General features: G+C 53.8%; 111 protein-coding genes, 3 pseudogenes and 1 riboswitch (1 of these 115 running past the window's edge). Of the genes and pseudogenes, 52 read left to right on the forward strand and 62 right to left on the reverse strand.

The window, feature by feature from the left end:
- Positions 1-88: 88 nt before the first annotated feature.
- Both V6944_RS16955 and V6944_RS16960 read left to right on the forward strand, forming a co-directional pair.
- Complete coding sequence (locus V6944_RS16955) at positions 89-412, forward strand: helix-turn-helix domain-containing protein (protein WP_333499787.1); 324 nt, start codon at positions 89-91, stop codon at positions 410-412.
- Between the two features lie 4 nt (positions 413-416).
- Entirely contained in the window at positions 417-608 is a 192-nt protein-coding gene (locus tag V6944_RS16960; RefSeq protein WP_333499788.1) for an MbcA/ParS/Xre antitoxin family protein, read from the forward strand.
- Between the two features lie 119 nt (positions 609-727).
- Here V6944_RS16960 and V6944_RS16965 read toward each other — a convergent pair whose 3' ends face one another.
- From V6944_RS16965 to V6944_RS16975, 3 genes are all read right to left on the reverse strand, one after another.
- A complete protein-coding gene (locus V6944_RS16965; protein ID WP_333499789.1) occupies positions 728-2,230 on the reverse strand; it encodes an ISNCY family transposase in 1,503 nt (500 codons plus the stop codon).
- A 185-nt stretch (positions 2,231-2,415) separates the two neighbouring features.
- Positions 2,416-3,210: an alcohol dehydrogenase catalytic domain-containing protein gene (locus tag V6944_RS16970; RefSeq protein WP_333499790.1), complete on the reverse strand. Its 795-nt coding sequence runs from the start codon at positions 3,208-3,210 to the stop codon at positions 2,416-2,418.
- Between the two features lie 88 nt (positions 3,211-3,298).
- Positions 3,299-3,640, reverse strand: coding sequence for a carboxymuconolactone decarboxylase family protein (locus V6944_RS16975; RefSeq protein WP_333499791.1), 342 nt, complete (start codon positions 3,638-3,640; stop codon positions 3,299-3,301).
- Positions 3,641-3,963: 323 nt separating this feature from the next.
- Between V6944_RS16975 and V6944_RS16980 the strand changes: the two genes are divergently transcribed.
- The gene (locus V6944_RS16980) at positions 3,964-4,905 is read left to right on the forward strand and encodes a GNAT family N-acetyltransferase (RefSeq protein ID WP_333499792.1); all 942 of its coding nucleotides are present in this window, start codon (positions 3,964-3,966) and stop codon (positions 4,903-4,905) included.
- Between the two features lie 37 nt (positions 4,906-4,942).
- Complete coding sequence (locus V6944_RS16985) at positions 4,943-5,377, forward strand: nuclear transport factor 2 family protein (protein WP_333499793.1); 435 nt, start codon at positions 4,943-4,945, stop codon at positions 5,375-5,377.
- A gap of 50 nt (positions 5,378-5,427) precedes the next feature.
- Here the strand turns inward: V6944_RS16985 and uca are convergent, their stop codons facing one another.
- From uca to V6944_RS17035, 10 genes are all read right to left on the reverse strand, one after another.
- A complete protein-coding gene (uca, locus tag V6944_RS16990) occupies positions 5,428-9,030 on the reverse strand; it encodes an urea carboxylase (RefSeq protein WP_333499794.1) in 3,603 nt (1,200 codons plus the stop codon).
- A 152-nt stretch (positions 9,031-9,182) separates the two neighbouring features.
- Complete coding sequence (locus V6944_RS16995) at positions 9,183-9,815, reverse strand: urea amidolyase associated protein UAAP2 (protein WP_333499795.1); 633 nt, start codon at positions 9,813-9,815, stop codon at positions 9,183-9,185.
- A gap of 11 nt (positions 9,816-9,826) precedes the next feature.
- Entirely contained in the window at positions 9,827-10,543 is a 717-nt protein-coding gene (locus V6944_RS17000; RefSeq protein ID WP_333499796.1) for an urea amidolyase associated protein UAAP1, read from the reverse strand.
- 4 nt (positions 10,544-10,547) lie between these two features.
- Complete coding sequence (locus V6944_RS17005) at positions 10,548-11,324, reverse strand: ABC transporter ATP-binding protein (protein ID WP_333499797.1); 777 nt, start codon at positions 11,322-11,324, stop codon at positions 10,548-10,550.
- A complete protein-coding gene (locus tag V6944_RS17010) occupies positions 11,321-12,136 on the reverse strand; it encodes an ABC transporter permease (protein WP_333499798.1) in 816 nt (271 codons plus the stop codon). Before V6944_RS17010 ends, V6944_RS17005 begins: the two co-directional genes overlap by 4 nt.
- A gap of 17 nt (positions 12,137-12,153) precedes the next feature.
- Positions 12,154-13,212, reverse strand: a complete 1,059-nt coding sequence (locus tag V6944_RS17015; RefSeq protein ID WP_333499799.1) for a putative urea ABC transporter substrate-binding protein — start codon at positions 13,210-13,212, stop codon at positions 12,154-12,156.
- 57 nt (positions 13,213-13,269) lie between these two features.
- A riboswitch (guanidine-I (ykkC/yxkD leader) is annotated at positions 13,270-13,368 on the reverse strand.
- Between the two features lie 212 nt (positions 13,369-13,580).
- The gene (locus V6944_RS17020) at positions 13,581-14,621 is read right to left on the reverse strand and encodes an ABC transporter ATP-binding protein (protein WP_333499800.1); all 1,041 of its coding nucleotides are present in this window, start codon (positions 14,619-14,621) and stop codon (positions 13,581-13,583) included.
- Position 14,622: 1 nt separating this feature from the next.
- A complete protein-coding gene (locus V6944_RS17025) occupies positions 14,623-16,197 on the reverse strand; it encodes an ABC transporter permease (protein WP_333499801.1) in 1,575 nt (524 codons plus the stop codon).
- A gap of 22 nt (positions 16,198-16,219) precedes the next feature.
- Positions 16,220-17,230, reverse strand: a complete 1,011-nt coding sequence (locus V6944_RS17030; protein ID WP_333499802.1) for an iron ABC transporter substrate-binding protein — start codon at positions 17,228-17,230, stop codon at positions 16,220-16,222.
- Between the two features lie 247 nt (positions 17,231-17,477).
- Entirely contained in the window at positions 17,478-19,103 is a 1,626-nt protein-coding gene (locus tag V6944_RS17035) for a mechanosensitive ion channel family protein (RefSeq protein ID WP_333499803.1), read from the reverse strand.
- 616 nt (positions 19,104-19,719) lie between these two features.
- On the opposite strand from V6944_RS17035, the gene V6944_RS17040 reads away from it, so the two are divergent.
- The 9 genes from V6944_RS17040 to V6944_RS17080 all read left to right on the forward strand — a co-directional run bounded on the left by V6944_RS17040 (position 19,720) and on the right by V6944_RS17080 (position 29,522).
- Positions 19,720-21,312, forward strand: a complete 1,593-nt coding sequence (locus V6944_RS17040) for an arylsulfatase (protein ID WP_333499804.1) — start codon at positions 19,720-19,722, stop codon at positions 21,310-21,312.
- A gap of 81 nt (positions 21,313-21,393) precedes the next feature.
- The gene (locus V6944_RS17045) at positions 21,394-22,689 is read left to right on the forward strand and encodes an anaerobic sulfatase maturase (RefSeq protein WP_333499805.1); all 1,296 of its coding nucleotides are present in this window, start codon (positions 21,394-21,396) and stop codon (positions 22,687-22,689) included.
- Positions 22,686-23,690, forward strand: coding sequence for an AAA family ATPase (locus V6944_RS17050; protein ID WP_333499806.1), 1,005 nt, complete (start codon positions 22,686-22,688; stop codon positions 23,688-23,690). The genes V6944_RS17045 and V6944_RS17050 overlap by 4 nt, the downstream gene beginning before the upstream one ends.
- Positions 23,690-24,595, forward strand: a complete 906-nt coding sequence (locus V6944_RS17055) for a DUF58 domain-containing protein (protein ID WP_333499807.1) — start codon at positions 23,690-23,692, stop codon at positions 24,593-24,595. Before V6944_RS17050 ends, V6944_RS17055 begins: the two co-directional genes overlap by 1 nt.
- Complete coding sequence (locus tag V6944_RS17060; protein ID WP_333499808.1) at positions 24,596-25,036, forward strand: DUF4381 domain-containing protein; 441 nt, start codon at positions 24,596-24,598, stop codon at positions 25,034-25,036.
- Positions 25,029-26,006: a VWA domain-containing protein gene (locus tag V6944_RS17065; protein ID WP_333499809.1), complete on the forward strand. Its 978-nt coding sequence runs from the start codon at positions 25,029-25,031 to the stop codon at positions 26,004-26,006. The genes V6944_RS17060 and V6944_RS17065 overlap by 8 nt, the downstream gene beginning before the upstream one ends.
- Positions 26,003-27,517: a vWA domain-containing protein gene (locus V6944_RS17070; RefSeq protein ID WP_333499810.1), complete on the forward strand. Its 1,515-nt coding sequence runs from the start codon at positions 26,003-26,005 to the stop codon at positions 27,515-27,517. Before V6944_RS17065 ends, V6944_RS17070 begins: the two co-directional genes overlap by 4 nt.
- Complete coding sequence (locus V6944_RS17075; protein WP_333499811.1) at positions 27,514-28,527, forward strand: oxygen tolerance domain protein; 1,014 nt, start codon at positions 27,514-27,516, stop codon at positions 28,525-28,527. The genes V6944_RS17070 and V6944_RS17075 overlap by 4 nt, the downstream gene beginning before the upstream one ends.
- On the forward strand, positions 28,524-29,522 hold the full coding sequence (locus tag V6944_RS17080; protein ID WP_333499812.1) for an HAD family hydrolase: 999 nt from the start codon (positions 28,524-28,526) through the stop codon (positions 29,520-29,522). Before V6944_RS17075 ends, V6944_RS17080 begins: the two co-directional genes overlap by 4 nt.
- Positions 29,523-29,689: 167 nt before the next feature.
- Here the strand turns inward: V6944_RS17080 and V6944_RS17085 are convergent, their stop codons facing one another.
- The gene (locus V6944_RS17085) at positions 29,690-30,262 is read right to left on the reverse strand and encodes a hypothetical protein (RefSeq protein ID WP_333499813.1); all 573 of its coding nucleotides are present in this window, start codon (positions 30,260-30,262) and stop codon (positions 29,690-29,692) included.
- Positions 30,263-30,446: 184 nt separating this feature from the next.
- Here V6944_RS17085 and V6944_RS17090 point away from each other — a divergent pair, with 184 nt between their 5' ends.
- The 4 genes from V6944_RS17090 to V6944_RS17105 all read left to right on the forward strand — a co-directional run bounded on the left by V6944_RS17090 (position 30,447) and on the right by V6944_RS17105 (position 33,845).
- Positions 30,447-31,217 carry an alpha/beta fold hydrolase gene (locus tag V6944_RS17090; protein WP_333499814.1) on the forward strand — a complete coding sequence of 257 codons (771 nt, stop codon included), beginning with the start codon at positions 30,447-30,449 and terminating at the stop codon, positions 31,215-31,217.
- 65 nt (positions 31,218-31,282) lie between these two features.
- The gene (locus tag V6944_RS17095) at positions 31,283-31,960 is read left to right on the forward strand and encodes a heavy metal response regulator transcription factor (protein WP_333499815.1); all 678 of its coding nucleotides are present in this window, start codon (positions 31,283-31,285) and stop codon (positions 31,958-31,960) included.
- On the forward strand, positions 31,957-33,357 hold the full coding sequence (locus V6944_RS17100; protein WP_333499816.1) for a heavy metal sensor histidine kinase: 1,401 nt from the start codon (positions 31,957-31,959) through the stop codon (positions 33,355-33,357). Before V6944_RS17095 ends, V6944_RS17100 begins: the two co-directional genes overlap by 4 nt.
- Positions 33,358-33,560: 203 nt before the next feature.
- Positions 33,561-33,845 carry a VF530 family protein gene (locus V6944_RS17105; protein ID WP_333496906.1) on the forward strand — a complete coding sequence of 95 codons (285 nt, stop codon included), beginning with the start codon at positions 33,561-33,563 and terminating at the stop codon, positions 33,843-33,845.
- On the opposite strand, the gene V6944_RS17110 is transcribed toward V6944_RS17105, so the two are convergent.
- Positions 33,835-34,824, reverse strand: coding sequence for a zinc-binding dehydrogenase (locus V6944_RS17110; RefSeq protein WP_333499817.1), 990 nt, complete (start codon positions 34,822-34,824; stop codon positions 33,835-33,837). The genes V6944_RS17105 and V6944_RS17110 overlap by 11 nt on opposite strands.
- A gap of 213 nt (positions 34,825-35,037) precedes the next feature.
- Between V6944_RS17110 and V6944_RS17115 the strand changes: the two genes are divergently transcribed.
- On the forward strand, positions 35,038-36,321 hold the full coding sequence (locus tag V6944_RS17115) for a glycoside hydrolase family 10 protein (RefSeq protein WP_333499818.1): 1,284 nt from the start codon (positions 35,038-35,040) through the stop codon (positions 36,319-36,321).
- Between the two features lie 276 nt (positions 36,322-36,597).
- On the forward strand, positions 36,598-37,866 hold the full coding sequence (locus V6944_RS17120; RefSeq protein WP_442910750.1) for an amino acid permease: 1,269 nt from the start codon (positions 36,598-36,600) through the stop codon (positions 37,864-37,866).
- Positions 37,867-37,947: 81 nt separating this feature from the next.
- Here V6944_RS17120 and V6944_RS17125 read toward each other — a convergent pair whose 3' ends face one another.
- The 3 genes from V6944_RS17125 to cfa form a co-directional block, all read right to left on the reverse strand.
- Positions 37,948-39,222 (reverse strand): type II toxin-antitoxin system HipA family toxin, encoded by a 1,275-nt coding sequence (locus V6944_RS17125; RefSeq protein ID WP_333499819.1) that lies wholly within the window; start codon positions 39,220-39,222, stop codon positions 37,948-37,950.
- Positions 39,215-39,529 (reverse strand): helix-turn-helix domain-containing protein, encoded by a 315-nt coding sequence (locus tag V6944_RS17130; RefSeq protein ID WP_185669095.1) that lies wholly within the window; start codon positions 39,527-39,529, stop codon positions 39,215-39,217. The genes V6944_RS17125 and V6944_RS17130 overlap by 8 nt, the downstream gene beginning before the upstream one ends.
- 181 nt (positions 39,530-39,710) lie before the next feature.
- Complete coding sequence (gene cfa / locus V6944_RS17135) at positions 39,711-40,865, reverse strand: cyclopropane fatty acyl phospholipid synthase (RefSeq protein WP_333499820.1); 1,155 nt, start codon at positions 40,863-40,865, stop codon at positions 39,711-39,713.
- Between the two features lie 106 nt (positions 40,866-40,971).
- Between cfa and V6944_RS17140 the strand changes: the two genes are divergently transcribed.
- Positions 40,972-41,778, forward strand: a complete 807-nt coding sequence (locus tag V6944_RS17140) for a helix-turn-helix domain-containing protein (RefSeq protein ID WP_333499821.1) — start codon at positions 40,972-40,974, stop codon at positions 41,776-41,778.
- Here the strand turns inward: V6944_RS17140 and V6944_RS17145 are convergent.
- Positions 41,775-42,125: a PerC family transcriptional regulator gene (locus V6944_RS17145; protein WP_333499822.1), complete on the reverse strand. Its 351-nt coding sequence runs from the start codon at positions 42,123-42,125 to the stop codon at positions 41,775-41,777. The two genes, V6944_RS17140 and V6944_RS17145, sit on opposite strands and share 4 nt — an antisense overlap.
- A 260-nt stretch (positions 42,126-42,385) precedes the next feature.
- Here V6944_RS17145 and V6944_RS17150 point away from each other — a divergent pair.
- Together V6944_RS17150 and V6944_RS17155 are read left to right on the forward strand one after the other, a co-directional pair.
- A pseudogene (locus V6944_RS17150) lies at positions 42,386-43,000 on the forward strand (MBL fold metallo-hydrolase); the annotation flags it as partial.
- Positions 43,000-43,923 (forward strand): annotated as a pseudogene (locus tag V6944_RS17155) (GlxA family transcriptional regulator); the annotation flags it as partial. The pseudogenes V6944_RS17150 and V6944_RS17155, both read left to right, overlap by 1 nt.
- Positions 43,924-44,179: 256 nt before the next feature.
- Here the strand turns inward: V6944_RS17155 and V6944_RS17160 are convergent.
- The 8 genes and pseudogenes from V6944_RS17160 to sad all read right to left on the reverse strand — a co-directional run.
- Positions 44,180-44,293, reverse strand: a pseudogene (locus V6944_RS17160) (GNAT family N-acetyltransferase); the annotation flags it as partial.
- Between the two features lie 88 nt (positions 44,294-44,381).
- Entirely contained in the window at positions 44,382-45,296 is a 915-nt protein-coding gene (locus V6944_RS17165) for a bestrophin family protein (protein WP_333499899.1), read from the reverse strand.
- Positions 45,297-45,583: 287 nt separating this feature from the next.
- Positions 45,584-47,035, reverse strand: a complete 1,452-nt coding sequence (locus tag V6944_RS17170) for a tagaturonate reductase (RefSeq protein ID WP_333499823.1) — start codon at positions 47,033-47,035, stop codon at positions 45,584-45,586.
- A gap of 114 nt (positions 47,036-47,149) precedes the next feature.
- Positions 47,150-47,677 (reverse strand): GNAT family N-acetyltransferase, encoded by a 528-nt coding sequence (locus V6944_RS17175; RefSeq protein ID WP_333499824.1) that lies wholly within the window; start codon positions 47,675-47,677, stop codon positions 47,150-47,152.
- A gap of 87 nt (positions 47,678-47,764) precedes the next feature.
- Positions 47,765-48,757, reverse strand: a complete 993-nt coding sequence (locus V6944_RS17180; RefSeq protein ID WP_333499825.1) for a sensor domain-containing diguanylate cyclase — start codon at positions 48,755-48,757, stop codon at positions 47,765-47,767.
- 165 nt (positions 48,758-48,922) lie between these two features.
- Positions 48,923-49,288 (reverse strand): DUF4186 domain-containing protein, encoded by a 366-nt coding sequence (locus V6944_RS17185; RefSeq protein ID WP_333499826.1) that lies wholly within the window; start codon positions 49,286-49,288, stop codon positions 48,923-48,925.
- Positions 49,288-50,214 (reverse strand): glutaminase B, encoded by a 927-nt coding sequence (glsB, locus tag V6944_RS17190; protein WP_185669028.1) that lies wholly within the window; start codon positions 50,212-50,214, stop codon positions 49,288-49,290. Before glsB ends, V6944_RS17185 begins: the two co-directional genes overlap by 1 nt.
- 70 nt (positions 50,215-50,284) lie before the next feature.
- On the reverse strand, positions 50,285-51,670 hold the full coding sequence (gene sad / locus V6944_RS17195; protein ID WP_333499827.1) for a succinate-semialdehyde dehydrogenase: 1,386 nt from the start codon (positions 51,668-51,670) through the stop codon (positions 50,285-50,287).
- Positions 51,671-51,775: 105 nt separating this feature from the next.
- On the opposite strand from sad, the gene ptrR reads away from it, so the two are divergent.
- Entirely contained in the window at positions 51,776-52,645 is an 870-nt protein-coding gene (gene ptrR, locus V6944_RS17200; protein ID WP_333499828.1) for a putrescine utilization regulator PtrR, read from the forward strand.
- Here the strand turns inward: ptrR and V6944_RS17205 are convergent.
- On the reverse strand, positions 52,608-53,078 hold the full coding sequence (locus V6944_RS17205) for a GNAT family N-acetyltransferase (protein WP_333499829.1): 471 nt from the start codon (positions 53,076-53,078) through the stop codon (positions 52,608-52,610). The two genes, ptrR and V6944_RS17205, sit on opposite strands and share 38 nt — an antisense overlap.
- Before the next feature lie 156 nt (positions 53,079-53,234).
- Between V6944_RS17205 and V6944_RS17210 the strand changes: the two genes are divergently transcribed.
- On the forward strand, positions 53,235-54,179 hold the full coding sequence (locus tag V6944_RS17210) for an L-lactate dehydrogenase (RefSeq protein WP_333499830.1): 945 nt from the start codon (positions 53,235-53,237) through the stop codon (positions 54,177-54,179).
- 98 nt (positions 54,180-54,277) lie between these two features.
- On the opposite strand, the gene V6944_RS17215 is transcribed toward V6944_RS17210, so the two are convergent.
- Positions 54,278-55,066: a PhzF family phenazine biosynthesis protein gene (locus V6944_RS17215; protein ID WP_333499831.1), complete on the reverse strand. Its 789-nt coding sequence runs from the start codon at positions 55,064-55,066 to the stop codon at positions 54,278-54,280.
- Positions 55,067-55,266: 200 nt separating this feature from the next.
- On the opposite strand from V6944_RS17215, the gene V6944_RS17220 reads away from it, so the two are divergent.
- Positions 55,267-56,466 carry a sugar transporter gene (locus V6944_RS17220; protein WP_333499832.1) on the forward strand — a complete coding sequence of 400 codons (1,200 nt, stop codon included), beginning with the start codon at positions 55,267-55,269 and terminating at the stop codon, positions 56,464-56,466.
- An 80-nt stretch (positions 56,467-56,546) separates the two neighbouring features.
- On the opposite strand, the gene V6944_RS17225 is transcribed toward V6944_RS17220, so the two are convergent.
- Positions 56,547-57,215: a MarC family NAAT transporter gene (locus V6944_RS17225; RefSeq protein ID WP_220440156.1), complete on the reverse strand. Its 669-nt coding sequence runs from the start codon at positions 57,213-57,215 to the stop codon at positions 56,547-56,549.
- 229 nt (positions 57,216-57,444) lie between these two features.
- Between V6944_RS17225 and marR the strand changes: the two genes are divergently transcribed.
- The 3 genes from marR to marB are packed head-to-tail and all read left to right on the forward strand — an operon-like array spanning position 57,445 to position 58,526.
- On the forward strand, positions 57,445-57,879 hold the full coding sequence (marR, locus tag V6944_RS17230) for a multiple antibiotic resistance transcriptional regulator MarR (protein ID WP_333499833.1): 435 nt from the start codon (positions 57,445-57,447) through the stop codon (positions 57,877-57,879).
- A 20-nt stretch (positions 57,880-57,899) separates the two neighbouring features.
- Complete coding sequence (marA, locus tag V6944_RS17235) at positions 57,900-58,283, forward strand: MDR efflux pump AcrAB transcriptional activator MarA (RefSeq protein WP_035895737.1); 384 nt, start codon at positions 57,900-57,902, stop codon at positions 58,281-58,283.
- A 30-nt stretch (positions 58,284-58,313) separates the two neighbouring features.
- Positions 58,314-58,526: a multiple antibiotic resistance regulatory protein MarB gene (marB, locus tag V6944_RS17240; protein WP_333499834.1), complete on the forward strand. Its 213-nt coding sequence runs from the start codon at positions 58,314-58,316 to the stop codon at positions 58,524-58,526.
- Between the two features lie 39 nt (positions 58,527-58,565).
- Here marB and eamA read toward each other — a convergent pair whose 3' ends face one another.
- Entirely contained in the window at positions 58,566-59,468 is a 903-nt protein-coding gene (gene eamA / locus V6944_RS17245; RefSeq protein ID WP_333499835.1) for an O-acetylserine/cysteine exporter, read from the reverse strand.
- Between the two features lie 193 nt (positions 59,469-59,661).
- Here eamA and ydeE point away from each other — a divergent pair, with 193 nt between their 5' ends.
- Positions 59,662-60,852: an efflux MFS transporter YdeE gene (gene ydeE, locus V6944_RS17250; RefSeq protein WP_333499836.1), complete on the forward strand. Its 1,191-nt coding sequence runs from the start codon at positions 59,662-59,664 to the stop codon at positions 60,850-60,852.
- Between the two features lie 80 nt (positions 60,853-60,932).
- On the opposite strand, the gene V6944_RS17255 is transcribed toward ydeE, so the two are convergent.
- Both V6944_RS17255 and V6944_RS17260 read right to left on the reverse strand, forming a co-directional pair.
- Positions 60,933-62,036 (reverse strand): cobalamin-independent methionine synthase II family protein, encoded by a 1,104-nt coding sequence (locus tag V6944_RS17255; RefSeq protein ID WP_333010681.1) that lies wholly within the window; start codon positions 62,034-62,036, stop codon positions 60,933-60,935.
- Between the two features lie 151 nt (positions 62,037-62,187).
- Positions 62,188-62,586: a rhodanese-like domain-containing protein gene (locus tag V6944_RS17260; RefSeq protein ID WP_333499837.1), complete on the reverse strand. Its 399-nt coding sequence runs from the start codon at positions 62,584-62,586 to the stop codon at positions 62,188-62,190.
- 85 nt (positions 62,587-62,671) lie between these two features.
- Between V6944_RS17260 and ftrA the strand changes: the two genes are divergently transcribed.
- Together ftrA and mgtS are read left to right on the forward strand one after the other, a co-directional pair.
- Positions 62,672-63,661: a transcriptional regulator FtrA gene (gene ftrA, locus V6944_RS17265; RefSeq protein WP_333499900.1), complete on the forward strand. Its 990-nt coding sequence runs from the start codon at positions 62,672-62,674 to the stop codon at positions 63,659-63,661.
- Between the two features lie 84 nt (positions 63,662-63,745).
- A complete protein-coding gene (gene mgtS / locus V6944_RS17270) occupies positions 63,746-63,841 on the forward strand; it encodes a protein MgtS (RefSeq protein ID WP_185669042.1) in 96 nt (31 codons plus the stop codon).
- A gap of 138 nt (positions 63,842-63,979) precedes the next feature.
- On the opposite strand, the gene V6944_RS17275 is transcribed toward mgtS, so the two are convergent.
- Both V6944_RS17275 and dcp read right to left on the reverse strand, forming a co-directional pair.
- On the reverse strand, positions 63,980-64,150 hold the full coding sequence (locus tag V6944_RS17275) for a hypothetical protein (RefSeq protein ID WP_333499838.1): 171 nt from the start codon (positions 64,148-64,150) through the stop codon (positions 63,980-63,982).
- A 348-nt stretch (positions 64,151-64,498) separates the two neighbouring features.
- Positions 64,499-66,544 carry a peptidyl-dipeptidase Dcp gene (gene dcp, locus V6944_RS17280; protein WP_333499839.1) on the reverse strand — a complete coding sequence of 682 codons (2,046 nt, stop codon included), beginning with the start codon at positions 66,542-66,544 and terminating at the stop codon, positions 64,499-64,501.
- A gap of 426 nt (positions 66,545-66,970) precedes the next feature.
- On the opposite strand from dcp, the gene ydfG reads away from it, so the two are divergent.
- Both ydfG and V6944_RS17290 read left to right on the forward strand, forming a co-directional pair.
- Positions 66,971-67,720 (forward strand): bifunctional NADP-dependent 3-hydroxy acid dehydrogenase/3-hydroxypropionate dehydrogenase YdfG, encoded by a 750-nt coding sequence (gene ydfG / locus V6944_RS17285; protein ID WP_220440149.1) that lies wholly within the window; start codon positions 66,971-66,973, stop codon positions 67,718-67,720.
- Between the two features lie 91 nt (positions 67,721-67,811).
- Positions 67,812-68,498, forward strand: coding sequence for a GntR family transcriptional regulator (locus tag V6944_RS17290; RefSeq protein WP_333499840.1), 687 nt, complete (start codon positions 67,812-67,814; stop codon positions 68,496-68,498).
- 35 nt (positions 68,499-68,533) lie between these two features.
- Here the strand turns inward: V6944_RS17290 and V6944_RS17295 are convergent, their stop codons facing one another.
- The 9 genes from V6944_RS17295 to V6944_RS17335 form a co-directional block, all read right to left on the reverse strand.
- Positions 68,534-68,962: a universal stress protein gene (locus V6944_RS17295; RefSeq protein WP_333499841.1), complete on the reverse strand. Its 429-nt coding sequence runs from the start codon at positions 68,960-68,962 to the stop codon at positions 68,534-68,536.
- 221 nt (positions 68,963-69,183) lie between these two features.
- Positions 69,184-70,641 carry a mannitol dehydrogenase family protein gene (locus V6944_RS17300; protein ID WP_333499842.1) on the reverse strand — a complete coding sequence of 486 codons (1,458 nt, stop codon included), beginning with the start codon at positions 70,639-70,641 and terminating at the stop codon, positions 69,184-69,186.
- Between the two features lie 169 nt (positions 70,642-70,810).
- Positions 70,811-72,088 (reverse strand): TRAP transporter large permease, encoded by a 1,278-nt coding sequence (locus tag V6944_RS17305; protein ID WP_333499843.1) that lies wholly within the window; start codon positions 72,086-72,088, stop codon positions 70,811-70,813.
- Positions 72,079-72,564 (reverse strand): TRAP transporter small permease, encoded by a 486-nt coding sequence (locus tag V6944_RS17310; RefSeq protein ID WP_333499844.1) that lies wholly within the window; start codon positions 72,562-72,564, stop codon positions 72,079-72,081. Before V6944_RS17310 ends, V6944_RS17305 begins: the two co-directional genes overlap by 10 nt.
- Before the next feature lie 52 nt (positions 72,565-72,616).
- On the reverse strand, positions 72,617-73,600 hold the full coding sequence (locus tag V6944_RS17315) for a C4-dicarboxylate TRAP transporter substrate-binding protein (RefSeq protein WP_333499845.1): 984 nt from the start codon (positions 73,598-73,600) through the stop codon (positions 72,617-72,619).
- 289 nt (positions 73,601-73,889) lie between these two features.
- Positions 73,890-75,266, reverse strand: coding sequence for an MFS transporter (locus V6944_RS17320; protein ID WP_333499846.1), 1,377 nt, complete (start codon positions 75,264-75,266; stop codon positions 73,890-73,892).
- Between the two features lie 52 nt (positions 75,267-75,318).
- Positions 75,319-76,338 (reverse strand): Zn-dependent oxidoreductase, encoded by a 1,020-nt coding sequence (locus V6944_RS17325; protein ID WP_333499847.1) that lies wholly within the window; start codon positions 76,336-76,338, stop codon positions 75,319-75,321.
- Positions 76,339-76,351: 13 nt separating this feature from the next.
- A complete protein-coding gene (gene rspA, locus V6944_RS17330; protein WP_185669055.1) occupies positions 76,352-77,566 on the reverse strand; it encodes a starvation-sensing protein RspA in 1,215 nt (404 codons plus the stop codon).
- Between the two features lie 183 nt (positions 77,567-77,749).
- Positions 77,750-78,076, reverse strand: a complete 327-nt coding sequence (locus V6944_RS17335) for a YnfA family protein (protein WP_333499848.1) — start codon at positions 78,074-78,076, stop codon at positions 77,750-77,752.
- A gap of 150 nt (positions 78,077-78,226) precedes the next feature.
- On the opposite strand from V6944_RS17335, the gene V6944_RS17340 reads away from it, so the two are divergent.
- On the forward strand, positions 78,227-78,565 hold the full coding sequence (locus tag V6944_RS17340) for a DUF1283 family protein (RefSeq protein ID WP_333499849.1): 339 nt from the start codon (positions 78,227-78,229) through the stop codon (positions 78,563-78,565).
- A 57-nt stretch (positions 78,566-78,622) separates the two neighbouring features.
- On the opposite strand, the gene V6944_RS17345 is transcribed toward V6944_RS17340, so the two are convergent.
- Positions 78,623-79,333, reverse strand: a complete 711-nt coding sequence (locus V6944_RS17345) for a YnfC family lipoprotein (protein ID WP_333499850.1) — start codon at positions 79,331-79,333, stop codon at positions 78,623-78,625.
- A 183-nt stretch (positions 79,334-79,516) separates the two neighbouring features.
- Here V6944_RS17345 and V6944_RS17350 point away from each other — a divergent pair, with 183 nt between their 5' ends.
- Entirely contained in the window at positions 79,517-79,771 is a 255-nt protein-coding gene (locus tag V6944_RS17350) for a DUF1161 domain-containing protein (RefSeq protein WP_333499851.1), read from the forward strand.
- Between the two features lie 33 nt (positions 79,772-79,804).
- Here V6944_RS17350 and V6944_RS17355 read toward each other — a convergent pair whose 3' ends face one another.
- Positions 79,805-80,206 (reverse strand): dTDP-glucose pyrophosphorylase, encoded by a 402-nt coding sequence (locus tag V6944_RS17355; RefSeq protein ID WP_333499852.1) that lies wholly within the window; start codon positions 80,204-80,206, stop codon positions 79,805-79,807.
- A 271-nt stretch (positions 80,207-80,477) separates the two neighbouring features.
- On the opposite strand from V6944_RS17355, the gene ynfE reads away from it, so the two are divergent.
- Genes ynfE through clcB form a run of 5 tightly spaced genes read left to right on the forward strand, consistent with a single transcriptional unit; the run spans position 80,478 to position 86,373 of the window.
- A complete protein-coding gene (gene ynfE / locus V6944_RS17360; protein ID WP_333499853.1) occupies positions 80,478-82,913 on the forward strand; it encodes a selenate/tellurate reductase subunit YnfE in 2,436 nt (811 codons plus the stop codon).
- 10 nt (positions 82,914-82,923) lie between these two features.
- A complete protein-coding gene (locus V6944_RS17365) occupies positions 82,924-83,541 on the forward strand; it encodes a DMSO/selenate family reductase complex B subunit (protein ID WP_333499854.1) in 618 nt (205 codons plus the stop codon).
- 1 nt (position 83,542) lies between these two features.
- Entirely contained in the window at positions 83,543-84,400 is an 858-nt protein-coding gene (locus tag V6944_RS17370; RefSeq protein ID WP_333499855.1) for a dimethyl sulfoxide reductase anchor subunit family protein, read from the forward strand.
- A 47-nt stretch (positions 84,401-84,447) separates the two neighbouring features.
- Positions 84,448-85,062: a Tat proofreading chaperone DmsD gene (gene dmsD, locus V6944_RS17375; protein WP_333499856.1), complete on the forward strand. Its 615-nt coding sequence runs from the start codon at positions 84,448-84,450 to the stop codon at positions 85,060-85,062.
- 15 nt (positions 85,063-85,077) lie between these two features.
- Positions 85,078-86,373 carry a voltage-gated ClC-type chloride channel ClcB gene (gene clcB, locus V6944_RS17380; protein WP_333499857.1) on the forward strand — a complete coding sequence of 432 codons (1,296 nt, stop codon included), beginning with the start codon at positions 85,078-85,080 and terminating at the stop codon, positions 86,371-86,373.
- Here clcB and bioD read toward each other — a convergent pair.
- The 3 genes from bioD to V6944_RS17395 all read right to left on the reverse strand — a co-directional run bounded on the left by bioD (position 86,326) and on the right by V6944_RS17395 (position 89,401).
- Positions 86,326-87,021: a dethiobiotin synthase gene (gene bioD, locus V6944_RS17385; protein WP_185669100.1), complete on the reverse strand. Its 696-nt coding sequence runs from the start codon at positions 87,019-87,021 to the stop codon at positions 86,326-86,328. The two genes, clcB and bioD, sit on opposite strands and share 48 nt — an antisense overlap.
- 131 nt (positions 87,022-87,152) lie before the next feature.
- On the reverse strand, positions 87,153-88,370 hold the full coding sequence (gene mlc / locus V6944_RS17390) for a sugar metabolism global transcriptional regulator Mlc (RefSeq protein ID WP_333499858.1): 1,218 nt from the start codon (positions 88,368-88,370) through the stop codon (positions 87,153-87,155).
- 113 nt (positions 88,371-88,483) lie between these two features.
- A complete protein-coding gene (locus V6944_RS17395) occupies positions 88,484-89,401 on the reverse strand; it encodes a LysR family transcriptional regulator (RefSeq protein ID WP_333499859.1) in 918 nt (305 codons plus the stop codon).
- 114 nt (positions 89,402-89,515) lie between these two features.
- On the opposite strand from V6944_RS17395, the gene V6944_RS17400 reads away from it, so the two are divergent.
- The 4 genes from V6944_RS17400 to V6944_RS17415 all read left to right on the forward strand — a co-directional run bounded on the left by V6944_RS17400 (position 89,516) and on the right by V6944_RS17415 (position 93,969).
- On the forward strand, positions 89,516-90,766 hold the full coding sequence (locus V6944_RS17400; RefSeq protein ID WP_185669067.1) for an MFS transporter: 1,251 nt from the start codon (positions 89,516-89,518) through the stop codon (positions 90,764-90,766).
- Positions 90,767-90,953: 187 nt separating this feature from the next.
- Complete coding sequence (locus tag V6944_RS17405) at positions 90,954-92,150, forward strand: MFS transporter (protein WP_333499860.1); 1,197 nt, start codon at positions 90,954-90,956, stop codon at positions 92,148-92,150.
- 171 nt (positions 92,151-92,321) lie between these two features.
- Entirely contained in the window at positions 92,322-92,810 is a 489-nt protein-coding gene (gene asr, locus V6944_RS17410; RefSeq protein WP_220440138.1) for an acid resistance repetitive basic protein Asr, read from the forward strand.
- Between the two features lie 334 nt (positions 92,811-93,144).
- Positions 93,145-93,969 (forward strand): trypsin-like serine peptidase, encoded by an 825-nt coding sequence (locus V6944_RS17415; RefSeq protein ID WP_333499861.1) that lies wholly within the window; start codon positions 93,145-93,147, stop codon positions 93,967-93,969.
- Here the strand turns inward: V6944_RS17415 and V6944_RS17420 are convergent.
- From V6944_RS17420 to mdtJ, 3 genes are all read right to left on the reverse strand, one after another.
- Complete coding sequence (locus tag V6944_RS17420) at positions 93,966-96,131, reverse strand: bifunctional diguanylate cyclase/phosphodiesterase (RefSeq protein WP_333499862.1); 2,166 nt, start codon at positions 96,129-96,131, stop codon at positions 93,966-93,968. The genes V6944_RS17415 and V6944_RS17420 overlap by 4 nt on opposite strands.
- Before the next feature lie 92 nt (positions 96,132-96,223).
- Positions 96,224-96,553, reverse strand: coding sequence for a multidrug/spermidine efflux SMR transporter subunit MdtI (gene mdtI / locus V6944_RS17425; protein WP_333499863.1), 330 nt, complete (start codon positions 96,551-96,553; stop codon positions 96,224-96,226).
- Positions 96,546-96,914, reverse strand: a complete 369-nt coding sequence (gene mdtJ, locus V6944_RS17430) for a multidrug/spermidine efflux SMR transporter subunit MdtJ (RefSeq protein ID WP_185669073.1) — start codon at positions 96,912-96,914, stop codon at positions 96,546-96,548. The genes mdtI and mdtJ overlap by 8 nt, the downstream gene beginning before the upstream one ends.
- 402 nt (positions 96,915-97,316) lie before the next feature.
- Between mdtJ and V6944_RS17435 the strand changes: the two genes are divergently transcribed.
- On the forward strand, positions 97,317-98,348 hold the full coding sequence (locus V6944_RS17435; protein WP_333494959.1) for an AI-2E family transporter: 1,032 nt from the start codon (positions 97,317-97,319) through the stop codon (positions 98,346-98,348).
- Positions 98,349-98,350: 2 nt separating this feature from the next.
- Here the strand turns inward: V6944_RS17435 and V6944_RS17440 are convergent, their stop codons facing one another.
- The 10 genes from V6944_RS17440 to V6944_RS17485 form a co-directional block, all read right to left on the reverse strand.
- A complete protein-coding gene (locus V6944_RS17440) occupies positions 98,351-98,524 on the reverse strand; it encodes a GhoT/OrtT family toxin (RefSeq protein ID WP_333499864.1) in 174 nt (57 codons plus the stop codon).
- Between the two features lie 197 nt (positions 98,525-98,721).
- Complete coding sequence (locus tag V6944_RS17445; RefSeq protein WP_333499865.1) at positions 98,722-98,958, reverse strand: hypothetical protein; 237 nt, start codon at positions 98,956-98,958, stop codon at positions 98,722-98,724.
- A 131-nt stretch (positions 98,959-99,089) separates the two neighbouring features.
- The gene (locus tag V6944_RS17450; protein WP_333499866.1) at positions 99,090-99,335 is read right to left on the reverse strand and encodes a hypothetical protein; all 246 of its coding nucleotides are present in this window, start codon (positions 99,333-99,335) and stop codon (positions 99,090-99,092) included.
- A 35-nt stretch (positions 99,336-99,370) separates the two neighbouring features.
- A complete protein-coding gene (gene patD / locus V6944_RS17455; protein WP_333499867.1) occupies positions 99,371-100,795 on the reverse strand; it encodes an aminobutyraldehyde dehydrogenase in 1,425 nt (474 codons plus the stop codon).
- A 14-nt stretch (positions 100,796-100,809) separates the two neighbouring features.
- Positions 100,810-101,625 carry an ABC transporter permease gene (locus V6944_RS17460; RefSeq protein ID WP_333499868.1) on the reverse strand — a complete coding sequence of 272 codons (816 nt, stop codon included), beginning with the start codon at positions 101,623-101,625 and terminating at the stop codon, positions 100,810-100,812.
- Positions 101,615-102,544 (reverse strand): ABC transporter permease, encoded by a 930-nt coding sequence (locus tag V6944_RS17465; RefSeq protein WP_333499869.1) that lies wholly within the window; start codon positions 102,542-102,544, stop codon positions 101,615-101,617. Before V6944_RS17465 ends, V6944_RS17460 begins: the two co-directional genes overlap by 11 nt.
- A gap of 12 nt (positions 102,545-102,556) precedes the next feature.
- Positions 102,557-103,570, reverse strand: a complete 1,014-nt coding sequence (locus V6944_RS17470) for an ABC transporter ATP-binding protein (protein WP_333499870.1) — start codon at positions 103,568-103,570, stop codon at positions 102,557-102,559.
- 17 nt (positions 103,571-103,587) lie between these two features.
- The gene (gene ydcS, locus V6944_RS17475) at positions 103,588-104,733 is read right to left on the reverse strand and encodes a putative ABC transporter substrate-binding protein YdcS (protein WP_333499871.1); all 1,146 of its coding nucleotides are present in this window, start codon (positions 104,731-104,733) and stop codon (positions 103,588-103,590) included.
- Positions 104,734-105,006: 273 nt separating this feature from the next.
- On the reverse strand, positions 105,007-106,419 hold the full coding sequence (locus V6944_RS17480; RefSeq protein WP_333499872.1) for an aminotransferase-like domain-containing protein: 1,413 nt from the start codon (positions 106,417-106,419) through the stop codon (positions 105,007-105,009).
- An 89-nt stretch (positions 106,420-106,508) separates the two neighbouring features.
- A complete protein-coding gene (locus V6944_RS17485; RefSeq protein WP_333499873.1) occupies positions 106,509-107,462 on the reverse strand; it encodes an AraC family transcriptional regulator in 954 nt (317 codons plus the stop codon).
- A 91-nt stretch (positions 107,463-107,553) separates the two neighbouring features.
- Here V6944_RS17485 and V6944_RS17490 point away from each other — a divergent pair, with 91 nt between their 5' ends.
- The 7 genes from V6944_RS17490 to cydB all read left to right on the forward strand — a co-directional run.
- Positions 107,554-109,407, forward strand: a complete 1,854-nt coding sequence (locus tag V6944_RS17490) for a DUF2264 domain-containing protein (RefSeq protein WP_333499874.1) — start codon at positions 107,554-107,556, stop codon at positions 109,405-109,407.
- Between the two features lie 4 nt (positions 109,408-109,411).
- A complete protein-coding gene (locus V6944_RS17495) occupies positions 109,412-110,662 on the forward strand; it encodes an oligosaccharide MFS transporter (protein WP_333499875.1) in 1,251 nt (416 codons plus the stop codon).
- Positions 110,663-110,692: 30 nt separating this feature from the next.
- A complete protein-coding gene (locus V6944_RS17500) occupies positions 110,693-111,844 on the forward strand; it encodes a glycoside hydrolase family 88 protein (RefSeq protein ID WP_333499876.1) in 1,152 nt (383 codons plus the stop codon).
- Between the two features lie 55 nt (positions 111,845-111,899).
- Positions 111,900-112,604: an oligogalacturonate-specific porin KdgM family protein gene (locus V6944_RS17505; RefSeq protein WP_333499877.1), complete on the forward strand. Its 705-nt coding sequence runs from the start codon at positions 111,900-111,902 to the stop codon at positions 112,602-112,604.
- A gap of 150 nt (positions 112,605-112,754) precedes the next feature.
- Positions 112,755-113,084 carry a hypothetical protein gene (locus V6944_RS17510; RefSeq protein ID WP_333499878.1) on the forward strand — a complete coding sequence of 110 codons (330 nt, stop codon included), beginning with the start codon at positions 112,755-112,757 and terminating at the stop codon, positions 113,082-113,084.
- Positions 113,085-113,229: 145 nt separating this feature from the next.
- Positions 113,230-114,621 carry a cytochrome ubiquinol oxidase subunit I gene (locus V6944_RS17515; RefSeq protein WP_333499879.1) on the forward strand — a complete coding sequence of 464 codons (1,392 nt, stop codon included), beginning with the start codon at positions 113,230-113,232 and terminating at the stop codon, positions 114,619-114,621.
- Positions 114,618-115,343: the 5' portion of a cytochrome d ubiquinol oxidase subunit II gene (gene cydB, locus V6944_RS17520; RefSeq protein ID WP_333499880.1), read on the forward strand. 285 nt of this gene lie beyond the right edge of the window; only the first 726 of its 1,011 coding nucleotides appear in the window; it begins with the start codon at positions 114,618-114,620; its stop codon lies beyond the right edge, outside the window. The genes V6944_RS17515 and cydB overlap by 4 nt, the downstream gene beginning before the upstream one ends.

Genomic DNA, 115,343 nt, shown 5'->3' on the forward strand with positions numbered 1-115,343 from the left:
TCTTTAAGCCATCTTAAATGACTCTGAGGTGTCTGTTAAACCCGTGGCGATTCAAATCTAAGCATCAAAGGCAGCTAAAGATGAACACGTGTCAACCAAGAATCCAATACCAGAACGTCTCAAAGAGGCAAGAAGCAAGGCTGGGTTATCTCAGCGGGCACTGGGGATCCTTGTCGGTTTTGATCATGCCTCAGCCAGTAGCCGTATGAATCACTATGAAAAGGGACGGCATGTTCCGGATATCGATACACTCCGGCGGATCGCAACAGAACTCAACGTTCCCCTGAACTATTTCTTCTGCGATGATAAAGTAACAGCTGAGCTTGCATTGCTCATCTCTAAGATGAGTGATGAGGAGAGAGTGCAACTCATTGAATTAATTAATAAAACAGCATCTAACCAAAAGGGTTAATGACTTGACCAGAGATGATGTTCATCAACTAGCCACACAACTGTTCGAAGGCAATGAAAGTGCAGCTATAAAATGGTGCCATGAACCTAATCGAGCGTTACAGTGGCATACGCCTGAAGAAATCATGGGTAATGAGTCTGGAAACCAAGCGGTAGCTGCGTTAATTACACGAATTGAGCAGGGTGTATATACCTAGACCTTCTTGCCAAGGATCGCTTCAGAGCTGGCCTGTAGAGACTTTAATTAAAATTGTGTAATAAATCGCCACCCCAGAAAAACTGCATAAATAACACAAATAGCGCATAGTGTGTATGCCTAGCGCTTTTTGCCAAATATAGCCTCAGAACTGGCTTGTAATTTAATTATCGCATCGAGCATATCATCTTCATTAAGTGACCGCTGTGATTTCTTTCTATTAGCTGTACGACTTCTGGTGACATCGGGACCATCTACTTTAATTATCGCATCGAGCATATCGTCTTCATTAAGTGACCGCTGTAATTTCTTTCTAGTAGGTGTACGACGTCTGGTGACATCGGGACCATCTACTGATGGAAGTGCTCTTGAACGATGATTATCTCTCTTCTCCTGTACCAGCATCGCCATATGTAATACCTGGCCCAGACGCTTGTTATTAACAATTTCTCCCTGATCGATATATGAGATCCGGTCATAGATGCGGTAGGGAAGGGCAACACCATTCAGCTTAAGCTCAACATGCCCATCAGGGTACAACCAGGTATCTATATATTTTCCTATAGCACGTCGGCTATATTCACTATCTTCAATTAAATACAACATCTTATCATGCTGAATCGTCAACTTACTTGACACTTTGCGAGGTTCTCGCCAAGTAAAAATATCATCCAATATATCATTAACTTCAAGAGGTCGGTGAACATCAAAATCATGACGTGGGGTTTTTGCAAAGCGTCGATTGTAATCTTCCATAAATTCTTCCACATAATCATTTGCTTCCGTTATGGAGGATATATTCCTCAAACGCATTTCCTTAACCAGGCGGTCCTGAAGTGTGAGATGGGCCCGTTCAACTCGCCCTTTGGCTGAACTGGTTTCCGCGCATATAGTCTGGATATTAAGTTCATACATTGCACGACCAAATTGTGTATAACCATCACCATTAGTTGCATGCTTATTGTTTATCCGAAATACACTTGCTTTGTCACTATATAATGCAAGCGGCTTACCATGTTTTTCTAGGTAACTCCGGGTTGCTTCGAAATAGGAAAAGGTTGACTCAGAAAGTGCAAAATGCAAATGCATAAGGCGACTTGTCGCATCATCCACATATACCAGTAGAGTGCATCGGCATCCGCGAGTTTCAAACCAATGATGGTCGCTGCCATCAATCTGAATGAGCTCTCCGATACAGGCACGGCGATATCTAGGTTGCTGAATTTTTGGAGCGCGAAGCTTGCGAGGTACCCACAAACCGGCACGGATCATCATCTGTCGAAGTGTTTCTTTACTGAGACTAATGCCAAGTTCTCTCAGAATTTGTTCGCCCGCAAAAGTGGGGCCGAAATCCGCATAGTCCTTCTGGCTGAGAAACTTCACCACTTGTTCATAGATGTGTGCAGGCGTTTTACGGTTGCCTGGTTTCCCGCGTTGCTGATTGCTCATACCTAATGGACCAGACTGACGGTAGCGGCGAAGCAATCTGCTTAAATGCACGGGAGTAACATTTATCAGCCGTGCTGCCTGACCGGGGCGGAGTTTTCCATCAATCACATCCTGCAGAATTCTGAGACGATTTATATCTGTCATCGTGAATGTACCAAATTCGGCCGTAGGCATAGCGCACCTCTGCATGAAGTCTGAGTGAGAAACATGAGTGAAGCGGGACCTAGGACTTGTTAACTGTAGAATAAACATTGCCATCTAGCCAGAATTAAACATTAGCATTTAGCTACTACAACGTTGGTGCGCATAATGTATATTATGTTAAATTGCATCTGATATCGCTAGCTCGCTGGTCTGAGTCAAATGCTCTTGTCTCTTAGGCCATTCTCACCTGCATCCGCTCTCTGGATGCAGGTAAACTGCGAAAGACAATTCGACAAAATCCCAATCATCATATTGGTCATTATCGCATGGTCAGGACCATACGGAATTTTGACCTTGCGTGTATCCAGATAGATGTGAGCGCCAAGTTCTTTGACGTCCTGAGCAATGTCATCCCCACGCCCTACCGCAACAACCCGGAATCCCATTTTCTTTGCGTATTGCAGCGCAAGATGGCCCAACCCGCCAATGCCCTGAATGGCAACGGTGTCACCAGGGCGCGCGCCGGATTTGATTAAGGCATTAAAGGTTGCAATACCGGCACACAGTAATGGTGCGGCAGCTTCTGAGGTTAACGCTTCAGGAATGACCACAAGTCCGGTAGCGCGGGCTATCATCATCTCTGCATATCCGCCATCGTGGGAACTTCCCACCGCCGGTTGATTCGTACACAGATTGAAGCGGCCCTGACGACATTGATCACACTCGTTACAATGGCCGCCAAGACGACCAACGCCAACTCGCTGACCGACAGCCAAATAAGAAGGGACTTCAGCGCCCAGTGATACAATTTTGCCAACGACTTCATGCCCAGGTACACGAGGATAAGTTGTATTTTGCTCAAACCCTTCGATTGCACCTGCATCTGCGCCACAAATTCCACAGGCCTCAATGCTAAGCAATACTTCCCCCTTCCCAGGTTCAGGAATCACCTTTTCGACTAATTCGAGTGTTCCAGGACGAGTAATTTGCATTGCTTTATATGTTTCCATTTTGCCTCACTACAATACATGGTTAACTAACATGTTCTTTCCCCACAGAAAAACAGCGACACTCAGAGAGCGCCGCAAAACAAACGCATTACTTAGGTAATGCGTCAAATGCATCGAGTGCATGAGCGGTGTAAGTCAGAGCTGCACCGGTGTTAAGTGAAATAGCGACCGCTAAGGCTTCAGCAATTTCTTCGCGAGTAGCACCATGGCCTGCTGCTTTTTTAACATGAACTGACAAACAACCATCACAACGGGTTGTAATAGCCACTGCTAAAGCGATCAGCTCATGAGTTTTCGCATCCAGATGCCCCATTGCGGATGCACCGGCATCCATGCTCATTAAGCCCTTCATAAATTCAGGTTGCAGTTTGGCATATTTACTAACAACGCCCAGTAATTCATCGCGATGACCGTTCCAATCTAAAAGCATATAAACTCCAGTTACTGTCATGAAATAGCGGATTGTCCGCCTTAGTTAAAAAACATTTAATAAACGCAGCAGATGCGAATATTAATGATTAAGAAATTCTGTTCATGTCACCATTATGTCGCTACATTTTTCAGTCATCAAATGAGATATTATTGAGTGATCACAAAGAAAATCTATCTCACGATGTAAACTATTTATTAGGGTGGCATAGCACACTGCTGGCACAGGAATCTCTTAATGATCATTCTTGCTGATAAGAAAATTTGCTGACATGATGGTTAAGAGCTGGTTCAGCTACGTAAAATAACCGTAAGGCCGCAAATATGACCCCTACTTTACAAGGCTCTCTTGTAACGCTCCGTCCTCTGCTTAAAACTGATGCCCCGCTATTGATTGATGCGGCTGAAGATGGTGAACTTTGGTTCCTGCCATTTACGGTAGTCCCGTCGGCTGATACCGTTGATTCATACATTCAGAAAGCCCTGAAAGGTCAAGCCGATGGCACTGTCATACCGTTTGCTGTAACGCTCTCATCCAACCAACGTGTCATTGGGTCCACGCGTTTATGGAAGATTGATCGTGAAAACCGAAAGCTTGAAATTGGGCACACCTGGTATTCACAAAGCTGGCAAAAAACAGCCGCAAATACCGAGAGTAAATTGTTACTGCTGCAATACGCCTTTGAGCAACTTAAGTGTGTTCGTGTTCAGTTTACGACTGATGGGGTGGCGACACGCTATCTGCTGGATAACAGCGATGCTCATCTCACCCTGTACTTGCGCAACGCCAAACGATTAAACAATCCCGACCCGTCTCGAGTGACGATTGTTGATGGCGATGTGCTCAACGTGGAACAACTGACAGGCGCCATGCATGGCCAGGATGTGGTCTATGCCAATTTATCTGGAAATATGAAACAACAGGCGCAATACATTGTTAAGGCGATGACATCAACCGGTATGACCAGGCTGATTTTTATTACCTCAATGGGTATTTACGACGAAGTTCCAGGTGAAAATCACGGTAGCGTATTAACGCCGTACCGGGAATCCGCCGCTGTTATTGAAGCATCCGATCTGGACTATACGCTGATCCGGCCCGCCTGGTTTACAAACGGAAGTGAAGTGGAATATGAATTAACGCATAAAGGGGAGAATTTCTCAGGTAGCAACGTTTCTCGATTAAGTATTGCCGATTTAATTAATCGACTGGTGACGACTCCCGGACTCTATTCACGGGAAAGCTTGGGCATTGCCCGTATATAGCATGAATTAAGTACAAAACCCATTAAGGTATTGATAAATGACAAATCATGAAATCGCCCAGCGTATTGCGCTCCGGGAACTGGTTGATACTTTTTCTAACCTTGCTGATGAGAAAAATGTTGCTGCACAAATGCCTCTGTTTACCGCTGATGCCCATATTAACGTGGTTATGGATGGTAAAGAAGTTTTTGATTTAAAAGGACATCAGCAAATTTTTGAGGCCTTTAGTGGTTACCTGGCACAATTCTCAGTGGTTTATCATCAGAATGGCCAGCAAACCGTCACGATGAATGAAAACTCAGCGAGTGGCATTGCTTATTGTCAGGTGACGTTGATCAAAGAGGACAATGGCCAAAGAATCAAACAAACCAGCGGCGTTCGTTATCACGACCGCTATGTTTTCCAGAATGGAAAATGGCTTATCGCTGAACGTCTTTCTCATTTTATGTGGACCGATATACATCCAATGTAATTTATCGCGAAACCCTGGCGGCATCCCCAGCCGCCAGAGCATAAATGACATCAGACCGTTTTCTCCAGCACCACCACACACTGGCCCGCTCGCACCGAAGAACCCGGCTGAACGCGTACCTGGCTGACCACGCCGTCCTGCGAGGCTACCAACGGGATCTCCATTTTCATCGACTCCAGGATCACCAGCACGTCCCCTTCGTGCACGGTTTTACCGACCTCGACGTTGACCTGCCACAGATTGCCCGATATCGGGCTGTCGATACCCGCCTGTCCTGGCCGCAACGGCGCATCATCACCCTCATCCACCACTACGTCGCTGCTGTCGAAATGTGCCTGACCGTTGGCAATCCAACGCTCGCGCTCTGCGTCAAATGCCCCCTGCTGATGGGCGCGGAATGCGTCAATGCCAGGGGCTTCGTCCGCGAGGAACTGCTGGTAGTCCGCCAGATTCAGCGTGGTATGTTCGATACGCAGCGGATAACGGCCCAGCGGAAAGTCACGGCGAATGGTCAACAGTTCATCGGCAGAGACCGGGTAGAAACGAATCTGGTCAAAAAAGCGCAGTAGCCACGGCTTACCACCAAAATCATCAACCGCGTGATAGCGATTCCACATCTGCAACGTACGCCCGACGAACTGATAGCCGCCCGGCCCTTCCATGCCATAAACGCAGAGATACGCCCCGCCAATTCCCACTGAGTTTTCCGCAGTCCAGGTTCGGGCCGGGTTGTACTTGGTGGTGACCAAACGATGACGCGGGTCGAGCGGCGTCGCGACCGGCGCCCCAAGATAGACATCCCCTAACCCCATCACCAGATAGCTCGCGTCGAACACCGTCTTATAGACTTCATCGATATTTGCCAGATCGTTGATACGACGAATAAACTCCAGATTGCTCGGACACCATGGCGCATCGCGGCGCACGGTGGTCATGTATTTGTCGATGGCTTTCTGACACGCCGGATCGTCCCAGGAGAGCGGCAGCCAGACGATACGTGATGGCACCGCCAGCGACGCCTGCTCGCAAACGCCCTGCCATACCCCGGAGACTATCTCCAGAAGGGTTGCCAGACTTAGCGTTTCCGGCTGATAGTGAATTTGCAGTGAGCGGATCCCCGGCGTGAGATCGACGATCCCGCACAGTGATTTTTCTTCCAGCGCCTGCATCAACGCATGCCCGCGAAAACGCAGCACCAAATCCAGCTCCGGCTCGCCAATCTCCAGCAACAGGTGAGTATCACCGGAGAGTCGCGCCACCAGGCGCTGGTCTGCGCGCCCTTGTTGCAGCACCACCGGTGACTCAAGGGCAACGGGTTCCCAGACAATCTCCTGCGGTTCGAGGCTGGCGAACTCAACTTTCTGAGCCTGCGCAAGACGGCGTGCGGTGGCGATATCAACCGGCACAAAACGGATTTTATCACCGGCTTTCACCTGCCCGACTGCCGGTAAATCGGCCTCAATAATGGTCACCGGACAGACAAATCCGCCCAGACTTGGGCCATCCGGCCCCAGGATCACCGGCATATCCCCGGTAAAGTCGACCGCACCAATGGCATACGGGTTGTCGTGAATGTTTGACGGATGCAGACCCGCCTCGCCGCCGCTCTCACGAACCCACTCCGGCTTAGGCCCGATCAGGCGCACGCCGGTCCGGCTGGAGTTAAAATGCACTTCCCATTCGGTGGCGAAAAAGGTCGCCATGTAGCCCGGCGTGAAGTACTCCGGCGCGCCATGTGGGCCGTAGATCACCCGCAGTTCACGTACGGTACCCAGCGTGGTGCGTAGTGCATATGGCAGTTCGTTCTCCTGAACGGGTTCGGTTAACGGCGCAATATGCAGCACGTCACCGGTGCGCAGCGCCCGTCCGGCGTGGCCACCGAACTGCCCCAGGGTGAAGGTGCTTTTGCTGCCCAGATAGTCCGGCACGTTGAATCCGCCGCGCAGGCAGAGGTAGCTGCGTACACCCTGATGGCTTATTTCACCCATGTGTAAGGTCATGCCCGCCCGTACGGTGAAAACACGATTATTCACCAGTGGCTTGTTGTCCAACGTTAATGCAATCTCTGCGCCGGTGACCACCAGTTGTGCATCGCAGTTAAATTTGAGCGTCGGGCCGCTGAGGGTGATTTCCAGCGCGGCGGCACGCTCATCATTGCCCAATAGACGGTTACCTAGCCGCAGCGCTCGGCTGTCCATCGGGCCAGAGGGCGGAACGCCTACCGCCCAGTATCCTGTACGCCCGGGATAATCCTGCACCGTGGTCTGCGTACCCGCGTTAAGCACCTCCAGCGTGGAGGCCTGATAGCTGAGCCCTTCCAGACATCGGGTCCAGGGTTCACCGCGAACAAACGGTGTGAAGGTTAAAATCTGCTGCAGATAGCTGCGGTTGGTTTCCACGCCGTAAAGACGGGTCTCTCCTAACGCGGTATGCAACGCCTGAACAGCGGCTTCGCGCGTCGGTTGCCAGGCGATGATTTTTGCCAGCATCGGGTCAAAAAACGGCGGAATATCGCAGCCGGACTCCACCCAACTGTCGATACGCAGCGTACGGCGATCGTTTGCTGGAAACACCACTTCGGTAAGCAGCCCCGGAGACGGCTGGAACTGGCGGCCGGGGTCTTCAGCATAAACACGGGCCTGAATAGCATGACCATTCGGCTTGAGAGGTTCACGCAATGCCGCCAGCGGGGGTAACGTCCCCGCCGCCAGTTCAATCATCCAGCGCACCAGATCGACGCCCCATACCTGTTCGGTTACGCCGTGCTCAACCTGCAGACGGGTGTTGACTTCCAGGAAGTAAAATCGCTCGGCGTGGCTGTCGTAGACAAATTCGACGGTGCCCGCGCTGCGGTAGTTGACCGCTTTACCCAGCTTAATCGCCGCCTCACACAGTGCATCTTCCATACCGGCAGGCAGGTTTGGCGCGGGGGTCTCTTCCAGCACTTTCTGGTTACGACGCTGTACCGAGCAGTCGCGCACACCGAGGGCAATGACATCGCCTCTGCCGTCGCCAAACAGCTGTACTTCAAGGTGTCGCGCCCGTTCGATATACTTCTCGATAAACACGCCCGCGTCGCTAAAGTTGTTTTTCCCCAGCCGCACCACGGCGTCGAACGCGTCGTTCAGCTCTTCAGCGCTATAGCACACGCGCATGCCGATACCACCGCCGCCCGCCGTGCTTTTCAGCATCACCGGATAGCCAACTTGCTCAGCGGCGTGTCGCGCTTCGTTCACATCGGCCAGCAGTTCCGTCCCTTCCAGCATCGGTACACCGTGCAATTTCGCCAGCGCACGCGCGGTATGTTTCAGCCCGAACAGGCGCAGCTGTTCCGGTGTGGGGCCAACAAAGGCGATCCCCGCTTCTTCACAAGCTTCCGCAAACGCCGCGTTTTCAGACAAAAATCCATAACCCGGATGAATGGCCTGGGCACCACTGGCCTGCGCCGCGGCAATCAGTTTGTCTATCACCAGGTAGGTATTGGCCGCCGGGCCCTCGCCCAGACTCAGGGCTTCATCCGCTTCACGGAGATGCAGGCTGCTGATATCAGCCTCAGAATAGACCGCCACGCCGCGAAGATGCATGGCGCGCAGGGTACGCAGAATGCGGCAGGCAATCGCCCCGCGGTTCGCAATCAGGAGTGTCGTCAACATAGGTCAGACTCAATCGTGGCGGGTCGTCCCGCCGGAATTCGGCTCACCCATGGTCGTCCACGGGGGCAAAAGCGTTTACGGCAGAAGGCGACCGGCGCGGACTTCAAACAGGCGATAAATCACCTGCCGCAGACGCTGCCAGCGGGTAGGCGTTAGTTCCATATCAGCACCTCGGCAGGCGTTGGGTTCCAGCCGTTGCAGGGGTTGTTCAACTGCGGGCAGTTGGAAATAAGTACAATGACGTTGCACTCGGCGCGCAACTCCACGTATTTACCCGGCGCGGAGATCCCATCCTCAAAGGTCAGTCCGCCCTGGGGCGTCACCGGTACGTTCATAAAGAAGTTGATATTCGCGCCAATATCGCGCTTTTGCAGACGGCCGTCGTGCAGACAGGCGCAGAGGAAGTTATCCCGGCAGCTATGCATGTGCCGTTTGTCGAGAGCATAACGTACGGTATTGCTTTCCTGAGCGCAGGCGCCGCCGAGCGTATCGTGACGACCGCAGGTGTCGGCGACGATGGTCAGCAGCGGATTACCGAGATTCGAGTACAGCACGCTGCCGCTGGTGAGATAAGCATTATTCTGGCGACGCAGCGTACGCTGGGCATCGTAGCGTTCGCGCGGTTTATCCGCGTTATAGAACAGCGTGTCGACCGCTTGATTGCCTTCCAGATCGAGCAGGCGCAGCGTTTGTCCTTTCTTCACTTCAAACAGGTAAGGTTCACCCGCCGGGATCACATGGCGGAAGCTGGCATGCTGGGCTTGTCTCTCGCTGGCTATTGTCATCTTATGGCTCCTTAGAGGGCAAAAAGTTGGGTGTTAGTGAGGGCGCGTTCGTTTTCCGGCCGCGTCAGCAACGCGTTAATAGCCGCGTCTTCATCTTCAGCCTGCCTCCAGCTCAACTGCACCGGGCGCGGCGCATAGTCGCGGGACGGGTCCATTGGGTGCGGCAACGCAGTCATCACCATCAGCGTGTCCATTGGCGCGAACAGTTCGATATAGCTTCCCGGTTGCGAATGCCCGCTGTGGAAGCTGAACTGCCCGTTGTCATCGACCGTGACCTTGCTGAAGAGGTTGATCACCATCAGCAGGTCTTCAAGGTTGAGGTCCCACTTGCCCATCTCGACCAGCAGGTTATCGGTACCGTTACGGTAGAAACCATTTCGCAGCGCCTGATAACGCCCCTGCCCGTATTTTTCCGCCACTTCCTGCGCGTTCAATACGCCGCCAAACGGATCGTGCCAGCCGCTGGTATCGGCAATGATCCCAGCCAGCACGCGGCCCATGTCGGAGTAAAAACAGTGCCCGGCGGTGAGGCGCGCCGTGTGCTGACCTTTCAGCGTATCGGGCAGGTTCAGACGCTCGCTTTTGTGGTGCGGGTTAAGCATCAGCAGGCTGACGTTTGCCCCGCCTTCCCTGTCCGTCATGCGTAGGATCTGTCCGCGTTTGAGCACGAACGACAAGTGTCCGCCGCCTGGCAGAACCTCTTCGCGCAATGGTGTGTTAGTTTTCATAGGGTTAACCTTTTAATGCATAAACGTTGTCGGGAGCCGTACCCCTCAGCGCGGAGAGGCGCGTCTCGTTGAGCGGTATGTCATAAGTAATGCGCGCGCCAAAGGCATTCGGCGCCTGCGGGTCGATGCGCACTTTGTCGAACACCAGTAAACGGGTGCCGAGGTTGAAGCCTTCTGAAAGATCGTGTGTGACCATAAATACGGTCATCCGGGTTTCACTCCACAGTTGCAGCAGCAGCGCATGCATGTCTTTGCGGATGCCGGGGTCAAGTGCGCCAAAGGGTTCATCAAGCAGCAGCACGCGGGGCTGCATAATGAACGCCTGGGCGATGGCTAAACGCTGTTGCATGCCGCCGGAAAGCTGCGCCGGGTACTTATCCAGCGCGTGACTGAGGCCCACTTTTTCCAGCATCTCCGCTGCCCGTTCTCGCGCCGCGCGTTTTTTGGCACCGAACAGTCGCCCGAACAGCGGTGATTGCGGTAGCTCGAGCCCAATGGTGACGTTATCCAGCACGCTGAGGTGTGGGAAAACGGAATAGCGCTGAAACACGACGCCGCGACTGCTATCCGGCTCGGCGCTAAGCGGCTTGCCATCCAGGGTAATCGTTCCACGGCTTGGCGCTTCCTGGCCGAGCAGCAGGCGCAGAAAAGTCGATTTTCCACAGCCGGATGCCCCAACCATCGAGCAGAACTCGCCCGCGTTGACCTGCAGGTTCAGACGCTCCAGCACGACGTGGTCGCCATACTCCTGCCAGATATTGTTGATAGTGATAAAGCTCATGCCTTCCCTCCTTCCGCCCAGGGAAAACAGGTTTTATGTAACTGACGTAGCCCCAAATCCATCAGCCATGCCAGCAGCGTGATCCACAGGACGTAAGGGATAATCACGTCCATGGCCATATAGCGGCGCACGAGGAAAATGCGGTAGCCCAGCCCGGCAGTGGACGAAATCGCCTCGGCCGAAATCAGGAATAACCATGCCGATCCCAGCAGTAGACGCAGCGAGGTCAGCAGTCGGGATAACAACTGGGGCAACACCACGCGCAGGACCAGCGTCCAGCTGTTGGCGCCCAGCGTTTGGGCTTTAATCAGGATCTCCGGCGGGATTTCGCAGGCGCGATGCTCCAGATCGCGCGCCAGCATCGGGGTGATGCCGATAACAATCAGCATCACTTTCGACAGTTCATCCAACCCGAAAACGATAAACAACACCGGTAATATCGCCAGCGGCGGGATCATCGACAGCACCGTCATCAGCGGTGACAGCGACGCACGCCACAGCGGGAATACACCGGACGTTACGCCAATACACAGGCCTAGCAGCGAGGCAATCGCCAGCCCAACCAGCAGACGCGCCAGGCTGACCAGGGTATCGACCCAAAACAGATACTCACCGCTGCGTTTGTCTGGGGTAAACGCCATCCGCGATAACGCGTCCAGCATCTGCTGCAGACCCGGCAGTAGCTTGTCCTGCGGGTTCGCTTCCAGCCTGACTGCGGAGCCAAAAAAGTAGGCCGCAAGCAGCAGGAAGAAAGGCAGCATGACCAGTATCAGCCGCAGACCAGAAGTGGGATGACGATTAATTTGTCGCATGGAAATTCCGTCCGTTATCACAGCGTGCCGGCAGCGGCCATTTTCACGAAGCTGTCGTCAAAGCGCAGTTTGACGTTACGGGCATCGCCCTGGGTTACGTTGCCCGGGAAGCTCATGCCGATAAAATCAGCGCTCTGCGCACCATCACCCAGTAGCCCTTTATCGAAGGAGAACGCGGCCACGCGTTGCATGGTTTTCGCCAGTTCAGAAGCGCTGATAAAGGCAATATTGTCCTGCGGGGTATAGAATAGATGAGTGGTTTTGAGCTGTGCCTGGTACCCGGCCAGATCGGTACCGGAGGCGGCGGCCATCGCACTCAGCGCGTCAGCATTCTGGGCTTTCATCAGCCCCATCATCTCGTACCATGCACCGGTCAACGCTTTGCCGAGCGCGGGGTTGTCTTTCAAGGTTTCGCTGTTAACCACCATCATGTCGATAAGCTCGCCCGGCACCTGCGAAGAGCTAAACACTTCGGTGGTTTTTGGGGTGCCTTTGATGACGGAAAGCTGAGGGTTCCAGGCCACTGCGGCCTGTACGCTGGAGGTGCCGAACGCCGAGACAATATCTGCATCCGACGTGTTCACCACGGTGACGTCTTTCTCCGCCAGCCCGGCTTTTTCCAGGCCACGGACCAGCAAATAGTGAGAAACGGAGAGTTCTGGCAGGTAGACCTTCATCCCTTTCAGGTCATTGAGGGTTTTGCCCTCGCCTTTCATCACTACGCCGTCATTGCCTTCCGAGTAGCTACCGAGGATCAGCGCGGTGGAATCCACCCCACCCGCAGCGGGAATGGTGAGCGCATCCATGTTGGTCATGGTGCAGCCGTCGAACTGACCTGCGGTGTACTGGTTGATGGATTCGATGTAGTCGTTGAGCTGGACAACGTTGATTTTGATGCCGTACTTGTTGGCCCATTTATCGATGATTTTGCTACTGCTGATGGTGCCCCACGGCATCCACCCGGCGTAAATGGTCCAGCAGACGTTGAACTCTTTTTTCACTGCAGCAAAGGTGGGGAGACTGACCAGCATTGCCAGCGACAGTACAAGAGAGCGGAGTAATGGCGTTTTTTTCATGCTTGACCTCTGAGTGGCACAAAATTAGGGGGCAGCGCGACACCAACTGGTGCTGCTGTCTCCCGGGCTTTTGTCCCGCCGTGTAACCTCTCAGAGGTCGCCAGCTCTTGGACCAGTCGTTCACCGAAGTGAACCGGAACCCTAGCCAGCTATTGGTCAAATTGTGTGTGCTGCCCTTTCATATTTATCTAAGCAAAGGGTATGCCAGGTTTTAATTATCTTGTTTTTCAAGTGATTAGTGATTTCCAGCAGTGCCGATTCACTATTTTGGGGAGGGTTTGTGGGGCGGGTGCACTGCGGTGGTGCCGGGAGGATGTTATACAGAGCAACAATGGTCCCCCGGCACGCGAACAAACGGATAGCACCCGTCAATAATCGCCTAACACGCAGGCATTCCCCTCTACCTTCAGCACTACGGCCATATTCACCTGCCATCTTTGCTGGCTGACCGTTTTCACGTGCAACACGTCAGGCCACGTCGGACAGGCGAGCGTTAGCGTTGAAAAGTAGCCGGTGAAATCCACATCGACGATGGTCACGGCGTGAGCCGGATCGTTGTCGGGCATATACGGCGCGATGGCGACCTGTTCAGGACGTAGCATAATGCGTTTTTCACCGCGCGTGAGTGGGTTATCCACCGGGATTGCGCCTAGCACGGAGTGTGCCACCCCGCCACTGACCTGTGCCGGGAAAATCAGCGCATCACCAAGAAACAGCGCCGTGGCTTCATCCACCGGTTGCGAATAGACCGTCATCGGCGACCCAACCTGGGCGAAACGTCCCTTGCGAATCACCGCAATCTGGCTGGCAAACGAGAGCGCCTCCTGCTGGTCGTGGGTGACCAGAATCGACGCCACCCCGGCCTCATCCAGCAGGTCCGCCGTGGCTTTGCGCGTTGCCGCACGTAGCCCGGTATCCAGCGCAGAGAATGGCTCATCCAGCAACATCAATACCGGTTCCTGCGCCAGGGCGCGCGCCAATGCGACACGCTGCTGTTGCCCACCGGAGATCTCATGCGGCCAGTGACTGGTCAGTTCATGGCTGAGGGAGACCAGATCCATCAACTCTGCTACCCGACGTTGATTTTCCTTTTTTGAGCCCTTCAGGCCGTAAGCAATGTTATCGGCCACTTTCATATGCGGGAACAGGCCGCCTTCCTGAGGGACAAAGCCGATGCCGCGCTGATGCGCAGGCACAAAGGTGTTGGCATCAAACAACGTTTTGCCATTCAGGACAATCTGCCCGCTGTCCGGCGATTCAAAACCGGCCAAAATGCGCAGTAAGGTCGTTTTGCCTGAACCGGAAGGACCGACAATCACCGTGCGCGAGGACGGCATCACCGTCAGACTCAGGTCTTCCAGTACCGGCATCTGGCCAAATTTTTTGGAAATATTCGTTAATTCAATCATCTTACAGACCCGCTAGTTTTTGCGACTGTACGTAAAGGAGTCCGGTCAGCGGCAGCGAAATCAGCACCATCAATAGCGCATAAGGCGCTGCGGCAACATAATCGATTTCGCTGGTCAGCGCCCAGAATCCGGTGGAGAGCGTTCTCGTTCCCAACGGTGAAAGCAGCAGCGTCGCTGTGAGTTCGTTGGTGATGCCGAGGAACACTAACGCGCCACCGGCTGCAACGCCCGGCGCGGCCAGACGCATGGTGATCCCCCAGATGGCGCTGGCCTGGGTTTTCCCTAAACTACGGGCAACGTTTTCCAACTCCAGCGGTGCCTGCGCAATACCGGCGCGCAGATTCACCAGCCCACGCGGCATAAACATCAGCAGATAGGCCAGAAACAGCGTGAACTCGGTTTGATAGAGCGGACGCAGATAATGGATGGTCACGGTGACCAACGATAGCGCAACCACAATCCCCGGCAGCGAACTGGTGAAGTAGTTGCACGCTTCAAGCGCGCGGAACAGCGGGCGCGGGTAGCGCACCGTCAGCCAGGTCACCGGTATCCCCGCCAGCATAATCAGCAACGCACCGCCGGAGGCCAGCACGAGGGTCTGGCGCAACGACAGCCAGAGGTCGGCTTGAGCCCAGTTTTCGATGCCGCCCAGCCACAACCAGCGACAGAGCACCGCCAGTGGTACCACCAGTGCCAGCATCAACACCGCCAGTGAGAAAAGCTGACCTACGACGCTCAGCGATAAATTCAGTTGCAGGCGATGCTGCTCGCGCGGTGCACCTGACCCCACACGGGCGTAGCGCGCCTTGCCACGCGTTGCCCCCTCAAGCGTCAGGAACACCAGGCAGCAAAGTGCCAGCACGCCCGCCAGCATATTGGCCGCCGGGCCGCTAAAGGTCGACTGGAACTGATCGTAAATGGCGGTGGTAAAGGTATCAAAGCGAATCATCGCATATAACCCATACTCCGCCAGCAGATGCAGAGTCACCAACAAGGCACCGCCCCAGATAGCCAGTTTCAGTTGAGGCAGAACAATACGGAAAAAGACCGCCCAGGGTGGCGTGCCTAACGATGCGGCAACGTCTTCCAGCGTCGGATCCAGGCGTCGCAGCACTGCAGAGACAGGGAGATAAATAAAGGGATAGTAGGCCAGCACCGAGAGAAAAACGCCGGCGCCCAGACCGTGAAGGGATGGCACCGCACTAACCCAGGCATAGCTCTGCACGAAGGCTGGGATGGCCAGCGGTACGACGGCCAGAATCGACCAGATGCGGCGCCCGGCCAGGGAGGTTCGCTCGGTAAGCCAGGCGAGCATCCCTCCCACCAGTACACAGAGCGGAACTGAAATAATCACCAACAGCAGCGTGTTGCTGAGCAGTTCAGCAACACGCGGGCGGAAGATGAGTGCCTTGACCGTTTCCCACCCGGTATCAAAACCAATCACAACCACAAAGGCCGGGGGGATCAGCGATAACAGCGCGAACAGTATCGCCAGCAAAATCATCGTCAACGCCGGGCGGCGTTGCACCCCACTGCGCCGGAGATCCGGCGCGTGGGTAATATTAACCACTGACATCAGGCACTCACCACTACATCAATTAAAGAAGACCGGCTTGCGTCATCAAATCAATGACTTTTTTGTTGTTGAGCGTGGAAGCTTCAACTTTTGGCGCATCCAGATCCTTCAGCGGAACCAGTTTCGGGTTGGACGCCGTATTCACGCCCACGGCGTATTCAAACGCATCGTTGGTGCGCAGGCTGTCCTGACCCGCTTTGCCGGTGATGTACTTAACAAAGGCCTGAGCCTGCTGCTGATGCTTGCTGGAAGCCAGTACGCCGCCACCGGAAATGCTGACGAAAGCGCCTGGATCCTGGTGTTTGAAGTAGTGCAGCTGGGTGTTTTTGCTGTTTTCACCGGTTTTCGCCTGGTCAACAAAACGGTAGTAATGATAAATCACCCCGCCATCAATTTGGCCAGCGTTCACCGCTTTCAGCACCGTGCTGTTGCCTTTATAGGCCACAAAGTTGGTTTTCATCCCTTTCAGCCATTCCAGCGTTGCTTGCTCGCCTTTCAGCGCCAGCACTGCACTCACGATAGCCTGGAAATCGGCACCGGATGGAGACGCGGCCCAGCGCCCTTTCCACTCAGGTTTCGCCAGATCCATTAACGATTTTGGCAGCTGGGATTCGTTCAGCTTAGCGGGGTTGTAGACGAACACAGTGCTACGCGCCGCGATACCAATCCAGCGTCCGTGTTCTGGACGGTAAGCCGGAGCAACCTGGTCCAGCGTGACTTTGTCCAGCGGCGCAAACAGCTTCGCGTTATCGACCAGCACCATTGCTGGGGAGTTTTCGGTCAGGAAAACGTCAGCAGGAGATGAACTGCCCTCCTGAACCAGCGCGTTGCCCAATTCGCTGTCGCCGCCGTTACGCAGCGTCACTTTGATACCGGTCTCTTTGGTGAAACCGTCAACCCAGGATTTCACCAGATTTTCATGCTGCGCGTTATAAACCACAAGACCATTGTCCGCCGCGCTGGCGAACGGTGTTAACAATACAGATGAGGTCAGCACCGCAATGGAGCAGAGGGATGAGAAACCAAACTTCATACGTTAATCCTTTATAGAAATGAGTACATAACACCTGAATGCATAGCGAGTGGATTAAAGCACATCAATATGAAGATGGTAATGATAATGATTTCAATTATCACATAACGGTATGAAATAGGGAGAATGATAAGAATGCTGCAATAAAAATCCTGAATTGCAACCTTGAGGGTCGATAAGGTTAAGAAATCCTTAAGAAAATATTTAATTACGTAATACCGTTCCCTTGTCGAAAGGCTGAACTCAATTATGCCTTTTCATTTTTATTGCCATCAGGAGGAACCGCTGGAGCCGAGTACCAGTTCTCTTTTGCAACAGTGACGGAACCCTCAGGCTGCATGACAAAATTCGGCGACATGATTTGCACGTTGAACTCGTTAAACACATCCTGAATATGGCTATAAAGTTCGTTGCGTGCTGCCGCTAATGATTGGCCGGGTATCAGGCGTACCTGTAATTCATAGGCGATATACCAGTCCATCAAACTAAGCTGGCGTACCAGCGGAGGTTGATCCTGGTCGATTCCCAGTGCTCGCCTGGCGGCAAGCTCTAGCAGAGCATGAACCTGCCGCCAGGGCGTGTCATAACCGATAGTCACGCTAACCGTCAGATTGATGCCTCCGCCGTTATTCTGGGCGCTCAGGTTGGTAATTTTGCCACTCACCACTACTGCATTCGGCACCGTGACCACATAATTTTCGCGGGTAATTATCTTGGTGGCCAGCATGCCAATTTCACTCACCAGCCCTTCGTTATCGGCCACGCGAATCACATCCCCTTTCCGTAACGCGCGGGAATAAATCAGCACAAGGCCACTCATCGCGTGGTTCATCACCCCAGCAGAACCCAAGGTCAGCATCAGACCAAAAAAGACGCTGATGCCTTTAAACGCTAATGAATTGGCTCCTGGCAGGAAGGGATATGCCGCGGAGAGCGCAAAAAGCCAAACCACCACAGAGATGAGTTTACGGGTTGCACCAACCGTTTCCGGATGAATACCCGGTAGCTGTAAACGCCCTTCCGCCACCTGGTTAAGGACGACTTTAAGCAATTTCAAAATGAACGCGGTGAGAAGGAAAATAATCAGTACTATCATCAGCCCTGGCAAGGCAGAAACTATTGAGAACGCAATCTCCTGGAGGGCACGCACGGACCAATCCCCCAGGGAGGCACCCCAGACGCGAGTCCAGGGAAACAGGCTGAATGCCCAGCTCAACCAAACATAGAACGCCATGATTCCCATCAAAATGGTCAATAGCGCATAAAGTCGCGTTTCGATAGCGCCAATAAAGCGTCGCCAGCTCTGGGGGATCCAGCTTCTGTTCTCCCGAATCCGGCGGCGATACAGGCGTTTTAACCAGCGCCATGACCGATAAGATCCATACCAAAATGCGACCAGGGCAAGCAAACCAGCCGTAGATTTCACCGCAGAAAGCGCCAGCCATCGACTATTATACTGGTCACGTAATGCCGTTCTCTGTGCCTCCATGCGTGCCAGAACTCGATTCGCAGCCTCATCAAGCGTGAGATCGTCCCCCTCATCAAGATCGCCCTGGGTCAATAGCATCACTGGTTTGCCGTTCATCACAATGAGTTTGCCGGGTTGGTTATAACGCGTGACTGGCACAAGTTTAAGCGGCTCCTGAACATCCTCCTGAGTGAAATTCCGCAGCGTATTTCTAATGCGCAAAACCCGTTCTTCCGGAGTCGTAAGGCCAAATTTAGCCTGTAGCATGACGATCGGCTGATGGAAAATATATACCGTACGAGCTCGCTCTTGTGGCGTAGGCTCTTGACGAGGTTCGGCGGCATACGAGATGAAACTGGTTATCGTGAATAGGCCCGCCAGAAAAACGATCAGAAATCGATTCATCTCTATCCTCAACTCACGAAATTATTGTTATTTTTAACTAGTCCACTGACTATTTATCTTCAATATCTGAGCATAGACCAGCCTTTTACTTCTGCGATGGCCTGGCAGGATATATTCTTCACCAATGGTACAGAAATGCCCTCATCAACAAGTGGATGTAACTTACCTACCCCTGGAATGATAGTAGAATCTTATACACATTTTCATTCAGGCCGTGTTTATACCTCGTCATATGTATTACGTATAAAATAAGACAATCTCATTAATTAATCGTTTCAGCATCAATACACAAAAAATCCTTATCAATCTGCGTTAAGGAAGACTCGGCTTTCCCTTTCTTTTCCCCATGATTTTCAAGTACCTCCTTCTGGTTAGATAATAACACCTGGCTAACTCATTATTTATTATTAAACTTTTTCTCTTTAGATATCGTTATCAAATTGAATTAGTCTTTATTCCCGAAGATTTCCCTAAAATTGTACGCATTAGAATGCCGGACTTTTGGTTACCCATCGTAAACATTCAAACTGAAGCTATTAATTTTATTCAGAAAATAAATGGAATATTTTTTCCTGACTATACTCAATTTGCCATCCTAAAAACTGGAGTTTCCCCCATGCAAAAAAATGTCCCTTTTAGAAGGACGATGATTGCCAGCGTGCTAACGTTAGCCGCTGGCGCGGTGTCCACTGTTCATGCAGCACCCGCGACATCAAACGCAGCGGAAAATGCGCCAAAACAAGATTCATCAAAACCAAACATCGTTGTTATTTTTGGTGATGACATCGGCTACTGGAACCTGAGTACTTATAATCAGGGCACCATGGGCTATAAAACCCCAAATATCGACAGCATTGCTGCTGAAGGTGCCAAGTTTACTTCCTATTATGCTGAGCAAAGCTCAACCGCTGGTCGTTCTTCATTCATTACCGGGCAGATGCCGTTCCGTACCGGGATGAGTAAAGTCGGGATGCCGGGGGCGCCGCAGGGTCTGCAAAAAGAAGATCCGACCATTGCGAACATCCTTAAACAGCTGGGTTACGCGACCGGTCAGTTTGGTAAAAACCACCTCGGCGATCGTGATGAATTCCTGCCAACCGCGCACGGTTTCGATGAGTTCATGGGGAATCTCTACCACCTGAACGCGGAAGAAGAGCCGGAGAACCCGGACTATCCAAAAGATCCCGCTTTCCGCAAAGAGTTTGGCCCGCGCGGCGTGATTAAGAGCACTGCCGACGGCAAAATTGAAGACACCGGTCCATTAACCGTCGAGCGTATGAAAACCGTGGACGAAGAAACACTGGCGGCCAACAACGACTTCATGGAGCGTCAGGTTAAAGCCGGTAAGCCGTTCTTTACCTGGTTCAACACCACCCGTATGCACAATAAAACCCACCTGAAGGATGGGAGCATTGGCGCAACGGGCCTGGGGACCTACGCTGACGGCATGGTGGAACACGACAAGATGATTGGCGAAGTGCTGCAGAAGATTAAAGATCTCGGCATCGAAGACAATACCATCCTCGTTTATACCACCGATAACGGCCCAATGACGGCGACCTGGCCAGACGCCGGCGAAACGCCGTTCCGCGGAGAGAAGAATACCGGCTGGGAAGGCGGTTTCCGTGTACCAGCGATGATTCGTTGGCCGGGCCACGTCAAGCCAGGCACCATCGTTGACGGCATTTTCGGCAGTAACGATTGGTTCCCTACCCTTGTTGCCGCTGCGGGCGACAGCAACATCAAATCAGAACTACTGAAAGGCTATAAAACACCATCCATTACCTACAAGGTTCACCTGGACGGCTACAACCAGCTCGACTACCTCCAGGGCAAAGGCCCGAATCAGCGTAAAGAGTTCTTCTACTGGAGCGATGACGGCGACCTGCTGGCAATGCGCTACGACCGTTGGAAAGTTCACTTTATGATTCAGGAGCATACCGGTCTGGATCTGTGGAAATATCCATTCACCAAGCTGCGTACGCCGCTGATCTTCGACCTCGAAGCCGATCCGCTGGAAAAAGGCAGCGATGGTATGGGCTACAACTCCTGGTTCTACGACCGTCTGTTCCTGATGGGCGGCGCGCAGAAATACGCGAAAGAGATGCTGGAAACCTTCAAAGAGTTCCCACCGCGTCAGAAACCGGGTTCATTCACCATTTCCGATGCTTCGGCAATGCTGGAACAAGGCTCTAATATCAATAAATAACCCAAGCCTCCGGGCAGGCAGTTTCGACAGCCTGCCCGTTTTTTGAAGAGTAGTGACGTTTTCTTGTTAGGGGTCTGCTATATGAAGTACAGCACCACACTACCGGTTAAAGCGCTTCCGTCGGCGGAAAAATATGACGGCAAAGGACCAGAATACAAGCGCCGCTTTCATGTGATGGCCAAGCCTACCGGTTCGACCTGTAATCTTGACTGTTCCTACTGTTTTTATCTGCATAAAGAAGAGCTACTGCATCAGGACAGGCATACCGGCATGAGCGACGAGGTGCTGGAGAATTTTATTCGCCAGTATATTGACGGTCAGGACGGCGACCAGGTGGTCTTTTCCTGGCAAGGCGGCGAGCCCACGCTGATGGGGCTGGAGTTTTTCCAGAAGATCGTCAAATTTCAGAAGCAGTATCAAAAGCCCGGCCAGCGCGTCGAGAACGACTTACAAACTAATGGCGTGTTGCTGAACGACAAATGGGCTGAATTTCTCAAAGAACATCAATTTCTGGTGGGCCTCTCCATTGATGGCCCACGCGAACTGCATGACCGCTATCGCGTTACCCGTAGCGGCAAACCGACATTCGACAAAGTGATGGCGGGCGTTGAGGCCCTGAAACGTCACGGCGTCCCGTTTAACGCGCTGGTCACGGTAAACCGCACCAACGCCCGCTTTCCGTTAGAAGTGTACCGCTTCGTCACTCGCGAACTGGGTGCGACCTACGTGCAGTTTAACCCCTGCGTCGAACCGGTCGATTTTAAGCAAACCGCGCCGCAGTTCTGGCAGGACGACGTCATTCCGGTCACCGGTAGCCGTCGCGCACGTCCCGGCGATCTCGACTCTATCGTCACCGACTGGTCGGTTGATCCTGAAGACTGGGGCAAGTTTCTGATTGCCGTGTTTGAAGAGTGGGTCAATAACGATCTGGGCCGCGTACAGGTCAATCTGTTTGAAACGGCGGTCGCCCAGACCATGGGGATGCCGGCGCAGATTTGTACCCATTCTGAATTCTGCGGCAAAGGGCTGGCGATTGAGAAAAATGGCGACATTTTTTCCTGCGATCACTATGTCTATCCGGAATACCAGATTGGCAATATTGAACACGCCCAACTGTCGCATCTGGCCTTCTCCGAACGGCAGAAAGCCTTCGGCATGGGCAAACGCGACACGCTGCCTAGCTACTGCAAAACCTGCCCTTATCTGAAGCTGTGCTGGGGGGAATGCCCAAAAAACCGCATTGTACGCGCACCGGACGGCGAGCTGGGGCTGAACTATCTTTGCCCGGGCATCAAAGCCTTTTTCAACTATGCCGAGCCGATTCTGGTGGGTATAACAACCTTAATCAAACGTGATTTTGCAGGGCTACGCCGATGATAAATCGTGAAAAGTTATTGCAGCTTGAACAACGGATGAACGAACAGGTTATTGGTCAGGAAGAGCTGGTACGCATGTTGATAATCGCCCTGCTCTGCGACGGTCACGTCCTGCTGGAAGGGTTGCCGGGGCTGGCAAAAACCCGTGCCGTGCGCGAACTTGCGCGCCACGTTGAGGGGGATTATCGTCGAATTCAGTTCACACCGGATCTTCTGCCTTCTGACATCACCGGCAGCGAGATTTATCAGCAAAACGCCACCCGCGAAGAAGACCAGTTTCGCTTTCGCCCCGGCCCGGTGTTCGGCAATATCATCCTTGCCGATGAAATCAACCGTGCCTCGGCCCGCGTGCAGTCCGCACTGCTGGAAGCGATGGAAGAGCGTCACGTCACCGTGGCGGGCAACAGTTGGCCTCTGCCCGGCGTCTTTATGGTCCTCGCCACGCAAAACCCGGTGGACCAGGAAGGGACCTGGCCACTGCCGGAAGCCCAACTGGACCGTTTTTTGATGAAGGTGCTGGTGCACTATCCGTCAAAAGAAAACGAACAGAAAGTGATGCAGCTGGTACGCGCCGAGCAGCAGAAAAAGTATCAACAGCTGACGAGCGCCGCATCTTCAGCACCTGAGCAGCCCGATCCGCTGATGCTGAGCCAGCAGGAGATCGCCGAATGCTGGCAGGCTATCTCCGCCGTACATGTCTCCTCTACGGTCGAAAACTATATCGTCAACCTGGTGGATTTAAGCCGCCATCCACAGTCGGTGAGCGATACGCTGGCCGGTTATCTGTCGTTTGGTATTAGTCCTCGTGGCACGCTGGCGCTGGAGCGCTGCGGCCGGGCACAGGCCTGGCTGGAAGGCCGTGACGCGGTACTGCCAGAAGACATTAAAAAGATAGCCCCGGCCGTGTTGCGCCACCGCCTGATGCTCAGCTACCAGGCCAGCGCCGACAACTGTACGCCGGACGATGCCGTGCGGATGCTGCTTGACGCCGTGGTGGCATAATGAGCAGCGCCGTTCGCATTGACCGCGATACGTTGCTGAAGCTCGCCGCAGATGCGCGAGCCATCGCCAATCCGCCAGGGCAGATCCCGCCGGGCGCGCTCGGCGGCGAGCGCACGTCTCGCCAGCAGGGTCGCGGACTGAACTTTGACAGCCTGCGTCGCTATCAGCCCGGCGACGACGTCCGGCTGATAGACTGGCAGGCCACTGCCCGCATGCGCACCCCATGGATCCGCCTGTATAACGAAGAAAAAGAGCGCCCCGTGTTTTTGCTGGTCGATCAGCGGCGGGATATGTTCTTTTCGACGCGGGTACAGACAAAATCCGTCGCAGCGGCAAAAACCGCCGGGCTGCTGGCCTGGCGTAGCTGGCACGATGGCGATCGTTTAGGCGGCATCGTCTTTGGCGACCGGGACTTTTCCCTGCGCAAATGCCGTGCGCCAAATGCGACGCTGCCCGCGTTTCTCGACGATGTCATGCAGTACAACCACGCCGTGGCGGACAACTATCCGCATGAAGTCCCCCATTCACTTTCGCTGGCGGACATCCTGCGCCACAGCCTGCCGTTGATTCCCACCGGCTGCTGGGTGGCGTTAATCAGCGACTTTCACGATCTGGATAACGAGTGCGATGCATTGCTGGCAGCGCTGCGCCGTCGGGGGGAAGTGAGCGCGTTCGTGATGCTCGACGATCTGCATTTACGCCTGCCTGCGCACGGGCGACTGGCCGCCCGCTATGAAGTGCAAGAGGCGGCATTTTCGCTCTCGCCCGCGCTACAGGACGGCATCAAACAGAGCATCACCGCACGACTTTCGGCACAGGCGTCGCGCCTCACGCGGCTTGGCGTCCAGGTGAAGCAGATTGTCGTCGCCGGGGATCTGCTCCGACAGCTACAAAAAGGGGTTTAGATGCTGGAGAAAGGATTTACGGTACCCGAACTGGCGGAACCGGTTCTCCCCGATTCACCGTCATGGTTTCCCCTGCCGCCGGGATGGTTTGCCCTGGGCTACGTTATCCTGGTCGTGTTGCTGATTTTCCTCATCATTCGCCTCGCCAGATGGCGGCGTAACCTGTGGCGTCGTCAGGCCCTGACGGCTCTTACTCAGCCGCAAACGGTAGACAGCTGGCTGCTCCTGATGAAACGTATTTTGCTGGTGCATCAGCCGCGGGAACAGGTAAGCGGCGCGGTTGACCCCGCCCAGTGGTTGCAGAACGTCCCGCTGGATGAAGCGCTACGCCAGCACCTTTGCGAACGCTACTGTCAGCCCGACAACCAACTAAGCGATGCCGATACCACGCGGCTGCGTATACAGCTTCGCGCCTGGCTTGAAGGATTACCCCATGTCTGAATACCTCTCACGTCTGGCGTTCGCCTGGCCGTGGGCCTGGTTACTGCTCATCCTACCGCTGGCCGGCCGCTTTGTGATGGCCAAAGAGCGCTCGTTGAAAGAGTATGTCCGGGTGCCTTTTTTACCTGGGTTGATTAATGAACTCCAGCTCAACAGCCAGCCTGCCCGCGGCGGAAAGCTATCCACTGGGCTGTTCTGGCTGGTCTGGGCACTGCTGGTCTGCGCCCTCGCCCGTCCGGAGTTACTCACTCCGCCGCAGCATATTGAAAAACCGATGCGCAACATCATGCTGATTCTGGACGTTTCCGGCTCAATGGAGAAAAACGACGTTGCGGGCGGTATTACCCGGCTACAGGCGGTGCAGGAATCGGTTAAAAAATTCGTGGCGGCTCGCAAATCCGATCGCATCGGGCTGGTTATCTTTGCCAACAGCGCCTGGCCCTTCGCCCCGGTCAGCGAAGACAAACAGGCGCTGGAAAACCGTATCAACCAGCTTGCGCCGGGCATGGCAGGGCAACAAACGGCGATTGGCGACGCGCTGGGCGTGACGGTGAAGTTGCTGGATTCCAGCGGAAACAATGACGCCAGCAAACTCGCTATTCTTCTGACCGACGGTAACGATACCGCCTCACTGCTGACCCCGCGCCTCGCCGCGCAGCTGGCGGCTAGTCACCACGTACAGGTCCACACCATCGCATTTGGCGACGTGAACAGTGGCGGCGATGACAAAGTGGATTTAGGTCTTTTACAGGATATCGCCCACACCACCGGTGGGCGCGCGTGGACGGCTCAGAACAGCGGGGCATCGCTGGATGCGGTCTGGCAAGAGATTGACGCCATAACGCCTGTGCAGGTGAAAAGCATCGGCTGGTCATGGCGTATACCGCTGTTTGCCTGGCCGCTGGCCGCTGCGCTGATTTTACTGCTGACCTTCAATTTGTATCGCGCGTTCAGGGAGAGAATGACATGAGTGATTTCCACTTTTTATACCCCTGGCGTTTACTGCTGCTGCTCCCCGCCATCGCACTGTGGTGGTTACCCTCTGCCGGGCGTAGCGCCTGGTCGCGCATGATGGATAAGCCGCTGGCGAAAGCACTGATCGTCGGACAACAGCGAAAACTCAGCCGGGCGCTCCCGTGGCTGACAATGCTTGGCGTTATCGCGCTGGCAGGCCCAAGCTGGCAGCGTCAGCTTCCCGCCGCCCTGACGCCGGAAAGCAACGTGATGGTCATTTTGCAACAGGATACCGCGATGTTTGCCAGCGACCTGCCTCCCAGCCGACATCAGCGGATGCAGACCAAAATCATGTCGCTGATGGAGCGCATTCCGGGTACCCGTTTTGGCCTGGTGGTCTATAACGCAGGGGCCTGGCTGACGACCCCGCTCACCGTCGACACGGCGTTTTACTCGCTGTTCCTGCATGCACAAACGCCTGCATTATTACCCTCTGGCGAAGGTTCGGGATTAAAGAATGCGGTCTCGCTGGCGCTGCACAATATGCCCGCCGCACCGCGCAGCATTATCCTGGTCGCCGATAATCTAAGCCCGGAGGATGCAAAGTGGCTGAGTGAACAGAACACGCCGCTGCAAATCTGGGTGCCAGGAACCGCTCAGGGTGGCGCGCTGCCCGAGAAATACGCCGCCAGCGGCACCGATACACGACTGAATGTTTCGCGCTTTGAACAGGTGCGTGACGACGGCATCCCGGTCACACTGGTGACCACCAATGACGACGACCTGCCCGTGGTACAGAGCCACATCCAGCAAAGCGTCACCGCGCAGAACAATGCGCGCAGCGATTTACACTGGCGTAACGATGGCTGGATGCTGGCGATCCCGATACTTGCTTTGCTGTTATTCTTGCGACGCCAGCTCTTCTGCTGGGTCTTAGTCGCGCCGATGTTGTTCTGGCAGCCTTCCGGGCACGCCGCGTGGCTGGATGCCTGGATAAGTCCGGATGTACAAGGGCAGCGCGCGTTTGCCGCCGGGGATTACACCCGTGCGGCCCAGCATTATAGCGATCCGCTTCGGCAGGGCATTGCATGGTATCGGGCGGGCAATTATCCCGCCGCCACCGCCGCGTTCCGTCAGGCCCAACAAACGCCGGAAACCCTGCTCTGGATCGGCAATAGCTACGCCCAGCAAAAACAGTGGCAACAGGCGCTGAACAGCTATGACCGGGCGTTAAGCTTACGCCCGGATTGGAAGCTGGCGCAGAGCAACCGCGCGAAAATCGCCGCGATCATCATGCAGTTGCGGCAAAAAGAGCGCGAGAATAAGTCTGCACAGAGTGAGGAAGAAGATTACAAACCGGATGAAATCAAACATGACCTGAAGCCCCACCAGGGGGCGGAGCAAAAGGATATTCAGCCTATTGCCGGAGGCAATCCGCAGGTGAATCAGTGGTATGAAAATCTGGCAGTTTCACCTTCCGGGCTGCTGGAAAGCCTCTACCGCACTCAGCCTGGAGAAGACCAATGAAGCTTATCTGGTTATTACTGCTGGCGGTGCTTCCCTGCCAGGCGGCAATGATGGTCACCCGCGAACTGATTGCCCCTGAGCAGGTTGTTCCGGGCCAGCCAGTGCGCGTAGCGGTGACGTTCTGGACTGATTCCTGGTTTAATCCGCCACCGCAATGGCCTAGCTTCCCTGTAGAAAATGGCGATATGTTGACCGGCACGTTGCCAAATCAACTGCTGACTCGTCACGAAAACGGCACCAGTTGGAGCGGCGTGCGCATGGAACGCCAGTTCACCGCTTGGGATCGGGGTAAGCTGGGTTTACCGGCTTTCGAAATGACATTAACCTCCTCAGGGCAAGCACCCGTGACGGTCAAACTGCCGGCGCTGGAGACACTGGTCAACTGGCCACAGGGTGTTGAACAGCCGGACCGTTTCCTGCCCGCAGCCAGCCTCTCACTCAGCCAGAAAGTGAATATTTACCGCAGTGGTGAAGATCAAACGCTGCGCGCCGGTGACGTTATCGAACGCGTGGTCACCGCCCGTGCTACCGATGTGATGCCCGCCCAGATCCCTCCGCTGCTTTACGCCATTAACGGCACACATACCCAGCGCCTGACGCCAGAAAACCGTCTCGTCACCTCGGGGCGCGGTGATATTGAAGGCGCAGAACGGGTGGAAACCCTCCGTTATTTGCCGGTTGTGGCAGGTGAAGTCACGCTGCCGCCGATTAAATTGCGCTGGTGGGATACCGCCCATCAGCAATGGCAAACCGCGGAACTGCCCGGCAGCAGGTATACCGTTGCCGCTTCGGGTACCGCTGGGGCGGAATCGGCGTTAAAAGGCAGCCGCAACGCCTTCACCTGGCTAAGCGCGCTACTGCTAGCGAGCGGACTCGGGTTACTCGTGCTGATGTTCATTTTCCGCCGCACTTTGCTGCGTAGCGCGCGTTATTTATCTCACCGCTGGCGCCGATTCTGGCAGCCTATTTCGCTTCCGGGACAAACCCCGGATAACAGGAGTTCACGATGAAGCGTACGTTGCTCACACTGACATTATGCGCCCTTTGCGGCACCGCAGCGGCGGAGCCACTCTCCGCATGGAACGACACGGCGGCCAAACGCGCCATCGAAGAGTGGGTACAAAACACCACGAATCCAGGCAGCCCAACGTTTATTCCCACCGATAAACGCTACGTCGTGTTTGATAATGACGGCACCCTGTGGCCGGAAGCGCCACTGACGTTTCAGATTAAGTTCGCACTGGATGAGGTCAAACGTCTGGCCCCGCAAAATCCAGGGTGGTCAAGCGACCCACTGGTGCAGGCCGTATTAAAAGACGACATCAAAACCATCTCAGCTTCCGGTGAAAAAGGGCTTATGCACCTGTTATCGCTCACGCACAGCGGCATGACGACGGATGACTTTAATCTGCGCGTCGCCAACTGGGTTTCATCGCATAAAGACGCGCGTTTCGGCTGCCAATACGACCAGATGGGCTACCAGCCGATGCGCCAACTGCTGGATTATCTGCGGGCAAACGGCTTTAAAACCTGGATTGTCTCCGGCGGTGGTATCGATTTTATGCGCGTACTGTCGCAAAAAATGTACGGTATTCCGCCTGAACAGGTGATCGGCTCATTCTCGCTCGGCGAATTCGTGTTATCCGGCGATGGGACAACAATCACCAAGACGATGTCAGGCGCCTTCAATGACGATGCGGCTAATAAGCCCGTAGCGATCCATCTTTTCATGGGCCAGCGCCCCGTGGGCGCATTTGGCAATAGCGATGGCGATCTCGCCATGTTGCAGTATACAGCCGCCAACCCGAACGCGAAAACCTTCGGCCTGCTGGTGCACCATACTGATGCCGCGCGTGAATACGCCTATGATAGCCACCCGCCCGCCAGCGGAAAACTGGTTGCAGGATTAACGCAGGCGAAAGCGCATGGCTGGACCGTGGTTGATATGAAGCAGGACTGGAAGACCGTGTTTGACCCAACACTGTGTATGACAAAACCCGGATAGTAGGATTTTTTAAGCTTGCACCTTAGCAAAAAAATCAGGGCTAAAGATTGCTGAATGTTGATTGCGTTCAAAAAGCCTGGTGAATAGATAGTATTATCAGGCTTGACCTGCTCCCGTATAAACCCCGGCGTCGCTGAGCTCGGCCGGGCTACGATGGTTGTCGGGCCTTAGATGCAAGGCCCGGTTGCGCATCCGTACATCATATACAACGGGAACAACGGGATTAATGGGATCAGCGCGATGGTGCCCAGAGTGGTAATCGATTGGGTCTTATCACTAATGGAGACCACAATCGGTTGTTCCAGCCGATAGGGGGCAGACAGGTCATCAGATACATCGGATAGAACCCAGAAGCCGCTGGCTTTAAACATCACCCCAAGATGGTCGTTATCAATCGGCGCCGCCTTATACTGATTAACCAGCACGGCTTGTTGCTCAGCATCCACTTTGCGCTTATCAATCACCACCAGGTACTCCGCCGTTAGCTCGTGGTTCTCAGCCACAAAGTTAACTCGTACGCCTGACGCCTGTTGATGAAAGCGATCGTAGAATGTTTTATAGCGCTGATACTCCTGCGGCATGCCCGCGCGCCCGAAACGATAGCTGTATTTTTTTGAACTGGCGATAATGCCTGTATCATCCGGTTTTATCGCCACAATGGTATCCGTTGGCGGCAAGTTTGGCGTATTGGCGCATCCCGCCAGCAGCAGAACGGCCAGCAGTGAGAGGTATTTCAGCATGTTAACCATCCCGGTTGATCATTTTTATCTCCCTGTTTACCACATCATCAACAGCTTGCCACCTCCCTGATTCTTATAGATACGGTTTTCTCCCGTCATTTTTTTGTCATTTCAGCGTCAGTACTTTGTGGGTCTCCGGCCACTACAGTAGCCATGACCCCATTGCTGAATCTGAGGATAGACCATGAAATTACGCCTTCTTACCGTTGTGAGTTCCCTGATGCTCGGCGCATTAAGCCCGCTCGCCGCGCAGGCGGATACGCCGCAGGAAGTGAAAAATATCGTGCTGGTGCACGGCCTGTTCGCCGACGGCTCCAGTTGGGGAAAAGTGATCCCATTGCTGCAGGCAAAAGGCCTGCACGTCACGGCAGTGCAGAACCCAACGACCTCTCTGGATAATGACGTGGCGGCGGTGAAACGCGCGTTGGCACAGCAAAATGGCCCGGTGATTCTGGTGGCGCACTCGTACGGCGGTATGGTGATAAGTCAGGCGGGCGATGAACCGCAAGTCAAAGGGCTGGTCTATATTGCCGCCAGAGCACCGGAGGCCGGTGAAGATTATCCGGCATTAACCAAACGATACCCTGCGGCGCCAGCATCGGCCGGCCTGAAATGGAGCGACGATGGCTATGGCGCACTGAGCGAATCGGCGTTTATTCATGATTTTGCCTGTGACCTGCCGGAACGCGAAGCCAAGGCCTATTACGCCGTGCAGCAACCAATCGGTAAAGCGATTACCCAGGCTAAAACTACCGTTGCCGCCTGGCAGCACAAGCCAACCTGGTATGCAGTATCCACGGAGGATCGCACTATCAACCCGGATCTGGAGCGCTTTATGGCGAAACGAATGCATGCGCAGACCATTGAGCTGAGATCCAGCCACGTCTCGCTACTCTCGCAGCCAGAAGCAGTGGCGAACCTGATAATGAAAGCGGCCCACGTGCCGGGATACTAAGGTTATACTGACTAAATTGGGGCGCTTTCCGCGCCCTTTTCTCTCCTTTTTACAGGACCCGCTGGGTGAAAATCCTCATTATTGAAGACGAAGCGAAAACCGCCGCCTACCTGATGAATGGCCTAAATGAAGCGGGTTATACCGTGGACTGGGCTGCCAACGGTATCGACGGGCTGCATCTCGCGCGGGAAGAACGCTATGACCTGATATTGCTGGATGTCATGCTGCCGGAAATGAACGGCTGGACGGTCATGGAACGTTTACGCGCTCATAGCCAGATTCCGGTGCTGTTTCTGAGCGCACGCGGGGCTCTGGAGGATCGCCTACGTGGGCTGGGCCTGGGCGCCGACGAATATCTGGTGAAGCCATTTTCCTTCGCCGAATTGCTGGCGCGAATCCGCATTATTTTACGCCGCGGCCAGCGTCAGCCAGACCCAGAAGCACGTCTCTCGCTGGCGGATTTGGTGGTGGATATCAAAAAATTTCGCTGCGAACGGGACGGCAAACTCATCACGCTCACCAACAAAGAGTTCAAGCTGCTGGTCTGCTTCCTGCAACATCCCGGCCAGGTACTCTCGCGCACATTTCTCGCCTCCCGCGTCTGGGATATGAATTTTGACAGCGACACTAACGTGGTGGACGTCGCGGTACGCCGGCTGCGGCAAAAAGTGGACGATCCCTTTAGCGAACGGTTGATTCATACCGTGCACGGCGTTGGATACCGCTGCGAGAAAGCCTCATGAGACGCACGTCCCTGACTTTTCGATTAGCCGTTCTGCTCGCCGCGTTCTCCTTTGCGGCCTTAACCGTGATGGGCAGCGCACTCTACTATGGGCTGCGCCAGCAGCTCACAATACGCGACGATGCGGCGCTGGTCGCTCGCGTCGACCAGATCAGCACGTTGCTACGGGATCTTGATGCCCGCCAGTTGATCCACGAAAAGCCGCATCTGTTTGCCAATATGCTGGGCAACACGGAGTCGTTGTTGATAATCCGCTACGTTGGCGGGCCGACGCTGCTGGAAGTCAATCCGATGCGGCGTACCATTCCGGCCGTTACCCCCGTTGCTGCCAATCAGCGGCTGACGCCTGCTGCGGTACATCATGCCAACAGCGCAGACGGTACACCGATGGTCTATATGGCAGCAATCAGCCCGTCGGCTAACGGTCAGCCACCGCTGGAAATTCTCTCAGCCAGAGTGCTGAGCGATCGCACCCATATTCTTGAGGTGTATCGTAACAACATCATGCTTTTTGCCATCGTGATAGCGGCTATTTCCGTCATATTAGCGATTATTTTCGCCCGCCTCGGGATGTTACCGTTGCGTCAACTTGCCGAACGTACCGCAAAAATCGGCACGCAAACGCTCTCTTCCCGGCTCGATAAACACAGCGTACCGACCGAACTGGATGCCCTGATCGATTCGGTGAATGCAATGCTCGAAAGACTCGAACGGGGCTTCCAGCAGCTTAAACAGGTCAGCGCGGATATGGCCCACGACCTGCGCACACCGATTAATACCCTGCTCGGCCAGACTGAAGTGGGCCTCGGCGCGGCTCGCGATAATCACTATTACCAGCAGCTGCTGGGGTCAAACTTCGAAGAGCTACAGCGCATGTCGCGGATGATCGACAATATGCTGTTCCTCGCCCAGGCGGAGCAGCCCGACCGGGCCATTCAACGGCACAAGATAAACGTCGCCGAAGAGATTCAGCGCCTGAGTGACTATTTTGAGGATCTGGCCGCCGATCGTGGCATCTCCTTCCACTCCCAGGCCAGCGGAACGGTGTATGCCGATACCCCGTTGCTGCGTCGCGTGCTGGCAAACCTGCTGTCTAACGCGGTGCGCTACGCCGAGCCGCAAAGCGTGATTACGATAGCGGTCGCCGCCGAAGCAGACGGCATGGCTTTCCGGGTGATAAACCGAGGGGAAACCATCTCGCGCGCTCATCAGGATAAACTGTTCGATCGTTTTTACCGGGCCGATCCTGCGCGCCGCGATTCGGCTCACTCCAGCGGATTGGGTCTCTCTATCGTGCGTTCGATAATGCAGTTGCATCAGGGGCGATGCTGGGTAGAAAGCGAAGATGGTGTCACCTGTTTCGGGATATGGTTCCCCGGTAAACATCTAACAATATGATTTTAAACTATTTCGTTCTTTTATCGTGCGCTACGTGAATTCTGATAATTTAGCAGTATCGTTATACGTCAGAATTTGCGTACAACCGCCTGAAAAAGTGAGTGAAATTTCAACCAGTAAACGTGAGCCATTGCCGGGGGTTCCGCTTTCTTGTAACCTTCCCCCCGCTCACTTTTTTTCACTCAATGTTTAACGGACCCCGCATGACAGCACATATTTCAAAAGATCCTTTGCACGGCGTCACTCTGGAGATGCAGGTCAATGCGCTGGTGGCGCGTTTTGGGTGGGAGCAATTGAGCAAGCTGATTAACATCAACTGTTTTAAGAATGAGCCGAGCGTAAAATCGAGCCTCAAGTTTCTGCGTCGTACGCCGTGGGCACGCGCGGAAGTAGAAGCCCTCTATCTCGACTCACTGTCGGGTGATGTGGATATCGCGCCGGAAGAACCGGCGTTCAACCCGTGGGGAACCGGTCGTTCTAAGGGTTAACTCGCACCAGCGGTTTGCCGCTGAACAGACGGTGACGAAGCTGATCCAGTAGCTCTGGCAGCTTATCGAACCCGGTTGCCACCGTCTCTTCCGCTATCAGGCGCCCCCCGGCAAGATCGGCCATTATCTTCTCACCGGCAGCGGTGAGCTGCTGCCAGGCTTCATTGTCGCCATACCAGTGCAGCGCGCCGAGCGCCACTTCATGCATCGACAGCGTTCTGCCGAACGGCGCACAAGGCCACTCGCTTAACCGGCCCTGAATCGCAATAATATGACCGTTGGCCTTCAGCGCTGGCGTCAGGCGAGCGGCGTGATCTTCATTCACACTGTCAATCACCGCATAGAACGACGCGGCATCTATCTCCAGCCACGATTGCCCTGCTGCTAATGGCCCAGCAATACAGCGCTGTGCTCCCATTGCCTGCAAACGCTGCCAGTGACGTTGGTTGCACATCGCGGTGATCGCAAATCCTCTCGCCGCCGCAAACTGAACAAGATAATGCCCCACCGCGCCGCCGGCACCGCTAATCAGCAGCGGTGCATTGTGGATGACGGGCAGCTTTTCGATAGCCAGCCAGGCGGTCAGCGCCGGGCATGGGATACTGGCCGCAGTGTCAAAACTCACCGCATCCGGAATACGCATCAGTGCGCGGGCGGCAACCGGAGTGTGTTCGGCATAGCTACCGGGTTTCGCCAGGCTCTGGTGATACGCCACACGTTGGCCGAGCCAGCTGCTATCCACGCCTTCCCCCAGTGCCACCACGGTTCCTGCGCCGTCAACGCCGGGGACGTGGTTCTTCTCCCAGTCAATTAATCCTGGCCCCAGCACTTTCCAGTCAACCGGGTTTAGCCCGATAACGGCATTTCGTACCAGCACTTCGCCTGCGGCCAGTGGCGGAACGGCGATACTTTTCAGCTCAAGGGCATCCGGTTCGGCGCTGCCTTGCCAGGTCCAGGCAAGATGTGAATGTTCAGACATAGGGCTTCCTTACTTTTTTCAGGATGAATATCCATCAACGATAAGAAATTCGTAGAAATAAGGCAAATGACATATTGGGATGATCGTTATCATTTCGTGTGATATCAGCGGCGCTAACTGATTGACTTCGCCCTAAATAGTACGAAAATGTTCTCACTCGATTTAACCCGAATAACGGCACCTATGACTCTCAGTTCTTTTAATTTTTTCCGCATGTCGAAAACGAAAAAAGTCGCCGCGCTGGTTGCTGCTGCGCTTTTTCTGGTCAGCTGTGACTCAAAGACTCCCGTTAAGTCGCCCTCTAACGTCAATACGGGCAAAACCCAGCAGAGTAATGAACCGATGCGCGGCGTCTGGCTCACTACGGTATCTCGCCTTGACTGGCCACCGATTAGCTCTATCAATGCCAGCAGCAGTATGCAGCGCGTTATTCAGCAGCAGGCCGCGCTGCGCGACAAGCTCGATAAGCTGAAAAGTATTGGCATTAATACCGTTTTCTTCCAGGTTAAGCCTGATGGTACGGCACTCTGGCAGTCCAACATTTTGCCGTGGTCTGAAACACTAACCGGCACTATCGGCCAGTATCCAGGCTACGACCCACTGCAGTTTATGCTGGATGAAGCGCACAAGCGCGGCATGAAGGTGCACGCATGGTTCAACCCGTATCGCGTTTCCACCAATATCAAACCGTCCACCGTGACGGCATTAAATAATACGCTGTCGATGACGCCGCCGAGCGTTTACGTGCTGCATCGTGACTGGATCCGTACCGCGAGCGACCGCTTCGTGCTTGACCCAGGGATTCCAGAAGTCCGCGACTGGATCACCAGCATCGTAGCTGAAGTGGTCTCCCGCTATCCGGTCGATGGCGTGCAGTTTGATGACTATTTCTATACCGAAACCCCCGCTTCGGCGCTAAACGACAACGCGACCTACCGTCAGTACGGCCAGGGCTTTGCGTCGAAAGCCGACTGGCGTCGCAACAATACGCAGCAGCTGATTGCCCAGGTTTCTCACACCATTAAACAGCTCAATCCAAACGTCGAGTTTGGCGTGAGCCCGGCAGGAGTCTGGCGTAACCGTTCGCACGATCCGGCCGGTTCCGATACGCGCGGCGCGGCGGCGTACGATGAATCTTATGCCGATACCCGCCAGTGGGTGCAGCAGGGTCTGCTCGACTATATTGCCCCGCAGCTTTACTGGCCGTTTGCCCGCGATGCGGCGCGCTATGATGTGCTGGCAAAATGGTGGGCTGATGTGGTGAAACCGACCAATACCCGCCTTTACATCGGCATCGCGCTGTATAAAGTAGGCGAACCGTCGAAGAATGAGCCGGACTGGACGGTTCAGGGCGGCGTGCCGGAGCTGAAAAAACAGATTGATATGAACGAGTCCGCGACGAATATCAATGGCACCATCTTGTTCCGCGAAGGCTACCTCGAACAGCCGCAAACGCAGCAGGCGGTTGATTATTTAAAAAGTCGCTGGGGTAATTAAACATCGGCAGGAACCGGCAATAACTTGCCGGTTCCTTTAATATTAATGGTAATAAGTTAAGATGGCGTTAATGGGTGTTATTAACCATCTTGTAGTTTCCTGAATGCACCAAAAAACAGTTGCGAGGCTTATCCCGCTGCCAGTAGTATCGAACAAAAGGCATTAGCATCGCCTCACATAATAATAAATCAATTCCACCTCGTTTATTCTTTCCACTTAGGTTACCCCAATAACTCCCCATTAACGTTCGCGTTATTCTCGAAATATATGAGTACTATGACTAAAGAAACGGCTATATCTCGTCCTCAGTGGACGAAAAAAGATACCATCTGGATGATGGGTGTTTATGGCGCTACTGTAGGTGCAGGCACGCTTTTCCTACCGGTGGAAATTGGTACCCGCGGCCCGCTCGTCTTTATTCTGCTACTCCTTCTTGGATTCCCGCTATCGTTAGTGCCGCACGTGCTGATTTGCCGCGTCTTTATGCGCGACCAGCAGGGACATGACGGTGAAGATCGGACGCTGCCGCTGTTTGGATCGTTCTTTGGGCCAAAAGGCCGCCAGGCGATGAAGCTGTTTTTCTGCGTGGCGCACTATCCGGTGACGCTGGTGTACGCTGTGTCGCTGGTGAACGCCCTCAGCCACTTCCTGACCGAGCGTTTGCACATTGCCGGTATTAACCGCGCGACGCTGACGCTGGTGGTATTACTGATCCTCCATCTGGTGCTGAGTAAAGGCCGCGACCGGGTTGTCAGTACCATGAGCGCGCTGGCGCTGCCGTTTGCGATTGCCATTATCGTTATCGCCGCCTCGCAGATTCCGGCATGGGACATCAGCAACGTGACGCATGCCTGGCAGCAGACTCACGCCTCAACGGTTGGCAGTTCGCTGAAAGATTTGTGGCTGACGCTGCCGCTTATCGCCTTTTCGCTCTGCTCTGCTCCATTGATTCCCGCACTGGCCTCCTGGTACCGTGAACCGGGTAACGGCGGCGAGGAGCAGTCGGTACGGGTTATCCGTCGCGCTTACGGGCTGATTTTCTTCAGTATCATCTTCTTCGTGCTGAGCTGCATTTTGAGTACACCGCGCGAAACGTTTGAGATGGCAAAAGACCAGAACCTGAACGTGCTGTCGGTGATTGGTGGCAACGGCGGCATGAGCGCGCTGCTCTATCTGGCGCCGTTTATTGCGATTCTGGGGATGACGAAATCCTTTTTAGGCATTTCGATGCCTGTGGCCGAAACCTTTAACGTCCTGGCGACCGACCTGTTTAAGGTTAAACGTACCAGCCATATTAAGCGGATTAAGTTAATCACCTCGGTGGTGATGTTTATTGTGACATCGGCGGTGGTTTATATTAACCCCGACGTCATCAATATGATTGAAACCCTGTGCGGGCCATTAATTGCGATCTTCCTGTTTGTGATCCCAACCTGGCTGATTTTCACCCGTCCTGTACTGAAAGCCATGCGCGGATTTACCGCAGTGATGGTGATGGCGAGCGGCGTGTTGACCGTATCGGCGCTGCTGTATGCGATGTTTTGATTGAGTAACGTGAGGGGCGGTGCGAACGGCCCCTCACCTCAACCACTCCCTAAAGGGGCGAGGAAATTGCTGGGCGGATGGTCAGAGTGGCTTTTTTAATCGACTGATATTATCGCGAATCTGCCGCTGAATCTGACCTAGCGTCTCTTCGGTAATCCTGCCTGGATATAGCGACCTTGCGGTTTCGGCAAACACATTACCCACCGCGCTAAACGTCTCTATTTTTTCGTCAATCTGTGCCAGCGTAAGCTCGGCTTCCTGTTCACCCAGCGCCACCATATGCTGGCGTTCAATATCCAACGCTTCCCCCATCACGTCCATCTGATGATAACCACCCGGCCCATCGTTGTAGGTGACGTCAAAAGCGGGAGCCAGCGACCATTGGCCGTTTGCTGCCATCAGATAAGCGAAATTCTTTGGATGATCGTCGCGGTTATTAAAGATGACGTTAAACAGCACGCGTTCAAAGGCACGGGCCTTCTCCCGGACATCATTGGTGCACAGATGAGTGGCACGCAGGAAGTTCACGTAGTCCAGCGACCCAGCAACCTGATAGTTTGCGCCGGTAAAGGCGGCAAGACTTTGCATCGGCACGCGCATACCATCCTGGCGGTCGAAGCGCTTACTGGCAAAAGCGGCCTGCCCGTCTGGCAGCGCGAAATAGGCGGTGTCCGGTGCGGCGATACCGCATTGACGAAGGCACTCGCCGTAGACCGCTTCAATGGCGCACACTTCAGGGTGCTCTTGCTGAGCCGGGAATTTCACCAGCCAGCTTTCAAGCCCAGGTTCGGCGACCGTCGTGAACTGCCCCGTTTGCGGGTGACGATACAGCAACACCTTCGGCCTTGCCCCCTGAGGCGAGCCACCCATTTGCAGCAGCTTTTGCAGAAACTGGCCACCTTCACCGCTCAGCACCGCCTGCACTTCCTGTGCCAGCTGCGCAAGCGGCACGTTATCTTTCTTCGCCAGCGGGTCGTCTGCCTGTAGAGGGTGAAAGGTCATCGCCCCCATTGCGGCGTTGCCAATATAGGTCAGACGTTCCAGCGGCCCAATGCGCGCAGCGTTGAGTCCTCGACGTTTGAACAGGCGATCCATCAGCAGCATCCCCCAACCGTCGGGTAGTGCATCATAAACCGGACCCGGCAGGCCAAGCTGGTGGGCAGGGAAATCCCGCCGCAAGCGCGGGCCATTAAGCGGTAGCGTCAGGCGGGCTAGCTCCAACCCTTTACGTACGGCTTCTTCGCTGTATTCAAAGGCAATCATTGGCCGCCCGGTCAGCGCAGTTGAGGAAACCAGCCGCCCCCATAACCAACGCTCTCCCCAACCTTCGTAGTAAATATCGACCTGACTAGGCATCGTCGTGCTTCCTCTTTACCCGGTGGCGCGTAGCGCTTTTTTCATAGCGCAGGATATCGTCCAGGCTCTCAATCTTTGGCTTAAACAACGTTTCCAGTTCGCCAGCGAACCCCAGTACCATCGCCACCCTGACCAGGCTATCAAAGTTGACGTTACGCCCTGCTTCCAGGTTAGAGACCGTGTTAACCCCGACACCGGCTCGCGCCGCGAGGTCAGCCTGGGTCATTTGCTGTGAAAGCCGCTCCTGGCGCAGTCGGCCGCAGAGCAGTTTGACAATTTCTGCTGGTTTACTAAGTGATAAATCCATAATGGTGTGGCTTATCCATAATAATTGGGGTTAATCCACAATATTATAGAATTAAGCAGCAAGAATAGAAAGAATAGATAAAACACAAAACATGGGAATTAACGCGCGGGTAGTGAGATAAGAAACACTAAAATGGAATTAACTCAGAAGCACGCCGCCAGAAGGCGACGTGCCAGAGCCATTAGCGATAAACGTACATGCCGCCTTCGGCACCGCGACTGAATAACACCTGCCAGAGTTCGATATCGCGGGCGCGGAACGCCCCGGCGCAGGCGCAAAGATAGTAATTAAACATGCGGCGGAAGCGCGGCGTATAGTTGGACGACAGTCCAGACCATGCCTGGTTAAAACGCTGGTGCCATGCCATCAGGGTTTTGTCGTAGTCGCTGCCAAAGTTATGCCAGTCTTCCATTATCAGACGTGACTCACTGACGCTGGCAATCTGACGAATCGACGGCAGACAGCCGTTCGGGAAGATGTATTTGTTGATCCACGGGTCGACGCTGAGCCCTGTCTGATTACTGCCAATGGTGTGCAGTAAAAACAGCCCGTTAGGTTTAAGGCAGCGATCAACGACGCTAAAGTAGGTATCGTAGTTTTTCGGTCCGACGTGCTCAAACATCCCTACCGACACTATCCGGTCGTAGCCGGTGTTAAGGTCACGATAGTCCTGCAGCAGAATGTTCACATCCAGCCCTTCACAGCGTTGCTGCGCCAGCTTTTGCTGCTCGCGGGAAATGGTGACACCGTCCACGCTAACGCCATAATTCTGCGCCGCGTAGGCCGCCAGCCCACCCCAACCGCAGCCAATATCCAGCAGACGCATCCCGGGCTTAAGCTGCAGTTTTTCACAAATCATTTTCAGCTTGGCGTTTTGCGCCTCTTCCAGCGACTGTGCGTTACGCCAGTAGCCGCAGGAGTACTGCATGTGCGGGTCAAGCATCAGCGCGAAGAGATCGTTGCCAATATCATAGTGCTCTTTGCCGACAATCCATGAACGGTTGCGGGACTGGAGATTAAACAGACGCGCGCTGACCACGCGTAAAATATCCCTCAGGTTGCCGGGAACCTGTTTATCCAGTTTTGCTTTCAGGATTTTGCAGAACAGAATATCCAGCCGTTCGCAGTCCCACCACCCTTCCATATAGCTTTCGCCTAACCCCAGCGAACCCTGCTGAAATACACGCTTAAAAAAATCAGCATGATGAACCTGAATATCCCATGGCCGGGCACCATTGATTTTAATATCGGCCTGACTGAGCAGGTCATTCCCCATCCGCGACCAATTATCGTTCAATTCATCAATGCTAATTACGTCTGAGCAAACCGTGGCCATGTTTCTTATCCATAAATGAGTCAATGTGATGTGCAGAAGATTATTATGGATAAGCCGATGGTATGTATTATGATGTGAGGACAATATTTATCGAACAGAAGCCATTATGATGGACGATAGCACGCCTTTCACGCTCCAGCAGGCTAACCGGTGGTTTTCATCGCAAGATGACTCAATGAAAGAGCTACCGCAATCGGTCTATTTTCGCTCGTATGTGCTGGAAGCGAACAACCATGTCGCCGAACATAGCCACGCGTTTGCCCAGTTTCATTTTGCGCGCAAAGGCAGTATGCGTATTGATGTTGCCGGCAAATGCTGGGTTATTCCCGCGCATTACGGTATTTGGATCCCACATGACACCGTGCATGCGGTATGGGCACTGGATGATGTGCATCTGGAAAACCTGGACATTGACCCCGATTTCTTACCCGCGCCCATCAACGACTGTAAAGTGGTCGCCATCAGCGATTTTGTACGTGAATTTATCCATTACGCCACCACGACCACACCAGAACGCTATGATATTGCAGGTAAAGAAGGACAATTAGTCAGCGTGCTGCTGGATGTGATTTTGCAGTTGCCAGAAGTGGAGTTAATGCTGCCGTGGCCGCACGACGCGGCGCTGATCAACGTCTGCCGAACGATTCAGGCGTCGCCAAGCCTTGAACATGCAATGGAGGATTGGGCCCACCATCTCGGCATGTCGGCCCGCACCTTTTCTCGTCATTTTAAAAAAGAGACCGGCATGCCCTTTAGCGCATGGAAACAGAAAATGCGTATTCTGGAGTCGGTCATTCATCTGAAGAAAAATAAGAACGTAACGGCCGTTGCGCTGGAGGTGGGGTATTCCAGCACCGCCGCCTTTAGCTACGCTTTTCGCCAGGCATTCGGCGTTCCACCTTCCAGCTATTAATGGATAGTCTTATTTCTGGGATTATATTTGTAGATAAACGCGATGGAGCGTCCGGTCAGATGCTGAATCTCTTTAATGCTATGACCCTGTGCTAACAGTTGCTGAATCTTGATTTTGTCGCGTTCTACATTCTGCTTTCGGCTATCCTGTGCGGGCGCAACCGCCGGAGTATTCATCTGCAGTTGCAGATGGCAGGCGCTTATTTTGTCCCACGCCAGACGACATTGCTCCTTCGAGGCATCAAAATGCGTCGATATTTCCTGCCAGATACGCAAAGCGCGGCGATAAAACCCCTTAGATTCATTGCATTGAGCAAGCATGATGAGAGCGTTGACTTCTGCGGTCATAATCAAAAACCCACGAGTGAATGAGTGGAACGCTGATGCGCTATGGCTTAACTTATTTGTATGATAAATACAATTTCACCACCCTGTCTACGCCTTTGCCGTCCAGATTTCATACTCATTTTTCATGATAACTATGCCCGGATGGCATTATTGCGCGTCAAGTTGGCCCAATCACATCGAAAGTTGGCTTTTAGCCAGCGGCGTGGGAATATCGCAGCACGCATACTGTGATCATCAAAACGGTACACGAGGATGCCACAATGAACATTACCCAGATTCGCAACGCCACCCAGTTGATTACCTATGCCGGAAAACGCTTTTTAATCGACCCAATGCTGGCGCCAAAAGGCGCTTATCCCGGCTTCCCCGGCACGGCGCGCACAGAGGTGCGTAACCCAATGGTTGACCTGCCGTGTCGACTTGATGAACTGCTGGATGTCGATGCGATTATCGTCACGCATACCCACCCGGACCACTGGGATGAGACGGCGGCGAAAGTCATTCCTAAATCAATGCTTATCTATGTGCAGAACGCCAGCGACGAAGCGCTGCTCCGATCGCAGGGGTTTACCCAGCTACAGCAGCTGTCGGCAACCAGTCATTTTGGCGACATCGCGCTGATAAAAACCGACGGGCAGCACGGCTCCGATGAAGCCTATGCCATTCCAGAACTGGCTGAACGACTGGGTGAAGCCTGTGGCGTCGTTTTCCAGCATCCAACGGAGAAAACGCTCTACCTGATCGGTGACTCCATCTGGATTGATGGCGTGGCGGATAACCTGCGTCATTACCAGCCAGGCGTCGTGATTATGAACACCGGCTGGGCGCACGTGCTGGGCTTCGGGCCTATTATCTTTGGTCAGGAAGATGTGCTGAAAGCGTAAGTGAAACGCCGCGCTTCACCCGCTATATTTGCGCCGAAACGCCGGGGTTGGTGTGGTCTAAGGAAGGCACCGCCGTACAGGCCGACAGCGATTTTTCGACGCTTGCCGAATGCGATATCGTGATTGTGCCTTTCTGGCGGCATGTAGATGAAAAACCATCACCAGCGCTGCTGGAGGCGCTGATTCGAGCCCACCAAAACGGCGCAACTCTGGTGGGATTGTGCCTCGGCACGTTTGCTCTGGCCTACGCCGGTCTGCTGGATAATCGCCGTGCCGTCACGCACTGGGAGTTTGAGAAAGCATTTGAGCGCCTGTTTCCCCGTGCCCAACTTGATGTCAACGTCCTTTATACCGATGACGACGGTATCATCACCTCTGCCGGTACCGCCGCGGCGTTGGACTGCTGTCTGTATGTTATTCGCCAGCGTTTTGGCGCGCGCGTCGCTAACCAGATTGCTCGCCGAATGGTGACTCCGCCCCACCGCGAAGGTGGTCAGGCGCAATACATTGAGCAAGTCGTGCCGCATCGTACCGGTGATACGCGGATTAACCAGTTGCTGGCGTATCTGCAGGACAATCTCCAGCAGCCGCATCAAATTGATGCGCTCGCAGAGCGAGTTGCCATGAGCCGCCGAACCCTGACCCGTCATTTTCAGAAGGAGACCGGGATGACGATTGGTGAATGGATAACCACAGAACGTTTACGCCGCAGCCAAACGCTGCTGGAGAGCAGCGCGCTTTCAATTGAACAGGTGGCGGAACAGTCCGGATTTCAATCATCCATCACTTTCCGGCAGATTTTTCGCGAGAAATTGGGCGTTAGTCCAGTGGAATGGCGCAAAACCTTTCAGGGAATGATAAACGAGGGTCAACAAAATGTTATCCACAGAAACGGTGCACAACCTTGTGGGTAATTAGCCGAAAAGCCGTTGATTATTTGGAGATTCATCCTCTGCTCAAGGGCGCAGCAGTGGCCTGCGCCCGAACAGGAGCCTGTCGGCCTACCAGTTGAAGGCGCGAACCAGTGATAAGTCCCAGGCGGTTGCGAAGAGCGAAATGAACACAATAATGTTCACGGCAGTTTCGATTCTTTTTTCCATTTTGATTCTCCTTATGTCGGTGCAACCATTAAACATGGAAAACCTTAATGATTTATTCTGCTCGTTTAGCTTAAAGCGTAACAGAATAACGTACGAAATCATCGGCTGCGACAAACTCATCATAAAGCTTACGAGCCAGATTATGAATACGCGTATGCCAGTAGAAGCGTGACCATCCCTGCTCTTTCGCCTCGTTTAGCACAAATTGCTGCTGTAGAAACCGTTGTACCCTTCCTATCGTCTTTCTGTACAGCGCGTCACCGCCCCCTCTCTTAACTCAGCTGATAGTACTTATCGACGGTTATCCGGGCGGGTATCTGCGACTCATCGTTCATCTGCAGTAAATCTATCTCGATAGCATTACAGATAGCGTCCAGCGGTAAGTCATTATTTTCCATACCGAAGGGTTCTTCAAGCTCTTCTGCCAGGGTATCCAGTGAGATAAAGGTGTACGAAATCAGCACCGAAATAAACGGCGTCATGTAGTGCAGGTCAACGACCAGCGCGAATGGCAACATGATGCAGAACAGGTAGACGGTGCGGTGCAAAATCAGCGAATAGGCAAACGGTACCGGTGTATTGGCAATCCGCTCGCAACCGGCCAGTACAATAGACATGTCGTTCAGACGAATATTCAGGCTGTGGAACAAAATATCGGAAAGCGCCCCGGTGCGGCGGCGCTCTGCGAGCCAATCGCCCATGATAAGCAGAATACGGTTTGCCGGTGACTGCGCAGTTAATACTTGAGCCAGATGTGCCTCAGAGAGATATTTTGCCAGCACCGCGCGCGTCGGTTGGCGGCGTAACGTCAGGCGCAGACAGTGTGCAAAAGCAATCTGTAGGCGGACAAACTCCCCTACATGCGGATCATCATGCAGCGTATTTTTCACTTCGCGTAGCAGCGAGCGTGAGGCAATCATCAACTGGCCCCAGAGCTGGCGTGCCTCAACGTAACGGGCATAGCAGGCGTTATTGCGAAAACCGAGAAATATCGCGATGGCGACCCCCAGAATGCTGAACGGGGCGACGGTGAGCTTAAAGCCTAACGAGGAGTACCACGGCAGGATGAGGATCACCACTATCGAGAGCAGAAAGTTGAGCAGTAAGCGGGAGTAGATTTTCGGCAGTACGGAACCATGCCAGACGAAGATGCGTGCCAGCCAGTGCTGGTGTGGACGAACGATCATGAGTTTTTCAATCAGGTTAATAAGTTGTGTATTAAACGTGATCTTGGTCATGTATTCAAGCGGTACTGATGGTGAGATGGTATGCTTACAGGCCCCATTTTGTGTTGTTTAGCGTTGTTGGCACGGGGTTCAGGTGTGGATATATAAAAGAAAATAAATGTATGTTGTAACTAATTAAGTGATTGAGTGAAAGTTCGGTGCGCTCCCGGAGGCGGCTTCGCCTTGTCCGGGCTACATTTGTAAAAAACCCGGCCGGAGCCGGGTTCGATGCGTGCCTGGGGTCAAAATTAGCAGAGCGGCTGTACCGCTTTACGCATGCCCTGAGCCAGAATAGCGTCGAGGTCTGCGGAAACCTGTTCGACCAATCCATCAACTTGTGTAAGATCTTGTTCCCAGTGCTCGCTCACCGACAGTACTGCTTTCACCAGATCGGTGGTGCTAATCTGCTGGTCGCGATGCTGAGCCCACAGCTGCTGGTAGCGGTCAATCCAGTGTGCGTCGTCCTGAACCGGATACGCTTCGCCGTTACGTTCTGCGCGGTAGAAGGCAATCAGTGCAGCCAGCGCAAAGGTCAGACGCGCTGGCAGTTTACCGCTCGCCTTCTGCCCTGCCAGCAGCTGCGGCAGGATGCGGGTGCGGAACTTGGTCATGCCGTTCAGCGCAATGGAGAGCAGTTGGTGTTTGATGTACGGGTTACGGAAACGGCCGGTCACCGCGCTGGCGAAGGATTCCAGCTCGTCTTTTGGCAGGTCCAGTACTGGGATGATCTCTTCATAGATAGCTTCCTCAACGAACGCGCAAATTTCAGCATCGTTCATCGCTTCACCAACGGTATCAATCCCTGCCTGGAATGCCACCGGAACCAGCGCCGTGTGCGCGCCGTTCAGGATAGCGACTTTACGCTCTTTATACGGTTTGATGTCGTCAACGATCAGCACGTTCAGTGCCAGTTTGTCCAGACGCAGTTCGCTGGCCAGTGATTTAGGCCCCTGGATAACAAACAGGTAGAAGTGCTCTGCGGTATCGAGGAAACCATCTTTGTAGCCCAGTTCCGCTTCCAGTTTAGCCGCTTCGTCACGCGGGTAGCCGGTCACAATACGGTCCACCAGCGTGGAGCAGAAGGCGTTAGATTCATTCAGCCAGGTCATGAACTCAGCCGGCAGCGCCCATTCCTGAGCGTAACGAACCACCAGCTCGTGCAACGCTTCACCGTTGTAGTCGATCAGTTCACAAGGAATGATCACCCAGCCTTTATCCGCTGCACCGTTGAAGTGAGTGAAGCGTTCGAACAGCAGACGCGTCAGCTTAGCCGGGTAGCTTACCGCTGGCGCATCATCAAATTTGTCACCCGCGTGGTAGCTGATACCCGCTTCGGTGGTGTTGGAGAACACGAAGCGCATGTCCGGGTTGTGAGCCAGTTTCAGATATTCAGCGTAGTCGGCATAGGCGCTGATTTCACGGTTCACTGAGCGGATCAGGCGTGCGTCACTGACGGCTTCGCCCTTCTCATTCAGACCACGAATAATCGTGGTATACAGGCCATCCTGAGTGCTCAGGGACGGCGGGAAATCGCTCGCGATAGGACGAACGATCACCACACCAGAATTCAGGTCGGTATGTTCGTTCAGCAGGTCGATCTGCCAGTCAACAAAAGCACGCAGGAAGTTGCCTTCACCGAACTGGATAATGCGTTCAGGATAGTGGGCACCGGGGAAATCATGGCGGTTCAGTGTTTTCACAATGGGTTCCTTTCTGGATTAGTCATACAACCTGCTCAATTGGTCTAATAACTTATCAGATTTTCCGCTTATGAAACCCTGTTTTGATCAAAAGTAAGAGAATAAATAGTGAATCTATAAAAATTTGTAAAATAAGGAGGTTGCCGTCAGTTCACCATCCGGCATATAGGCATAGCGCGGCAGTTCACCCGCCTTCTGCCAGCCGCAGCGTGCATAGAAGGTCTCCGCCCCGCTGCCGGTAGCGGTATCCAGCACCAACACGCTTTTCTGCGCATCAACGGCAATCTCTTCCAGACGCTGCATCAGCGCGCGAGCAATACCGCCGCGGCGCGCGTTTTCATGCACCAACAGCTTCGAAACATCAGCGCGATGAGGCTGGTTCTCCGGCTGGTCGATAACTAATTGCACCGTCCCGACAATTTTCTCGTCGACATCTTTCGCCACCAGCACCACTCGCTCGTCACGGGCAACGCTCGCCGCCGTTTTCTGCCAGAACGTCCGCGCCTTTTCAACGTTAAAAGGCAGCATAAAACTCACCGAGGCACCGCCGTTCACGCAGTTGCTAAGCACATCGGACAGCGGTTCGAGGTGGGCAAGAATGTCAGCTTCAGAAAAGGTATGCAGAGTAAAAGGCGCGGTCATATTTATTCTCCTTGTTAGTGTGCTACACACTATCACGCTAACAATTTGATAACACAACAACCTTAATCATTGGATTTTCTTATGCCGCTAATGGGCGAAGATCTGATTTTTTCCGCGACGTTTCGCTTCGTAGAGAGCGCTATCCGCCGCCTGCAGCCAGTCGGAAACTTCATGCATGTCCGGTAAGGCATCGGCAATACCAATACTCAGGGTCAGCGTCTGATGATGATCCGGCCGGTCCGTCACCACCGCCGTGGCATCCATAATCCGCTGCGCAATGCCGCGCCCCTCTTCCAGCGTGGTATCCGGAAGCAGGATCACAAACTCATCTCCGCCAAGCCTGGCCGGGGTATCGCTACCACGCGTCGCCATCTGCAATATCTGCGAGACGGTTTTCAGCATCACATCGCCCACCTTATGCCCGTGACGATCGTTTATCTCTTTGAAGTTATCGAGGTCAATAAACATCAGCAGCGAATGGCCATAGTTCTGCTTAAGCCGGACAAGCTCCCAGGCGATACGTTGCTCGAGCAGACGACGGTTAGCGATATCAAGCAGCGGGTCCAGCATCGCGATACGTTCCAGCTCCTGGCTTTTCAGCCGTAGCTTCACCGCAATACTGTCGGTTAACAGGCTCAAGGCCAGCACGTAGAGGGAAATCAGCGGCAGCGTCGCCAACATGGTCTGCTGCGTCACCTCGCCATAAAACGGCATGCCGGTCAGCACCCAGGTTCCGGCAAAAACGGCGAGCATCATCGCCGCTGCTTTACGCATCAATGGGATCCCCCCGGCAGAGAGACGATCCGCCAACAGGATCGTGGCAATTGTCACCGAAGGCAGCGGGTTTAATGCCATTAAGGCAATCCAGAATCCCCCAGCCCCGGCATCAAACAGCAGGTTCTGAAACTCAGCATCGCGGGGGATAGGCGCACGGACGGCGCGCAGATAGGCCACCGTGGGCCAGATAAACGCATTACACGCCAGCAGCAGTTCAAAGTAGACCGGCTGATGACGCTCAATAAGCACGGAGACAATCGGCAGGAAACAAAGAAAGGTACCGAGCATCCGCATCAGATACATTCGTCTGACAAACCGGGTTCCCGTCACCCCTTTACTCGTAATTAGTTTGTCAAATCCGCTCATAACACAATTTATTCCGATACGTCGCCCGCCCTATCATATTGGACGCCCGAAGTCACATCAACCTATCAAAAACGATAGCTTTTCAGAATAAACTGATCGGTGTTAGCCGGCTGGCCGGTTCATCTGCAGCACCAACCAGTGATGGATAACACGGACAACATAGCGTTGTTGCTCGTCGCTCAGCGCTTGCCCCTGAGGAATGTGATGCCACTTCTCCAGGCAGCCGCGACAGCATGTCGCCGTAGCGTGCTGAGCGATAAATACCGGATGCCCTCGCATCGGCGTCTGCTTACCGTCATTCTTCGGCCACGCCGGAGCCAGCCTGCCCGCAACAAAGTCGGCCGCATGCTGGTCAATCGTCGGCGCACCTTTGTCATAACAGTACTGCCGTTCTTTTGCGCCCAAATGAAAGCGGCTGCGAAACGGCGAGCGTTGCAGTCGCACAAACAGGCTTTCTAACGCGTCCATCAGTAAACCGAGCGTCCTATTTGTTGAGTCAGTTTTTCCAGCACGGCGACACCCGCCAGCGAGTTCCCCGTCTCATCCAGTTCCGGGCTCCAGACGGCGATCGCCATCTCGTGCGGCACAATCGCCACCACGCCGCCGCCAACGCCAGATTTCGCCGGCAGCCCCACGCGCCAGGCAAACTCTCCGGCGTTCTGATACATGCCACTGGTCGCCATCAGCGCATTCACCTGACGCGCTTGCATCGGGGAGATAACCGGCGTATCGAGGTGGATTGCCTTCCCCTGATTGGCCAGGAACAGGAAGGTGTGGGCCAGTTCAATGCAGTTCATCTCCAGCGCACAGTAGTGGAAATAGTTCTGCAGCACCGTCGTGACATCGTGATGGAAGTTGCCGAAGGATTTCATCAGCCAGGCAATTGCGGCATTACGCGCCGAATGTTCAAACTCGGAACGCGCCACCTGCGCATCGTAACCAATACTGGAGACGCCGCTGAGCTTACGCACAATTTCGAGCATTCGCTGACGCGGGGCGCTGAGTCGCCCCTGCAGCATATCGCAGACCACCAGCGCACCGGCGTTAATAAACGGGTTGCGCGGAATGCCCTGCTCGATTTCAAGCTGCAAAAGGGAGTTGAAGGGTTGGCCGGAAGGATCTTTCCCGACGCGAGACCAGATCTCCTCAGCCTGATAGTGATTCATCGCCACCACCAGACTCAGGACTTTCGAAATTGACTGGATGGAGAAACGTTCAGTCGCATCGCCCGCGCTATAGTGCTGCCCGTCGACGGTGCTGATAGCAATCCCCAGTTTATTGCCGCTGACGCAGGCCAGTGCCGGAATATAATCCGCCACCTTCCCCTGCCCAATCAGCGGCCTGACATCATCAAGTATGGATGTCAGCATGGCATTATTGATAACCGTAGCCACTTACACTCCTTGCCCACAGGCTATTTTCGGCCTGGGAGTATAGCAGAGCCTAATGGCTACGTCGTTTGGGTTAGTGACGATCTTTCCACACCGTCTGCACATTACAGAACTCGCGCAAACCAAAGTGCGACAGCTCACGACCAAAGCCACTTTTCTTCACACCACCGAAAGCGACACGGGCATCGCTGGCGCTATAGCCATTGATAAACACCCCGCCACACTCCAGCTCATCCGCAAAGCGCTGGGCCTCAGCCGTATCGCTGGTAAAGACGGTCGCCGACAGGCCAAACTCGCTATCGTTTGCCAGCGCCAGCGCATGGTCAGCGTCACGGGCTACGGTAATCGCCGCCACCGGGCCAAACATCTCCTGACGGAAGGCGGTCATGGTTGGCGCCACGTTCGCCAGTACGGTCGCCGGGTAGTAGTTACCCTCGCTACTCAGCAGTTCGCCGCCAAGCAACAGCGATGCCCCCTCATTGACGGTTGCCATCACCTGGTTATGCAGTTCATCGCGCAGGTCAAAACGCGCCATCGGCCCCAGATAGTTCTCTTCGTCAGTCGGCTCACCCATTTTGAGCGCCGCCGCTGCCGCAACAAACTTCTCGGTAAACTGTTCGGCAATACCCGCTTCGACGATAAAGCGTTTCGCCGCCGCGCAAACCTGTCCGGTATTCTGATAACGACCAATCACCGCCGCCTGAACCGCCATCTCAATATCGGCATCGTTGAGTACGATAAACGGATCGGAACCGCCCAGCTCCAGCACGCATTTTTTCAGCGCCGCACCGGCCTGAGCACCAATCGCTTTACCTGCACGCACGCTACCGGTCACGGTAACTGCCGCAATGCGCGGGTCGTTGATCATCTGCGTCACGCCGTCATTAGTGGCGTTAACCCAGCTAAACACGCCCGCCGGAACGCCAGCCTGCGCCACAATATCGCCAATCAGCGCCGCACTGCCCATCACGTTAGGCGCATGCTTCAGGATATAGCTATTCCCCGCGAGTAAAATCGGCACCGCACCGCGCAGCACCTGCCACAGCGGGAAGTTCCACGGCATAATCGCCAACACCGGGCCAAGCGGACGGTATTCAATCACGGCCTGGTTGTTTTCAACCTGAGTCGATTCGGTGGCCAGCATCGCCGGGCCGTGTTCAGCATACCAGTCGCACAGGTGGGCAGATTTCGCCACTTCGCCACGCGCCTGTTTAATCGGTTTGCCCATTTCACGGGTGATGCATTGCGCCATCTCTTCACCACGCTCACGCAGAACGCGACCAATTGCGCGCAGCGCGTCAGCGCGTTGCTCAATTGCCGTCTTACGCCATTGACGAAACGCGGTATCCGCCAGCGTAATGGCGATATCCACTTCCGGACCGGTTGCCCACGGCAGCGAAGCGATGGTTTCGCCATTAGCCGGGTTAATAGAGACAGCGTGCGTTGCAGGTGAAGTCATCTTATTTCTCTCTCAATCAATTGCGTAGTGATGACAGTTTCGCCTATCCTGCCATTTATGAAAAATGAATAATATTAACCGAACCATTCACGATACGAGAATGCCATGGATTTAACCCAGCTTGAGATGTTTAACGCCGTTGCCGAGACCGGCAGCATTACCCAAGCCGCCCAGCGGGTGCATCGCGTACCCTCTAACCTGACGACCCGTATTCGCCAGTTGGAAGCAGATCTTGGCGTTGAGCTGTTCATTCGTGAGAACCAGCGGCTGCGTCTGTCTCCCGCCGGCCATAGTTTTCTACGCTATAGTCAGCAGATCCTCTCGCTGGTTGACGAAGCCCGTATGGTGGTGGCCGGCGATGAGCCGCAGGGGCTGTTTTCTCTCGGCGCGCTGGAGAGTACCGCCGCCGTGCGCATTCCCGAAACGCTGGCCCGCTATAACCAGCGCTATCCGCGCATTCAGTTTGATTTAGCCACCGGCCCATCGGGTACCATGACCGACGGTGTGCTGGAAGGCACGCTCAGCGCCGCGTTCGTCGATGGGCCAGTGATGCATCCGGGGCTGGATGGGATGCCGGTCTACCCAGAGGAGATGATGATTGTCGCCGCCCACGGGCATCCGCCGATTACCCTCGCCAGTGAGGTCAACGGCGCCAGTATCTATGCTTTTCGCGCCAACTGCTCTTACCGTCGACATTTCGAAAGCTGGTTCCATGCCGACCAGGCTACGCCGGGGCGTATACATGAGATGGAGTCCTATCACGGAATGCTGGCCTGTGTGATTGCCGGAGCCGGGCTGGCATTAATGCCGCGCAGCATGCTGGAAAGCATGCCGGGGCATCATCAGGTGGAGGCATGGCCGTTGGCAGAGAAATGGCGCTGGCTGACGACCTGGCTTGTCTGGCGACGCGGCGCCATGAGCCGCCAGCTGGAAGCCTTTATTGCGTTACTGGATGAGCCAGCGGTTTCACCATAAAGACACTGAGCGGATCCGGATTATACGGCGCAAAAGCGTCACACACTTTATAGCCACATCGCTGATACAGGCAGATAGCCGCATGCTGGTGAATCCCCGTCTCCAGCTGCAGCGTGCGGCAACCGCGCTGCAATGCGGCAGTTTCAAGCTCTGCCAGCAGTTTTTCTCCCAGGCGCTGACCACGGTGCGTCGGATTAATAAAGACCCGCTTCATCTCACCGCGCCCCGCGTCATCCAGCACAATCGCCCCGCAGCCGACAGCCTCTTCCCCTTTACGGATAACCATCACGATCAGCTGATTCTGCGGCAGCGACGTGAGATCCAGCAGATGATTACTCTCCTCGGGATAGAGCGCACTTTGATATCGGTCAAGCTCGGCGATAAGGGCATTGACGGCGGGGTCGGCGGATGGAGTTATCGCGATAGTGTACATAGCTGCAGGGTCCTGTTTTATTGTTGTTTTTCTACTCTAGCATTCGCCATCGTTTAGTCTCATAGCATTAACTTATAATTTGCTCTGACTATTGCGCTAACCGGTTGTTAACGAGTAGTTTTATCCACTGTTATTTGTCCCTGTACTGGAATAACCATGAACACGAAAGCCCGTAAAGTCATGATCATCGGCGCCGGTAACGTCGGCGCGTCAGCCGCCTATGCGCTGCTGAATCAGAATATTTGCGAAGAATTGATCCTGGTCGACCTGAATAAGACCCGTGCCGAAGCGCATGCACAGGACCTCAGCGATGCCGCGGCCTATATGCCCGGTATGATGACCATCTCCTGCCGCGATGCCAGCGACTGCGCCGATGTGGATATTGCGGTCATTACCGTCTCCGGCGGTGCGCTGAAGCCCGGCCAGACGCGTCTTGATGAACTGAAAAGTACGGCCAATATTGTGCATAGCATCGTGCCGCAGATGATGACCGGTGGCTTCAACGGTATTTTCCTGATTGCCACCAACCCCTGCGACATTATCACCTGGCAGGTGTGGCAGCTTTCCGGCCTGCCGCGCAGCCAGGTTATTGGTACCGGCGTATGGCTCGATACCACGCGTCTGCGCCGCAAGCTGGCTCAGGATCTGGATATCGGTGCGCAAAGCATCGACGCGTTCATTCTCGGTGAGCATGGCGACAGTCAGTTCCCGGTATGGTCGCACTCGTCGGTGTACGGTTCACCTATCGAGAACGTCTATCTGCAACGTACCGGTAAAGCGCTGGATCGCGAGTCAATGGCTGATAGGGTCCGTAAGTCAGGCTTTGAGATTTATGCCGGGAAAGGCTGCACCGAATACGGTATTGCCGGAACCATTGCCGAAATCTGTCGTAATATCTTTACCGGCAGCCACCGCGCGCTGGCGATTTCTTGCATTCTGGACGGGGAATACGGCGTTGAAGGCGTTGCCATCGGCGTTCCCGCTGTGCTGGCGCAAAGCGGCGTACAGCAGATTATTGAGCTGCAGCTCGCCGCCGAGGAGCAGGAGAAGTTTGCCCGCTCGGTGGAGATTATTAAGTCGAATATTACGCTGCTACCGTAAGGTCTTTTGTCGCCCGGCTAAGGCGTTGCCGACGCCGGGGTTAGTGCAGTACTGATTCCCGGCGTCACGTCGTCCGCCGAGCTGCGGGTAACTACAAGTTAGTCCAGCAGCACCTTCCCTTGTAAATAGGTTCTCGCCACCCCGCTCATCAACACCCGCTCGCCCACCCATTCACAGCGCACATCGCCGCCGCGCGCGGAAACCTGACGCGCCAGCATCCGGGTTTTGCCGAGCTTTTCGCCCCAGTACGGGATTAACATGGTGTGCGCGGAGCCGGTAACCGGGTCCTCCCACACCGCTTCGCCCGGTGAGAAAAAGCGGCTGACAAAATCATAATCCCCGTCGCCAGCGGCGGTAACGGACACCTTATGTTCACCGGGGATCATAGCGCTGATATTGGGTTTCAGCGCTTCAACCTGCTGCCGGTTTTCCAGCTCAATCACCCAGGCGCGGCCTTTGCGGGCATTCAGGTAGTGGGTAATACCCAGCGCATGCAGCATGTCCGCCGGTGGCGCGGCATCGTGGGTGACACCAACTGGGAAGTCCAGCGTGAGCCATTCGTCGCGGCGCGAGACGGTTAAGCGACCAGACAAGGTGTCGAAATGGACGCGTTCATCAGGGTAATGAAGGTGCTGAAACACCACATGAGCGCTGGCAAGCGTGGCGTGACCACAGAGGTTAACTTCATTTTGGGTGGTAAACCAACGTAGGGCAAAACCATCGTGCTGCTTAACAATAAACGCCGTTTCCGATTGATTATGCTGGCGGGCCATTTTCAATAACATGTCATCGGGCAGCCAGTCGTCAAGCAGACAAACCGCCGCCGCGTTACCACCGAAAGCATGGTCGCTGAAGGCATCAACCATATAAAAATCAATCTCGTGCATGCATATCCCCTGAATCATATGTGCGAGATAGCAAACTGACATAAAAAATGAACACCGGCAACTTACTTTCTGGCGCCTAAAGTGACGCTGTCACTAACTTACAAAAATGAGAGGTTAATCACAAAACAATTGTATTTGTCGCAATAATCGCTTTAAGATCGCTTATCTGTTCCTTTCTTTAACGCTCCCGGTGCATTTTTATGACAACAAACACGGTCTCTCGTCGGATCGCGTGGCTTCGGGTAGTCACGCTGGCTATCGCTGCTTTTATCTTCAATACCACTGAATTCGTTCCGGTTGGGCTGCTCTCCGACATCGCCAGCAGTTTTGGCATGCAGACGGCGCAGGTCGGGATCATGCTGACCATCTACGCCTGGGTGGTCGCGCTGATGTCGCTGCCGTTTATGCTGCTGACCAGCCAGATGGAGCGGCGTAAATTGCTGATCGGGCTTTTTATTCTGTTCATTGCCAGCCACGTACTGTCGTTTCTGGCGTGGAACTTCACCGTACTGGTGATAAGTCGAATCGGAATTGCTTTTGCCCATGCGGTGTTCTGGTCAATTACCGCCTCTTTGGCGATTCGTATGGCACCTGCCGGTAAGCGCGCACAAGCGCTGAGCCTGATTGCGACCGGCACGGCGTTGGCAATGGTCTTCGGCATTCCGATTGGTCGTATCGTGGGGCAATACTTCGGCTGGCGAACCACCTTCTTCGCCATCGGCGTGGGTGCTCTCATCACCATGCTGGCGCTGATTAAGCTGCTGCCTAAGCTGCCGAGCGAACATTCCGGCTCGCTGAAAAGCCTGCCGGTGCTGTTCCGTCGTCCGGCGCTGATGAGCATTTATCTGCTGACCGTGGTGGTGGTGACCGCCCATTACACCGCCTACAGCTATATTGAGCCGTTTGTGCAGACGGTGGCTGGGCTGAGCGGCAACTTTGCCACCATTCTGCTGCTGGTTCTGGGCGGCGCGGGAATTATCGGTAGCATTATCTTCAGTAAGCTTGGCAATAAACATTCGTCAGGGTTGATCAACGGTGCCATTGGCCTGTTGCTAGTCTGCCTGCTGTTGTTGCTTCCCGCCGCGCAGGATGCCACCCACCTCGCCGTGCTCAGCATCTTCTGGGGTATTGCCATTATGGTGATCGGTCTGGGGATGCAGGTGAAAGTGCTGGCGCTGGCGCCGGATGCTACCGACGTTGCAATGTCGCTGTTCTCCGGGATTTTCAATATCGGGATTGGTGCCGGTGCGCTGCTGGGTAGCCAGATAAGCACTCATTTGTCGATGTCGTCCATCGGTTATGTGGGTGCAGCACCGGCGCTGGCGGCGCTTGTCTGGTCGGTGATGATTTTCCGCCGCTGGCCAGCGGCATCGTTAGAGGAACAGGCGCATCAGCATTGATGCGCTTCCCGGCGTCGCTGCGCTCGGCCGGGCTACGTTCAGATTGGTAGCCCGGCCGAGCGCAGCGACGCCGGGATCCGTCAGGCGTGATAGGTCGTAATAATTTCCAGCACGCCGTTAATAATAAACTGCACGCCCATACACACCAGCAGGAAGCCCATCAGACGGGAAATCGCTTCAATCCCCCCTTTCCCGACCAGACGCATAATCGCCCCTGAGCTACGTAAACATCCCCACAGGATAATGCCCACCAGCGCAAAAATAATCGGCGGCGCGACCAGAATCACCCAGTCTGGGAAATTTGCCCCGTGCTTCACTGTTGATGCAGAGCTGATGATCATCGCAATCGTCCCCGGGCCCGCCGTGCTAGGCATCGCGAGCGGAACAAAGGCGATGTTCGCCGTCGGTTCGTCTTCCAGTTCTTCCGATTTGCTGCGCGCTTCCGGCGAGTCATGCGCCTTCTGCTGTGGGAACAGCATGCGGAAACCGATAAAGGCCACGATCAGCCCACCGGCAATACGCAGCCCAGGTATTGATATACCAAATGTATTCATCACCACCTGGCCCGCATAATAGGCCACCATCATGATAGCGAAGACGTACACCGAGGCCATCAGCGACTGCCGGTTGCGCTCTGCGTTGTTCATATTGCCGGAGAGCCCAAGGAACAGCGCCACGGTCGTTAAAGGGTTAGCCAGCGGCAGCAGTACCACCAGCCCAAGCCCAATTGCCTGAATAAGTTCCTTCATAAGCGTCCCAAAATCCTGTCTGTTTAACGAAAAAATAGATGCTGTACACCAGGCCATTCCCCACCAGCGCAGCATATCTGGCTTCGGGCAGGCTAAGTACAGGATATCCTATTTGTGGCTGTCTGAAGCGTTTTAGCAATTCGTGGCATCACTCAATCCATTCAGTTGACTTATGATTGCGTGAGAAATAATATCCACCGCAACTAAAGTACTTGCCAGGGCAACCATTGTGAACAGCACAAGCAATCTCTTCAATGAAATGATTCCACTTGGGCACCTGATTCACATGGTTAACCAGAAAAAAGATCGCTTACTCAACGAGCATTTATCGCCAGAAGAGATTACCGCCTCGCAGTTCAGAGTGCTTTGCTCTATCCGTTGCCAGGGCAGTATCACCCCCGTGGAGTTGAAAAAGACCCTTTCGGTGGATCTGGGCGCGCTCACTCGCATGCTTGATCGTTTGTTGTGTCGGGGCTGGATAGCCCGGTTACCCAATCCAAATGACAAACGCGGGGTATTGATTCAGCTGACGCCAGAAGGCGCAGCCATTTGTGAACAATGCCACCAGCTCGTTGGGCAAAACCTGCACCAGGAATTAACAAAAAACTTAACGGCAAATGAAGTTGCGACGCTCGAACTTCTCCTTAAAAAAATATTGCCGTAAACAGAAGAAGAGGTAAGACGATGTCCAGACGTAACACTGACGCTATTACTATTCATAGCATTTTGGACTGGATCGAAGATAACCTGGAATCCCCTCTGTCACTTGAGAAAGTGTCTGAGCGTTCCGGTTACTCAAAATGGCACCTGCAGCGGATGTTCAAAAAAGAGACCGGTCATTCATTAGGTCAGTACATTCGCACCCGTAAACTGACGGAAATCGCCCAGAAGTTAAAAGAAGGCAATGAGCCTATTCTCTATCTGGCCGAACGTTACGGTTTTGAATCGCAGCAGACGCTGACGCGGACGTTTAAAAACTACTTTGATGTGCCACCGCACAAGTACCGCGTGACCAATATGCGCGAGGACTCCCGCTACCTGTTCCCTATTAATCACTGTGTCTGTTAATCGCCTGCAAAAAGACGTATCGAGGAAATAATGAAACTGTTCGCTGCCGTTGCCTTCGTCACCCTGACGATGGCCGCAAGCGCAAGCTATGCGGAACAACTACCGGCACAAAATCACGCCCACCAGGACATGCTGATGCCATCTGCCAGCAACCAGTCGCCGTTTGATTTTAATCATATGGCCTCCGGTAGCGATAAATCAGATGAACTGGGCGTACCGTATTACAACGATAATAATCGCTAAACGTTATTGCCCCGCCTCGGCGGGGCTTTTTTTATCCTGTTATCCCTTCACCGCCCGACGTAACCCCGGGATGCGCAGGCCAAAGACGTTGATCAGCAGTCCGGCCATAATGAGCAACGCCCCTGCCAGCTGCATCACCGACAGCGTCTCACCAAGCAGCAGCGACGCGCTGGCGAGCCCCACCACCGGCACCAGAAGCGACAGCGGCGCCACGCGCCAGGTTTCATAACGTCCCAGCAACGAGCCCCAGACCCCGTAGCCCACTATACTGGCAATAAAGGAGAGATAGGCCAGCGATAGCACGGTAGTGAGATCGATATGAATCAAGCTCTGCGCCATCAGCTGTGGGCCTTCGAAAATCCACGAACTGAGCATAAACGGCACAATCGGAATCAGCGCGCTCCACACCACCAGCGACATCACGCCGGTTTTCGATGGATGCAGCATAATCTTTTTATTGAAGATATTACCGCATGCCCAGCACAGCGCCGCGCCTAGCGTCAGCATAAAGCCCAGTAGCTGCACATGCTGCCCGGTCATACTGGTTTCAATCAGCACCAGCACACCGAATACCGCCAGCGAAATCCCTACCAGCTGCTTGCGCTGCAAGCGCTCGCCAAAGACAAACCCGCCGAGAATAATGGTAAAGAAGGCCTGCGCCTGCAGCACCAGCGACGCCAGACCGGCAGGCATACCGAAGTTAATCGCACAGAACAGGAAGGCAAACTGACCAAAGCTGATGGTCAGGGCATAGCCCAACAGCAGAGACAGCGGAACGCGGGGACGTGGGACAAAGAACAGCGCCGGGAAGGCTACAAACAGGAAGCGTAATCCCGCCAGCAGTAACGGCGGCATGCCGTGCAGCCCCACTTTAATCACCACAAAATTCAATCCCCATACTACGACCACCAGCAGCGCCAGCAGCCCATCTTTGCGCGTCATACACGTCCCACCGTTTATTAAATTTATGTAAACACAATCAAAGTAACGAAAAATTCAGCCCAGGAATAGATCATTATTTCTGGCGGGCTGAAATCGCACTTCCCGACACGCACTCAGGTATACAAGCCGCTTATGGCATGATATTTGTGAAAGCGATAACAAAAACGCACAACGACATCTCTCGGGCAGGAAAATGAAACCAACGACCAGACGATCCACGATTGCGCTGCTGGCATCGTCGTTACTGTTAACCATCGGGCGCGGCGCGACCCTTCCGTTTATGACGATTTACCTCACGCGTAAATACGCGTTGGCGGTAGACACCATCGGCTATGCGCTGTCCATTGCACTAGTGGCCGGCGTTATCTTCAGCCTCGGCTTTGGCATTCTGGCGGATAAGTTCGACAAGAAACGTTACATGCTGATCGCCGTGACATTTTTTATCGCCGGCTTTGTCGCCATTCCGCTCGTGCATAGTGTGCCGCTGGTGGTGTTCTTTTTCTCGCTGATTAACTGCTCCTATTCGGTCTTCTCGACCGTGCTAAAGGCCTATTTCTCCGACACGCTGACGGCCACAACCAAAGCGCGCATTTTTTCGCTTAACTACACCTTTCTGAACATTGGCTGGACCATTGGCCCGCCGATTGGCACGCTGCTGGTGATGCACAGCATTAACCTGCCGTTCTGGCTGGCGGCGATTTGCGCTGCGTTCCCGCTGCTGTTTATCCAGCGCTACGTGGCGCGCGTTAACGCCGCCGAAATGACGGAAACCCCCGTGGCCTGGTCGCCGTCCGTGCTGCTACACGACCGGGCGCTGCTGTGGTTTACCCTTTCTGGGCTGTTGGCTTCATTCGTTGGCGGCTCATTCGCCTCCTGTATGTCACAGTACGTGTTGACGATTGGCGATAGCACCTTTGCCGAAAAGGTGGTGGCGGTGATCCTGCCGGTGAACGCCGCGGTGGTGGTGACCTTGCAGTACGCCATTGGTCGTCAGCTTACGGCGACCAATCTGAAGCCACTGATGACCTTTGGTACCTTCTGTTATGTGCTGGGTCTGGCTGGATTTATGATGTCGGGCAATAATTTGCTGTTCTGGGGGCTGGCGGCGGCGGTCTTTACGCTGGGCGAGGTCATCTACGCACCGGGTGAATACATGCTGATTGATAACATTGCCCCACCGGGCATGAAAGCCAGCTACTTCTCCGCTCAGGCGCTGGGCTGGCTCGGTGCGGCGCTGAACCCGCTGTTGACCGGGCAAATCCTGACCCATTTCGCACCTTACGCGCTGTTCCCGATCATGATGGTGGTTATTGTGCTGGCGTGGTGGCTGATTATTCGCGGCATTAAGGCCAGCACCTGGGGTGCTGCGGTGAGTGTGGCGTGACGGATGCCCCGGCGGTGCTACGGGACGCCGGGCTACAGGATAGGTAGCCCGGGCGAGGCGGAACGCCGACCCCGGGGGAATTACCAGATATCCGCCGCAATCCCCGTCACCAGACGCACTTTATCCCACTGCTGCTGCTCGCTCAGGCTGTTCCCCTCTTCCGTTGAGGCAAAACCGCACTGCGGGCTGAGGCAAATCTGATCCAACGCGACATACTGCGACGCTTCTTCTACCCGTGCCTTCACGCCCTGCGGGTTTTCCAGCTCGCCGTTCTTGGTGGTAATCAGCCCCAGTACGGCTTTCTGCTGACCTGGACGGATAAAGCGCAGCGGCGCAAAGTCGCCGGAACGATCGTTGTCATACTCGAGGAAGAAAGCATCCACGTTTACGCGACCAAACAGGATCTCTGCCACCGGCTCATAGCCGCCTTCTGAAATCCAGGTGGAACGGAAGTTACCACGGCACACGTGCAGCCCGACAATCAGGTCATCCGGCTTGCCTTCCAGCGCGCGATTCAACACGTCGGCATAGATAGCCGCCAGCTTATCCGGATCGTCCCCGCGTTCACGCACCTGGCGACGCTGGTCATCTGAGCACAGATAGGCCCAGACGGTATCGTCGAGCTGCAGATAGCGGCAGCCAGCGTCATAAAACGCGCGGATCGCGTCGCGCCAGGTATCGGCCAGGTCGTTAAAGTAGTCGGTCAGATCCGGATAAACCGTCGCATCGATATCTTTACGTCCGCCACGGAAATGCAGCACGCTTGGGCTTGGAATCGTCATCTTTGGCGTCGCCTCGCCGCTGATGCTTTTCAGGAAGCGGAAATCTTCCAGCATTGGGTGCTCGCCAAAGCCGAGCTTGCCGGTGACGCGAATACCGTGGGCACGCGTTTGCACGCCGTTAAACTGAATGCCGTTTTCGGAATCGTAGCGCTCAACGCCCTGCAGGCCGTCAAAGAAGTCGAAATGCCACCAGGCGCGGCGGAACTCACCATCGGTCACCACGTGCAGGCCGCAGTCACACTGATGCTGCACCACACGCCGAATCTCGGCATCCTCTACGGCGCGCAGCTGCTGCGCACTAATTTCACCGTTAGCGAGCTGCTGGCGGGCTTCCTTAATGGCCAGCGGACGTAAAAAGCTGCCAACGATGTCGGCGCGATAAGGGGCGTGTTGGTGTGTCATGCGATCTCCTTACTCCATCAGGCAAACTCGTTGCCCTGAGTGATAATTTATTATTTGAACCATTTAGACTTCTGGATGGCTATATGTCCGAATAGTGTCACTCGACTGCGTCCCAGGCAAACGAGAATAATTCATCACTGTTGAAATATTTTCATGATCCCACCTGAAAGGCGAATCCTTCATCCTGCCAGCCGGTCATCCCACCAATCATTATTTTGACCGGACGTCCCAGTAACGCCAGCTTTAGCGCCGCCTGATCGGCACCGTTACAGTGTGGCCCCGCACAATAGACCACGAACAGCGTTTCCGCGGTCCAGACCTTCATTCGTTCGGCGGAAATATCAGCATGCCGCAGGTGAAGCGCTCCAGGAATATGACGACGGGCGAAGGTTTCTGCACTTCCCACCACGTGAAGCAGTACAAAGTCGACGTCGGGTTGCTGCAGTGAGGCGTGCACGTCAGCGCAGTCGGTTTCAACGCTCAGGCGCTGGCGAAAATGGGCTACTGCATCAGCAGCACTTGCAGTAGGAATGTCGGTCACGTAACTCATCGTTAATTCTCCGGTTCTGTGTTACCACTATGGTAACGACCGGATGAGTATAAACAGGCACCCCATGCAACAACCGCCCGCAGAAATGACAGAAAACAGCCAGAACATGACAAACTGCGCCCCGCTGGTGGTGGCGTTAGCCTACGACGGTCTATGCACCTTTGAATTTGGCGTCGCAGTGGAGATCTTTGGGCTCCCCCGGCCCGAAATGGGCGAAGGCTGGTACCGCTTTGCCGTCGCCGCTGTCGATGAAGGTGAGCTACTGGCCACCGGCGGCGTAAGGGTCATGGCGGACGGAGATTTAAGCGTGCTGGAGCTCGCCGATACTATCGTGGTGCCAGGCTGGCGCGGCATCGATGCCGGCGTCCCACCAGCGCTGTGCCAGGCGCTCAGGCAGGCGCATCAGCGCGGCTGCCGGGTGATATCGATCTGCTCCGGCGTTTTCGTGCTGGCTGCCGCAGGCCTGCTCGACGGCAAGCGCGCCACGACCCACTGGCGCTATGTCGATACGCTCCAACAGCGTTACCCGGCGATCGAGGTTGTGGAAGATGTGCTGTATATCGCGCAGGAGCACGTACTCACCTCAGCCGGAAGCGCGGCCGGGATAGACCTCTGCCTGCACGTGGTGCGAACGGATTTCGGCCTGGAGGCGGCAAACCGGGTTGCTCGACGTCTGGTCATTCAGCCCCACCGCGACGGCGCGCAGAAGCAGCAGGTTGCGCAACCTGTCGCCCGGCCACGTGAAAGCCAGCGTCTCGGCATGCTGTTTGATTTTCTTTATCAGCATCTAGCGGAAAGCCATAGCGTCAGTTCATTGGCGCAGCGGGTGGGAATGAGCGAGCGGACCTTTTTACGTCGCTTTCAGGATGCCACCGGGAGAACACCTGCCCGCTGGTTGCTGGATGAACGTTTACAGCAGGCACAACATCGTCTGACCCACAGTCGGGACAGCGTCGAAAAAGTGGCGGAGTTAAGTGGTTTCGGCAATGCGAAAAATCTGCGTTTACGCTTTCAGCAGCATCTGGCAATAAGTCCGCTGGCATACAGAAAAAAATTTACTGCAACAAATAATTAATTCACAAATTACGGCGTTAGTCTAAGTTTAAATCAGTAGGCTAATAAGGTGCTCATTGTGAGAATCGTTAAAGAGGAGGTCATCATGCTGGATAATATGCAAGTGTTTCTGGTTGCCGTGGGGCTCATTCTGTTTTCCGGTTTCCTGACTGCCTATTTTAGCGGAAGATGGAATGATTAACGGATAAAAAAAACCGCCAGGTTAACTGGCGGCATAAATGCTTGCATGGATAGATTTTTTGTTTCTACAATCGTCCGCTCTTCCTGATTGGACCATCGTTGCTAACCACTACCCTACCACCGCAATATTCAACTAAAGCTAAACGGCGAGTGCATTATTCAAGGCATAATTTTTCCACGCCTTTTTACTCTGACAGCTGGCCTGACGGCCTGCCCACAATCTGCCTGAACGGGATTCCTGTAGGTCCTGGTGTTCAGGACGTTTAGACCAGATGGACTCGCGACGCGCTTTACGCTGGGATACTTTCATGATTGCCTCCGGGCAGATTGTCGAAATTAAATCCATTAACTCAACGATTTACACGGTGATAATAGCAGCCCGAATGGCGAGTTTCTTCAATAAGTGAACGCATTTGTAAAGAGGCAATCTGACGCATTGCTGCGTATTTCAGCGATTGATCCCCTACCGAATATGTCAGGTTGTTAAATTGTTACAAATACGTAAAACTAGCGGCGTTGTCTTCCCTCCAGGAATGATAGCAAGAATGCTCTATTTATTGATGTACTTAACCCGCCAGCCCTGTGTGCGGGTTTTTTTTATATTTTTTGTCGTTTCTGGCGCGAGGACACCGCGCCAGAAATGCGTTAACAGAGCGATTTATTCACTCAGCCCTCGGTTTTTCAACATCGGGGTAATAAGCGGATCGTGCCCTCGCCAATCGCGATAAAGTTGTTCTAAATCGCTACTGTTGCCGCGTGACAAAATAGCCTCGCGGAAACGCTGACCGTTTTCTCTATTCAAACCACCCTGCTCAACAAACCATTGATAACCATCGTCTGCCAGCATTTGCGTCCATAGATAGGCGTAGTACCCGGCCGCATAGCCCCCGCCGAAAATATGCGAGAAATAGCTGCTGCGGTAGCGCGGCGGCACGGCGGAAAGATCCAGTTTTTCCCGCACCAGCGTTGCCGATTCAAACTGTTCAACGTCCTGCGGTAACGACTCAACGTTCAGGCTGTGCCAGTTCATATCCAACAGCGCAGCACTCAGCAGCTCCGTCATATCGTAGCCTTTATTGAAGTTGGCTGCGCGGAACAGGCTTTCCCGGAGTGCCTCCGGCATCGGATCACCGGTTTCATGGTGACGCGCATAGTGGGCAAAGACGTCAGGATGGCTGGCCCAGTGCTCGTTGATTTGCGAAGGGAACTCGACAAAATCACGCGGCGTACTGGTACCGGACAACGTGACGTAGCGTTGACTGGCAAACAGTCCATGCAGCGCGTGGCCAAACTCGTGGAACAGCGTAATCACATCATCCCAGGAAATGAGCGCACTTTTACCGGCGGTCGGCTTCTGATAGTTGCAGACGTTGTAAATAACCGGACGCGTGCCGTTGAGGGTAGATTGCGGCACAAAGTTGTCCATCCACGCCCCGCCGCTTTTGCTCTCACGGGCGAAAAAGTCACCGTAAAACAGTGCCATTCCCTCTCCGTCGGCGTCAAAAATCTCCCAGACGCGGACATCAGGGTGATAAACCGGCAAATCGAAACGTTCAACAAACGTTATTCCAAACAGCTGGCTGGCAGACCAGAACACACCGTCGGTCAGCACGCGATCCAGGGCAAACCACGGTTTAATCTGCGCGTCGTCGATGGCATATTTTTCACGGCGTACCTGTTCAGAATAGAACAACCAGTCCCATGCTTCGGCGTTAAATGAGGCCGAACCGCTATCGATAAGCGTCTGAATATCCGCCAGCTCGCTTTCCGCCCGTGCCCGTGCCGCCGGGGTAATCTCACGCATAAAATCAAAGGCTGCCTTCGGCGTTTTCGCCATTTGATCGGCCATACTCCAGCTGGCATAGTCGCTATAGCCCAGAAGCGCAGCCTGCCGCGCGCGGATCGCCACCAGCTTTAGCAGTTTCTCTCGCGTGTCGTTAGCATCGTCCATCTGGTTGCGGGCCCAGGCAGCTTTAAACAGCTTTTCTCGGGTTTGACGCTGACGGAGCTGCGCCAGCGCCGGTTGCTGAGTGGTGTTCACCAGCGGAATAAGCCAGCGGCCCGCCAGACCGCGATCGTTCGCCGCTGCGGCGGCAACGGCGATTTCGTCCTCGCTGAACCCTGCCAGATCTTCCACGCTCTCTACCACCAGCCCGCCGCTTTTCGCCGCGCCCAGCAAACACTGGTGGAACTGGCTGCTCAGGGTTGCTGCTTCGGTATTGAGGGTTTTCAGCTCCGCTTTTTCTGCGTCACCCAGCCTTGCTCCGGCCTGAATGAAACGCTGATAGATGACCTCAACCAGGCGGCAATCCTCTGCATCCAGATCGAGACCATCACGCTGTTGCCACACGTGTTCAATACGGCTAAACAAGGCATCGTTGAGATAAATATCGTTGGCAAGCCCGGCCAGCTCAGCGGAGAACGCTTCGTCCAGTTGCTGGATGGTGTCGTTGCTGTGGGAGGCGGCCATGGCAAAGAAAACGGCATTGACGCGAGAGAGCATCTCCCCGCTTTTTTCCAGCGCCAAGAAGGTGTTATCGAAGGTTGCCGGTGACGGGTTATTGGCAATGTCGGCAATCTCCTGACGCTTGCGCTTTAACGCTTCGTCAAAAGCCGGGCGATAGTGGCTATCGTTAATCACATCAAACGGCGGTGCCTGGTAAGGTAACGTACTGCTGGCAAAAAATGGATTCATGGCCGACATCCTGGGTTCCTGAAAATAACAGGGTTCCAGAGTAGCAAGCTCTTGATAGACCGCAATGGTTTTACTCGGGTAGGAGTGGGTTTTCTTTTACGCGTACGAGACGATTCCAACCATAGCACATCAGCCGCTTATGGCTGAAAAAAGCTCATGGTTTCAAAAAGCCAATCTCAATGAGCGCCTGAGCAACCAGTAAGACGAACATGACTGCAACCATGGGAGTGTACATGTTGAGCCTCCAGCGAACGCCGATACACAGAGTATAGACCATCATTTATGATGCATATCCGTCTTATAATACAGCTAATCATAAGGGTGAGATTTTGCTGGGGTTTTGCTGAAAGAAAAAATCTCATTACAAAACAGATGATTAAAAAGCAGGTGTTCTGCTATCGTAATATGACACTAACGCGTTGAAGGAACAGAGAGATGATCGTACTGGTAACCGGAGCAACGGCGGGTTTTGGCGAAAGCATTACGCGCCGTTTTATTGCCAATGGGCACAAAGTCATTGCCACAGGCCGTCGCAATGAACGTTTAAAAGCGCTAAAAGATGAATTAGGCGACAGTATTCTGACCGTGCAACTGGACGTGCGTAACCGCGCGGCAATTGAAGAAACTATCGCCAATCTGCCCGCTGAATGGCGTGACATCGATATTCTGGTCAACAACGCCGGTTTGGCGCTGGGGCTGGAACCGGCTCACCGCGCAAGCGTTGAGGATTGGGAAGACATGATTGACACCAACAACAAAGGTCTGGTGTATATGACCCGTGCGGTGCTGCCTGGCATGGTGGAGCGCAACCGCGGGCACGTGATTAATATCGGCTCCACCGCCGGTAGCTGGCCTTATGCGGGCGGCAACGTTTACGGCGCAACCAAAGCGTTCGTGCGTCAGTTCAGCCTGAACCTGCGTACCGATCTGCACGGCACCGCCGTTCGCGTGACCGATATCGAACCTGGTCTGGTAGGTGGCACGGAGTTCTCCAATGTGCGCTTTAAAGGTGATGACAACAAAGCCGGTAAAACCTACGAAAATGCAAACGCCCTGACGCCGGAAGACGTGACCGAAGCGGTATGGTGGGTAGCGACGTTGCCAAAACACGTCAATATCAACACCGTTGAGATGATGCCAGTCAGCCAGACCTACGCTGGCCTGAGCGTTCATCGCCAAAGTTAGCATTTAAACTCAACCCGACCCCAGTCGGGTCTGGGCTAGGCGGCAAAAAAAGCGTAAAATAACAGCTTAATCAGCTGATAAGAACGACTCAATGGCCGCCGAAACCCAACTGAACCCAACACAACCCGTTAACCAGCAAATTTATCGCATTCTGCGTCGCGATATCGTGCACTGTCTTATTCCACCAGGCACCCCGCTCTCGGAAAAAGAGGTGTCGTTGCGGTTTGACGTTTCTCGCCAGCCGGTGCGTGAAGCATTTATAAAACTCGCCGAAAACGGTCTGATCCAAATCCGCCCACAGCGCGGCAGCTACGTGAATAAGATTTCGCTCTCGCAGGTTCGCAACGGGTGTTTCGTTCGTCAGGCGATCGAGTGCGCGGTGGCGCGCCGGGCCGCCACCATGGTAACAGATGCGCAAAGCTATCAGCTTGAACAAAATCTGCATCAGCAGCGTATTGCCATCGACCGCCAGCAGCTGAATGATTTCTTCCTGCTCGACGATGAATTCCACCAGCTGCTGTCAAATATTGCAGATTGCCAGTTAGCCTGGGATACCATCGAGAATATTAAAGCCGCTATCGACCGCGTGCGTTATATGAGCCTTGATCATGTCTCCTCGCCGGAGATGTTATTAAAGCAGCACCATGAAATATTCGCTGCGCTGGAAAAACGCGATGCGGATGCGGTGGAAAAAGCGATGACCCTGCATCTTCAGGAGATTGGTGAATCAGTGTTGTTAATCCGTCAGGAAAACAGCGACTGGTTTAGCGAAGAGTAATAAATAAGGCCTTCAGCAATGAAGGCCTTTATTTTTTATCGAATCACCATTGTAGGAATATTGGCGTAGCGCAGAATAGATTCGGCGTTTGACCCCAGAAGGTGTGTAGTAATTCCCCGCTGGCGCGAACCGATAACAATCGCATCGTACTCCCCGGTTTTGCTCAGCGCGATCACTTCATCGCGAATATTGCCAAACCTGACATCGGTGTGTAGCCGCTCGGCAGGCATATCAAAGAGGCGCTGCAGGTTTTTCATTTTCTTGACCGACTCTGCCTGCATGAAATCTTCAAACTTTTTAATATCCGCCGCGAAGCCGCGTAAAATAGAGCGATTGCTGTTAGGTAATACATTTAATAGCGTAATTTCACCCGCCTCACCGGCCAGATAAACGGCATGGCGAATCGCTTTATCACTTAAGTCCATTTCAAAAACATCTACAGGCATCAGAATTTTTTTGTACATAGCCCGAGCTCCTTATTCCAGAGTGTCCATTATTCTTTCGCTATAACCATGACATATTTGTGACTATGCAGATAGCATTAATTCACCAAATTGATAGTTTCGGCGTGCAAATAATCGTCCATTATTTCAAGGGGCTTGTATTACTTTAAAGAAGTGTAATGACGGCAGAGATAAAAGAAAATGCCGCCAGTAGCGGCGGCATTAATGGTCATGAAACGGAATCAGGCAACAAATTCAGCAACGGTCGATTTCGCACCTTTGCTCAGCAGCGACAGATAGGCTGCGGTCACCTGCTCAACAAATTTCGCTTCCTGCGGCAGGTCTTTACCGAAGATAGCTTCAATGCCCAGCAGCGCTTTCACGCGAGCTTCGCCCTCTTCGCTCTGCTGTACCACGCCCTGGATAACCGGCAGCAGCGGATCGCAAATTTCAATCGCGTTGCCCTGCTCATCCACGCCGCCGACGTAGCGCATCCAACCAGCAACCCCCAGAGCCAGCAGTGCGAAGCTGCTGTTATCCGCCAGGTGCCAGCGTACGGAATCGAGCATACGCTGAGGCAGTTTCTGACTGCCGTCCATGGCGATTTGCCAGGTACGGTGACGCAGCGCCGGGTTGGTATAACGCTCAATCAGCAGATCGGCATAGCGCGCCAGATCGACGTTTTGTACTTTCAGGGTTGGCGCTTGCTCCTTGAGCATCAACGCATGCGCGGCGCGACGGTAGTTGTCGTCACCCATGCAGTCGTTAATGTGCTGATAGCCTGCCAGATAGCCCAGGTAGGCCAGGAAAGAGTGGCTGCCGTTCAGCATGCGCAGTTTCATCTCTTCAAACGGGATAACGTCGCTTACCAGTTCAGCGCCCGCTTTTTCCCATTCCGGACGACCAGCGACGAAGTTATCTTCGATAACCCACTGACGGAACGGCTCACAAGCTACACCTGCCGGATCGCGCACGCCGGTCAGCTGTTCGATTTTATCCAGCGTTTCTGGCGTCACGGCTGGAACGATACGGTCAACCATGGTGGATGGGAACGTCACGTGAGATTCGATCCAATCAGCCAGACCAGCATCAACCGCACGCGCATACGCACATACCACATTACGCATCACATGGCCGTTTTCCGGCATGTTGTCACAGGACATTACGCTGAATGGCGGCAGACCAGCGGCTTTACGGCGAGCCAGCGCTTCAACGATAACGCCCGGTGCTGATTTTGGTTGATGTGGGTTCTGCAGGTCAGCCACGATAAATGGGTGATCGAGCATCAGTTGGCCCGTTGCCGGAGAATGGCAATAGCCCTTCTCGGTGATGGTCAGGGAAACGATAGCGACCTGTGGTTCGCACATCTTCGCCAGAACGGTTTCCAAACCATCAACCTGCGCATGCAGCGCTTCTTTGACGACGCCCACCACGCGGGCAGTCCATGCATCCGCGGACATTTCCGCCACGGAGTATAAATTGTCCTGATTGTTCAGGTCGGCAATCTGCTGCTCACCGCCGATCAAGTTAACTTCGGTATAACCCCAGTCACTGCCGTGTTCTGCGGCAAGAATATCGGCATAGACAGCCTGATGGGCGCGGTGAAACGCACCAAAACCGAGGTGTACAATGCGCGGCACCAGCTTGCTGCGATCGTAGGTTGGGAGAGTTGCCTTAGCGGTTAATAGCTTATTCTGCATCTTTTTGACTCACTGTAGAGAATGTTGATTGCCATACTAGTTTAACGAGACCATCACGCGAGATTTTGATTTGCGTTAATATATTGGCGATTGGTATGACATGATTTTTAAGTTATGTGACAGCATTGATAATCCACCACGTTGTTCAGATCAATGCCGTCACGCGGCTTTACATCAGGACTGTCGGTAAAAAAAGGGTGATGCTGGGGAAAATAACCAACATGAAAATGAACAGGAGGAAAGCGATTAGATAAGGAATCGAGGCCTTTACAAACGCAACCGAGCTACAATTCAGGATACCGCAGACGGTATACATACAAATTCCGACCGGCGGCGTGTTTGCCCCCAGCAACGTCAGTACCGCAAAAATCAAACCAAAATGGATGGGGTCAAATCCTGCTTCAACGGCGATAGGCAGCAGAATCGGCGTGAGCAGCAAAATGATCACGCTACCGTCAAACAACATCCCTGCAACGGCAATCAGTGCCAATAGCAAAAACAGGATACCGTACTTATTTTCCGTCAACTGTAGGATAGTTTCGGCAAGTTGTTGAGGGATCTGATCCAGGATGGTGATATGTCCCAGGATAGCCGCGGACATAATAAGCAACATGACAACACCAATATCGCTGATAGTTTGCTTCAGAACATCCCAAAGCACGGCATTGTCCAGCGCTTTATAGACATAGCGACCAATAATAAATGAATAAAGCACGATAAATGCGCCAGCTTCTGTGGTTGTAAAAATGCCAAGACGAATCACGACAATCAACACCACCGGGAACATTAACGCCCAAAAACTCTCTTTGAAACTACGCCATACTTCATGCCGATTAGGCAGTTTTTCTACTTCAGGTTTGATGTTCATCTTTCTGGCTAACAGATAATTGGTGCCCATCAGAATAGCCGTCAACAGTAACCCCGGAAATATCCCGGCCATAAACAGTTTTCCGATAGAAACGTTACCAACAAAACCATACAGAATCAGCAAAATGCTCGGCGGTATCGTTGCAGTAATCAGCGAGCTAAAAGCAATGACCACGGCGCTAAACGCTTTTGGATAACCCCGCGCAACCATCGGTAACCCCAACACGCGTGCCTGCATCGCGGCATCGGCAGTTGCTGAACCGGAAACGCCACCCAATAAGCAAGCTAATAACACGTTAATTTGTGCCAGACCTCCCACCATCCACCCAGAGATAATTCGGGCAAAGTCTAACAGGCGTGTCGTGACCCCAGACTTATTGAGTAGGTTGCCTACCAGCAGAAATAATGGTGTAGCCAAAATAGGGAAAGATTGCGTCGGCGCTGAAAATTTCTGAAAGGCAATACCTACCGGGAGAAAGTCCGTGGTGAAGAAGAAACTCAGGCTGGAAATAGCAATGACCATCCCTACCGGCATGCCAATAACTAACAGTATGATGAAGAGAATAACCGTTAAGAGCATACTTCCTCCTGATCATCATGCTGCTGATATTCAATGTGGCAGCCATTTAGCAAAAAGGTTAAAGAAGAGAACACCATTAATAAACAGCCCGTAGGAACGGCGCTATTCAACCAGGCAAGGGATAATTCGGTTACCGGGAGCATTTGGCTATGTGTAGCCCAGGTAAAATTAAAACCATACCAAACCCCACAGAGTAAGAAACTCAGGATCAAAATCTCATTAAACCATATGCATACTCGCTGCATTTTAGGTGAAAATAAATTAGTCAGCGCATCAATACCTATATGCCGACGCAACTGAAACGCATAATCTATTGCCAGCATACTTATCCATGCAAAAATGACCATCGCTATTTCCAGCGACCAAATAACAGGGTGGCCAACCGCGCGCCCTAACCCGCCGATCAGAATAATAATAACAATAGCGACCAGACCTATTCTGGCGCAGGCCAATTCAAAATCTCTTAGCATCTTCATCGACAGAAGAACCTCTACAAAAAAGCAGGGCCACCGCCCCGCTTGTTCGTGGTTAGTTGATTACGCTTTCAACCTGCTTTTTCGCTTCGCTCAAACCCAGTTTTTCGGGAACGTACTGGCAGCTATCAATAAAGGGTTTAACATCCACTGTTGTGATGGTCATGCCTTTTTCCGCCATTTTTCTCAGCATGGTCTCACCAGCTGCAATAGTATTTTCTGAAGCCAGGTCGCCATTTTTCGTTGCTTCTTCTTTTAGAATGGCCTGATTTTCTGGGCTCAGAGTTGATAACCATTTTTGTGACACCACAATGCCTGTCATCAGATGAATATGGTTCGTTTTAGTGATATTTTTTGTTATTTCATAAAGCTTAGAACCATATACTGCCGTTGGCTGCGCTTCCGCCGCATCGACAACGCCAGTCTGGATAGAAGAATAAATCTCTGACCATGAAAGCGGAGTTGGCGCCCCCCCCATGCATTTAATCGTTTCGATGGTGACTGGTGCTTCTAGCGCCCGCACGCGTACGCCGCTCAGATCAGCAGGAGTCACAACTGGTTTCTGAGTAACCAGCATACGCGCCCCCTGATACCAGTTGAACGAGAGCGCCGTCAGCCCAGACTCGCTGGCCATTTTCTTATTCCACTGTTCAAAGACCGGACTATGAATAAATGTCTTTAGCGTGGCATAGTTTTTAAAAACAAACGGTGCCGGAATAATCGCCATTTCAGGGACAAATTGGGCGAGTCTGGCACCATCAACTACCACCCCAACGTTGCTACCAGCCTGCGCGTGCTGCAACAATTCATTATCTGCGCCAAGTTGGCCGCTGGAGAATAACTTTATTTTGACTTCACCTTTGGTTCGTTCTTCTACTGTCTTTTTGAAATTTTTTAGACCGTTATATATAGGATCATCGGGTGATAATGAAGTACTGACGTTCAGTGACTCAGCACCCCAACACGCTCCAGCGCCTAAAAGAGGAAGCACACTGCATAATTTCACCAGTTTAAATACAGAAAAGTTCCATTTTTTCATGTCGTTCACCTAGAGGTTATCAATAAAATAAATATATTTTTCTGATGCATATCTTTGGTAACGTTATCCAATGCCACCCATCAGTTTTTGCATAATAAAAGATTAATAGAAATTCTAATAAAATAAATTAATCCCCCATCACATCATCTTAACGCCACCAACAATTTGCCAGATAAACTTATCGCCAAAATAACTACCATACAAGTATTTTAAGTATACTTTATCAAGTAAGATCACAAAAAAAAGTCGCCTGTTTTTCAGACGACTTCTGATTACTGCACAACAGTTATCAAGCAAACTGCCGGTTAGCTTTTTTCTCTTGCGCTATCGAAAGATCGGCCGCATCTTCGGCAATGCTAAGATCGCGGTCGCAAACTTCCGGCATTAATAGTGCGGAAACAAGACCAATAAGTGAGTAGCAAATTAGCATAATAACAATCGGATACCATGACCCGGTCATGTTACAGAAAATCCCTGCCAGTACCGGTCCAAAACCGACGGCGACCAGACCACCAGCCTCTTTTGAGATAGCCATGCGAGTAAAGCGATTACGTGAGCCAAACATCTCAGCCATCGTAATGTTTTCCAGTGCAAACAGCCCCAGTACCGCAAAGTTATGGATAATAATGATAGACATCATTATTACACTCGCGCTGTAAGTCTTATCGACAATGATTGACACCATTGGGTACGCCAGAATAACAGCGGAAATACAGAGCAAGATATAAGGCAGACGGCGGCCATATTTATCGGACAACCAACCGAGTAGTGGGATTGTCAGGAAACCGATAACGGAACTGATCATCAGCGCATCCGTTGGGATCCCTTTATCAAACAGCAATGTCTGTACCAGATATCCCGCCAGGAAAGTCTGAATCAAGCCAGAGTTACCTGCCTGACCAAAACGAAGCCCTGTCGCTAACCAGAAAGATTTGCTGCGGAACATCGCACCAATGGTGTTATCGCTAGCCGCAGATTCACTAACAACGGCATCACCTTCGCTGACTTGTTCAAATACGGGACTCTCTTTGAGGTTCAGACGCAGCCAAATAGCGAAGATCATCACCACAACGCTTGCCAGGAACGGAATACGCCAACCCCAAGCGACCAACTCTTCACGATCTAACAGGAAGAACATCACCGCCCAAATAGCCGTAGCCGTCAGCGTACCGCAGTTGGTACCCATCGCCACTAATGAGGAGATCAGACCACGTTTACCTTTAGGCGCATATTCCGCAAGCATGGTACCAGCACCTGAAATTTCAGCACCCGCACCTAGCCCCTGAATAACACGCAACGTTACCAGCAGTACCGGCGCAAAAATACCAATCTGCGCGTACGTTGGTAGTACACCAATTAGCGTGGTACAGATCCCCATCATAGTGATGGTAATAAAGAGCACCTTTTTACGCCCTACTCTATCCCCCATTTTACCAAAAATAACGGCACCAATAATGCGCGCTATATACCCTGCACCGTAGGTTCCCATCGCTAAAATTAACGCCATTGCGGCGGATTGTTCAGGGAAGAATATTTCATGGAAAACAAGTGCCGCACCTAATGAATAGAGTTGAAAATCCATAAACTCTAATGCAGTTCCCAGCCAACCGGATACAGCGGCCCTCACTAAATCAGATGTTGTTCTTTCATGTGTTAATTGCGTCATTGCAATTATCTCCGGGTAAGATGCGTACAACTAAATCGCATGATTCTAGTTATTATTTATCAAATGTGAGTAAGACTTTGCAGCAGGATTTCTGATCCTTTTCAAACAATTCGATTGCATCAACAACATGGTGATAATCAAAGTAATGCGTAATCAGTTTGTCAGGGTCAATGAATCCTTTTTCTAACCACTCCAGGACCACGGGGAATTTATTCGCATTGAGTCGAGAAGAATAAATGGAAAGTTCCTTACCGGTGATACCTTGTTGAGTAATCGTTGACGGGTCACTGGAGAATCCCATCAGAACAATACGAGCAGCCGGGGAGGCCAGTGCGATCGCTTCTTGTAAAATCGTCGGATGGCAAGCGGCATCGACGATCAACGTCGGTTTAATCCCCTTTTCATCCAGCCATTCAGCCAGCGGTTTCTCACCGTTGTTAATAACCCAATCAGCGCCGCAGCGCTCTGCCATTGCCAGTCGTTCGTTAATTCGGTCAGCCACGATGACCTGCTTAACGCGATAGACGCCTTTTAACGCCTGCAGGGTTGTTAGACCCATTGGGCCTGCGCCATAAATTAAGGCCACGTCAGCTTCTGTCGGGTTCACCTGGCCGGTGACATTTGCTGCAATCGTAAAAGGCTCAACCATCACGGCATGATGATCGGCAATATTATCGGCAACAGGCCACGCATTCTTCGCCGGGACGACGGCATATTCACTAAAGCCACCGTCGCGATGAACGCCGAGCACCACCAGCGAGGTACATACGTTAGGTTTCCCCACCGAGCAGGGGTAGCAATGCCCGCAGCTAATTACCGGATCGACACATACGCGCTGGCCAATTTTATTATCGGCAACACCTTCACCCACAGCATCAATCACGCCAAAAAACTCGTGACCAATAACGCGCGGATAACGCGCAAAGGGGTTATGGCCACGATAAATATGGCTGTCAGAACCGCAAATACCGGCTATTTTCACTTTAACGCGAACTTCACCCAGTCCTGGTTCTGGTAATGGCCGTTCTTCAATCACCAACGCTTCAGGCTGTTTAACCACGATACTTTTCATTTCTCGTTCCTTATTACCAGTTCCACAACGTGCCATCTTCCAGGCGAGCCACCGGCAGATAGGCAGGATCGTACGGATATTTCGCTGCCAGTTTTTCGTCAAACTCGATGCCTAAGCCCGGTTTGTCGCCTGGGTGCATATAGCCATTATCAAAGGTCCAGTTATGCGGGAAGACTTCCAGCATCTGCTCGGAATAGCCCATGTATTCCTGAACACCAAAGTTAGGTACCCAAAGATCGAAGTGCAGTGCAGCAGCCATACAAACCGGAGAGAGGTCCGATGGGCCGTGAGAGCCGGTACGCACCTGATAAAGAGAGGCAAAGTCGGCGATACGACGCATACCGGTAATGCCGCCCGCATGGGTAATGGTGGTGCGAATGTAGTCGATCAGCTGCTCTTCAATCAGCTGTTTGCAATCCCAGATGCTATTGAACACTTCACCGACCGCAATTGGCGTGACGGTATGCTGACGAATCAGACGGAAGCACTCCTGGTTCTCCGCAGGCGTTGGATCTTCCATCCAGAACAGACGGTACTGTTCAATACTCTTACCAAAGCGGGCAGCTTCAATTGGGGTCAGGCGGTGATGCATGTCGTGCAGCAGATGTTCATCAAACCCGAACTGATTACGTACCGCATCAAACAGTTTCGGCGTGAAGTCGAGGTATTTTTCGGTGGACCACAGCTGCTCATCCGGCCATTGCCCTTTAGTCGCTGGTTCGTAGGCCAGCCCCTTACCTTTAGACATGCCGTAGGTGGTTTTCATGCCCGGCACACCGCACTGAACGCGAATGGCTTTAAAGCCCATCTCTTTATGACGTGCGTAATCTTCCAGCACTTCATCAATGGTATGGCCGGTAGTGTGGCAGTACACCATCACACCTTCTCGGGACGCACCACCTAACAGCTGATACAGCGGCATATTGGCGGCTTTAGCTTTGATATCCCACAACGCCATATCGACCGCAGAAATAGCGGACATGGTCACCGGACCACGACGCCAGTAAGCGCCTTTGTAGAAGAACTGCCAGATATCTTCGATACGATGCGCATCGCGCCCCACCAGCTGCGGGCACAAATGATCCTTCAGATAGGAAGCAACGGACAATTCGCGACCGTTTAATGTTGCGTCACCGTAGCCAACTAATCCGCTATCAGTGGTAATTTTCAGCGTGACAAAATTACGTCCAGGACAGGTTACAAAAACCTCAGCGCCCACAATTTTCATCTTCAATCCTTAGCTTTACATCTCATCGGTTAGTGAGGCGAAACTTACGCCTCACTCTACTACCATACAAGTATAAAGATCGAAAATTACCGGGTAAGATCACAAAAATAAGCAGGGTATCGCAGGCAAAAAACGGGGGGATCCAGCAAAAAAAAGAGGAGTTTGGCCCTTGCGGGCCAGAGGTTAAGCCCGGCCCCAGCCGGCAACAATAATCAGCATTCCGCATAACGCTACCGCAGCGCCCAACCAGTCATACATCGTCAGCTTCTCGCCTTCGACGACCCGCAGCCATAGCAAGGCAGTAAAGATATATACCCCACCATACGCGGCATAAACGCGACCGCTGGCGGCAGGATGCAGCGTGAGCAGCCAGACAAACATCGCCAACGCCAGCCCTGCCGGCGCCAGCAGCAACGGCGTTGCGCCCCGCTTCAACCATAGCCACGGTAAGTAACAGCCGATAATCTCGCACAGCGCGGTAGCAAAAAAGAGCAGCGAAGTTTTTAACATCGTTCATCATCATAAATATACGGATGCCGCTATGATACGCAAAAATCAACGGGTTTCGACCACGGGATTTTCGCGGGTATGCCCACCGCCAGAGTTGTAGTAGACTGTTTTCAGGAGTCATCGTTTTCACCACGCTAAAGGAACTCACCGATGAAAATTACACTTAGCAAACGCCTGTGCCTGACGGCTATGCTGACGCTGGGTGCCATTGTGTACACCGCCTCCGCTTCTGCTGAAACCAACAAGCTGGTTATTGAATCTGGCGATAGCGCACAGAGTCGCCAGAATGCGGCGATGGATAAAGAGCAATGGAACGACACGCGTCAGCTGCGCCAGAAAGTGAACAAACGCGCTGAAAAAGAGTGGGATAAAGAAGATGTTGCTTTTGATGCCCGCGACAATTGCCTGAAAAGTACCAACGTGAACGCGTACTGGGAACCCAACACCCTGCGCTGTCTTGACCGCTCAACGGGTCGCGTTGTTCGCTAATCACTGCAAAAAAGGGCGCTTCTCAGCGCCCTTTTCTTTGCCTCTCATCTCTTCACATCAGTAATACTCAATGGTGTTTTTGATGGTGTAGCGCTGAGTCACCGACGGCTTCACGCTCTGGTCTACCACTTCTAAATCACAGCTCACCGGATTATCATGACGATCGTAGTCACAGCTTTGCGTGACGTTACCCGCAGGCTGTTTATCAAGCATGCTCACGGCGGTGTAGTCGAGCTTTTTACGCGAGTCTTGCGATGGGGTTGAGATAACCGACAGCGTGACCCCTTTCAGGGTTGACACTTTGCCCAGCGGATAACCTTCATTGTCATAATGGTAGTCCACCTCGCGATCTTTACCGAGCGCTTTAACCACAAAGCCGTTATCGTCGGTTTCCCATTTGACGCCTGCCGAAGGGAACTCAGCCAACTGGCATTTGCCCTGTAAACGCACGCGCTTTTCGTGAGTGACACCGTCAAGATAGTAGTTGGCGTTCAGCACCAGTAGTGCCCCAGTATCCTGTTCGATATCATGAAATTCCAGCATATCGAAACAGCCTTCTGGTGAAAGCTGCGCGCTCACCCGCTTTGCCACCTCACCTTTTTCATTGAGCAGCGTCTGACTGAAATCCTTCACCGGACCGCGCAGCGGGTCAAAGTCGAATTCGTTAGAAAAACTTGCCATTTCCGGAGTGAATGCCACCGGCGCGTTTTTGTTATCGCAGCCGTTCAGCACGGCAAGCACCGAGGCTAGTAAAATCAGTTTCTTCACGCCACAATCCTGTTTCGGGAATTTTTTCAATTATATTAGCAGTATAAAATGATTTATAGCCTGGACTGATGGAAACCAAAAAATAAACGCGTTGTTAAGAAATATCAGAAAATGAGATGCAAAGACAAACGCTTACCTTCGCCCTGCTATACTTTTCACGAATCTCATCAAAAGGAGCCGATCATGCTGTCTTCACGTTGGTTACTGGCACTTCTGCTCGCAGGCGCTATGCCCGCGCTGGCCGCCGTACCTGATTCCTGTGAACGTGTCAGGAGCGACATTCAGCAAAAAATCATGCAAAACGGCGTTGCCGAAAGCGCATTCACCCTTGATATCGTGCCTAACGATCAGGCCGATCGGCCAGGCACACAGGTCGTCGGGCACTGCGCAAATGACACCTTTAAAATTCTCTACACCCGCACCGACAACGCCCAGTAATGCGCTACCGCCTCCGTCTGGAGGCGGTGCCGTTTAGCGCGTCTTCTCCACGATAAACTCCAGCGCCAGCCCAATCAGCACGCCGTCACGCAGCGAATGGTCGTCAGACAGCGCATCCAGCCCGCCCTGAAAACGCAGTTTTTGCGACGTCGTATTGATGGTCAATTTCGAGTGCAGGCACGGCAGCGCCTGAGAACTGATGGGGTAGATCACCCGCCCGGAAACCAGCACCGGAATTTTGCGCAACTCGGCGGATTGCAGTACCCCGATAGTGGAATAGAGCACGGCAACCGGCGTCACGGCGAGGACTTTGCCGTCGGTCACGCTGATAAAATCGAGCAAAATTTCGGGGCGCAAAAAATTTAACCCTTTGTAGGGAACCGTGACCGTCTCAATCGCGGGCATCGGTATAACGGATGAATCAATATCCTGCATGGGTAGGTTCCATAAGTAACTGATTAGCGGTAAGAAAACCAGCCAGCAAGAACTTGCGGGCCGTAATAAAACTGTTTTTATGTTGTAAAACAATTATGCACATGACCTCTTCACCTGGCAAACACCACCACACAAATACCCCATTAGGATGAGCGCCTGTTTTGACCGGGATTAATACTTGTATACCACCAACCAGGTATCATCTTCCTCCATTGTTAGCAGGTTTTTAATTACACGCTGGAATCATTAAACAAAAATAATGGAGTGAGTGATGTCTAATCAGGAAAAGCCAGGGGGGCTAAGCCGACGCACCCTTATTAAATCGTCGGCTATCGGCTCCTTAGCATTCGCCGCGGGCGGTCTCTCGCTCCCCTTCTCTTTGCGCGCGACGGCCGCCGCCGTGCAACAGGCCAGCCAGCCGGAAGATAAAGTGGTCTGGGGCGCCTGTTCGGTCAACTGCGGTAGCCGCTGCGCACTGCGTCTGCATGTGAAAGACGACGAAGTATATTGGGTCGAAACCGACAATACCGGCCACGACATCTATGGCGATCACCAGGTACGCGCCTGCCTGCGCGGACGTTCTATTCGCCGCCGCATCAACCATCCGGATCGCCTGAACTATCCGATGAAACGGGTGGGCAAACGCGGCGAAGGTAAATTCGAACGTATTAGCTGGGATGAGGCACTAGACACTATCGCCAGCAATCTCAAACGCGTGGTAAAGGATTACGGCAACGAATCCGTCTACATTAACGACTCTTCCGGCATTGTCGGCGGCAATATCACTCGCTCCTCGCCATCCGGTTCCGCCGTGATGCGCCTGATGAACTGCTACGGCGGCTCGCTCAACCAGTACGGCACCTACAGTACCGCCCAGATTGCCTGCGCCATGCCGTATACCTACGGCACCAACGACGGCAACAGCACTTCCGATATCGAAAACAGTAAACTGGTGGTGATGTTCGGCAACAACCCGGCAGAAACCCGCATGAGCGGCGGCGGCATCACCTATTACCTTGAGCAAGCGCGCGAACGCTCAAATGCGCGCATGATCGTTATCGATCCGCGTTATACCGATACCGCCGCTGGCCGCGAAGATGAGTGGATCCCAATTCGTCCCGGTACCGATGCCGCACTGGTTGCGGGCATTGCCTGGGTGTTGATTGACGAGAATCTGGTCGACCAGCCGTTCCTTGATAAATACTGCGTAGGCTACGACGAGAAGACTCTGCCGGAGGGCGCGCCGGCCAACGGTCACTATAAGGCGTATATTCTCGGTCAGGGCGATGACGGCGTAGCGAAAACCCCGCAGTGGGCATCGAGCATTACCGGCATTCCCGTTGACAGAATCATCAAGCTGGCACGTGAAATCGGCAGCGCTAAACCGGCTTATATTTGCCAGGGCTGGGGGCCGCAGCGTCAGGCAAACGGCGAGCTCTCTGCCCGTGCGATTGCTATGCTGCCCATTCTGACCGGTAACGTCGGCATTAACGGCGGCAACAGCGGCGCGCGCGAATCGACTTATACCATCACCATCGAGCGTTTCCCGGTGCTGGAAAACCCAGTCAAAACGGCCATCTCCTGCTTTACCTGGACCGATGCGATTGACCACGGCGCCGAGATGACCGCCACCCGCGACGGCGTGCGCGGCAAAGATAAACTGGATGTGCCTATCAAGTTCTTCTGGAACTATGCGGGCAATACCATCATCAACCAGCACTCGGATATCAATAAAACTCACGAGATTTTGCAGGACGACAGCAAATGCGAAATGATCGTGGTGATTGAGAACTTTATGACCGCCTCGGCGAAGTACGCCGATATCCTGCTGCCCGACCTGATGACCGTTGAACAGGAAGATATTATTCCCAACGACTACGCCGGGAATATGGGCTACCTGATCTTTATTCAGCCAGCAACAGCGCCAAAATTCGAACGCAAGCCGATCTACTGGATCTTAAGCGAAGTGGCGAAACGTCTGGGCGACGATGTGTACCAGAAGTTCACCGAAGGACGTTCTCAGGAGCAATGGCTGCAGTCTCTGTACGCCAAAATGCGCGCCAAAGACGCAGATTTGCCAACCTATGATGAGCTCAAAAAAATGGGTATCTACAAGCGCAAAGACCCGAACGGGCACTTTGTCGCCTACCAGAGCTTCCGCCAAGACCCAGAGGCCAATCCGTTAAAAACGCCGTCGGGCAAAATTGAAATCTACTCCAGCCGCCTGGCCGATATCGCCGCGAAATGGCAGCTTGAGAAAGACGAAACCATCAGCCCGCTGCCGGTTTACGCCTCCACCTTTGAAGGCTGGGACGACCCACTGCGCGGCACTTTCCCGCTACAGCTGTTTGGCTTCCACTTTAAAGCCCGTACCCACTCGAGCTACGGCAACGTTGATGTGCTGAAAGCCGCCTGTCGTCAGGAAGTGTGGCTCAACCCGCTGGATGCGCAGAAACGCGGGATCCAGAACGGCGACATGGTGCGCGTGTTTAACAGCCGCGGTGAACTGCGAATTCCGGCGAAAGTCACGCCGCGCATTATGCCGGGCGTGTCCGCAATGGGCCAGGGCGCCTGGCACGACGCCGAGATGAACGGCGACCGAATTGACCACGGTTCCTGCATCAACACGCTGACCACGCATCGCCCTTCTCCACTGGCGAAAGGCAACCCGCAGCACACCAACCTGGTTGAGATCGAGAAGGTATAAGGATTAGCCCATGAGCACCCAATACGGATTTTTCATCGATTCGGGCCGTTGCACCGGTTGCAAAACCTGCGAGCTGGCCTGTAAAGATTACAAAGACTTAACTCCGGACGTCAGCTTCCGTCGTATTTACGAATACGCGGGCGGCGACTGGCAGGAGGACAACGGCGTCTGGAACCAGAACGTCTTTGCCTATTACCTGTCCATCGCCTGTAACCACTGCGAAGACCCGGCCTGTACCAAAGTGTGCCCGAGCGGCGCGATGCACAAACGTGAAGATGGCTTTGTGGTGGTCAACGAAGATGTCTGCATCGGCTGCCGTTACTGTCACATGGCCTGCCCGTACGGCGCGCCGCAGTACAACGAAGCTAAAGGTCATATGACCAAATGCGACGGTTGTCATGAGCGCGTGGCGGAAGGCAAGAAGCCGATTTGCGTGGAGTCCTGCCCGCTGCGTGCGCTGGACTTTGGTCCTATCGAAGCGCTGCGTCAGAAGCACGGCACGCTTGCGGCGGTGGCGCCATTGCCGTCTGCACACTTCACCAAACCTAGCATTGTGATTAAACCCAACGCCAATGCACGTCCGTGCGGCGATACCACTGGCTATCTGGCCAATCCGAAGGAGGTGTGAGATGGGAAGCGGATGGCATGAATGGCCGCTGGTGCTGTTTACCGTACTGGGGCAGTGCGTAGCAGGCGCGACAATCGTCACCGGTTTAGGCTGGCTGGCGGCGCGCCATGAACCGGCGGATCGACGCCGTATTGTGCTCACTATGTTTTTCCTTTGGGTTATCATGGGGATCGCGTTCTTCGCCTCGGTGCTGCACCTTGGCTCACCGCTGCGGGCGTTCAACTCGCTGAACCGCGTAGGCGCGTCGGCGTTGAGTAATGAGATTGCCAGCGGCTCCGTGTTCTTTGCCGTTGGCGGTTTTTGGTGGCTGCTGTCGGTACTCGGAAAAATGCCTGCGGCGCTCGGACGCGTCTGGCTGCTGCTCAGCATGGTGCTGGGGTTGCTATTTGTCTGGGCGATGACGCGTGTTTATCAGATAGATACCGTGCCAACCTGGTATAATGGTTATACGACGGCATCGTTCTTCCTGACCGTCTTGCTCACCGGGCCGCTGTTTGCCGCGCTGCTGCTGAAGCTGGCGAAAGTGCCGTTTAACGGTAAGTTCTTCGCCGCGGTCAGCGTACTGGGCTATCTGCTCAGCGTGGCGGTCGTGGTGCTGCAAACCTCAGAGTTGGGCTTTATTCACAGCTCGGTTCAGCAGGCTAACGCGCTACTGCCGGACTGGGGCCGCTTACAGGTGTGGCGCTTCGTCCTGCTGGCAGCCGGTTTAGGCTGTTGGATCTGCCCGCTACTGCGCCGAGTGCCTCCGCGTGCTGCGGGGCTGGCGCTGGGGTTAGTCCTGATGCTGGTTGGCGAACTTATCGGTCGCGGGCTGTTCTATGGCCTGCATATGACCGTCGGCATGGCGATTGCCGGGTAAATCATCGGCGCGGGAGCTTTCCCGCGCCCCTATAAGGAAATGCAGTAATGAATGATGTTCAGCACAACGACGCCTTAGCGTTCTCTGCCCGAGTACTGGGTGCCCTGTTCTATTTCGCGCCGGATAGCGCGCTCGCCGAGCCGCTGGTTGCCGCGTTCACCGACGGTGAGTGGCTTGAGCAGTGGCCGTATGCCGTTGAACATGCCGATGCCCTTTCCGCAGGGTTTGCTGCACAAGGTGATGAGTCGCTTCCTCAGGCCTGGCAACGCCTGTTTATCGGGCCATCCGCGCTGCCGTCACCGCCGTGGGGTTCAGTCTGGCTGGATCGTGAGAACGTGCTGTTTGGCGACTCGACGCTGGCGCTGCGCCAGTGGATGCGTGAAAACCAGATTGCTTTCGATGTAGAGCAAAACGAGCCGGAAGATCACTTCGGTACCCTGCTGATGCTAGCGGCCTGGCTTTTGGAAAACGGCCGTGATGACGCCTGCTATCAACTGCTGGCCTGGCATCTCCTGCCGTGGGCGCCGCGCTTCCTAGCCGAGTTTATAGAGAAGGCCGAACACCCGTTCTTTATTGCGCTGGGGCAGCTTGCACAACAAACACTGGCGCAGTGGCAGTCCTCGCTGCTGATCCCCGTCGCTGACAAAAAGCTGTACCGCTAAGCCACCGGAAAAACGATGCAGCGTCTTCATCACTACCCCGATATTAAGGCGATGTTTCGTCGCCTGCTGATTGCTACCGTCATTGGCGTCCTCGCGGCGCTGGCGGTGGCGCTCTTTCGTCACGCGATGTATCTGGGGGAGTGGCTATTTCTCAGCAACGACAGCGGCAGCCTGGTCAACGCCGCCGAAGGGCTGGTGTGGTGGCGACGGCTGATGACCCCCGCTCTCGGCGGGCTTGCCGCCGGGATGCTGCTATGGGCATGGCAGCGCCACACTCGCCAGCGCCCGCACGCTCCAACCGACTACATGGAAGCGTTGGAAAGCGACGAAGGCAAGTTTGATACCGGTGCCAGCTTGATTAAATCCGCCGCCTCATTGCTGGTGGTTATTAGCGGTAGCGCCATCGGCCGCGAAGGGGCCATGATCCTGCTAGCCGCCCTCGCCGCCTCCTTTTTTGCCCAGCGCTTCACGCCGAAAGACGAGTGGAAGCTATGGATCGCCTGCGGGGCCGTCGCCGGGATGGCCAGTGCTTATCACGCACCGCTGGCGGGCAGTCTGTTTATCGCTGAAATCCTATTTGGCACCCTGATGCTGGCCTCGCTCGGCCCAGTGGTGATTGCCGCCGTGGTAGCGCTACTGACCACCCAGTTGATGAACGGCGGTGCGGAGCTGCTCTACCGCGTCGGCGACCTGCCCGAGCTTACCGCGACCCATTACACCCTGATGCTGGCTACCGGTCTGGTTTGTGGGCTGGGCGGCCCGTTGCTGATGTGGTTGATGGACACAAGCCACCAGGTCTTTCTGCGGCTGAAGCTATCGCCCCCCTGGCAGCTCGCGCTTGGTGGACTGTTTGTTGGTTTACTTTCGCTGTTAACCCCCGCTGTCTGGGGCAACGGTTATAGCGTGGTACAGGGTTTTCTGCTGACGCCGCCGAGCTTCGCCATTATCGCCGGGATCTTTGTGTGTAAACTGCTCGCCATTCTTGCCAGCAGCGGCTCGGGTGCGCCCGGGGGGGTCTTTACCCCTACGCTGTTTATTGGCCTGGCTGTCGGGATTTTGTTTGCTAATACGTGGGGGCTGGTGTTTCCTGCCCATGAGGCGATGGCAATACTGCTGGGGGTCACAGGAATGGCCACGCTGCTGGCGGCGACTACGCATGCGCCAATTATGTCGACGCTGATGATTTGTGAAATGACCGGGCAGTATACGTTACTACCCGGTTTACTGATCGCCAGCGTACTGGCGTCGGTGCTGTCGCGAACCTTACGCCAGAATTCTATCTACCGTCAGCACGTTGCGGAGCATCGCTAGGTCAACATACTGACTCAGCTCGCGCTGTTCCGGACGCGGCAGGTACGGCAGTTCGCCCACCAGCGGTGCCGGAAGTTTTTTGCTGAGGACATCGATAATTTCCGCGTAGTGCGCCAGACCGGGGTTGATACGATTCGCCACCCAGCCAATCAGCGGCAGGCCATCGTTAGCGATGGCCTGCGCGGTCAGCAACGCATGGTTAATGCAGCCTTCCTGAATGCCAACCACCATCAGCACCGGCAGTTGTTCCTGCACCACCCACTCCGAGAGCGGACGCAGATCGTTCATCAGGCTGCGCCAGCCGCCGGTCCCCTCAACCACCACGTTATCGACCTGCTGGCTCAGATTGGCCAGGCCGTCAGACAGTAAGGTGTAGTTGATGGGGCAACTGTGGGCGACGCTGCTCTCTTCTTCGCTCAGCGCAATCGGGTTGATAGCGTCATAGGGTAAGTCCAGCGATGAAACGGCCTGCAGAACCAGCGCATCTTTATTGCGCAGCCCCTCTGCGGTTTCCTTGCTGCCTTTAGCAACTGGTTTATAGCCTGCCACCCGTTTCCCGCTGGCGGCGAGCGCCTGCAATAGCGCACGAGAAACCACCGTCTTGCCGACAGAAGTATCAGTACCAGTAATAAAGAAACGATTAAGCATCACAAACTAACCCCACTCCTGCGCCATGAAAATATCATGGCAATTAATAATTCAACGGAGTGAAAGTTTACGTGATGCGTGAAAGGGCCAGATTGAGATAGCGCAATTTTTTGCAAAACTGCTAAAAATTGTTAACCCTGTAACAGTCTAATCAGCAATGTTCCATTATACAGCGCGTCTTTTACCAGCGCCGCCCCGGCCATGGTGCCGCGGTTCGAGAACTGCGTCTGCTCTACCGCAATGTGCTTGCTGTAGGCGGGCAGCGACTGCTGGCGAATACAATCGCCAATCGCCGGGAAGAGAATATCGGCCGCCTGATTAAACGGCGAGCCAATCAAAATTTTCTGCGGATTAAAGAGATTAACCATGATCGCGAGGATTCGCCCGACGTTGGTTCCGATGCTGCTGATGATATCCTTTGCCAGCAAATCCCCCTGCATCGCGGCCTGACACAGCCACTCCACGCTGAGCGGTTTTTGATGCAGCATGGAGCTCATCGACTGCTGCATGCGCACCTGGGTCAGTTCCATCACGCTTTCCACGCTGGCGATGGTCTCCAGACAGCCGTGGTTACCGCAATAGCAGCGCTTACCGTACGGATCGACTTGGGTATGACCGATCTCCACCAGGCTACTGCTACCGGCATGCAGTAAACGCCCATCGGTAATCACCCCTGCGCCAACGTTGTGGTCGATAACCACTTGAATCACATCGCGCGCGCCGCGTGATGCGCCAAACAGCGCCTCGGCCATCGTCCAGGCACTGATATCGTGCTGGATATACACCGGCACGCCGGTATGCGCCTCCAGCGTACCGCCTAGCGGAACATCGGTGACATCATAAAACGGCATACGGTGAATGATGCCGTTCTCGGTATCGATAATACCCGGCAGCGTTATGGCAATGGCGGTCAGACGTTCCAGCAGGTTCTGGTGGCGAATAAAGAACTGGTCAATATGGGACACTACGCGGCTAAGGAACGGAATCTCATCTTCAAGCGCAAGCTCAAGCTGCTCTTCCACCACCAGCTTACTGCTGAGGTCGCGCAGTGCCAGATGGATAACGCCCCGGCTGATGCGCACCGAAAGGTAGTGCCAGGCTTCCGTTTCCACCATCAGGCCCACGGCAGGACGGCCGCGGCTGCCCGCTTCCTGAATCTCCGTTTCCTGAACCAGGTGGGCTTCCAGCAGTTCGCGAACAATTTTGGTGATACTGGCGGGCGCCAGTTGCGCAAGGCGGGAAAGGTCGATACGCGACACCGGGCCGAGCTGATCAATAAGGCGATAAACCGCCCCTGCGTTGGTCTGCTTGATTTGATCAATATGCCCTGGCTGACTGTCCGCTACCACCGTAAAAACTCCCTTATTTTCGCGCTTCGAAATAAACACTTTGGGCTATGGTGAAGTACTTGAACGCCCTGCGTCAAATTTTTACTTAGCCTTGTGATTTACTGCACATTTTTTCACACATTTGGCAGCGAAACGCTCACCTTTGCCGCGTTTAACAGATGCTGTTTGAAACGCTGTGCCGCCTGGCTAAGCTCATGGTGTTTAGACCATACCAGCCACATTTCCGACACCGCATCCTCTTCGGCGATGGGCACCCAGCGCATTTCATGCAGCTGTACCCGGCGAAACGAGGCGGGCAGAATCGACACGCCAAGGCCCGAGGCGACCAGGCCGATAATCGTCATCGCCTCACCCACCTCCTGCGTGATGGTCGGCTCCGCATCGTAGCGGCGCATCAGGCCCAGAATATCATCGTACAGCCCGGTACCCACATGCGGGTCAAAAAAGACAAACGGCTCTTTCCCTAATTCTATCAAGCTCACCGCCGGTTTATTGGCAAGTGGATGGTCACGGTGGATCATCGCCAGCAGCGGTTCGCGCAGGATCACCTGCCAGTCGAGGGTGTCAGGAAGTTGGGTATTGCGCATCAGGCCCAGCTCAAGCGCCCCCTCCGTTAACGGCGAAATCTGCTCACGGGTATTGGTTTCTCGCGTCTGGATATGCACATCCGGGTAGCGCTGACGAAAGGTAGAGAGCGTGTCAGAAACCGCCTTGATAAACGGCGCTGAAGAGGTAAAGCCGATATGTAACTCTCCCGTCTCCCCGTGATGCAGACGGCTTGCCCGCGCGGCCGCTTCGTTCACCTGCAGCAAAATCTGGCGGCTATCGGCAAGAAACTGCCGCCCCGCTTCCGTCAGGCTCACGCTGCGGTTGGTACGGGCAAACAGCCGCGCCCCAACTTGTTGCTCAAGTATCTGGATCTGCTGGCTTAACGGCGGCTGGGAAATATTGAGCCGCGCCGCCGCGCGGCCAAAGTGCAGCTCTTCGGCGACGGCGATGAAATAGCGTAAATGGCGAAGTTCAATATTCATATTTTAAAAGTATCAATTGAGATTATTAATATATTAGACAGAATATTTACAATTTCCTACTCTGATTATGTGACCTGAGTCGATATTACCCACTGTTTTATGCAAGGATTTCCCGTGAGCCGTACAACCACCGCAGACGACGCGCCTGCCATTGATGTCCGCGATGATACCCCCCTTCAGTCAAACGCTTTTATTCGCCGCGGTACGCCTGCCTTTATTCGGGTAACGCTCGCGCTGTTCTCCGCCGGGCTGGCAACCTTCGCGCTGCTGTACTGCGTACAGCCAATCCTGCCGGTGCTGTCGCATGAGTTCGGCATTTCGCCTGCGGGGAGCAGTATTTCGCTCTCTATCTCGACGGCAATGCTGGCGGTCGGCCTGCTGTTTACCGGCCCGCTCTCCGATGCCATCGGCCGTAAAAAGGTGATGGTCACCGCGCTGCTGTTGGCCTCCTGCTGCTCGCTGCTCTCCACGATGATGACCAGTTGGCACGGCATTCTGATAATGCGCGCGCTGATTGGCCTGTCGCTTAGCGGCGTGGCGGCGGTCGGCATGACCTACCTCAGCGAAGAAATCCATCCCAGCTTTGTCGCCTTTTCAATGGGGCTGTATATCAGCGGGAACTCGATAGGCGGGATGAGTGGACGCCTGTTGACCGGGGTCTTTACCGATTTCTTTGGCTGGCGCGTAGCGTTGGCGGTTATCAGCGCCTTTGCGCTGGCTTCAGCGGTGATGTTCTGGCGCATTTTGCCGGAGTCTCGCCACTTCCGCCCAAGCTCACTAAAACCGAAAACGCTGCTGATTAACCTGCATCTGCACTGGCGCGACCGTGGTCTGCCGCTGCTGTTTGTGGAAGGTTTTCTGCTGATGGGCGCGTTCGTCACCCTCTTTAACTACATCGGCTATCGCCTGATGCTGTCGCCGTGGTCGCTCAACCAGGCGGTGGTTGGCCTGCTCTCGGTGGCCTATCTGACCGGCACCTGGAGTTCGCCAAAAGCGGGGATGATGACCACACGCTACGGTCGCGGGCCGGTGATGATCTTCTTTACTGGGGTAATGCTGCTCGGCCTGCTGCTCACGCTGTTCTCACCGTTATGGGTGATTTTCCCCGGTATGCTGCTCTTTTCCGCTGGGTTCTTTGCCGCCCACTCGGTTGCCAGCAGCTGGATTGGCCCGCGTGCGCGCCGTGCCAGAGGCCAGGCATCGTCGCTGTATCTGTTCAGCTACTACCTCGGCTCCAGCATCGCCGGGACGCTTGGCGGCGTGTTCTGGCACAACTACGGCTGGAACGGCGTCGGTGGATTTATCGCATTGCTGTTAGTTGGCGCGCTGCTGGTAGGCTTCACCTTACATAAGCGCCTGCATTAATCCACAACGCCACGTAGCCCGGACGAGGTAACGCCGACTCCGGGACATCCCCGGCGGCGCTCCGCCTGGACGGGCTACGGTACTGATAACTAATACTTATACTATTGACATAAAATGCGTTGCCATCTCGCCATACTAGCTGGCAATTCCTATAATGGCCCCACTTTTGTCTTACCAATGTAGCGCTATGACGACCAGTGTCAGCAATACCCAACTGAACCTACGCATTATCTCGATCGTTGTTTTCACCTGTATCTGCTACCTCTCTATCGGTCTGCCGCTCGCCGTGCTGCCGGGCTTTATCCACTACAACCTCGGCTACAGCACCCTGGTTGCTGGCGCGGTAATCAGCCTGCAGTACATTTCGACGCTGGTCAGCCGACCGCACGCCGGGCGCTATACCGATATCTGGGGGCCTAAAAAAGTCGTCAGCCTGGGGATCATCTGCTGCCTGATGAGCGGCCTGTTCACCCTCGCGGCAGCAGCGGCTCACGCTAGCCCCATTATAGCGGTAGCGCTGCTGCTGGTCGGTCGCGTTTTCCTCGGCGTAGGCGAAAGCTTCACCTCCACCGGCTCGACGCTATGGGGGATCAAAACCGTCGGCGCGATTCACACCTCGCGGGTCATCTCCTGGAACGGCGTTGCTACCTATGTGGCGATGGCGGCGGGTGCACCACTGGGCGTTGTGCTCAACGGCTGGTTTGGCATCAGCGGTTTTGCCGCACTGATTGTGATTATTGCCGTCGTGGGGCTGCTGTTTGCCCGTACCCGCGCCGACGTCAGCGTCAGCGCCGGGGTCAGAGCGCCCTTTCACGTGGTGGCCCGCAAAATCTGGCCATACGGTCTGGGCCTCGGGTTGGGTACCGTTGGTTTCGGGGTGATTGCCACCTTTATCACCCTCTACTTCTCCTCGCACGTCTGGACGGGCGCGGCGTTTACCCTGTCGCTGTTCAGCATTGGCTTTATCTGTATTCGTCTGGTGCTTGGCAACACCATCACCCGTTTCGGCGGGCTTCGGGTATCGCTTATCTGCTATGTGGTGGAGTGCCTGGGGCTGTTGATCATCTGGTTTGCACCGAATGCATGGGTGGCCGGCGTCGGCGCGTTCCTGACCGGTTCTGGCTTCTCGCTGGTCTTCCCGGCGCTCGGCGTTGAAGCCGTGAAGCAGGTGGAAGAGCAAAATCAGGGAACCGCGTTGGGCACCTATTCCGCGTTTCTCGACCTGGCACTTGGCCTCACCGGCCCGGTAGCGGGCTGGATTGCCGGCTATCAGGGCTTAGGTAGCATTTACCTGATTGCCGCTATCGTCGTGGCCTGGGCCTTCGCGCTGATCCTGCGCGTGTACCTTTCCCAGCGCGCCAGACAGACCCCCTGCCAGAGCTAACTCCTTGTGGGGCGGTCAAAAACCGCCCCGTTACGGATGTACAACAAATCTCGTACATTACGTTACACGCCGAAACCAATCACTCACGGAAAGCCGACTCGCTCATCGATATAGTTATTTCAACGGCCCCGCAGTGGGGTTGAATGAAAAAACCAATTCGAGGGTATCAGAATGAAAAAAGTATTAGCTCTGGTTGTTGCCGCTGCTATGGGTCTGTCTTCCGCTGCATTTGCTGCTGACGCAACTGCAACTCCGGCTCCGGCTGCTTCCGCTACCGCAACTCACGCGGCACCGGCTAAAGCCACTCACCACAAAAAACACAAGAAAGAAGCCGCTAAACCAGCTGCAGAGCAGAAAGCTCAGGCCGCTAAAAAGCACAAAAAAGCCGCTGCTAAACCAGCCGTAGCGCAGAAAGCTCAGGCTGCTAAAAAACACAAAAAAGCCGCGGCTAAACCAGCTGTAGCGCAGAAAGCTCAGGCTGCTAAAAAGCATCACAAAGCAGCAACCAAACCAGCTGTAGCGCAGAAAGCTCAGGCTGCTAAAAAGCACCACAAAGCCGCTGCTAAACCAGCTGTAGCACAGAAAGCTCAGGCTGCTAAAAAGCATCACAAAGCCGCTAAACACACTGCTGCTAAACCAGCCGCTCAGCCAGCTGCATAATCATTCTTGATAACATGTCTGCGTAGCAATACGCTGATACAGGTGGCGCCAGGAGGCTGGCAGCAATGCTGAATCCGGGTGGCCACCTGAGTTAATCAATTATCGTATCGGCGCTTATATAGCGCCGATTTTTTCCCCGGAGAGCAATCATGTTGCGGCGCTATCGTTTCGAGCTCATCCTGGCATTCCTTATCATCTGCGCACTGATCGCAACCCAGTTTTTCTTTTACTGAGCGTAGTTCGCTGATTTTACTCCCACTTTTCATTTCTCCCGTCTATAGTAGTCTCATTGGGTTTATTTTTTATAATCATAATTGCCCCATCAGAGAGTGATATGCGTACAGCCGCTGTGTGTTGTTTACTGGGAACGTTATCCGTACTACCGTTGATTTCCCACGCTGATGACGATGATATTGGCATCAGTGCAAAAGATATTAAAACCCTGTTCTTTGGTCAGGACGATCGTACTCTTGTCAGCCATCCCGCCCAGGCACCCTGGGATGCGATTGGCCAGCTGGAAACCGCCAGCGGCAATCTGTGTACGGCAACCTTGATCTCTCCCCACCTGGCGCTAACCGCCGGGCACTGCCTGCTTGAGCCACCGCGCGGCAAGCTGGATAAAGCCGTCGCGCTGCGTTTTGTGTCGCAGAAAGGGACCTGGCGCTATGAAATTCATGATATTGAAGGCCGTGTCGATCCTTCTTTAGGTAAGCGTCTGAAAGCGGATGGCGACGGCTGGATTGTTCCTGCTTCTGCCGCGCCGTGGGATTTTGGCATTATCGTGTTGCGCAACCCGCCTTCTGGCATTACGCCGCTGCCGGTATTTGCGGGCAATAAAGACGATCTCACCGCCGCGCTGAAAGCAACAGGCCGCAAAGTCACCCAGTCAGGCTATCCGCTTGACCATCTTGATTCGCTGTACAGCCATGAGGATTGTACGGTAACGGGATGGGCGCAGACGTCGGTGCTTTCTCACCAGTGCGATACGCTACCGGGCGATAGCGGTTCACCGCTGCTGCTGAAAACGGACACCGGCTGGCAGGTGATTGCCGTACAAAGCTCCGCGCCAGCGGCAAAAGACCGCCAGCGTGCCGACAACCGCGCCATCTCGGTGACCGGTTTTCGCGATAAGCTGGAAGCGCTGGCCGCCGGAAACTAACTCTGCCGCTGCTGGTGACGTAACGCCAGCAGCGACGAGAGCGGCATGGGTTCGCTGAAGTAAAATCCTTGCAGTTGGTCACAGCCTGCGAGCCGCAGCAGCTTCATTTGTTTCTCCGTTTCAACCCCTTCTGCAATCACCGTCATGCCGAGCGCGCTGGCAATACGAATGGTCCCGCCGACCAGCGCTGCCGCCTGATCGTCATCGTCCACCAGCCCGGCCAGCGATTTGTCGATTTTAATGGTGTCGAAGTTAAACCGACGCAGGTAACCAATGCTGGAATACCCGGTGCCGAAGTCATCCAGCGCCACGGCGGTACCCAACGCTTTCAACGCGGAAATCGCCGCCCTTGCCCGTTCCGGTCTTTCGAGTACGTAGGTCTCGGTGACTTCAAGCTGCAGCCGTGCTGGCGGGAAGCCGGAGGATTTCAGCACGCTTGAGACCTTATCCTCAAACTCCGGGTCGCGGAACTGGGCCGGCGAGATATTCACCGACAGCTTCAAATCGTTATGTGCCAGCAGATCCCGACAGGCTCGTGCCAGCACAAACTGTCCGAGCGAATAGATAAGCCCACTGGTCTCGGCAATGGTAATAAACGCATCCGGCATCAGTTCGCCCTTCGCCCGCCGCGGCCAGCGCACCAGCGCTTCCACCCCAACCATCGCCTGCGAGCGAGCGCAGACGATCGGCTGATACCAGACCTCAAATTCATCATGCTCCAGCCCGTGGCGAATATCGTTCTCCAGCGACAGTTGATATTCGCGAGCACTGCTCAGCTCGGCGTCGTAGTGGGTAATACGCCCTTTGCCGGTGATTTTTGAGTGATACATGGCGATATCCGCCTGACGGAACAGCTCCGAGGTGGTTTTCTCCTGTAGCGTACCGCTGGCGATACCAAGGCTGGCGCTGATATGTAACGTTCGCTCGCCGATGCGGATCGGCGTACTCAGGTAGTCCAGCACGCTACCGGCAAACGCCGATGCGCTGGCTTCAGAGTGCGTGCCGCCAACGGTCATCGCAAATTCATCGCCGCCCATACGCGCCAGCATACCGCCGGGCGGCACCAGCGTTTGCAGCATATCCGCAATACGAATAATCAGAATGTCACCGACATCATGGCCATAAATGTCGTTAACGTCTTTGAAACCATCAAGATCGATAAATACCACCGTTTTGATATCCCGGTCGCCACGGCGGCTGATGCGCTCAAGTTGTTCAATCAGCGCTCGGCGGTTTGGCAGATGGCTGAGCCAATCGGTTAGCGCAATCTCCCGCGCCTGCCGTTCGCCGCTTGCGAGCTTCCACAGCCCCAGGCTACTCACGAGAATAAACAGCAGAATCAACCCGGTTGCCAGCAGCACGATTTCACGAATTTCCGGCGAGGCCGCCTGCGCCGCCTCCACGCCTGGCTGGCGCAGCTGCCAGTTAAGCCAGCCGACCACGTCTCCGCCGGACGTCCGTACCGGAATGTTGTATTTATTTTGCGGCGAGTCGATGAGCGTCAGGTTTTCAATCTGGAAGGTATTGCCAAGGGTACTTAGCAGCGTCGGGTTAATGTGCCGGGTAATCACCAGATAGCGACGAGTCGCGTCATAAACCTTCAACCGCCCAACCATGGGGCGAATCAGGCCAATACCAATAAAGGCGAGACCTTCCCGGGTTTTGGTTATCCCGGCAACGTTATTTTTTCCGCGACGCAGTGGGTCTTCATTTTGGGCTATCAATGCTTTCAGCCCATTACCAAAAAAAGCCAGATCGTGCTCATTAAACGGCGAACTGCGAAACGATCCCCACAGCACCCGGTAGTTCTCATCCAGGACGAAGGTGCCGTCATAGAGATTGTTGATTTTAAAACCGGCGCCCCAGGTGTTGTACAGCCAGGTGGTGTCCAGCTTTGGCGCATAGACCTCCCGCACCGCATCGTCCCAGATGGCGTTATCAATAACCAGTGAGAGGACGCGATTGATAGACGTCTGCATCGCGCCGTCAACGGAGAGCGCCGATCGGCGAGCGTCGATATCATTGGTTTTGCTGGTAATGAGGCTTTGGGAAAGGTAGAGAAGCGAAATAATCGAAAAAATCAGGCCAATGCCCGCGAAAAAGATAATCACGAACAGCGTTCTGGCCGTGGCGATATTACGCCAGCGTGACGGATCGAACATAGTTCACCCTCGCATCAAATACGCTAACCCTTTGTTACAAGCGTAATACAGACACGAGATTTCGCTGCCCGATTTCTCAGGCAGCGATCACATCAGGCGAGCTTGATCATCACCATGCCGACCAACAGCAGACCTAATCCCAGCCAGCCTTTGTTGTTCAGGCGCTGGCCGAAGAGGATCCACCCCGCCGCCAGCGTCGCAGCGACACCGAAACCACCCCAGATGGCGTAGGCAACGGAGAGGTCAATCCCCTTCACCGCCTGTGACAGCGCACTGAACGCGGCCAGTACGGCGACCAGCGACAGGATACCGTAGCTTTTGCGGCGGAAGCCGTCAGAGAACTTGAGGAAAATATTAGCGACAATTTCCAGTACGATGGAGCCTGCCAGCCATAAGCCGTGAATCATCTCAAAGTTATGCATGATTCACCTCTTTGTGCAGCGTTTTGTTCGCCTTCGCGGGCTTACGGGTACCGGACTTAATCAGTACGATACCGGCAATCAAGGTTGCCAGACCCGCGGCTTTCATCACCGTAAGGCTTTCGTCAAACAGCAGTACGCTGAACAGGGTGATCAATACGATACCAATGCCTTCCCACAGCGCATAGGCCACACCCAGAGCGATTTTTTTAACCGCAAACGAAAGGAAAATATACGACAAGGCGATCATCACGAGCATCAAAATAAAGCCGGTGTTTCCATCCGATACGCTCGCCCATTTCATAGAAAGCGTACCAGTAATTTCAGCAACAATGGCCAGGGCTAATAAAATCCAGTAAAACATGGTCCTTCTCCTGCATGAGAATATAATCCGTGCAGTTCGCGGCGATGCGCAAACCGAAATAAAATGATTAAAATTTAGCTCAAACGAAGAAGGGTACTATAGCGCGTTGCGCCAGTGCTGCTCACCACAGAAGGCAGAAAAGGAAGGCAAAACAGAAGGTTTGGTAAAGCTGAACGTCCTGAACATATTGTCCATAAAATTACAATTATCCGCGGTATTGCTTCTCATCGTTGCGGATTAAAATTGTCCTCGGTAGTTAAACACAGCTAATTTCTAACACAGATGTCGAAGTATCTCAAAATGTTTGCAAATCTTTACTGAGGTGGTTTGATATTAATGCATTTATTATTAGTTGATTCGCAATTATCATATTCTGCATAGGTATTAGCAGGAGCTAACAACATGTCCAGGCCGATCATTACGCTTAATGGATTAAAAATTGTCATCATGCTGGGCATGCTGGTCATCATTCTCACCGGCATTCGTTTTGCCGCTGACATCATCGTGCCGTTCGTGCTGGCGCTGTTTATCGCCGTGGTGCTGAACCCGGTGGTGCAACTGATGGTGCGCTGGCGCGTACCGCGCGTGCTGGGGATTTCACTGCTGATTGGGGTGATTATTCTCGCCGCCGTGCTCCTGCTGGCCACGCTTGGCACCTCGCTAAACGAACTGACGCGCACCCTGCCGCAGTACCGTTCATCATTGGCAGTGCCCATCTATAATCTTGAACCCTGGCTGCAGCGTTTTGGCATCAGCGTCAGCCCGGATGAACTGATTAAGTATATCGATCCTAATGCCGCTATGACGCTGGTTTCACGCTTTCTGACCCAGCTCTCAAACGCCATGTCGTCGATCTTTTTACTGCTGCTGACGGTGGTGTTTATGCTACTGGAAGTTCCGCAACTCCCGGCCAAACTGCAGCAAATTATGGCAAAACCGACGGAAGGGATGGCGGCAATACAGCGGGCGCTCGATAGCGTAAGCCACTATCTGGTGCTGAAAACGGCGATCAGCGTGGTGACAGGTTTGGTGGTGTGGGCGATGCTGGAGTTGCTCGGGGTGCGTTTTGCCTTTATCTGGGGGCTGCTGGCATTTGCGCTCAACTATATTCCGAATATCGGTTCGGTGCTGGCGGCCATTCCCCCTATCCTTCAGGTGCTGGTGTTCAGCGGTTTCTATGATGCACTGATCGTCCTGGCGGGTTATCTGGTGATCAACCTCGTGTTCGGCAATATTCTCGAGCCCCGCATCATGGGGCGCGGCCTGGGACTCTCGACGTTAGTGGTGTTTCTGTCGTTAATCTTCTGGGGCTGGCTGCTGGGCCCGGTCGGCATGCTGCTCTCCGTCCCGCTGACCATCATCGTTAAAATTGCCCTTGAGCAGACCGAAGGCGGCAAAAGCATCGCCATCCTGCTCAGCGACTTAAGCAAATAGCGTCAGAACAGCGACAGCATCAGCGCCACGGGAAAGCTAAACGGCCAGGTGGCGCCAATTAACAGCGTCGCAATCAGGCGAATTGAGGTGCTTTCGCGGGTAAGAAACCAGGTAATAATGGCGCAGATAACCGCCATCACGGCGTAGAAGATGAGCATATGTTGATATAGCGTCACCAATCGAGTCCTTGTAATTGATCGTTAAAGCGGCGCAATATGCTACGTTTTTTGACGTACATCAAGTTTTTCGCCACTTATCGCTGAAATGTTGTGCGATCCAGATATTCGGCTCCAGCCGAATTAACTGCTAAAAAGAGAAAACCCAGCACTACGTTACGCCGTGCCGGGTTTTATTTCTGTGACACGCTGTACGGTTAGCGTTTTGGCACGGTGGACGCGAAGATGCTGTCCGTGGTGGGATCGCTCACATAGTGGTTGGGGTCGTACTGCGGCACTAAGTTTACCTTTTCCGTATCCCAGGCCTGCGCGAGGCAGGCGGCGCTCACGCGGTTTTGACCTTCACAGGTCGCCACACGACTGGCTGAATAGTAGGTCCCAATTCCCATTACCACGGCAATCACCGCAGCAGAACACACGATACTTTTTTTCATTTTTCTGGCTATACCCGGTTTTACAACGGCGCGGATCCTCGCACGTTGCACCGGGTATGTCAAAAACAAGGGAGAGGTAGCGGCAGGCATCCGCGCCTACCGCGAAGGGGGTAAATGATGAGGAAAGGTCGCTAGTGACCCGCAGGTTTATATCTCTCAAAAGCCGCCAGCCAATCGTACCTGGTCAGAGTGCCGACCTCTTTCTCCCCTTCCTCCAGTTTGATGATTAGCCTTCGCTTATTGATGCTCTCCTGATTAAAGAAATAAGGCGTCAGCCTCTTTGCCAGCGACGCATACATCTCCTGAGCGATACTTTCACCAGCCTCGGGACCATATTTCTCAAACTCATTTTTGATATCCTGAAAATCCTGATTCACGCATCCTCCCAAACGAAAACGCGTTCAACGCGTGTTCAATGTTTTATCATCACATGGCGAACCACGGTGTAATCTTCCAACCCGTAGACAGACATATCCTTACCGTAGCCTGAGAGCTTCTGTCCGCCGTGCGGCATTTCGCTGACCAGCATAAAGTGCGTGTTCACCCAAGTGCAACCATACTGTAAGCGTGCGCTCAGTCGATGCGCACGCCCGACGTCCTGCGTCCACACCGATGATGCCAGCCCATACTGGGAGTCGTTGGCCCAACCCAGCACCTGCTCTTCGGTATCAAACACCGTGACGCTCACCACCGGGCCGAAGACTTCGCGCTGGACAATATCATCTTCCTGTTTTGCCCCCGCCAGCAGCGTTGGCTGGAAGTAATAGCCAGCGCCAGCCGCTTTCTCGCCGCCGGTCACCACCTTAATATGCGGCAGCGCTTTAGCACGCGCTACGGCATCGCTCACCCGCGCCAGGTGCGCCTGCGAACTGAGTGGCCCCAGTTCCGTACTTTCATCTTCCGGTGCCCCGGATTTCAGGCTCGCGATTGCTGCACCGAGTTTCTCCACCAGCCGTTCATAAACGCCCTTCTGCGCGTAGATTCGGCAGGCGGCCGTGCAGTCCTGCCCGGCATTGTAGAAACCAAAGGTTCTAACCCCTTCTACCACCGCATCAATATCGGCATCGTCAAACACCATCACCGGCGCTTTGCCACCAAGCTCCATATGCGTACGCTTAATCGACGACGCGGTATGGGCGATAATGTGCTCCCCAGTGGCAATCGAACCGGTCAGCGACACCATCCGCACTTTAGCGTGCCCGGTTAGCGGGTCACCCACCGTTTTACCGCGGCCAAACAGCACGTTCAGCACCCCCGCCGGGAAGATATCTTTCGCCAACTCCGCCAGGGTTAATGCGGTGAGCGGCGTGATTTCGGACGGTTTGATCACCACGCAGTTCCCCGCCGCCAGCGCCGGAGCCAGCTTCCAGGCCGCCATCATCAGCGGATAGTTCCACGGCGCAATCGAAGCCACCACGCCCACCGGGTCACGTCGAATCATCGAGGTGTGGCCTTCCAGATATTCACCGGCGGCCAGTCCGTTCAGACAGCGCGCAGCACCGGCGAAGAAACGGAATACATCCACCACCGCCGGAATTTCATCATTGGTCACGCAGTGCAGCGGTTTGCCGCAGTTGAGTGATTCCAGACGGGCAAAGGTGGCGGCGTGTTCTTCAATGACATCTGCCAGCTTGAGCAGGCACTCTGCACGATGCTTCGGCGTGGTTTGCCCCCACTGCACAAACGCCCGGTCAGCAGCGTTCACCGCGGCATCCACCTGGGCCGCCGAGGCTTCGGTAATCGTCAGCAGGATCTCACCCGTTGCAGGATTGTAGACCGGTTGGGACTCCCCTTCACCTGCGACCAGTTCACCATTAATCAGTAACTTATGTTGCATAGCATGATCCTGTTTTATTTAAATGTCGTACCACCGTTGGCGGCCCCATCGTCTTCGCGAGTCAGCCACCACGCCCCTAAAATCGGTATCATCGTTAACAGCATGACCATCAGCGCGACCACGTTGGTCACAGGCACATCGCGAGGTCGGCCAAGCTGGTTCAACAGCCACAGCGGCAACGTACGCTCATGCCCGGCAGTAAATGTTGTGACGATAATTTCATCAAACGACAACGCAAATGCCAGCATGCCCCCGGCCAGCAGCGCCGAGCCTAAATTTGGCAGCACCACGTGACGGAAGGTTTGCCAGCCGTTCGCGCCCAGATCCATCGATGCTTCCACCAGGTTCCACGAGGTCCGGCGGAATCGGGCAATCACGTTGTTAAACACCACCACTACGCAGAACGTGGCGTGGCCAATAACAATGGTGATCAGTCCAGGCTCCAGATTGACCGCTTTAAAGGCGGTCAGCAGCGCCAGGCCGGTAACGATCCCCGGCAGTGCGATCGGCAGCATCAGCAACAGCGAAATAGCGCTTTTGCCGAAAAAGTCACGCCGCCACAGCGCTGCTGCAGCAAGCGTGCCAAGTACCAATGCAATCGCCGTCGACAGCGCCGCAATTTTTAGTGACAGTGTCACGGAATCGAAGATATCCCCACGCGATGCTGCTTCGCTGAACCAGTGCAGCGTCAGGCCTTTCGGCGGGAAGCTGAACGCCGCGTCTTCGGTGTTGAAGGCGTAAATGGCGATGATCGCTAGCGGGAAATGCAGGAAGATAACCCCGCCCCAGGCGGCAATTTTGAGAAACAGCGGTGCCCTTTCAGAGTGCATCGAACGCTCCCAGGCGCTTCACGAACGCCAGATAGAGGGCAATCAGCACGATGGGCACCAGCGTAAACGCCGCCGCCATAGGCATATTGCCGATAGCACCCTGCTGGGAATAGACCATGTTGCCAATGAAATAACCCGGCGGCCCCACCAGCTGCGGCACGATAAAATCGCCGAGGGTCAGTGAGAAGGTAAAAATGGAACCCGCAGCAATCCCGGGGATCGCCATCGGTACCACCACGTGGAGAAAGGTCTGGCGTGGGCGCGCACCGAGATCAGCGGAAGCCTGAAGCAGCGAACCGGGAATACGCTCCAGCGCCGCCTGCACTGGCAGGATCATAAACGGCAGCCAGATATAGACGAACACCAGGAAACGCCCCAGCCCGGAGGTAGACAGCGTATTGCCGCCGACGCCGGGCACCGTCAGAATCGCCGCCAGCAGCGTCTCCAGACCCAGATGGTTCAGAAACCACTGCGCCACTCCATCCTTTGCCAGCAACAGCGTCCAGGCGTAGGCTTTGACGATATAGCTGGCCCACATCGGCAGCATCACCGCGACGTAGAAAAAGGCCTTTTGCTTGCCGCTGGTGTAGCGCGCCATATACCACGCCATCGGGAACGCCAGCAGCGCGCTCGCCATGGTAACTGCCAGCGCCATCACCAGCGTACGGATAATGATGTCGTAGTTGGCGGGGTTAAACAGCGCGTAGAGGTTCGCCAGCGTCAGCGTTGGCGTAACGGACATGGTGAAATCGTCGAAGGTGTAAAACCCTTGCCACAGCAGCGTCAGCAGTGAGCCAAAATAGACAATCCCAAACCACATCAGCGGGCCGAGTAGTAACAGAAATAGCCCGAGTGTGGGCCTGCGCCAGAACAGGCTGGATACGCGACCCTGACGGCGAGCGGGAGGAACCGGCGTCATACTCATCTCCATTCACCTCCCTCCGTCCAGCGCCACCATGGCATCGCGCGCCCATGAAGCCTGCACCACGTGACCCACGGCCGGGCCTTCGGCAGTTAGCCCCGCGGAGAAGTTAGCCTGGCTAACCAGCAGTTTTTCACCGCCCTCCAACAGCAGTTCATAGCGCGTCGCCGCCCCCTGGTACTGCACTGCCTGTATACGCCCCTGAACCTGAACCTCGCCGCCTTCGTTGAGACGAATATGCTCCGGGCGCAGCGCCCAGCTTCCCGTCATTCCGCAGAGCGTTTCCGCCATCGCCGGGGCGAACACGTTAGAGGTGCCGACAAAGCTTGCCACAAACGGCGTGCGCGGGCGCAGATACAGCGCGCGCGGCGTATCCACCTGCTCAATACGCCCATTGTTGAACACCGCCACCCGGTCAGACATCGACAGCGCTTCCCCCTGATCGTGGGTGACGAAAATAAAGGTGATACCGAGGTCCTGCTGGAGCTTTTTTAACTCGAACTGCATCTGCTCACGCAGTTTCAGGTCCAGCGCCCCCAGCGGTTCATCCAGCAGCAGCACCCGCGGCTCGTTCACCAGCGCACGGGCAATTGCCACGCGCTGACGCTGGCCGCCGGATAGCTGAGAAGGCTTGCGCCCGCCCACAAAGCCAAGAGCCACTTTTTCCAGCGCCTGCGCCGCTTTTGCCTGACGCTCTTTTTTACCGACGCCTTTCACCATCAGGCCGTAGGCAACGTTATCGAGCACCGACATATGCGGAAACAGCGCGTAATCCTGGAAGACAGTGTTGACGTCCCGCTCCCAGGGCGGCAGTTCGCTGGCATGTTTACCAAAAATAGAGATAGCGCCGCCGGAAAGCTGTTCAAACCCGGCGATCAGCCGCAGACAGGTGGTTTTGCCGGAGCCAGACGGCCCCAGCATGGAAAAAAACTCCCCATCGTGGATGGCAATGCTGACGCCATCCACCGCCCGAACGTCACCATAAAGTCGCGAGACGTCATGAAACTCAACTGCATACGTCATGTTGGACTCCCGGATGATTAGCGACCGCCCATAATGGCGATATAGTCCTGCGTCCAACGGCTGTAAGGCACGTATTTACCGCCTTCGGCGATAGGCGTTTTCCAGAAAGCGATTTTATCGAAGAAGCTGTAGCCGTTAGTCTCACAACCTTTGTCACCCAGCAGCGTGCTGGCTTTACAGCCTTCCGGCACCACCGGCAGCGAACCAAACCACGCGGCTACATCGCCCTGAACCTTCGGCGTTAACGACCAGTTCATCCATTTGTAGGCGCAGACCGGGTGCTTCGCTTCAGCGTGCAGCATGGTGGTATCCGCCCAGCCGGTGACGCCCTCTTTCGGGAAGACGGTGGCAATCGGCTGCCCTTCACCTTTCAGCCCGTTGGCCTGATACGGCCAGGCGATGGAGGCCACCACGCCTTCGTTTTTGAAGTCGCTCATCTGTACGGTGGTATCGTGCCAGTAGCGGTGGATCAGCTCATGCTGATCGCGCAACACCTTCAGTACGGCCTGATATTGCGCTTCGGTAAGCTGGTACGGGTCGCTGATGCCCAATTGTGGCTGGGTCGCTTTGACAAACAGCGCCGCATCGGCGATGTAGATCGGGCCGTCATAGGCCTGTACGCGACCCTGGTTGGTTTTGCCATCCGGCAGATTTTGTTTAACGAAGATAACGTTCCAGGAATCTGGCGGCGTTGGGAAGGTTTTGGTGTTGTACATCAGCAGGTTCGGGCCCCACTGATACGGCGTGCCGTAAACTTTACCGTCGACGTTAAACCAGGCCCCTTTTTCCAGACGCGGGTCGAGGGTTTTCCAGTTCTCAATCAGCGCCGTATTAATTGGCTGCACGCGTTTGCCCATGATCAGGCGCAGCGAGGCATCACCCGAGGCGGTCACCAGGTCGTAGCCCCCTTTCGCCATCAGGCTCACCATCTCATCAGAGGTCGCGGCAGTTTTCACGTTGACCTGGCAACCGGTATCTTTTTCAAACTGCGTCACCCAGTCATAGCCTTTGTCGGTCTGACCCCGTTCGATGTATCCCGGCCAGGCGATAATATCCAGCCGACCTTCCGCTTTACCCAGCGACGTGGGCGGTTCGGCGGCGTTGGCGGTCGCGACGGTCATGACCAGCGCGCACAGGCTGCTGCGGGCAAATTTCTTGCTCATAAGGTTATTACTCCTGTCACAATGAATTTGAGCGGCAGCCTTGCCGTAAAAATATCTCCCTTACTAAAAATAGACATCGCCACGCGCGCCATTCGTACCGCCGAAAGATATTTGCACAGGTTGTGACCAAGGGCGCATTCCGCAAAAATGGGAAACGTATGGAGATAATATGGATTATAGACAAGGAGTTACCGGCCAAAGGCGTTATGCATATTTCCTATGACCGGGAGTTATCAGGACCGCTATCAGGGAATGACAGATGCCGCCAGGGCGTTATTTCATCATCTCGCGAATCAGCGCGCCGAGGGTTTCTACCGCCCGTTCTTCACGCTCGCTCCATCCCCAGGCGGTATTAAACCGGAAGAATGAAGCCCAGTTATCGGTTGTGGAGAACATTTTGCCCGGCGCGATGCTGATATGGTGCTCCAGTGCTTTTGCGCTCAACACACCAGCGTCAAGCCCCGCCGGTAGCTCCAGCCATAGAAAATAACCGCTGTCATTATGATGGATATGCACCTCTGGAGGTAGCGCGCGCATCAGTGCCTGCCAGGCCTGCTGTTTGCGCTCAGCAAGCTGACGACGCAGACGTCTCAGGTGCGCGTCATAACGTTTGGTCGCCAGATAGTCGACCAGCGCCAGCTGCATCGGCGAGCTGGTCGATAACGTGCTCATCAACTGTAAATGTTGAATACGCCGGGCATGCTTGCCCGCCGCCACCCAGCCAATACGGAACCCCGGCACCAGGCATTTTGAAAATGAACTGCAGTGCAGCGTCATATCACTTTTATCCCACGCCTTTGCGGGTAGCGGTTTATCGCGGCCAAAATAGAGTTCGCTGTAGACATCATCTTCAATCAGCGTGACGTTGTATTCGCTGAGGATCTCCACCAGACGTGCTTTCTTTTCCGGCGTCAGAGTAAAACCGAGCGGGTTCTGGCTGTTGGTCATCAACCAGCAGGCTTTCACCGGGTAGGTTTGCAGCGCCTGCACCAGCGCATCGAGGTCGATACCCTCTTGCACATCGGTGGCGACCGACAGCGCTTTGAGCCGTAGACGTTCCAGTGCCTGTAGTGCGCCGTAAAAACAAGGGTTCTCGACGATCACCCAATCGCCCGGCTCCGTCACTGCCTGTAGGCTGAGGTTCAGCGCCTCCAGCGCACCGGCGGTGATAACAATTTCATCCGGGGAGATGGTCATGCCCTGGAGCGCATAGCGCCGCGCGATGGCATGGCGTAACTCGTCGTTGCCCGGCGGCAGGTTTTCAATCACGCTCATCGCCGTTGCGGTTTTGCTGACCTGCGCCAGCGAGCGGTTAAGCTGCGGCAGCGGAAACAGTTTTGGGTCAGGGAAAGCGGAGGCAAATGGCAGCACCGAGGCATTCCGGCTGGCCTGCAGCACTTCAAATATATAGGTATTGATGTCGACGACGTTATCAGGCATCACCTGCGCGGGCGCTGTGGCCGCTCGGGTTGTCACCGTGCGCGGGGCGACGTAATAGCCGGACTGCGGTCGCGCCACGATGCGTCCCTGGCTTTCCAGCAGCTGATACGCGTGGCTGACGGTCATAAAGCTCATGCCGCTGTTCACCACCTGCTCACGCAGCGACGGCAGTTTATCGCCCGGCAGCCACACCCCAAGGGCAATCTGTTCCGTCATCTGCTCGGCGAGGCGCTGGTACTTTTTCATGATCAATTCCGGTAAATCTTACATTGCGTCTATATTATATCAGCGTTACAAAATATGCATTTTTATGTAACTGATATGGGTTTTATGTTTTAGCGGTTCTGTTTGTTTCTGTAACGCAATGGGGCGCAGCCCAATAGCTCTTTGAAGCAGCGAATAAAATAAGTGACATGGTTAAACCCTGCCCGCTCGGCCACTTGCGACACCGATAACTCGGTGTTTTCCAGGAGGTCACAAGCGTACTTGACGCGTCGAATCATCAGGTACTCCTGAATGGTTCCACCGGTCTCTTTGCGAAAGACTCGTGAGGCATAGCTCTGCGATATTTTCAGACTCTCGGCAATCGCTTTCAACGTCAAAGGCTGACGGAAATCCTGCTCAATAAGACGCATAATTTTCGAGGAAATTTTCCCTGTTGATGTGGTCCGGACGTAGGCATCCTCGGAGAAAAGCTGAAACAGATTCAGCAGTAGCACGGCCATAATTTCGACTTTATTCGAAACCGACTGATATTTTACCTCATAAGTATCAAACATCTGTTGAATAAAATCATGGTGCTGCAAAAGGTCGAAAACAAACGCTTTTGAATCCGTCGACGAGATATTTTCGAGAATATTATGAAATTCATTAAAGGGCTTGAAATAGCTGGCTAGCACATTAGCATCAATATGCAGTATGTTGCGCTTGTAATAATTAGATGGACTATTCTCCACTGTTACTTTATGCAGTTTCCCTTGAGGGAAGATAAAAATCCTACCCGGCCGCAATGTGTATTGTTGATTATCGACAACGACAATCCCCACCCCATCATAAATATATAAAACCTCCAGACACTGATGCCAGTGATAATAATCTACACTTTTCCCCTCTACCCGACGAAACTCCGCATAGAGATCATCGAATTCGATGCGATCAAGTAATAACTCAGCAGTCATAACGGCGATGTCAAGATAGTTCAACTTTGATTCAGAATAATTCAAAATTTCGAAAAAAAATCCTCTTTTTTCTGTGTGCGGTGTCGAATCATCGTTTTTTGTGATCTTCATAACGAATTACATCATCGAACAACAATAAGTTACGTGCCATTGCAGGGCGTTATGAAACGTTATTCCATTTTACTATCAAGGTATATGTTCGATGAAACTTCCACCATGTTCACGGCAACCGCTGTGTACCAGAAACGATGTTGAAAATGAATTCAACACCCTTTTTTCTGCCGCCTGGTCGCTTCACCAGGATGGCGCAACCGGCATTCTGCCAGGTAAAGCTATCCCACTTTATGGCAGTAAAATTGCAGCAATGGAGACATTTTCTCGCCTGATGTGGGGGATTTTCTCGCAATTGGCCTGTCCTGATAGCCCGTCATTACCTGTTGCGCCGTTATTCCGACTCATTGCTGACGGCACTAATCCAAAGCACCCGAACTACTGGGGAACGCCTGGAGATTTTGATCAACGCTGCGTAGAAATGGCGGTATACGGCGTAGGCCTGGCGCTAGCCGCACAGCAATTCAGAGCACACCTCTCTCACGAAGAATTTGCCAATCTGGTGAGCTGGCTTAAACACATCCGACGGGTGAAACTGCCGCAAAATAACTGGTCATTCTTCCCCATTATGGTCGAAAGCGGGTTGTGTATTGCGGGAGAAAATTGGCAGCCGGATACCATTGCACACCACTTTTCTCTACTTGATGAATACTATCTGGGAGATGGATGGTATAGCGATGGCAAAGGCCGTCCACGTGATTATTATAACGCCATGGCATTGCATTATTATGGGCTGGTTTATGCACAACTCATGGGCCAGCGCGACCCAGAAAGAAGCCGTATCCTTCGTGAACGTGCCACCCTCTTTGCCCATGACTTTATCCATATGTTCGCCGACGATGGCAGCGCCATTCCATTTGGCCGCAGCCTAACCTACCGTTTTGCACAATCCGCCTTCTGGAGTGCCGTCGCGTTTTCAGCACTCCCGGTGTTTCCTGCCGGTGTAGTTAAAGGTCTGATTCTGCGCAATATTAACTGGTGGCGACAGCAGGAATTTACCGACAGCCGCGGCATTATGAATGTCGGTTATGCCTATGATAACAATGGTATTTCAGAAGATTACAATGCACCAGGATCGTCTTATTGGGCATGCAAAACGTTCCTGATCCTGGCATTAGATAAACAGAGCGTATTCTGGAAAAGCGCGGCTCTGCCGCTGCCAACCTCAACCGCGCAACATGAATTTGCGCATGCCGGACAGATTGTTCATCACGATACCCGCAACCAGCACCATTATTTACTCAATGCCGGTCAGTTTCCAGCCAAAAACTATAATAACAGCGAGAGTAAATACGCTAAGTTCGCCTACTCTTCGCTGTTGGGATTTAACCTGGAGCGTTGTCGCTACGGCATTGAAATGAACGCTTGCGATTCCATGTTGCTATTTTCAGAGCATGACGACTATTTCCGTGGACGCCGTATTAATCAGTACTCGGAAGTAAGCAACCGTTATATTCATTGTCGCTGGCAACCACAATCAGGCATTTCAGTCCAAACCTGGTTTGTCCCATTATCAAGCGGCCATTTCCGGCTGCATATTATCGAAAATGATAGGAATATTAATACCGTAGAAGGCGGCTTCCCTATTCCCGTATTCACTACTGAGACCGCCGTTCCCGGAGAGAAGAAAAACGACATAATAGATACTCAGGAAAATATTTTCAGCTTGATTGAGGATCTTTCACCAGCCTTAACACGCACCGCTGAAATAGTTGTTTCACCGCCTGCAAGCAACATTATTTTCCCCTGTAGTAGCGGTGTTCCCACATTACAACAGGCTCTGGAGCCCGGCAAACATCTCTTTGCCTGTCTGGTTCGGGCAGGCCGCGGCACTCCCGGTGAAAGCGATGTGTCGGTAGATATCGACCCACAACAGCGTTATTTCACCATTCAGGATGAAGGAACATCCCTCACTATTTCGCTAACCCCTAAATCCGAAAGGTAACCCTATGTACGCAGTAAACAAAGTCGATTACATAAAGATAAGTACATTTATGTTCCTCTATTTCGTGGTGTGGACCATGAGTTTTAGCCTATATGCTATATGGCTAGGGCAGCACGCCGCATTATCAAGTGCAGAAATTGGCGCCGTCTTTGCCGTCAATGGCGCCTTCGCCGTCGTGTTAAAACCTTTTTATGGCTACATCACCGACAAGCTGGGAATGAAGAAGCATCTACTCTATTTTGTGGCCATTATGTCCGCGCTGCTGATGCCCTTTTTCGTTTACGTCTATCATCCACTGCTGATTGCGAGTTTCCCGATAGGTGTTGTGGTTGGTGCAATCTACCTCAGCCTCGCCTGGTATGCTGGTATAGCCGTGTCAGAATCCTATTGTGACCGTTTTGGGCGCCTTAAAGGGTTTGAATTTGGCCGTATCCGCATGTGGGGGTCCTGCGGTGCGGCGGTCACTGCTTCATTCGCGGGTGTGCTGTTCAACATCTCACCGGTCATTAACTTTACCATTAGCAGCGTTGTCTCATTAATTATGCTAGCCGTCTTGATCAGCATAAAAATCCCTGATGCCGACAATAGCGAAAACGCCGTTGTGCCGGCAAAAAAGATCAATATGGCCGATGTCCGTGAGTTGATTAAACAAGGTAAATTCTGGCGCTTTTGTTTCTATGTCGCAGGTATCGTATGGTTTATGCATATCGCGGAGCAGCAGTTCCCTCGTTATTTTGTTTCATTCTTCCACGGTGATAAGTCAGGTAACTCCTGGTACGGTTATTTAAGTACCGTTCAGGCGATAGTCGAATTCATTTCAATGCTTACCGTACCCTGGGTTGTCAATAAACTGGGGGCACGTAAGACATTAATCATTGCCGGTTTGTTAATTGGTGCACGTTTACTTATTTCTGGATTTGCCACCAGCCCATTAATGATCGCCTTTATCAAACCTTTCTACGGTCTGGAGAACTCACTTTTGTTGATTGCTGTATTTAAATACATCGCGGAGCATTTTGATAAAAAAGTCAACTCCACCATGTATCTGATTGGTTATCAGTGTTTCATCTACATTGGCACTATTTTTGTCTCCGCACCAGTGGGTTATCTATATGACCATATCGGTTTTGGGAATGCCTACTTTATTATGGGTGCCATTATTATCGCCTTTTCGCTGATGTCTATTTTTGTGCTCTCCAGCGATAAAGAAATACCAGGGCATCATCACCCGATTGCTAAACGCTCACTCAGTTAATTAATATTGTTGTCGCAAAGAGAATTTCATATGCAGAACATAGATAAACCGTCGGTTAAAAATGTCCCATATCTTCAAAGCATCGCCAATCAACTGGCAGATAAACTCGCCTTTCAGCTCGGCCAGTTTAATGGGCTATTTCCTGCAGCTTGTAGCATCAACGGCATTTATCCGCTAACGCCGAATACCGATTGGACAAGCGGTTTCTGGAGCGGCATGACGGCGCTCGCCGCAACGTTCAGCCATCAGGAACGTTTCTATAACGCTCTCGGACAGCAGGTGGAGAGCTTTGCGCAGCGCCTTTGCGTAAAGCACGATCTGGAAACACACGATCTTGGTTTTTTGTATTCACTCTCCTGCGTAAATGCCTGGCGAATGACCGGTAATATAAACGCGCGTGACTGTGCCTTGCAGGCCGCTGATATGTTATTGGAGCGCTATCATCCGCAAGCAAGGATTATTCAGGCATGGGGCGATTTACAGGATCCTGAGCAGCAGGGACGAATGATTATCGACTGCATGATGAATTTACCGCTGTTGTATTGGGCAAGTGAACAGACGGGTAACAGCGAGTACATGAATAAGGCTTATCACCATGCACTGCAGGCTCGGAAGTATCTGTTCAGAGAGGATAGCTCGACGTTCCATACCTACTACATGGACGTGAAAACTGGCCAGCCTTTAGGGGGCAAAACGCATCAGGGATTTTCCGATAATTCCTGCTGGGCCCGGGGACAGGCATGGGCGATTTATGGTTGTGCGTTGAGTTACCACTACACTGGCGATAAACAGTTTTTGCAGGCTGCAAAAGAGGCCGCCCGCTACTTTCTGACGCATCTTCCCGCCGACGGCATCTGTTACTGGGATTTAAGTTTGACCGCAGCCGAAACGCATAAGGATACTTCCGCGGCGGTCATTGCCGTTTGCGGTCTGCTTGAACTGGCTAACCATCTCTCTGTCGTAGACCCGGAACGTCGCGATTTTATCGAACAAGCGCTCAGCATGATGGACACGTTGCTGGAGGCTTATTTTGATCGTGAGCTTAACTATGGGGGCTATTTAACCCAATCCGTTTATAACATGAATAAAAATAGAGGTGTCGGGGAATACAGTACCTGGGGAGACTATTTCATGTTCGAAGCAATATCCAGACTCGTATCACCCGAAGTTAAATACTGGTAAAACATCTTAATTAATTTTATATCCTGACAGGGGTAGGCATTCCCTCGGAGTAAACATGCGTATAATCAAAGCATTTCCTTATTCTATATCTTTAATACTTCTGAGCATTTCTTTTTCTTCAATAGCAGGCGGCTTTATTGAAGTCCGAGAAGCTTATGAGAGCGCATCAAAAGATCATCAACTTAAATTAGGCGGTGGATATAATTTTGATAATGGCGCTGGGGTATTATATCAAACGGTTTTTAACACCGGTAAAAATCTTGAACAGTTAAAACATACATTTGATGAACTCGAGGGATGGTATCCTCTCTGGAAAATCACTGACAAATTGACCTTCTATCCTGGCGGGATTATTAATTCCACCAGCGCAGGCTCCACTACCTCACCGTATGTACAATTGGCTTATGTTTATAATCATGATTTAGCGATGGCATTTAAGTATCGTTATAACCATATGAACTACCAGACTGCCGATCTACAAGGCGAGCCGGATTACAATGATAATCATCAGCTTGTTATGGTCGTAAATTATAAAATGACGGATAACATCAGCTATGAGTTTGAACCCGATCTTTATATCAATACTGGAGACTACAAACGTAAAAACGGTAAAGATCATAGTTGGGAGTTGAACCATAAATTCACCTGGAAGATGACCAACACCTGGAGACCTTTCGTGCAGCTCTCCTGGCTGGATCGCGACAACGGTAACAATGCTGAACGCTACCGCATCCGTCTGGGTATTCGTTACTACTTCTGAGCGTCATCACACGTTGAATACCGCCAGCAGGCGGTATTCAGTTCAACCGTTGTGCGACACGTTCTGACGCCTGCAGCATCATTCTGAAAAGTCGCAAATGATTGACCTGCGACATAAAAGCAGCACGCCCGGTGCGGAAAACACCAGATCATGGCATTTATGATTAGCAATAACTGCCCAAAGCGCCATTATGTGCAGCTTGCTATCAGGGACGCACGCACCGCAACCCACGGTACCAACGTCAAGCAATCACCTTGGTTTATCATGAAGGCAGATCTATTTTTAATGAAAATGACAAGTATTGAACTGTTAGGCTATTCGGCAGCGCTGTGTTTTTCCTCAGTCATCGCTTCCGGCGAGCTACACAATGAAGCGCTGGCGATGATTAACCCGCTCCTGTTTGTTGTCGTGATAGGTAGCGGCCTGGCGTGCATTTACCCAAAAACTAAAAATCTCACGGCACGTTTCAAAAAAAATTAGCAAACACATAAAGATAGTGATAACAGTTACCCGAAAATAAAAGGAAAATTAAAACTGTTATCATTTAATACCCCCTGACTGTCTCTGCCCCCATTCCGCCCCACCCTCTAAAATCAAGCCGAGTCTTCTTCTCCACGGAGTTTGCATGTTCGGTCTTGATGCGTTTCACCTCGCGCGAATTCAATTTGCCTTTACCGTTTCGTTTCACATCATTTTTCCCGCCATCACCATCGGTCTCGCCAGCTATCTGGCGGTGCTTGAAGGCCTGTGGTTGAAAACCCGCAACCCAGTCTGGCGTTCGCTGTATCAGTTCTGGTCAAAGATCTTCGCCGTCAATTTCGGTATGGGGGTGGTGTCCGGGCTGGTGATGGCTTATCAGTTTGGTACTAACTGGAGCGGCTTTTCGCAGTTTGCGGGCAGCATTACCGGCCCGCTCTTAACCTATGAAGTGCTGACCGCCTTCTTCCTGGAAGCCGGTTTTCTCGGCGTGATGCTGTTCGGCTGGAACCGCGTCGGCCCGGGGCTGCACTTCTTTGCCACCTGCATGGTCGCGTTGGGCACCATTATCTCCACTTTCTGGATCCTCGCCTCCAACAGCTGGATGCAGACCCCGCAGGGATATGAAATCGTCAACGGCCAGGTCGTGCCGGTCGACTGGTTTGCCGTTGTGTTTAACCCATCGTTCCCCTACCGGCTGCTACATATGTCCATTGCCGCTTTCTTGAGCAGCGCGCTGTTCGTCGGCGCGTCGGCAGCCTGGCATCTGCTGCGCGGCAACCAGACGCCAGCCATCCGCACCATGTTTTCCATGGCGCTGTGGATGACGCTTATCGTCGCCCCCATTCAGGCGATGGTCGGTGATATGCACGGTCTCAATACGCTCAAGCACCAGCCAGCGAAAATTGCCGCCATTGAAGGCCACTGGGAAAACCCGCCGGGCGAACCCACGCCGCTGCTGCTGTTTGGCTGGCCGGATATGGAGCAGGAGCGTACTCGCTTTGGGCTAGAGATCCCGGTGTTGGGCAGCCTGATCCTCACCCACAGTCTGGATAAACAGGTTCCGGCGCTCAAAGAATTTGCCAAAGAAGACAGACCCAATTCCACCATCGTCTTCTGGTCATTCCGCATCATGGCCGGGCTCGGCATGCTCATGCTGCTATTGGGTGTGATGGCGCTATGGCTGCGCAAGCGGCAAACCCTTTACACCTCGCGCCCGTTCCTGTGGTTCGCGCTGCTGATGGGCCCTTCTGGCCTGGTGGCGATCCTTGCCGGATGGGTGACGACGGAGGTGGGCCGCCAACCGTGGGTGGTTTATGGGCTGCAGCGCACGGCGGACGCCGTCTCGGCGCACGGTGACCTGCATATGAGCATCAGTCTGCTGACCTTTTTCGTGGTCTACAGCTCGGTCTTCGGCGTGGGCTACAGCTATATGGTGCGCCTGATCCGCAAAGGTCCGCAGCCGTTTAGCCCTGAGCCGCAAGGAACCCCAGCACGTCCGTTGTCCGCCGCGATGTCCCACAAAGAGGAGCGAGTATGAACATCGACCTGTCCATCATCTGGTTTGTGATTATTGTGTTTGCCACCCTGATGTATATCGTCATGGACGGTTTTGATTTGGGGATTGGCATTCTCTTCCCCTTCACCCGCAGCGCGCAGGAGCGCGACGTGATGGTGAACAGCGTGGCGCCGGTCTGGGACGGCAATGAAACCTGGCTGGTGCTGGGTGGCGCTGGACTTTTTGGTGCGTTTCCGCTGGCCTACGCGGTGATTATTGATGCGTTGACTATCCCGCTGTCATTGATGCTGGTCGGCCTGATTTTTCGCGGCGTGGCCTTCGAGTTTCGTTTCAATGCCACACCGTCGCATCGGCCGTTCTGGGACAACGCGTTTATGGGCGGCTCGATTCTGGCGACCTTTTGCCAGGGGATCGTCGTTGGCGCGGTGATTAACGGCTTTGAGGTGACGGGACGCGCCTACAGCGGCGGTGCCTTCGACTGGTTCACGCCGTTTACGCTGTTCTGCGGCGTGGGGCTGACTGTCGCCTATGCACTGCTGGGCGCCACCTGGCTGGTGATGAAAAGCGAAGCCTCGCTACAGCATACGATGAAGCGCAGCGCGCGCGGGCTGCTGCTAGCGCTGCTGGCGGTTATCGCTATTATCAGCCTCTGGACGCCAATGCAACACGAGGCCATTGCCCGACGCTGGTTTAGCCTGCCGAATCTCTATTATCTGCTGCCGGTGCCTCTGCTGGTCATCGCC

Origin of the sequence: Kluyvera sp. CHPC 1.2972 (genome assembly GCF_036759925.1) — a bacterium.
Classification (GTDB): domain Bacteria; phylum Pseudomonadota; class Gammaproteobacteria; order Enterobacterales; family Enterobacteriaceae; genus Kluyvera.

Bases quoted from the DNA above. Each gene is read 5' to 3' on its own strand.
- V6944_RS16965 (WP_333499789.1), bottom strand. From the start codon at position 2,230: ATGCCTACGGCCGAATTTGGTACATTCACGATGACAGATATAAATCGT.
- V6944_RS16970 (WP_333499790.1), bottom strand. From the start codon at position 3,210: ATGGAAACATATAAAGCAATGCAAATTACTCGTCCTGGAACACTCGAA.
- V6944_RS16975 (WP_333499791.1), bottom strand. From the start codon at position 3,640: ATGCTTTTAGATTGGAACGGTCATCGCGATGAATTACTGGGCGTTGTT.
- V6944_RS16980 (WP_333499792.1), top strand. From the start codon at position 3,964: ATGACCCCTACTTTACAAGGCTCTCTTGTAACGCTCCGTCCTCTGCTT.
- V6944_RS16985 (WP_333499793.1), top strand. From the start codon at position 4,943: ATGACAAATCATGAAATCGCCCAGCGTATTGCGCTCCGGGAACTGGTT.
- uca (WP_333499794.1), bottom strand. From the start codon at position 9,030: ATGTTGACGACACTCCTGATTGCGAACCGCGGGGCGATTGCCTGCCGC.
- V6944_RS16995 (WP_333499795.1), bottom strand. From the start codon at position 9,815: ATGACAATAGCCAGCGAGAGACAAGCCCAGCATGCCAGCTTCCGCCAT.
- V6944_RS17000 (WP_333499796.1), bottom strand. From the start codon at position 10,543: ATGAAAACTAACACACCATTGCGCGAAGAGGTTCTGCCAGGCGGCGGA.
- V6944_RS17005 (WP_333499797.1), bottom strand. From the start codon at position 11,324: ATGAGCTTTATCACTATCAACAATATCTGGCAGGAGTATGGCGACCAC.
- V6944_RS17010 (WP_333499798.1), bottom strand. From the start codon at position 12,136: ATGCGACAAATTAATCGTCATCCCACTTCTGGTCTGCGGCTGATACTG.
- V6944_RS17015 (WP_333499799.1), bottom strand. From the start codon at position 13,212: ATGAAAAAAACGCCATTACTCCGCTCTCTTGTACTGTCGCTGGCAATG.
- V6944_RS17020 (WP_333499800.1), bottom strand. From the start codon at position 14,621: ATGATTGAATTAACGAATATTTCCAAAAAATTTGGCCAGATGCCGGTA.
- V6944_RS17025 (WP_333499801.1), bottom strand. From the start codon at position 16,197: ATGTCAGTGGTTAATATTACCCACGCGCCGGATCTCCGGCGCAGTGGG.
- V6944_RS17030 (WP_333499802.1), bottom strand. From the start codon at position 17,230: ATGAAGTTTGGTTTCTCATCCCTCTGCTCCATTGCGGTGCTGACCTCA.
- V6944_RS17035 (WP_333499803.1), bottom strand. From the start codon at position 19,103: ATGAATCGATTTCTGATCGTTTTTCTGGCGGGCCTATTCACGATAACC.
- V6944_RS17040 (WP_333499804.1), top strand. From the start codon at position 19,720: ATGCAAAAAAATGTCCCTTTTAGAAGGACGATGATTGCCAGCGTGCTA.
- V6944_RS17045 (WP_333499805.1), top strand. From the start codon at position 21,394: ATGAAGTACAGCACCACACTACCGGTTAAAGCGCTTCCGTCGGCGGAA.
- V6944_RS17050 (WP_333499806.1), top strand. From the start codon at position 22,686: ATGATAAATCGTGAAAAGTTATTGCAGCTTGAACAACGGATGAACGAA.
- V6944_RS17055 (WP_333499807.1), top strand. From the start codon at position 23,690: ATGAGCAGCGCCGTTCGCATTGACCGCGATACGTTGCTGAAGCTCGCC.
- V6944_RS17060 (WP_333499808.1), top strand. From the start codon at position 24,596: ATGCTGGAGAAAGGATTTACGGTACCCGAACTGGCGGAACCGGTTCTC.
- V6944_RS17065 (WP_333499809.1), top strand. From the start codon at position 25,029: ATGTCTGAATACCTCTCACGTCTGGCGTTCGCCTGGCCGTGGGCCTGG.
- V6944_RS17070 (WP_333499810.1), top strand. From the start codon at position 26,003: ATGAGTGATTTCCACTTTTTATACCCCTGGCGTTTACTGCTGCTGCTC.
- V6944_RS17075 (WP_333499811.1), top strand. From the start codon at position 27,514: ATGAAGCTTATCTGGTTATTACTGCTGGCGGTGCTTCCCTGCCAGGCG.
- V6944_RS17080 (WP_333499812.1), top strand. From the start codon at position 28,524: ATGAAGCGTACGTTGCTCACACTGACATTATGCGCCCTTTGCGGCACC.
- V6944_RS17085 (WP_333499813.1), bottom strand. From the start codon at position 30,262: ATGCTGAAATACCTCTCACTGCTGGCCGTTCTGCTGCTGGCGGGATGC.
- V6944_RS17090 (WP_333499814.1), top strand. From the start codon at position 30,447: ATGAAATTACGCCTTCTTACCGTTGTGAGTTCCCTGATGCTCGGCGCA.
- V6944_RS17100 (WP_333499816.1), top strand. From the start codon at position 31,957: ATGAGACGCACGTCCCTGACTTTTCGATTAGCCGTTCTGCTCGCCGCG.
- V6944_RS17105 (WP_333496906.1), top strand. From the start codon at position 33,561: ATGACAGCACATATTTCAAAAGATCCTTTGCACGGCGTCACTCTGGAG.
- V6944_RS17110 (WP_333499817.1), bottom strand. From the start codon at position 34,824: ATGTCTGAACATTCACATCTTGCCTGGACCTGGCAAGGCAGCGCCGAA.
- V6944_RS17115 (WP_333499818.1), top strand. From the start codon at position 35,038: ATGTCGAAAACGAAAAAAGTCGCCGCGCTGGTTGCTGCTGCGCTTTTT.
- V6944_RS17120 (WP_442910750.1), top strand. From the start codon at position 36,598: ATGACTAAAGAAACGGCTATATCTCGTCCTCAGTGGACGAAAAAAGAT.
- V6944_RS17125 (WP_333499819.1), bottom strand. From the start codon at position 39,222: ATGCCTAGTCAGGTCGATATTTACTACGAAGGTTGGGGAGAGCGTTGG.
- V6944_RS17130 (WP_185669095.1), bottom strand. From the start codon at position 39,529: ATGGATTTATCACTTAGTAAACCAGCAGAAATTGTCAAACTGCTCTGC.
- cfa (WP_333499820.1), bottom strand. From the start codon at position 40,865: ATGGCCACGGTTTGCTCAGACGTAATTAGCATTGATGAATTGAACGAT.
- V6944_RS17140 (WP_333499821.1), top strand. From the start codon at position 40,972: ATGATGGACGATAGCACGCCTTTCACGCTCCAGCAGGCTAACCGGTGG.
- V6944_RS17145 (WP_333499822.1), bottom strand. From the start codon at position 42,125: ATGACCGCAGAAGTCAACGCTCTCATCATGCTTGCTCAATGCAATGAA.
- V6944_RS17165 (WP_333499899.1), bottom strand. From the start codon at position 45,296: ATGATCGTTCGTCCACACCAGCACTGGCTGGCACGCATCTTCGTCTGG.
- V6944_RS17175 (WP_333499824.1), bottom strand. From the start codon at position 47,677: ATGACCGCGCCTTTTACTCTGCATACCTTTTCTGAAGCTGACATTCTT.
- V6944_RS17180 (WP_333499825.1), bottom strand. From the start codon at position 48,757: ATGTATCTGATGCGGATGCTCGGTACCTTTCTTTGTTTCCTGCCGATT.
- V6944_RS17185 (WP_333499826.1), bottom strand. From the start codon at position 49,288: ATGGACGCGTTAGAAAGCCTGTTTGTGCGACTGCAACGCTCGCCGTTT.
- sad (WP_333499827.1), bottom strand. From the start codon at position 51,670: ATGACTTCACCTGCAACGCACGCTGTCTCTATTAACCCGGCTAATGGC.
- ptrR (WP_333499828.1), top strand. From the start codon at position 51,776: ATGGATTTAACCCAGCTTGAGATGTTTAACGCCGTTGCCGAGACCGGC.
- V6944_RS17205 (WP_333499829.1), bottom strand. From the start codon at position 53,078: ATGTACACTATCGCGATAACTCCATCCGCCGACCCCGCCGTCAATGCC.
- V6944_RS17210 (WP_333499830.1), top strand. From the start codon at position 53,235: ATGAACACGAAAGCCCGTAAAGTCATGATCATCGGCGCCGGTAACGTC.
- V6944_RS17215 (WP_333499831.1), bottom strand. From the start codon at position 55,066: ATGCACGAGATTGATTTTTATATGGTTGATGCCTTCAGCGACCATGCT.
- V6944_RS17220 (WP_333499832.1), top strand. From the start codon at position 55,267: ATGACAACAAACACGGTCTCTCGTCGGATCGCGTGGCTTCGGGTAGTC.
- V6944_RS17225 (WP_220440156.1), bottom strand. From the start codon at position 57,215: ATGAAGGAACTTATTCAGGCAATTGGGCTTGGGCTGGTGGTACTGCTG.
- marA (WP_035895737.1), top strand. From the start codon at position 57,900: ATGTCCAGACGTAACACTGACGCTATTACTATTCATAGCATTTTGGAC.
- marB (WP_333499834.1), top strand. From the start codon at position 58,314: ATGAAACTGTTCGCTGCCGTTGCCTTCGTCACCCTGACGATGGCCGCA.
- eamA (WP_333499835.1), bottom strand. From the start codon at position 59,468: ATGACGCGCAAAGATGGGCTGCTGGCGCTGCTGGTGGTCGTAGTATGG.
- ydeE (WP_333499836.1), top strand. From the start codon at position 59,662: ATGAAACCAACGACCAGACGATCCACGATTGCGCTGCTGGCATCGTCG.
- V6944_RS17255 (WP_333010681.1), bottom strand. From the start codon at position 62,036: ATGACACACCAACACGCCCCTTATCGCGCCGACATCGTTGGCAGCTTT.
- V6944_RS17260 (WP_333499837.1), bottom strand. From the start codon at position 62,586: ATGAGTTACGTGACCGACATTCCTACTGCAAGTGCTGCTGATGCAGTA.
- ftrA (WP_333499900.1), top strand. From the start codon at position 62,672: ATGACAGAAAACAGCCAGAACATGACAAACTGCGCCCCGCTGGTGGTG.
- mgtS (WP_185669042.1), top strand. From the start codon at position 63,746: ATGCTGGATAATATGCAAGTGTTTCTGGTTGCCGTGGGGCTCATTCTG.
- V6944_RS17275 (WP_333499838.1), bottom strand. From the start codon at position 64,150: ATGAAAGTATCCCAGCGTAAAGCGCGTCGCGAGTCCATCTGGTCTAAA.
- dcp (WP_333499839.1), bottom strand. From the start codon at position 66,544: ATGTCGGCCATGAATCCATTTTTTGCCAGCAGTACGTTACCTTACCAG.
- ydfG (WP_220440149.1), top strand. From the start codon at position 66,971: ATGATCGTACTGGTAACCGGAGCAACGGCGGGTTTTGGCGAAAGCATT.
- V6944_RS17290 (WP_333499840.1), top strand. From the start codon at position 67,812: ATGGCCGCCGAAACCCAACTGAACCCAACACAACCCGTTAACCAGCAA.
- V6944_RS17295 (WP_333499841.1), bottom strand. From the start codon at position 68,962: ATGTACAAAAAAATTCTGATGCCTGTAGATGTTTTTGAAATGGACTTA.
- V6944_RS17300 (WP_333499842.1), bottom strand. From the start codon at position 70,641: ATGCAGAATAAGCTATTAACCGCTAAGGCAACTCTCCCAACCTACGAT.
- V6944_RS17305 (WP_333499843.1), bottom strand. From the start codon at position 72,088: ATGCTCTTAACGGTTATTCTCTTCATCATACTGTTAGTTATTGGCATG.
- V6944_RS17310 (WP_333499844.1), bottom strand. From the start codon at position 72,564: ATGAAGATGCTAAGAGATTTTGAATTGGCCTGCGCCAGAATAGGTCTG.
- V6944_RS17315 (WP_333499845.1), bottom strand. From the start codon at position 73,600: ATGAAAAAATGGAACTTTTCTGTATTTAAACTGGTGAAATTATGCAGT.
- V6944_RS17320 (WP_333499846.1), bottom strand. From the start codon at position 75,266: ATGACGCAATTAACACATGAAAGAACAACATCTGATTTAGTGAGGGCC.
- V6944_RS17325 (WP_333499847.1), bottom strand. From the start codon at position 76,338: ATGAAAAGTATCGTGGTTAAACAGCCTGAAGCGTTGGTGATTGAAGAA.
- rspA (WP_185669055.1), bottom strand. From the start codon at position 77,566: ATGAAAATTGTGGGCGCTGAGGTTTTTGTAACCTGTCCTGGACGTAAT.
- V6944_RS17335 (WP_333499848.1), bottom strand. From the start codon at position 78,076: ATGTTAAAAACTTCGCTGCTCTTTTTTGCTACCGCGCTGTGCGAGATT.
- V6944_RS17340 (WP_333499849.1), top strand. From the start codon at position 78,227: ATGAAAATTACACTTAGCAAACGCCTGTGCCTGACGGCTATGCTGACG.
- V6944_RS17350 (WP_333499851.1), top strand. From the start codon at position 79,517: ATGCTGTCTTCACGTTGGTTACTGGCACTTCTGCTCGCAGGCGCTATG.
- V6944_RS17355 (WP_333499852.1), bottom strand. From the start codon at position 80,206: ATGCAGGATATTGATTCATCCGTTATACCGATGCCCGCGATTGAGACG.
- ynfE (WP_333499853.1), top strand. From the start codon at position 80,478: ATGTCTAATCAGGAAAAGCCAGGGGGGCTAAGCCGACGCACCCTTATT.
- V6944_RS17365 (WP_333499854.1), top strand. From the start codon at position 82,924: ATGAGCACCCAATACGGATTTTTCATCGATTCGGGCCGTTGCACCGGT.
- V6944_RS17370 (WP_333499855.1), top strand. From the start codon at position 83,543: ATGGGAAGCGGATGGCATGAATGGCCGCTGGTGCTGTTTACCGTACTG.
- dmsD (WP_333499856.1), top strand. From the start codon at position 84,448: ATGAATGATGTTCAGCACAACGACGCCTTAGCGTTCTCTGCCCGAGTA.
- clcB (WP_333499857.1), top strand. From the start codon at position 85,078: ATGCAGCGTCTTCATCACTACCCCGATATTAAGGCGATGTTTCGTCGC.
- bioD (WP_185669100.1), bottom strand. From the start codon at position 87,021: ATGCTTAATCGTTTCTTTATTACTGGTACTGATACTTCTGTCGGCAAG.
- V6944_RS17395 (WP_333499859.1), bottom strand. From the start codon at position 89,401: ATGAATATTGAACTTCGCCATTTACGCTATTTCATCGCCGTCGCCGAA.
- V6944_RS17405 (WP_333499860.1), top strand. From the start codon at position 90,954: ATGACGACCAGTGTCAGCAATACCCAACTGAACCTACGCATTATCTCG.
- asr (WP_220440138.1), top strand. From the start codon at position 92,322: ATGAAAAAAGTATTAGCTCTGGTTGTTGCCGCTGCTATGGGTCTGTCT.
- V6944_RS17415 (WP_333499861.1), top strand. From the start codon at position 93,145: ATGCGTACAGCCGCTGTGTGTTGTTTACTGGGAACGTTATCCGTACTA.
- V6944_RS17420 (WP_333499862.1), bottom strand. From the start codon at position 96,131: ATGTTCGATCCGTCACGCTGGCGTAATATCGCCACGGCCAGAACGCTG.
- mdtI (WP_333499863.1), bottom strand. From the start codon at position 96,553: ATGCATAACTTTGAGATGATTCACGGCTTATGGCTGGCAGGCTCCATC.
- mdtJ (WP_185669073.1), bottom strand. From the start codon at position 96,914: ATGTTTTACTGGATTTTATTAGCCCTGGCCATTGTTGCTGAAATTACT.
- V6944_RS17435 (WP_333494959.1), top strand. From the start codon at position 97,317: ATGTCCAGGCCGATCATTACGCTTAATGGATTAAAAATTGTCATCATG.
- V6944_RS17445 (WP_333499865.1), bottom strand. From the start codon at position 98,958: ATGAAAAAAAGTATCGTGTGTTCTGCTGCGGTGATTGCCGTGGTAATG.
- patD (WP_333499867.1), bottom strand. From the start codon at position 100,795: ATGCAACATAAGTTACTGATTAATGGTGAACTGGTCGCAGGTGAAGGG.
- V6944_RS17460 (WP_333499868.1), bottom strand. From the start codon at position 101,625: ATGCACTCTGAAAGGGCACCGCTGTTTCTCAAAATTGCCGCCTGGGGC.
- V6944_RS17465 (WP_333499869.1), bottom strand. From the start codon at position 102,544: ATGACGCCGGTTCCTCCCGCTCGCCGTCAGGGTCGCGTATCCAGCCTG.
- V6944_RS17470 (WP_333499870.1), bottom strand. From the start codon at position 103,570: ATGACGTATGCAGTTGAGTTTCATGACGTCTCGCGACTTTATGGTGAC.
- ydcS (WP_333499871.1), bottom strand. From the start codon at position 104,733: ATGAGCAAGAAATTTGCCCGCAGCAGCCTGTGCGCGCTGGTCATGACC.
- V6944_RS17480 (WP_333499872.1), bottom strand. From the start codon at position 106,419: ATGAAAAAGTACCAGCGCCTCGCCGAGCAGATGACGGAACAGATTGCC.
- V6944_RS17485 (WP_333499873.1), bottom strand. From the start codon at position 107,462: ATGAAGATCACAAAAAACGATGATTCGACACCGCACACAGAAAAAAGA.
- V6944_RS17490 (WP_333499874.1), top strand. From the start codon at position 107,554: ATGAAACTTCCACCATGTTCACGGCAACCGCTGTGTACCAGAAACGAT.
- V6944_RS17495 (WP_333499875.1), top strand. From the start codon at position 109,412: ATGTACGCAGTAAACAAAGTCGATTACATAAAGATAAGTACATTTATG.
- V6944_RS17500 (WP_333499876.1), top strand. From the start codon at position 110,693: ATGCAGAACATAGATAAACCGTCGGTTAAAAATGTCCCATATCTTCAA.
- V6944_RS17505 (WP_333499877.1), top strand. From the start codon at position 111,900: ATGCGTATAATCAAAGCATTTCCTTATTCTATATCTTTAATACTTCTG.
- V6944_RS17510 (WP_333499878.1), top strand. From the start codon at position 112,755: ATGGCATTTATGATTAGCAATAACTGCCCAAAGCGCCATTATGTGCAG.
- V6944_RS17515 (WP_333499879.1), top strand. From the start codon at position 113,230: ATGTTCGGTCTTGATGCGTTTCACCTCGCGCGAATTCAATTTGCCTTT.